We start from the raw sequence: 115343 nt of genomic DNA on the forward strand, positions 1-115343 counted from the left end.
GCTCAGCACTCGCGAACCGCGGCGAGTTCGACCTCGAAGCCGTCCTCGTTCTCAAGATAACCCGCGTAATGGCCGGTTCCGCCCGCGTAGGGGTGTCGATCAGGGAACATCAGTGTCCACCCGTGCCCGGCTGATGCGCTGACCAGCTCATCCACCCGTGCCTGTCCGGTTACGCCGAAGGCCAAATGGTTCAGACCGGGTCGGCATCGATCGTGCGTGGACGCGGTGAGGGCGGGCGACCGCTCGACGACGACGTAGGTGCCGTCCAGTATCCAGCTCCGGCCCGCCTCCCACTCCTGGAAGGGCCGGTATCCCAGCTCCCCGAGCAGCCATCCCCACGACCGCACAGCGCGGTCGAGGTCGGGCACCCAGAGCTCGACGTGATGCAGCATGCGCCCATGCTGCCGGACCGGGACGGGCGCCGCGCGCCCGGGCCCGGTGCGGGTCTCTCCCCGGAGGCGATCCCGGAGAGGGCCGGCCAGGCCTCCTCGGACACGGCTCTCAGGGAGGAATCCGGTCCGTCCTTGGATACGGCCCCAGGGAGGGATCTGGTCAGGCGCCCTCGGACATGGACACGGCTCCGGGGAGGGACTCGGTCAGGTGTTCTTCACCAGATCGGCGTACTCGGGGTGCTTCCGGATCCAGGCGCCGACGAACGAGCAGAGCGGGACGACCTTCGCGCCCTCGGCTCGGGCGTCGTCCAGCGCCACCCGGACGAGCGCGCCGCCCACGCCTCTGCCCTCGAAACGGGGATCGACCTCGGTGTGGGTGTAGGCGATGGCGCCGTCGCGCCGGCTGAGGTCCAGCCGCCCCACCCGCTCGCCGCCGACCTCCGCCGCGTAGGAACCTCCACCGGGCAGGAGCCTGACGTCGACCTGCATGGGTTCTCCCTTCTCCGGCCGCCGGACGGCGGCGCTGGGTCAGCCGATTCTCCGTGGTGTTCATTCCCGAAGCGGTGTTCATTCCTGAAGCGGTGTTCATTCCCGAAGCGGTGTTCATTCCCGAAGCGGGCAAGGTATGCGTCCCGGAGGGTCCGGGACGCTCCGGCCGGCGCCGTCCGGTGGCCGGAGCCCGCGGAGGCGTTCAGGCCCCGCCCAGGGCGTGGGCCGGTCGCCCGACAAAGGGGTGTCAAGCATGAAATTTGGGGATTCAATAGGCTAGAGCGATCACGGTCGGCCCGTCTCCGCGGCGGGACGCCGCGATGTGGTCGGCGGCCTCGCGAGAGGAATCGAGATTGCGGGTGAACGATGTCGGCGTCCAGCAGACCATCCCGGTTCCGGCGCACCGCGCCCCGGAGCCCGGCGGACGCCCGCCGGTCCGCGTTCGCGCCGTCCCGGTCCTGGCGCACCGCGCCCCGGAGCCCGGCGGGCGCCCGCCGGTTCGCGTTCGCGCCGTCCGGGTGACGGCCCCGCCACCGTCCCCTTCCCCTTCGGCCGGCTGTGGAGGTCGCCCGTGAGCACTGCCGTCCACATCAGCATCGTGCCCGAGGACGCCGTGACGACGTCCGGCGGCCCGGCGGAGGGGGTGTCCCTCCTGGCCGTGTCGGGCGAGCTCGACTACACCAACGCCGAGCGGTTCCGCCACGACCTTCTGGGGGCCATCGGCTCCGATCGGCGGCACCTCGTCATGGACCTCGCCGGGCTGTCGTTCTGCGACTCCACCGGCATCCGGGTCTTCCTGGCCGTCCGCAAGCTCGTTCAGGACCGCGGGGGCAACCTCGCCATGGCCAGTCCGCATCCCCGGATACAGCGGATCTTCCATCTGACCGGGCTCACCGATGCCTTCGCCGTACATCCCACGGTCGAGGAGGCCGTCGGGTTCCTGCGGCGAAACGGGAATCCGGAGTGAACGGGCAGGTTCCCCGCGAACGGTACGGCGAACGGCGACCCGAGGGATATTCCGTCCGCCCGCACGGTCGTAAGCCCGCTCCGAGCGGGCAGATGTCCGGCATCGACAAGTCATCGGCGACGTCCGGTTCCGGAGGAGCGGGTCCGCTCCCCCCGGTGGTCGCCGTACAGGGCGGAGCCAAGGGGGGTGTCGTGACCGGCGAGCGCGGTCAGCACTGGCCGATCGATGACGACCTCACCGCCCTGCGCGAACGCCTCCTCCGGCACGCGACCCTGGCGGGCATGCGCGGCGACCGGCTGGACGACCTGCTGCTCGCCGCCAACGAGGCCGTCATCAACGTCCTGGAACACGGCGGGGGTGAGGGCACGCTGAGCATCTGGCACAACGCCGCCTGCGTCACCGTGGAGATCACCGACCACTCGGGGGATCTGGCGGCCAAGCATGTGCCGCCCGAGCGTCCCACGGACACGGTGCGCGGGTTCGGGCTGTGGCTGATGAGCCAGCTCTGCGACGAGCTCACCATCGACCAGGCCGACGAGGGGTCCCGGGTCCGCCTCCGGATGCGCCTGGACTCCGCGCCCGCCTGCTGAGCACCTGCCCGCCGCTCATCCTCCGGGCGCACATCGAGCGCACATCGAGTGCCCGTCGAGCGTCGGCCGTGCCCGGCTCACCCGCCGCGTCCGTCCGCTGAGCGCCGCCGCATCCCCGCGCCGCCCCGCCCGGCTGTTCCGGTCGTCCGGAAATCCGATCGACGGCCGGAACAGCCGGTGGATATCTTCTACGGGCCCGGCGTGATCGGCCGATGCCGGCGCCCTGCCGCGAGGAGTTACCATGATCCGCTACACCGACGACGTCGACGCGATCGAGGCCGACCGGCTCACCGGTTTCTTCGTGGGGTGGCCGACGCCGGCTTCGCCCGAGCAGCATCTGGCCGTCCTGCGGGGAAGCCACCGCGCGGTCGTCGCGATCGACGAGGAGACCCGCCGCGTCGTCGGGTTCGTCAACATGATCAGTGACGGTGTCCTGACGGCCTACATCCCGTGGCTGGAGGTCCTGCCGGAGTACCAGGGGCGGGGGATCGGGACCGAGCTGATGCGCAGGATCCTGGCCGGCGCCGAGGGCTTCTACTCCGTCGATCTCCTCTGTGAGGAGCGGCTCCAGCCCTACTACGCGCGGCTGGGCATGCGGGCCGTACCGGGGATGTCGCTCATCGACCGCTCCGCCCTCAAGGGCGCCACCGGCTGACGCCCCGGGCGCCTCCCATGGACGCCACCGGCGCCCGGGAGCCTCCCGAAGGAGCCGCCGTCCGCACTCTCCCGGCCGGGACGCGCCGCCGTACCATCTGTCCCTTTCGCAGACTCCTGCCCGGAAGTACGGCTGGCGCCCCCCTGGCTTCGTAGGTCATCCTCGCCCCGGCGCTCTCAATCCTTGACCATCGTCACTGCCTGCGATTTCTGTCCCGCGGGTATGAATCCTTTGCTCCACGTGGAGATCCATCCGCAGGTCAGCGGGGGATAACAGGCACTTGATCAGTGCGCTGGGGGGATTCAATGAACCGTCTTAAAGTGGTCAGGACCGGTATGGTCGCCGCGGCGGCGGGCTCGTTGCTGGCCGGATGCATGTCCGGGCAGAACGACGCACACGACACGAACGCCGGAGCCGCGAAGCCGGCCGCGGCCAAATCCGCCGCCGCCGCCCAGCAGGCGACCCTCAAGGCCAAGCTGGCGAAGGCCGCGGAGGCCCACGCCAACGAGCTGGGTCAGATACCGGTCCTGATGTACCACCGCGTGGTGGACAAGCCCGCGACCCAGGACGACCGCACTCCTCAGCAGTTCCGCACCGAACTGGAGCGGCTCGCCCGGGAGGGCTACGTCCCGGTCACCGCGGCGGAGTACGTCACCGGGCACATGGACATCCCGGCCGGCAAACACCCGGTCGTGCTCACCTTCGACGACTCCTCCCCCTCACAGGTCACCCTGGACGGCGCGGGGAACCCCATGCCGGACACGGCCGTCGGCATCCTGGAGGACGTCGCGAAGAAGAACCCCGGGTTCCGCCCGGTGGCGACGTTCTACGTGATCCGTGACCTGTTCGGGAAGGAGAACCTCCCGGAGGAGGCCGCCCAGATCCTGCTCTGGCTGCGCGACAGGGGCTACGACATCGGCAACCACACGCGGGACCACAAGAACCTGCACGGCAAGTCGAAGGAACAGGTGACGGCCGAGATCGGCGCCGGTCAGGAGCTGATCGACAAGCTGATCGGCTTCAAGCCGGTCACGCTGGCCCTGCCGTACGGCAACCAGCCGAGCACCAAGGATTGGGGCCTGAAGGGCGGGTCGGGGAAGGCCGGCTACGACTTCGGCGGGGTGTTCCTCGCCGGCTACACCCCGGCGGAGTCGCCGTTCAGCAAGAAGTTCGACCCGGTCGGCATCCCGCGGATCAGGTCGATGGACAAGAAGGGCGACTGCGTGAAGTTCTGCTCCACCGCCTGGCTCGACTGGCTGAAGGCGCACCCCGACGAGCGCTACACCTCCGACGGCGATCCGAAGACGGTCGCCTACCCGAAGTTCAAGTCGCCCTTCCTGGCCAAGCGCTTCACCGACCGCGCCCTCGGCTACTGACGGACCGCAGAGCCGGTCACCGACGGGCCGTACGGCGGGGCTGCCGAGGCCGTACGGCGGGCTACTGACGGGCCGGTGAGCCGGGCTCCGCGTCCGCCACCGGCCCCCAGGCCACCATGTCCACCGCGTCCGCCGTGTCCACCGCGTCCGCCGCGTCCGCCGCCGGTTTCGGGTCCGCCGCCTCCGGCCCCGCCGCGTCCCCGACCGGCTCCCGGTCCCCGGCGGCGGTGCCGGGCTCCCGGTCTCCGGCGGTGCCCGGGGCCCGGTCCGCCGCGGCGGTGTCCGGGGCCCGCAGGTTCCGGACACCGGGTGAGAGCAGCGCGGCCAGGGACACCACGAGGATGATCCCGGCGCATCCCACCAGGGCGGGCCGGGGACCGGCCGTGATCGCGATCGGGCCGGCCAGCAGCAGTCCGAGCGGGCCGAACATCAGCGAGCCCAGGGCGTCGTAGGAGCTGACCCGCGACAGGGAGGCGGGCGGGATCTCCCGCTGCATCGTGGTGTTCCACAGCACGCCGAAGAGGTCGAAGCAGACGCCCATCACCACGGCTCCAGCGACGACCGTCCACAGCGGGGCTCCGACGCCGAGCAGGAGGTAGGGGAGTCCCGTCGGCACGGTGAGGACGGTGCCGACCAGGATGGGGCGGCGGGGGCGCAGCCGCAGCGCCAGGAAGACGCCGAAGATCATGCCGGCCGCCTCGCCCGTCAGCACCGCGGACCAGGCCGCGGCTCCGCCGAGGCTCTCCTTGGCCACCAGCGGGCCGAGCACCCCGTGCGCGGCCTGCGCCGCCATGACCAGCACCGAGAACTGCGCCACCACGACCCACAGCCACTGCCGGGAGACGAACTCGCGCCAGCCGCCGCGCAGGTCGGCGAGGACGGAGTGCCGTTCCCCCGCGGCGCGTCCGGCCGGGGTGAGGCGCAGCGCGGCGACGAGCAGCGCCGCCACGGTGAACATGACGCCGCTGACGGCCAGCGCCCAGCCGCCGCCGATGAGGACCACCGTGGCACCGCTCAGCACGAGCCCGGCGACGCGCGAGCTGTTGACGCCCAGTCCCAGCAGGGCGTTGGCGGTCTGCAGCCGGTCGGCGGGGACGACATCGGGGACGATTCCGGCCAGGGCGGGGAAGAGGACGGCCATCGCCACCCCGCTGAGCGCCGCGGCCGCCGCCAGGACGGGGACCGGGGTCCACCCCGTGAGCATCATCGCGGCGATGGAGAAGAACGCCACCGCGTTGAGCACGTCACCGGTCATCATCACCCGGTGCCGGGGGAACCGGTCGGCGATCACCCCGCCCGCGAGCATGAAGACCACGGTGGGCAGCGCCTCGGCGGTCAGGACCACCGAGAGCGTCCCCGGCGTGGCCCCGGGAAGCCCGAGGACGCCGAAGGCCAGGGCCACCGGGGCGAACGAGCCGCCGAGCACCGAGATGGTGCGGGCCGCGAACAACAGGGCGAAGCGCCTGTCCCGGAGCAACGCGAGGTCGCTCCTGAAGCTGTGCACCGGGGGTCTCCTTCTCACGGCCGCGTGACGCACCGGGCCACGCGCCGGTTCACGGATGTCGGGGGAGACCATCCTCCCGCTCCCCGGCCGCGCTGTCGCGCCCATTTCCGCGGGCCACCGCCGGGCCCAGAGGCCCCGGGGGCCGTCCGCGCCGGGCCCGGAGGCCCTCCGCGCCGGGCCCGGGAGGCCTTCCGCACCGAGCGCAGGGACCGTCCGCATCGGGCCCCGGGGCCGTCCGCAGCGGGTGCCGGAGTTGAGGAATAGAACGGGGGAGGGGTATGTTGTCGATATACGGATACCCCCCCAGGGTAAAAATAGCGAGGAAAGAGGCCGGACATGACCACCGCCACCTACACCGTCAACGGCATGACCTGCGGCCACTGCGTCAGCTCGGTCACCGAGGAGGTCGGCCAGGTTCCCGGTGTCACCGGCGTCGACGTCGATCTCGCCACCGGTGCGATGACCGTCAGCAGCGACGCCCCCGTCGACGCGGCCGCGATCACCGCCGCCGTCCAGGAGGCCGGCTACGAAGTGGCGGCCACGTCGTGAACACCCCGGTCCGGATCGGGGCCTACGCCCTCGGGCTCGCCGTGGTCTTCGGCGGCGCGCTGGGCGCGGGCCGGGCCGTGGGCCCGGCCGCCGCGCCGCCCGCGGGGACCGCCCACCCGGCGCACGCCGCGCCCACCGGGAGCCCGGACGCCGGGCACGGCGGCCACGGCGACACCGGCGCCGAACAGGGCGACGGTGCGGCGTCCGTCCCGGCGGGCCTGCAGATCTCCCAGGACGGCTACACCCTCGTCCCCGAGACCACCGTGTTCACCCCGGGCGAGGAGACCGGGCTCCGGTTCACCGTGACCGGCCCGGACGGCCGCCCGGTCACCGCCTACCAGACGCAGCACGAGAAGAAGCTGCACTTCATCGTGGTCTCACGCGACCTCGGCGAGTTCCGGCACCTGCACCCCGAGGAGGCCGGGAACGGCGTCTGGTCGGTACGGCTGACACTGCCGGAGGCGGGCGCCTACCGCGCGTTCGCCGACTTCGCCCCCGAGGGCGGCCACCCGCTGACGCTCGGCGCCGACCTGCGAGCCGGCGGCGACTACAAGCCCTCCGGGGCACTGGAGCCGCGCCGTACGGCGAAGGTGGACGGGTACACCGTCGACCTCGCGGGCGACCTGGTTCCCGGGCGTTCCAGCAGGGTTACGCTGAAGGTGAGCAAGGACGGGAAGCCGGTCACCGACCTGCAGCCCTACCTCGGCGCCTACGGCCACCTCGTGGCGCTGCGCGACGGCGACCTCGCCTACCTGCACGTCCACCCCGACGGGGAGCCCGGCGACGGCAGGACGCCTTCCGGCCCGGAGGTCACCTTCTACGCCGAGGCGCCCAGCCGGGGCACCTACCGGCTGTTCCTGGACTTCAAGCACGGGGGCGAGGTGCGCACGGCGGACTTCACCGTCCGCGCCGGGGACGTCCCGGCGCCGTCCGAGGCCCCGACCGGCCCGTCCGGCACACCCGAGCCGTCGGGGAACGGCACGCCCGAGCCGTCGGAAAGCGGCGCGGAACACGCCGACGACCACACACACTGACCAGGGCATGACGCGGAGAAAGGAGAGGTGATGTCCTCCATCACGGACGAACGGCCGCCGGACACCGGCGCGGTCGAGCTCTCGATCGGCGGCATGACCTGCGCGTCGTGCGCCAACCGCATCGAGCGCAAGCTGAACAAGCTCGACGGCGTCACCGCGACCGTCAACTACGCCACCGAGAAGGCCAAGGTCGTCTTCCCCGCCGATCTCGACCCCCGCGAACTGGTCGCCGAGGTCGAGAAGGCCGGCTACACCGCCGAGCTGCCCCCGCCTCCCCGCGCCGAGGGCGCCGGGGAGTCCCGGGAGCCCGGAGAGGGGGCCGACGGGCTCGCCCCGCTGCGGGCCAGGCTGATCACCGCCGTCGTCCTGGCCGTCCCGGTGATCGCGATGGCGATGATCCCGGCGTTGCAGTTCAGGAACTGGCAGTGGCTGTCGCTGACCCTGGCCGCGCCGGTCGTGGTCTACAGCGGCTGGCCGTTCCACAAGGCCGCCTGGACCAACCTGCGCCACGGCGCCGCCACCATGGACACCCTGGTCTCGCTCGGCACGATCGCCGCGCTCGGCTGGTCGCTGTGGGCACTGTTCTTCGGTACGGCCGGCACCCCCGGCATGACCCACCCGTTCGCGCTCACCATCGAGCGCACCGACGGCGCGGGCAACATCTACCTCGAGGCCGCGGCCGGGGTGACGGCGTTCATCCTCGCGGGCCGCTACTTCGAGGCCCGTTCCAAGCGCCGCGCGGGCGCGGCGCTGCGCGCCCTGCTGGAGCTCGGCGCGAAGGACGTCTCCGTGCTGCGCGACGGCGCCGAGGTCCGCGTCCCCGCCGACAGCCTGGCGGTGGGGACGCGGTTCGTGGTGCGGCCCGGCGAGAAGATCGCCACCGACGGCGTGGTCGAGGAGGGCTCCTCGGCGGTGGACGCCTCGATGCTGACCGGCGAGTCGGTCCCGGTCGAGGTACGGCCCGGCGACGCGGTGACCGGCGCGACCGTCAACGCCGGAGGCCGCCTGGTCGTCCGCGCCACGCGGGTCGGCTCCGACACCCGGCTCGCCCAGATGGCCAGGCTGGTGGAGGAGGCCCAGACCGGCAAGGCGCAGGTGCAGCGCCTGGCCGACCGGATCTCCGGGATCTTCGTGCCGATCGTGATCGCCCTGGCCGTCGGGACGCTCGGCTTCTGGCTCGGCACGGGCGGCGGCGCGGGCGCCGCGTTCACCGCGGCGGTGGCCGTGCTGATCATCGCCTGCCCCTGCGCCCTGGGCCTGGCCACCCCGACCGCGCTGCTGGTCGGCACCGGCCGGGGCGCCCAGCTCGGCATCCTGATCAAGGGGCCGGAGGTCCTGGAGTCCACCCGCGGCGTCGACACCGTCGTGCTGGACAAGACCGGCACGGTCACCGAGGGCAGGATGACCCTGGTGGACGTCGTCACCGCCGACGGCGAGGACGACGCCGAGGTCCTGCGGCTGGCCGGGGCGCTGGAGCACGCCTCCGAGCACCCCATCGCCCAGGCCGTGGCCCGGGGCGCCGCCGAGCGGGTCGGCGAACTGCCCGCCCCCGAGGACTTCGCCAACGTCGAAGGGCTGGGCGTCCAGGGCGTCGTCGACGGGCACGCCGTCCTCGTCGGCCGTCCCCGCCTGCTGGCCGAGTGGTCGCAGCACCTGCCCGCCGAGCTGGAGCGGGCCCTGGCGGAGGCGCAGGCCGCGGGCCGTACGGCGGTCGCGGTCGGCTGGGACGGCAGGGCACGGGCGATCCTCGTGGTCGCCGACGTGGTCAAGCCCACCTCCGCCGAGGCGGTCCGGAGGCTGCGCGCGCTGGGCCTGACCCCGGTGCTGCTCACCGGCGACAACGAGGCCGTCGCCCGGTCCGTGGCCGCCGAGGTGGGCATCGACGAGGTCATCGCCGAGGTGCTGCCCGCCGACAAGGTGGACGTGGTCAAGCGGCTCCAGTCGCAGGGGCGGTCGGTGGCGATGGTCGGCGACGGGGTCAACGACGCCGCCGCGCTCGCCCAGGCCGACCTCGGGCTGGCGATGGGCACCGGCACCGACGCGGCCATCGAGGCGTCCGACCTCACGCTGGTCCGCGGCGACCTGCGGGTGGCCGCCGACGCGATCCGCCTGGCCCGCCGGACGCTCGCCACGATCAAGGGCAACCTGTTCTGGGCCTTCGCCTACAACGTGGCGGCCCTGCCGCTGGCGGCGATGGGGCTGCTCAACCCGATGATCGCCGGAGCCGCCATGGCGTTCTCGTCGGTGTTCGTGGTCACCAACAGCCTGCGGCTGCGCGGCTTCAAGTAAGCGGTCCCCGCCGCGAGACGGTCCCAGCCGTCACCGCCGTCACCGCCGGCGCTCGCCGTGAAGCGGTCCTCGTTGAAAAGCCGTCACCGCCGACGCCCGCCGTGAGAGCCGTGAGAGGGGCCTCGTCACAAGGCGGTCCACGCCGTCACCGCCGGTGCCCGCGCCACGCCGGGCCCCCGGCGGTGACGGCGTGACGGCGCCGGTCCGCCGCACACTGGAAGCGTCGACCAGGGTGCCGCCGCGGCCCCGCCCGGAGTGATCCGCCCGGCCCGCCGGTTCCGTTTCGGGCCGGAGTGATTCCGCCCGGCCCGCCGATTCCGCTCCGGGACGGCCGGACGGCGCGCGCCGCGGTCGCCCGCTGATGCGGTACGGGGGATTTCGATGACTGTGTCCAGACGCAAGATGATCACCGGGTTGGGCGCGCTGACCGCCTCCCTCGCCGCGGCGGCCCCGCCGGGCCTGGAGCCGCCCGCCGCCCGGGGACCGGCGGCGGCTCCGATCCCCGGGACCCCCGCCACCGGCCGTGCTCCGGGCCGATCGGCCGGGGACGAGGCGTTCTGGGGGGACGTCGCGCGGCGGTACCGCGTCAGCCCGGACTTCGTGAACCTGGAGAACGGCTACTACGGGATCATGCCCGAGCCGGTGCGCCTGGCCTACCACCGCAACGTGGACCTGCTCAACGAGCAGAACTCCCGTCTACTGCGCACGGACTACAAGGAGCGGGCCGACCGGATCAGGCGGCGGGTCGCCGCCCTCCTCGGGGTCTCCGCCGAGGAGATCGCCCTCACCCGAGGCGGCACGGAGGCCCTGCAGAACCTGATCGGCGGCTACAACCGGCTGCGGCCGGGCGACGCGGTGATGTACGCCGACCTCGACTACCACAGCGCCCGGTACGCGATGAACTGGCTGCGCGACCGGCGCGGCGTCACGGTCGAGCGGCTGGCGATCCCCGAGCCGGCGACCCGGCAGGCCGTGCTGGACGCCTACGCCGCGGCGCTGCGCGACCACCCGCGGGTACGGCTTCTCCTGCTCAGCCACATGAACAACCGCACCGGGCTGGTGACGCCGGTCCGGGAGATCGTCGAGATGGCGCGGGCCCGCGGCGCCGACGTGATCGTCGACGCCGCGCACTCGTGGGGCCAGCTCGACTTCACCCTCGGCGACCTCGGATCGGACTTCACCGTGTTCTCCCTGCACAAGTGGATGGGGGCGCCGCTGGGCACGGGCTTCCTGCACATCCGGAAGGAGCGCCTGCCCGACATCGACCTCGCGTTCGCCGACGAGACCTACCCGGCCACCGACATCCGCTCGCGCGTCCACTCCGGCACGCTGGACGCCGCCGCCGTGCTCTCGGTGGACGCGGCCCTGGACTTCCACGACGCGCTGGGCGCCGCGGCCAAGCAGGCGCGGCTGCGCTTCCTGCGCGACCGCTGGGTCCACCGGGTGCGCGACATCCCGGGCCTTGCGATCCTGACCCCGGAGGACCCGGCGATGTACGGGGCGATCACCGCCTTCCGGTTCGCCGGCCGTACGTCGGAGGCCGAGAACGTCGCGATCACCGATGACCTGTACGCCAGGTACCGGATCTTCACCGTGCGCCGGGGCGGGCCCGTCCGGGGTGACTGCGTCCGGGTGACGCCGGCGCTCTTCACCTCGCGTGACGACGTCGACCTCCTGGCCACCGCCCTGCACGACCTCGCCCGGCGGCTGCGTCCCTGAGATGGGCTCCGGACGAGCGCGCCCGCGCGAGCGGACCGGACGGCGGCCGTACCGCCGCGGCCGGGGCGGCGGCCGGTGAGGTCGTACCGGGAGACGACGGGTCCGGGGAGGTCGCGTCCGAAGAGGCCTTGTCCGGGGAAGCCGCGTCCGGGGAGAGCGGATCTCGGGGGTCCTGCTCGGAGGAGGCTTCTTCCGAAGACGCCCCGTCCGGGGTGGCCACGGGGTGCTCCGGCAGCCGTCCGGCCCGGTTCAGGGCGTGTACGGCCGCCGCGCACCCGGCGCCGACCGCCGTCAGGCCGAGCCACGGCAGACTGGGCAGGCCGACCACCCTGCCCAGGTCCAGCGCCCACCCCGACAGCAGGTTGCCCGCGGCCACGCCGAGACCCGCCAGGGTGCTGTAGAGCCCGTAGCGGGTGCCCACCGCGTGCTCGGGGCCGAGCGCGACGACGGTCGTCATCTCGAAGGGGTAGATGATCATCGTGGCCAGGCTCAGCAGCACCGCCGTGCCCAGCACGGGCAGCAGGAGGAGGAACCGGACGGCGGCGGACGGCGGATCCGCGGCGTCGGCGGTGGCCGTCAGCGGCGCGGCCACCGCGAGCGGGACGAATGCCAGGCCCATCAGGACGAGTCCCCGGGCGATGGCCCGGGACGGTCCCCAGCGCCGGCCCGCCCACGCCGTCACCCGGGCCTGCCCGGCGACGGTCATGACGCCGGAGACCACGAAGACGAGCGTGACCCCGAGTTCGCCGGCCGTCACCCGCCTGACCTCCAGCGGCAGGCCGAGGTAGATCTGGAAGTTCAGCGCGTAGGAACCCGCCATGGCCAGCGAGAACCGCAGCAGGGACCGGTTGGCGGCCGCCTCCCGCCAAAGGGACGGCTCCGGACGCCGGACACGCCTCCGGGGTCGGACACGCTCCCGGGACCGGACACGCCTCCGGAGCCGGGCCGCCCGCCGGCCGGCGACCCGCTCGTCCCTGGCCTTCCGCTCGTCTTCGGCGATCCGCTCGTCACCGGCCTTCTCCTCGTCACCGGCCCTCCCCTCGCCGGTCGCCGCTCCGGGGACGCCGGCCGTTCCCGGACCGGCCGGACCGCCCGAGCCGGCCCCCGCGCCCGGCGGCAGCGCCCGCATCTGGGCGACCGTGAGGACCGCGAACATCGTCCCGGCGGTCAGACAGACCAGGGTGAACGTCACCCCGTTGAGCAGCAGCCCGACCAGGGGCCCGACCAGGATGCCGAGCTGGCCGAAGGCGTTGAAGGCGGCGAACGCCTCGACCCTGCGCTCACCGGCCTCCCTGGCGAGATAGGCCCGCACGGCCGGGTTGAACAGCGCCCCGGCGAACCCGGTCAGCGCCGAGGCCGCCACCAGCGCGGGGATCGAGCCGGCCACCCCCAGCATCAGGAACGCCACGGCCCGCACCCCGCATCCGGCCACGATCACGGGCTTGCAGCCGAGCCGGTCGGCGAGCGTCCCGCCGACCAGGAACAGCCCCTGCTGGCTCAGGTTGCGGACGCCGAGGATGAGCCCGACCAGCGCCGCGGGCAGCGCCAGCGTCCCGGACAGGTGACCCGCGAGGTACGGCATGAGCATGTAGAAGCCGGTGTTGATGGTGAGCTGGTTGACCAGCAGCAGCCGTACCGGCCGGTCGAAGGACCGGATGAGCGCGGGGGTCCCGGTCATCGGTTTCCCCTCTTCGGCGCCGGTCACCGATCCTCCCAGACGGCGCCCGCCGTACCGGGGGCCTCTCCGGCGAGGTCCCCTACGGTGGGGTCCTCTCCGGCGGGGCCCGCCACGGCCTGACCCGCCACGGCCTGGTCCGCGCCGGCCGTGCCTGCGGGATGCGGACCCGCCGTACCGGACGGGGCGCCCGGCGGCGGGCCCGCGAGGGGGTCGACCACGGTCCTGCACCGCGTCCAGCGGACCGGCTCGCGCTCCGCGGGGTGACCGATCTCCTCCGGGCCGGCGGCCGGCGGCGCCCCGAGGAGGCCGTTGGCCGCGCAGTAGTCGTCGCTGAACACGGTGTCGAAGTAGCGGTGCGGCCCGTCGGGGAAGACCGCCGCCGTCCGCGTGTGGCCGGGAAGCGTGCGGGCGAGCCACGACGCCACCAGGGCCACCGCCCCGACGCTCCAGCCGCCGGTGGCGTACCGCAGGGCCGCCAGGCGGCGGCACGCCCACACCGCCTCGGCGGGCGCGACCCAGTGCACCTCGTCGAACAGCTCGTAGGCCACGTTGCGCGGGTGGATGCTGCTGCCCAGGCCGCGCATGAGCCGGGGACGGGCCGGCTGGCCGAAGATCGTCGATCCCGTCGAGTCGACGCCGACGAGCCGCAGGTCCGGATAGAAGCGGCGGAGCATCCGGGTGACGCCCGCACTGTGGCCGCCGGTTCCGACGCTGCACACCAGGACGTCGATCCGGCCGAGCTGACCGGCGAGCTCGGCGGCCAGTCCCGCGTAGGCGGTGACGTTGTCGGGGTTGCCGTACTGGTCCGGACAGTAGGCGTCCGGGTGCCCCGCCAGCAGCTCGCGCACCCGGTCCTGGCGTGCCCGCTGCCAGCCGCCCACCGGGTGCGGCTCGGTGACGACGACGACCCGGGCCCCGTAGGCCGCGAGCAGGTGACGCATCAGCGGCTCCATCCCCGGGTCGGTCACCAGCGTCACCGGGTGTCCGTGGACGATGCCGGCGAGCGCCAGCCCGAGGCCGAAGGTCCCGCTGGTGGATTCCACGATGGGCGCCCCCGGGCGCAGCAGGCCCGACCGGCGTGCCCGGTCGACGATGTGCAGGGCGGGCCGGTCCTTGATGCCCCCGGGGTTGCCGCCCTCCAGCTTCGCCCAGAAGCCGCGGCCCCGGCCGGTGACGAGCTCCGGGATCCACAGGACCGGGGTGTTGCCGACGACGTGCTCCGGGGTGTGGCAGGTGTTCCCGGTGACCAGCCGGCCGGCCGGGAGCAGTGAGATGTCCGGTGAGTTGAGTGTGTAGGTCATGGTCCGTTTCCCTCGAACGTGATCGGATGATCCGCCTCAGGGCACGCCGGAGATACGGCCCGCGCCGATGGCACGGGCGACGGGGCGCGCCGCCGGACCGGCTACACCCGGGAAACGGACTTGAGCAGGAGCAGGGCCGCGCCCGGAAGCGGGCGGACCTGACGGGAGGCGCGCCGCGCCGCCGGAACGGCCGGGGCTTCGGCGGTCACCTCGGCGGTCGCGGCGTCGCAGGCGGCGCGGCCGGCGGGGAGCAGGACACGGAGGATGGTGATCGACGGCCCGGCCGCCGCCCCGCACAGCGTGTGGTCCTCGCCCGCGGGCAGCAGGGGACGCAGGGGACACGGGGTGCCGCCGCAGTACGCCACCGCGCCGGACACGGTGCGGTGGCGGGCGATCGCACGGTAGCCGGACACGGTCCGGGGGCCGGTGGCGGCTGCGGTGGCTGCTGCTGCGGGGAGGGAACCGGCGGCGAGCCGGGGACCGATGACGGCTGCGACGAGGGAACCGGCGGTGCTCCGGGGGCCGGTGGTCACGCCCCGGGCCTCTCCGTGGCACGTCTCCCCGGAGGATACGGTCCGGAGCTCGTGACGATGGTGGTGGAACGAGTGGGCGGGGACCGAGTGGGTGGGGGCCGAGTGAGCGTGGGCCGAATGGACGTGCGCCGAGTGGGCGTGGGAGCACAGCACGAGGTGGAGCAGGACGGCGGCACCGAGCACGGTCGAGTACAGCGCCCGGAGGATGCCTCCGGGCCGCACGCACCGCCGTATCGATACGACCATGCCTCTCAGCGTACGCTACACTCTGTAATGAATCGCTGCTTAGAGTGACATTTCGGGGAATATTTGGCCGTTCAGAGCTGCGCGCTCCGCCGTACGGCGGGCACGGGGAGCCCGCCGTACGGCAGACACGGCGAACCGGCGGGAAGACCACGTCGGCCGGCGGGAAAGGCCCCGGTGAAGAGCACCGGCGGGAAAGGCCCGGGTGAAGGGCGTGAGAAGACCCGGGAGGCGACCCGGGCGGCGAAGGGCCCCGCACCCGGAGACGCGGGATCCGGGCGGCGAGCGTCCGGCACCCGGAGACACGGAGACACGGATCCGGGCCGGTGAAGAGCCCGGCGCCCCGGAGACGCAGGATCCGGGGCGCCGGCAGTGGGTCGGCCAGGGTCGGCCGGGGTCAGTCGGAGGTGACCGCGTCCATGAGGTCACCCACCGGCGCGTCGGGCAGCGCCCGCGCCACGTCGGCCAGGGCGACCATCCCGACCAGCTTGTGTCCGTCGATCACCGGAAGCCGGCGGACCCTGTGCTTGGCCATCGTGGTGAGGATCTCCCCGGCATCGTCGTCGGCGCCGATGGTGACCGCCTCGCCCTGGGCGAACTCACCGGCCTGGCAGGACTTCGGATCCTTGCCCTGGGCCAGCACCTTCACCACGATGTCGCGGTCGGTCAGCATGCCCTTGAGCCGGTCGTCCGTGCCGCAGATCGGCAGGGAGCCCACATCGAGGCGAGCCATCTTGGTGGCCGCATCGAGCACGGTCTCGTCGGCCCTCACGCACTCGGCGTTCGGCGTCATGATCTCGCGTGCGGTCGTCATCCTCGCTCCTTTCTGTGCTCCGGAGCCTCTGCGGCTACCCGGGGGTCCACCGATGAAACCGGGGCCGAATGAACGGGGCCGAAAGGGAGAGAAGCGATGCATGGGAAAGATTGCGCTGGTCGTGGTGGACATGCTGAACCCCTACGACCACAAGGACGCGGAACCGCTCGCCGAGAACGTCGCCGGGATCGTCGGTCCCCTGGCCGATCTGATGCGCCGGGCGCACGAGCGCGACGACGTCGGGCTGGTGTACGTCAACGACAACTACGGGGACTTCTCCGTGACCCGGGAGGATCTGGCGGAGCGGGCGCTCGCGGGCCGGCGGCCCGAACTGGTCGAGCCGGTGCTGCCCCCGAAGGAGGCGCCCTTCCTGCAGAAGGTTCGCCACAGCGCGTTCTACGGCACCTCCCTGGAGTATCTGCTGCGACGGGAGGAGGTCGAGACCGTGGTGCTGGCCGGCCAGGTCACCGAGCAGTGCGTCCTCTACAGCGCGCTCGACGCCTACGTGCGGCACTTCTCGATCAGGGTCCCGCGCGACTGCGTGGCCGGCATCCACGCCGACCTGGCGGACGCCTCGCTGCGGATGATGGAGCGCAACATGGGGGCGAAGATCGTGGCGGGGGAAAGGTGCCTGGAGGTCTGACGGCCTCTCCGGCGCCGATTCGGCTCATGAGGATCCGGTCGCGTGATGATCCGGTCCGGGAGGACCCGCCGTACGGGGGTCCGGTGCCGCCCCGGGGGCGCGCGGCCCCCGGGCGGCGTCACCCCTCGACGCCGGTCGCGTCGTGGGCGGCCCCGACGGGTTTGGACTGCGTCGAGCCGCGCTGGCGCAGGTACACGGAGAGCACGACCATCGACAGCACGGCGAGGAACTCCGACTGCCAGTTCTGCAGCGTGCGGTTCCAGAAGTCGGCCGAGACGACGTAGCCGCCCCAGCCCACCGGGTCCTCCAGTTGCGCGAGCTGCCGGGCGTTGTAGGAGGCCTGGCCCGACACCGACTGCGCGAGCCACGACAGCAGGAAGACGGCTCCCATCACCAGGCCGAGGGAGTTGCCGTACAGCGACCGGCGCCACCCGGCCGCGGCGGCCCAGGCGGGGCTGCCGGGCTCGGCGTACCGGCCCGTCTTCTGCTCGGCGTCGCTCTCGCCGCCCTCCTCGCCCGGCTTCTTCGACTCGGTGGAGCCGCGCTGCACCAGCCAGACCGTCGCGAGGATGAACAGCAGGAACTGGAGGTACTCCGACTGCCAGTTCTCCGCGACGTCGGTGGTGAAGTCGGATGAGGTCACGTAGGCCATCCACGACAGCGGCGCGCCGCCCTCGGCGAGCCGCTCCTGGTTGGCGGCGGCGTTCCCGGCGAACGACTGTCCCACCAGGGACAGCAGGAACGCGACGAGGAAGAACAGGCTCAGGGCGTTGTTCTTGACGAACTTCTTCACGGAGTCCTTCACGGAGCCCCCCTAACGCTGCAGAAGGCCGATGGCGAGGAAATAGGCCAGGCCGACGCCGATCAGGACCAGAGTGACGGTGAACATGACGCGCATGTCAGGTCGTCACCTCGCACCGGTAGGGGAGCTCGTCGCGGGCCGTGCAACCCGCGCCGCGCACCAGCCAGCCCTGGGGGAACCTGTGCAGGAAGACGGTGTCCCGCGACAGCCGTACCTGCGCCTCGTCGCCCCAGACCTCGGTGTCCACCGGCCGGCCGCCGGGCAGTTCGAGGTCGAGGACGGCGCCGGCGCACCTTTGGCCGCCGGTGCTGAGCCCCTCGGCCGCCGAGGGCGCCAGCAGCGAGCACGCCTGCTCTCCCTGACGGTCGTGCACCGCGCCGTAGAAACGGATGGCCGCCTTTTCCGCGGTCTCCCGCTCGGCAGAGGAACAACCAGTCAAAATCACAACCAATGACATCAATGCCAATGAAATTGCTCGACTGTTCATCGGCTCCCTCTACCCTGGCGTTCCCGTAAGTCACACCGGTACGGATACGTCCCGCACACGCGCCGGGACCGTACGGATGCGAGGCGTGGCACGTCCGGCCCGCGGACGGTCGACGGGCGGGTCAGCCGGGAGCCCGCTCGTACAGTTCGTCCAGCGGCGCGAGCTCCTCCGCCGGTACGGCCAGCCGTACCGGTTCGCCGTCGCCGTCCCCGCGCCCCGGATCGCCCAGCGAGGCGATCTGCTCCCAGGTGGCGAACCGGCCGCCCCGGTTCAGCCACCTGATCAGCTTGTTGACCAGCCACGGAGCCTTCCCGCCCGGGCCCCGCTCGTAGCCGAACAGCCGTCCGGCGCGTCGGGGGACGACGATCAGCCCCTCGATCCGGAAGGCCCGCTGGACCTCGCCCAGCATCGGCCCGTCCTGGCTGAGCCGTACGTCGGCCACCCGTCCGGCGGGCTCGTCCGCGGCGTCCACGACCCTCCGGCCGAGGAGGGCGCTCAGCCGTCTCGCGTCCGCGGCGGACTCCCCGGGCGGCGGCCACGCGGCCCGCTCCGGGGCTCCGGTCTCACCGCTGCCCGGGATGGGGGCGATGACGTGGTCCCGGACCCAGCGCTCCAGAGCGAGGTCCCCGGTCTCCCCGCCGATCCTGATCGCGCTGCCGACCTCGGAGACGAGCGCCATGGGGATCCGCCGCGGCCCGGGACGTTCCTCAGACCGGAACAGCTCCGTCACCGCGACCGTCAGCCGGCCCGGCACCCCGCCGAGCCGGGGTCCCAGGGCGAGCGGCCCGGCCAGGATCGACGCCACGTACGGCCGGCCGTCCGGTCCCGGCAGGAGCTCCAGATCGTCGACCTTGCACAGCAGGCGGCCGTCCCCGGCCCGGACCACCTGGCGGTCCAGCAGGTGCAGCTGGGCGTGGACGCACCGGGCCGCCGTCATCGGTCCTCCCTCCCCGCCGGGGAAGCCCCCGCGGGAGCGTGACGGGCCGCCGTCACTGGCCCGCCTTGGTGGCGATGAGCAACGGCACCGCCGCCACGGCCACCACGCAGAGCAGCACCATGTACAGCGTTCCCAGGGTGTTGGCGAACCTGCCGTTGACCCGGTCTCCCATGTAGTCGGGATCGTTGGCGATCATCAGAACCGGCAGGTAGGTCAGGGGCAGCGCGGCGGCGGAGAAGACCAGGGAGTACTCCGTGACCGCGATCGGGTCGATGGTGGTGAGGATGAGCGCGGTCGCGGCGACCATGACGACCAGCACCACCGCGTGGAACCTGGCCGCGTCCCCGGGCCGCACCCGCTTGCCCCACTGCCAGCCGAAGTACTGGCTGAGGGTGTATCCCGACGACAGGGCGGTCTCCAGCGTCGCGCCGAACGTGGCGGCGAAGATCCCGAAGATCACCAGGGCCAGGCCGATCCCGCCCAGCCCGATCCCGGCCGGCAGCACCATCTGGCCCAGGGTGGAGACCTGGGCCTGGAGCGGCAGGAAGACCGTCGCCGCGCACCCGGCGATCGTCAGGGAGAGGAAGCCGCCCAGCGGGAAGCCGATGAACACGTTGGCCCGCTCGACCGCCAGATCCCGCGCGCTCCAGCGCTCCTCCACGCCCCCCGAGGAGAAGAAGAACACCTCGTACGGGGTCATCGCGCCGCCCAGCAGCGCGATCGCGTAGTACCAGTACGTCGGCGCGCCCTCGTCCTGCGGCGGACGGGTCAGCTGCCCGGCCAGCTCACCCCAGTCGGGCCCGAGCGTCCACAGCGTCACGGCGAAGACCACCAGGGCGAGCCCGGCCAGCCCGAAGACCCGCTCCATGGTCTCGAACCTGACCCGCCACATCACCAGCCAGGCCACCAGCGCGACCCCGGGCACCCACAGCAGGTAGTTCACCCCGGTCGCCAGCTCCAGCGCCAGGGAGGCGCCGCCGATCTCGGCGGCCAGGGTGAGGACGTTGACGAAGAACGACGCCGCCAGGTTGACCAGGCCGGCCCGGGGGCCGAGGCGCTCGCGGACCAGGTCGAAGACGGGCCGGCCGGAGACCGCGGCGACCCTGCCGGACATCTCGGCGAACAGGCAGATCCCCACGACCCCGACGACCACCACCCAGGCCAGCGACATCCCGAAGCGGGAGCCGACCAGGGCGTTGCCCACGAGGTCGCCGATGTCGACGAACCCGCCGAACGCGGTCAGGATGCCGAGCGTCACGGCGAACAGCTTCTTCACCGCGACCACCCTTGTCCCACGCCGCGTGCCCACGCCGGGCTCGCCGGGATCGCCGGACTCGCCGGGAACGCGGTCCGTCCCGTGCCGTGCGTCCACGGGGTCGCCGCGCCCGGCTCCCTCCCGCTCTCCGCCGTGCCGCGCGGCCTCACGAGCGGTGCTCCTCGCCGAACCGCCGCAGCCGCGCCGCCAGGTCCCGCAGCTCCGCCGCCGCCCGCGCCGGGTCCTTCACGCCGCCGCGCCGGACCTGCACGAGCAGCGCGTCCACCTCGTCCTCGGCCCGGGTCGTCAGGCCCATCAGCTCCTCGCGGACCCGGTCGGAGGCGTCGGAGGGCGGCTGAACACCGCCGAACTGGTCGTTGACGCTGCCCAGCTCCCGGGCGCTCTCGGTCAGCACCGTCTTCAGGTAGGGGGTGAACAGCTCGTCCTGCCGCTGCACGGCCAGCCGTACCAGCTCGGTGCCGGAGGCGGCGGTCTCGGCCGACGCGGCGGCCTTCAGCGCGTAGTCGTGGTCGTCCCAGGCCGGGCTGACGCATCCCGCCGTCGCGAGGACCGCCGCGAGGACCACTGTGAGGACCGCGGCGCGGGCCGCCGCGAGGACGGCCGCGCGGGCCACGGCAGGGCGGGCCGCCGTACGGGCCATGGCGACCCACGCCGCCGTGCGGGTCACGGCGGCCCGCTCCGCCCGCCCGGAGGCGCGCCTCACGTGCGCCTTCTCAGCAGGAAATAGGCCAGTACGCCGAGGAGTACGGCGAGCTGCCCCCAGGCGATCAGGAGAACGAGACCCTCATCCGTCACCCTTCTCTGTTTTCCCGGGAGCGCGGATCCCACTCCGGTTCCGCCGCCTCGGCACACGCGGAGCGGCGTCACCGGCCGGCGGATCGTGGACGGAACGCCGCCTCCGGTGCGCGGAGGCGGCGTGAGCACCGGCCTCAGCGCACGCGGGGCAGCACCTCGCGTGCGTAGAAGTCGAAGAAGGCGTCCTGGTCGGGGCCGATCTGGCTGATGTAGACCTCGTCGAAGCCCGCGTCCACGTGCTCCTTGATCGACTGGACGTGCTTCTCGACATCGGGTCCGCAGGGCGTGGAGGCGGTGGCCTGCTCCTCGGTGACCATCTCCGCGAGCTGTTCGAAGTGCCGCGGCAGCGGCAGGAGCTGGGACGCCTCCCCCGGGATGCCCTGGTTCGGCCAGAGCCGGTGCACGGTCCTGCGGGCCTCGGCCTCGTCGGTGGCGTAGCAGACCTTCAGGCCGGTCTGGGTGGGCTTTCCCTCACCGCCGGCCTTGTGGAACCGCTCCACCAGCTCGCCCGCGGGGCCGGTGCAGATGTACCCGTCGCCGATCCGCCCTGCCAGTTCCACGGACTTCTCGCCGAAGCCGGAGACATAGACGGGCGGCGGGCTGTCGGGCAGCGTGTACAGGCGGGCGTTGTCGACGTCGTAGTGGACGCCGCGATGGGTGACCAGCTTGCCCGACCACAGCTCCCGCATGAGCTCGACCGCCTCCTCCAGCATCTCCAGCCGCTCGGAGACCGGGGGCCAGCGGGACTCGATGATGTGCTCGTTCAGCGCCTCTCCGGTGCCGACGCCGAGCCGGAACCGGCCGCCGGTGAGCACGGCGCTGGTGGCGGCGGCCTGGGCGATGACCGCCGGGTGGATGCGGACCAGCGGGCAGGTGACGGCCGTGGTGATCGGCAGCGAGGTCGCCTCGGCGATGGCGCCGATGACGGACCACACGAACGGGCTCTGCCCCTGCTCGTCGATCCAGGGGTGGTAGTGGTCGGAGATCCACAGCCCCTCGAACCCGGCCCGCTCGGCCAGCTTCGCCTGCCGTACCAGCTCCTTGGGGTCGTGCTCCTCGCTGGAGAGGAAGTATCCGAACCTGGTCATCGTTGCCTCCTCGACGCCTTCGTTCCAGTTCAGTGGCCATACCCGGGGTGACGAGGACAAACGGAACGGCCGGAGGAACGCGGGCCGGGCCGCGGCCGCCCGGCCCCGCCCCGTTCCACCGCCGGGGTCCGAAGCCCGTCCGGGCTCCGGGTCCCGGGCTCCCGCCCCTACTCCCGCGCGCCGACCGCCTCCGCCGGGCGCCGGCCCAGGACGACGCGGGCCGGCAGCGCGGTGGCCGCGAAGGCGAGCACGGCGACGGTGCCGATCACCGCGAGATAGCCGAGCGGCGGGACGTACGGCGCCGCCGACCCCGTCATGCCCGCGCTGAACGCCGTGAGCGTCATCAGCGCGATGCCGGTTCCCAGCGTCACCGCGGCCACGAGCGCGACCAGGGTCTCCAGCCCGAGCATCCGGCGCGCCTGCCGCCGTGTCGTGCCGACCAGGCGCAGCAGCGCCAGCTCCCGTGACCTCGCCGAGGTGGACATGGCCAGGGTGTTGACCACGGCGATCGCGGTGAACGCGATGATCAGGCCCATCGCGACGTAGTTCACCTCGGCGTTCGCCGGGACGGCCCAGGCGGCCCCGGCCGTCTCCGCCACGCCGGTGCCGGGCACGGCACGCGCGAGGTCCGCCCGGGTCAGGGAGGGCGCCGAGACCAGCGCGGTGCCGAGCGGGTCGTCCACGTGCCGGGCCACCAGCGCGTGGGAGAGCGTGAGGTCGCCGAATCCCAGCCCGCGGCGGTAGATCGCGGTGACGCGCAGGTCGGCCGGGGTTCCGTCACCGAGCGTCAGGCGGAGCCTCCCTCCCACCCGGACGCCGAGCCGTTCGGCCGCCTTACGGCTGACCGCGACCGCGTCCTCGCCGAGGCCGTCCAGCCGTCCGGCGACCACGCCCAGGTCGAGGGTCCTGCCGAGGTCCTCACCGGTGACGCCCTGCGCGCCGTACTTCTCCAGGCCCACCCGCACCGAGGTGTGCAGCGTCTCGGTGACCGCCTCGACGCCGGGGAGGCCGCGCAGGGCCGCCGCCGCCCCCGAGGGCAGGTGCGGACCGAGGACGTGCCCGGCCACGGTGCCGGCCGCCGCCTCCCGCCGGGCGGCGTCCTCCACGGTGGTCTGCGTGAACAGGATCGTGCAGGTCATCGCCACCATCAGGCTGAGCGGTGTGATGATCGAGGCCAGGCGCGGCGCGCCGGTCCGCAGGTTGGCCGCGGCCAGGTGCCCGCTCGCCCGGAAGGCCCGCAGCGGCGTTCCGAGCAGGCCGGCCGCCCCCCGGGCGACCAGTGGGCCGAGCAGCGCCACGGCGACCGTCCACACCAGCGTGGTGAGCATGGTGACCGGGGTCGCCGCCGCCTCGGCCGACAGGGACGACAGCACCAATGTCAGCGCGAGACCGCCCCCGGCGCACAGCAGGCCGGCGACCAGCCTGCCCACCGGCAGCAGCGCGGCCGGCGCCGCCGCCTCGCCCAGCGCCTCCACCGGGCGGATCCGTACGGCGCGGCGGGCCGAGAGCCGGGACGCCGCCCACGCCGCCACCATGGTCGCCGCGAGCGCCACGAACGCCGGGAACGGGCTGACGACCAGCCGCAGGTTCGGCGGCATGGCGCCCAGCGCGACGAACCGGGAACGCAACCAGAATCCCAGGCCGACACCGGCCGCCGCGCCGACCAGCCCGGCCACCGCGCCGACCAGCAGCGCCTCGCCGCCCAGCATCTTCCGCACCTGGCGGGGAGTGGCCGCGACGGCCCGCAGCAGGGCGATCTCCCGCTGGCGCTGCTGGACGGACAGCGCGGACGTGCCGACGACGACGAGGATCGCCACCAGCAGCGAGGTGCCACCGAGCGCGCCGCCGAGGCTGATCAGCCGTACCCTCGCCTGTTCGGCGTCCGGGAACTCCACGACACCGCGCTCGTCCCCGGTGGCGGCGAGCGCCCGGACGCCGCCGGGGGCCGCGGCGGCCTCGCGCAGCGCCGCGGACACGTCCACCGCCGGGAAGACGCCGACCGCGCTGACCATGCCCGGCCGTCCGGCCAGGCGGCGGGCCTCGGCGGGAGAGAGGAACAGCGTCTCCCCGCCGGGCAGGTCCCGGTCGGTGACGCCGGTGACCAGGTAGGTCCGGTCACCGTCCGGCGTCCGCACCGGCACACGCGCGCCGGGCGCCAGGCCCGCCCCGGCCTCCACGGCCACCTCTCCGTCCGTGCGCGGCGCACGGCCCGCGCTCAGGGTGAACGGGGTCAGCGCCGCCGACTCCCAGCCGTGCCCCTCGAAGGGGCGGCCGGCGACGTAGAGGGGGAACGTCACCTCGGTGACCACCCGCGAGACGCCGGGGAGGCGGCGCAGCCGTTCGGCCAGGGACACCGGAACCCACGCCCGCTCGGCCAGCGGCTTGGCCTTGGTCTTGGTCTTCTCCGCCGACTTGCTGATCGTCTCGCGGACGAACCGGTCGCCGGTGACGACCACCGGGGTGCCCGCGTAGCGCTCCGGGGCGACGCTTCCGCGCAGCCCCGTCTCCAGCAGCATGCCGCAGGCGCAGACCAGCGCGGCGGCGCAGAGCAGGGCGACGAACGCGCCCGCGAAGGCGGCGCCGCGGTGCCGGATCGTCCTCATCGCCAGGGAGATCATCACACCCACGCTCCCAGCCGGGTCATCCGCTCGGCCACCTTCTCGGAGGTGGGGGCCGTCATGGAGGTCACGATCCGGCCGTCCGCCAGGAACAGGACCGCGTCGGCGTAGGAGGCGGCCATCGGGTCGTGGGTGACCATCACCACCGTCTGCCCGGTGGCGTCCACGATCTCCCGCAGCAGCGTCAGCACGTCCCGGGCGGTCATCGTGTCCAGCGCCCCGGTCGGCTCGTCGCCGAACACCACCTCGGGCCGGGTGACCAGCGCGCGGGCGATGGCGACCCGCTGCTGCTGGCCGCCGGACAGCTGGGCGGGCCGGTGGCCGGTCCGCCCCCGCAGGCCCACCCGGGAGACGACCTCGTCCAGCCACGCCCGGTCCACCCGCGTCCCGGCCAGCCGCAGCGGCAGCGTGATGTTCTCCTCCACGGTGAGCGCCGAGACCAGGTTGAACGCCTGGAACACGAAGCCGACCCGCCGCCTGCGCAGCTCGGTCAGGGCGGTCTCGTCCATCCCGGACAGCTCGGTGCCGCCGAGCCGCACCGACCCCGAGGACGGCACGTCCAGTCCCGCCGCGCAGTGCAGGAACGTGCTCTTGCCCGACCCCGAAGGTCCCATCACCGCGGTGAAGCTCCCGCGCGGGATCCCCACCGACACCTCGCGCAGGGCCGCGACCGCGCCCTGTCCCTTCCCGTACACCTTGCTCACCGCGTCCAACCGCACCACGTCCGTCATGTCTCCAACCCTCGCGGCGGGGCTCGGCGCGGACCACGGAGGTGATCACCGATCGGGCATGACCTCATCATGATCCGGACACTGGTAGACATATCCCTGTGATCCGTGTGCTTCTCGCCGAGGACCAGCACATCATCAGGGGCGCCCTGGCCGCACTGCTCGGCCTCGAACCGGACCTGGAGATCGTGGCCGCCGTCGACTCGGGCGACGCGGCCCTCTCCGCGGCCCTGGTCCACCGTCCGGACGTCGCGGTGCTCGACATCGACATGCCCGGCGCGCTCGACGGCCTGGCCGCCGCCGCCGAGCTGCGTGAGAGGCTGCCGGGCTGCCGCACCCTCATGCTGACCGGGCACGGCAAACCGGGTCACCTGCGCCGCGCGCTCGGCGCCCAGGTGGACGGGTTCCTGCTGAAGACCGCGCCGCCGGAGGACCTGGTCGCGGGGATCCGCGCGGTCATGGCGGGGCGGAGGGTGCTGGACCCCTCGCTCGCGGTCACCGCCTGGAACCTGGCCGACAACCCGCTGACCCCCCGGGAGGCCGACGTGCTGCGGCTGGCGGCGAGCGGCGCCGACGCGGCCGAGATCGCGACCCGGCTCTTCCTCGGGGCCGGAACGGTGCGCAACTACCTGACCGCCATCGTGGCCAAGCTCAACGCCCGCAACCGCACCGACGCCGTCCGCATCGCCACCGAGGCCGGCTGGATCTGACCCGCCCGCCGGTCGGTACGGCGCCCAGGCCGCCGGCTCGAACCGGTCACCGTACCGACCCGCCCACCGGTCGGTACGGCGCCCAGGCCGTCAGCTCGAACCGGTCACCGTCCCGGGCCGTGCCGAGCCGTCCGTCCAGGGCCGCCACGCGGGTGGTGAGGTTGCCGAGCCCCGCCGAGCCCCGCCGGACCCCGGCCCCGCCGTCCGCGCCGTCGTTGCGCACGTCGAGCCGTACGCCGCCCTCCTCCGCCGCCGTCGTGATCACGCAGTGCCGGGCCGCGCTGTGCCGCAGCACGTTGGTCACCGCCTCCCGCAGCACCGTGCCCAGCACGGCGTCCACCTCGCCGGGAAGCGCGCCGTGCGCGAGGGAGACCTCGGCGCGGACCCCCGCGGCGGCCAGCACCGACCGCGCCGTCTCCACCTCGTCCGCCAGCGACACCGCCGCGCGCTCACCGGAGACGACCCGCAGGTCCGTCTCGGCCTTCCGGGTCATCGCCAGGACCTCCACCAGCTCGGCGCGGGCCCGCTCCGGGTCCAGCCGCCTGGCCAGCTCGCACCTGAGCAGGATCGCGGCCAGGCTGGAGCCGAGGAGGTCGTGCAGGTCACGGGCGGCGCGCAGGCGCTCCTCGACCACGGCTGAGCGGGCCAGCCCCTGCCTGGCCTCCCGCAGCTCCCTGACCAGCTGGGCGAGCCTGACCAGCCCGTACATCACCAGTCCGGTCACCAGCGTGCTCACCATGAAGTTGACCGTCACCGGGACCGGCAGGCCGAGCAGCACCGCGGCGACCGCCGTGCCCGCGACCACGCACCCGGTCAGCGGCCAGGCCACCGCCGCCGGGAACGCGAGCAGGACCGGGCCGGCGAGGAACCCGGACACGCCCAGCCACGCCCTGCCGAACACCGGGATCGGCGCGAAGGCCAGCAGCGCCATCACCGCGAGCGCGGCCATGTGCCGCCCGGTGACCGAACGGACCTGCATGAAGGCGATCACCGCGAGGCAGGCGGCGGCCGGCGCGAACAGATGCGCGGGGACGGTCAGCAGCGCCTTGGCCGAGAACCCGAGCAGCACGGCGACCAGCAGCACGACGGACAGCCGGTAGGCGCGCGGGTCCTCGGCGGGCGCTGACGGCCCCTGGTCCGCGGCCGGCGCGGGCAGCACGGTCTCGACGGTCAGCCATCCCTCGGCCGTCAGGTCCGTCGACAGGCCGCCGCCCGCCAGCGCGGCCTGCCGGGCCGACTCGGCGAGGCCCTCGCCGTCGGCCGTGCGGGCGCCGTCGTGGACGACGCGCAGCCGTACCGTCCCGTGTGCCGCGACGGTCTCGATCAGGCACTTCCTGACCGTGTTCTGCCGCACCGCCCCGACCACGACCTCGCGCAGCACGGTCGCGAGCAGCGCGCCGGCCGGGCCGAGCGGCTCGGTGTGCCCGGCGCGGACCTCCACCTCGGCGTCCGCCGCCGCCAGCATCGCCCGCGCCGTCGTCACCTCGGGCGTCAGGGACGTGGCGCGGTAGCCGGCGGCGGCGGCCCTGGCGTCGGCCAGCGAGCGGCGGGCGGCGCCGACGACCTCGCCGAGCACCTCACCGGCGTTCTCCGGCCGGTCGAGGGCGAGCCGGACGCCCCCGGCGATCCCGGCGAGCCCCCGGCCGATGCCGTCGTTCAGTTCGGCGGCGATGCGCAGCCGCTCCTCGGCCGCCGCCGCCATCGCCAAGGCCAGACGGGCGGCGTGCACCTCCTCCACCCGCTCGGCGAGCCGGGTGAGGCCGCAGATCACCAGCGAGACGAGCACCATGCTGATCACCGAGTCCGCCGGGCCGATGACGGCGGCGCTGACCGCCACCGGCACGGCCAGCGGCCAGGCGCGGGTCAGCAGCAGGGACCCGCCGGCGAACCCCAGGATCCCGACGGAGGTGCCGAAGCCGAGGACGGCCGTGTAGCAGACCAGCACCTGTACGGCCGGCAGCCACGGCCGCCTGAACCGCCGCAGGCCGGGCGACACGTGGACGAGCTGGAGCCCGAAGGCCACGGCGGCGAGCGGTGAGCCCGCGAGGACGTAGACGGCCGCGAAACCGGCGAACACCACGCCGGCGATCATCCGTGCCAGGCGGGGCACCGGAACCCGCGACATTCAGAACCCCCGCCCCTCCGAACCGGGGCAAGCCTACGGCGAGGCCGTCGTCCGCCCGTCACGCGGCCTCTCACGGCCGTCGCCGGGATCCGGCCGGACCGCTCGCTCGCCGGTTCCGCTCCCGTCTCCCCCACCGGGGCGGCCCGCTCCGCGGGGGCACGTGTACGGATCCCGTCAATTCTCGGCCGGATGCCGTATGGAACCCGTCAAGAACCGCAAAGTGCGACAAATCCAGCGATTTGCTTGCTTCATGGCCCTCCGTCCATGGACGGCCGTCAGCAGTCGATCCGGATTCGAGGAGTGGAGATGGCCGACGTCGTCTTCGTCGCCCTGACGATCGCGTTGTTCGTGATCCTGGGGCTCGTCGTCAGGGCGGTGGAGCGCCTGTGAGCGTGATCAACGCCACCGGCCTGGCAGTCGCCGTCGTGCTGGTGATCTTCATGGTCGCCGCCCTCCTCTTCCCGGAGCGTTTCTGACATGGCGGCCCTTTTCATCGCGTCCCTCGTCCTGGCGCTGGCCCTGGTGCACAAGCCGCTCGGCGACCACATGTACCGGGTGTACACCGGCGACCGGCACGCCGCGCCCGAACGCCTGATCTACCGGCTGCTCGGCGTCCGCCCCGACGCCGAGCAGCACTGGGGCGCCTACGCGCGCAGCCTGCTCGCCTTCTCCGCCGTCTCGCTCCTCGCCCTGTACGGCATGCAGCGCCTCCAGGACAGACTCTGGCTCTCCCTCGGCCTGCCCCCGGTGACCGACCACATCGCGTGGAACACCGCGGTCAGCTTCGTCACCAACACCAACTGGCAGGCGTACTCGGGCGAGTCCACCATGGGCCACCTGGTCCAGATGGCGGGCCTGGCCGTGCAGAACTTCGTCTCGGCCGCGGTCGGCATGGCCGTGGCGATCGCCCTGGTCCGCGGGTTCGCCCGCCGGAACGCCGACACCGTCGGCAACTTCTGGGCGGACCTGGTGCGCGGCACCGTCCGGATCCTGCTGCCGATCGCGTTCGCCGGCGCGCTGGTACTGGTGGCCGGCGGCGTGGTGCAGAACCTCGCCGCCCCGCACGAGCTGACCACCCTGACCGGCGGCACGCAGAGCATCACCGGCGGCCCGGTGGCGAGCCAGGAGGCCATCAAGGAGCTGGGCACCAACGGCGGCGGCTTCTACAACGCCAACTCCGCCCACCCCTTCGAGAACGGCACGGGCTGGACCAACTGGTTCGAGATCTTCCTGATCCTGGTCATCCCGTTCTCGCTCCCCCGCACCTTCGGGAAGATGGTCGGCCAGGTCCGCCAGGGCTACGCGATCCTCGCCGTCATGGCGACGATCGCCCTGGTCAGCGTCACCCTGACCAACGTCTTCGAGCTGCAGGGCGGCGCGACCGTCCCGCAGGCCGCCGGCGCGGCGCTGGAGGGCAAGGAGATCCGGTTCGGCGTCGCGAACTCGGCCACCTTCGCCGCGGCCACCACCCTGACCAGCACCGGCGCCGTGGACTCCTTCCACGACTCCTACACCCCGTTCGGCGGCATGATGACGATGTTCAACATGATGCTGGGCGAGGTCGCGCCGGGTGGCGTGGGCTCCGGCCTGTACGGCATGCTCGTGCTGGCCGTGATCACGGTCTTCGTGGCCGGCCTGATGGTGGGCCGCACGCCCGAGTACCTCGGCAAGAGGATCGGCTCCCGTGAGATCAAGCTGGCCTCGATGTACTTCCTGGTCACACCGATCCTCGTCCTGGTCGGCACCGCGCTGGCCATGGGCAACGAGGCGGGCCTGGCCGGCCTGCTGAACGGCGGCCCGCACGGCCTCTCCGAGGTCCTCTACGCCTTCACCAGCGCCTCGAACAACAACGGCTCGGCGTTCGCCGGCCTCACCGTCAACACCCCCTGGTATGACGTGGCGCTCGGCCTGTGCATGCTGCTCGGCCGGTTCCTGCCCATCGTCTTCGTACTCGGCCTGGCCGGATCACTGGCCCGGCAGACCCCGGTCCCCGAGTCGGCGGGCACCCTGCCCACGCACCGGCCGCAGTTCGTCGGCATGGTCGTCGGCGTGACGATCATCCTCGTCGCCCTGACCTTCCTCCCCGCCCTGGCGCTCGGGCCGATCGCAGAAGGACTCTTCTCATGACCACCCAGGTCCCCGCCCGGGGCCGCCCCACGGCCCCCGAACGGAACGGCAAGGTCGGCGGCGGGCTGCTCGACCCCAGGCAGCTCCTCACCTCTCTGCCCGGCGCGCTGGTCAAGCTGAACCCCGCCACCCTCTGGCGCAACCCCGTCATGCTGATCGTGGAGATCGGCGCGGCGCTCACCACCGTCCTGGCGGTCCTCGGCCCGTCGTTCTTCGCCTGGGCCATCGCGGTATGGCTCTGGCTGACCGTGCTCTTCGCCAACCTCGCCGAGGCGGTCGCCGAGGGCCGGGGCAAGGCCCAGGCGGCGACGCTGCGCGCGGCCAAACGCGACATGACCGCCCGCCGGCTCAAGGGCCGCGACTCCGCCGAGTGGGACGTCGTCGGCGCCCCGGAGCTGACGCAGGGCGACTTCGTCGTCGTCGAGGCCGGAGAGATCATCCCCGGCGACGGCGACGTCGTCGAGGGCATCGCCTCGGTGGACGAGTCGGCCATCACCGGTGAGTCCGCACCCGTCATCCGGGAGTCCGGCGGCGACCGCTCCGCGGTGACCGGCGGCACCAAGGTGCTCTCCGACCGGATCGTCGTGCGGATCACCCAGAAGCCCGGTGAGAGCTTCATCGACCGGATGATCGCCCTGGTCGAGGGCGCCGATCGGCAGAAGACGCCGAACGAGATCGCACTCAACATCCTGCTGGCCGCGTTGACGATCATCTTCCTGGTCGCCACCGTCACCATGCAGCCGTTCGCGATCCACTCCAAGAACGTCAACCCGGGCGTGCCCGACTCCCTCGCGCTGACCGGCGACGGCGTCACCGGCGTCGTGCTCGTCTCGCTGCTGGTCTGTCTCATCCCGACGACGATCGGCGCGCTGCTGTCGGCCATCGGCATCGCCGGCATGGACCGGCTGGTCCAGCGCAACGTCCTGGCCATGAGCGGCCGCGCGGTCGAGGCCGCGGGCGACGTCGGCACGCTGCTGCTGGACAAGACCGGAACGATCACGCTGGGCAACCGCCAGGCGGCGGAGTTCGTCCCGGTGGCGGGGGTGACCGAGGAGGCGCTGGCCGAGGCGGCGCAGCTGTCCAGTCTCGCCGACGAGACCCCCGAGGGCCGCTCGATCGTCGTGTTCGCCAAGGAGCGCTACGGCCTGCGCGAGCGCGCGCCGGGTGAGCTGGTCCACGCCAAGTGGGTGCCGTTCACCGCGCAAACCCGCATGTCGGGCGTCGACCTCGACGGCCGCGAGATCCGCAAGGGCGCCGCGACCGCGGTGATGAAGTGGGTCCGTGAGAAAGGCGGTCACCCGACGGACGACGTCGGCCACCTCGTGGACGCCATCTCCGGCTCGGGCGGCACCCCGCTGGTGGTGGCCGACAGGGATCACGTGCTCGGCGTCGTCCACCTCAAGGACGTCGTCAAGCAGGGCATGCGGGAGCGGTTCGACGAGATGCGCCGGATGGGCATCCGGACCGTCATGATCACCGGAGACAACCCGCTGACCGCCAGGGCGATCGCGGATGAGGCCGGGGTCGATGACTTCCTGGCCGAGGCCACGCCCGAGGACAAGCTCGCCCTGATCAGGAAGGAGCAGGAGGGCGGCCGGCTGGTCGCCATGACCGGCGACGGCACCAACGACGCCCCCGCGCTCGCCCAGGCGGACGTCGGCGTGGCCATGAACACCGGCACGTCGGCCGCCAAGGAGGCCGGCAACATGGTCGACCTCGACTCCAACCCGACCAAGCTCATCGAGATCGTCGAGATCGGCAAGCAGCTCCTCATCACCCGGGGCGCGTTGACCACCTTCTCCATCGCCAACGACGTCGCCAAGTACTTCGCGATCATCCCGGCGATGTTCGCGGCGGTGTACCCGGGCCTCGACGCGCTCAACGTCATGCGCCTGTCCAGCCCGCAGTCGGCGATCCTGTCCGCGGTCGTCTTCAACGCGATCGTGATCGTGGCGCTGATCCCGCTGGCCCTGCGGGGCGTGCGGTACCGGCCGTCCAGCGCGTCGAAGCTGCTCTCCCGCAACCTCTGCGTCTACGGCCTCGGCGGCATCGTCGCCCCGTTCGCCGGAATCAAGATCATCGATCTCCTCATCCAGTTCCTTCCGGGGATGTCTTAAATGGAACGCATGCCAGGCTGGATCCGCCGGCACCTCGCCGCCGTCCGCGCGATCGTCGTCCTGACCGTCCTGCTGGGCCTCGCCTACCCGCTCACGGTGACCGGGATCGCCCAGGTCCTGCTCGGCGACAGGGCGGACGGATCACTGATCGAACGGAACGGCCGGGCCGTCGGCAGCGCCGCCATCGGCCAGAGTTTCACCGACGCCGACGGCGCCCCGGTCAGGAAGTACTTCCAGAGCCGCCCGTCGGCCGCCGGCAACGGCTACGACCCGCTGGCCTCCGGGGCGAGCAACCTCGGACCCGAGGACGTCGTGGACACCCTGCCGGTGCCCGGCGCCAGGGACGCCGGCGGCGACCCCGACGAGGGGCGGCTGTCGCTGCTCACCCAGGTGTGCGCGCGGTCGAAGGCCGTCGGCGAGTTGGAGGGCGTCAGCGGCGCCCGGCCGTACTGCACGGCCGACGGCGTCGGCGCGGTGCTCAAGGTCTTCCCCGCCGTCGGCACGCCCACCCGGGCGGTCAGCGTCAACCAGGCGTGTCCGGCCACGCCGTTCGTCGCCGTCTACCGCGGCGTCGAGGTCGAGTGCGGCAGGCCCGGCGAGGACTACTCGGCCGGCCGTACCGTCCCGGTGCGAGGCGGGGCCGGGACGCCCGCCGTGCCGGCGGACGCCGTCACCGCGAGCGGCTCGGGCCTCGACCCGCACATCTCGGTGGCCTACGCCGAGCTGCAGGCGCCCCGGGTCGCCAAGGAACGCGGCGTCCCCGTGGATAAGGTGAAGGCGCTCATCGACGAGCACACCACGGGGCGCGCGCTGGGTTTCATGGGCGAACCGGCGGTGAACGTGCTCCTGCTCAACCTGGCCCTCGACGAGAAGTGGTGATCGACGTGCCACGCGGGCGGCTGCGTGTCTACCTGGGCGCCGCTCCCGGCGTCGGGAAGACGTACGCGATGCTCGCCGAGGGCCGGCGCAGGCGGGACCGCGGGCAGGACGTGGTCGTGGGCCTGGTGGAGACCCACGGCCGTCCCCGCACCGCCGAGCTGCTCGACGATCTGGAGGTGGTCCCCCGCAAGGTCCTGTCCCACCGGGGAACGACCTTCGCCGAGCTCGACGCCGAGGCGGTCATCGCCCGCCGCCCAGGGATCGCGCTGGTCGACGAGCTGGCCCACACCAACGTGCCGGGGTCGCGGAACGCCAAACGCTGGCAGGACATCGAGGAGATCCTCGACGCCGGCATCGACGTGATCACCACCGTCAACGTCCAGCACCTGGAGTCGGTCAACGACGTCGTCCAGGAGATCACCGGCGTCCCGCAGCGCGAGACCGTTCCGGACGAGGTCGTACGGCGGGCCGATCAGGTGGAGCTGGTCGACATGGCGCCCGAGGCGCTGCGCCGCCGGATGGCGCACGGCAACGTCTACGCCCCGGAGAAGGTGGACGCCGCCCTGGCGAACTACTTCCGGGTCGGAAACCTCACCGCGCTGCGCGAGCTGGCGCTGCTGTGGGTGGCGGGCAAGGTGGACGACCAGCTCGACCGCTACCGCGCCGAGCACGGCATCGAGAGCACCTGGGAGACCCGCGAGCGCGTCGTCGTCGCGCTGACCGGCGGCCCGGAGGGCGAGACGCTCATCCGGCGGGCCGCCCGGATCGCCGCGCGGACCAAGGGCTCCGACCTGCTGGCCGTCCACGTGGTCCGCGGTGACGGCCTGACCGGCGCGGACCCGGCCGGCCTGGTCCGTCAGCGCACCCTCGTCGAGGACCTGGGCGGCACCTACCACCAGGTCGTCGGCGACGACGTACCCGGCGCGCTGCTCGACTTCGCCCGCGGCGTCAACGCCACCCAGCTCGTGCTCGGCGCCTCCCGCCGCGGCCGGTTCGCGCAGATCCTCTCCCGCGGGGTGGGGGTGGAGACCACCGCGCGGTCCGGCTCCATCGACGTCCACATGATCACCCATGCCGAGGCGAAGAGGGGCCGCCGCGGCCGGGCGCGGTCGGCCGCCGCGCTGACCCGGACGCGCCGGCTGGCCGGCTGGGCGATCACGGTCGCCGGCATGCCGGCGCTCACCGCGGCGCTCGTCCCGTTCCGGGACCGGCTGGCGCTGCCCAGCGAGATCCTGCTGTTCCTGACGGCGGTCGTGGGCGTCGCGCTCGTCGGAGGCATGTGGCCGGCCGTCACGGCGGCGGTGCTGGGCTCGCTGCTGCTGAACTACTTCTTCACCCCGCCGGTCCACACCCTGACGATCTACGCGCTGGAGAACCTCTTCGCACTGGTGGTCTTCGTCCTGGTCGCGGTGGTGGTGAGCGCCGTCGTGGACCTCGCGGCCCGCCGTACCAGGGAGGCCGCGCGGGCCGGCGCGGAGGCCGAGACCCTGGCGACGATGGCCGGGCACGTCCTGCGCGGCGACGCCGCCGTGCCGTCGCTGCTGGCGCGCATCCGGGAGACCTTCGGCCTGGAGTCGGTGACGCTGCTCGAACGGCGGCCCGAGGCGCGCCGGACGCCCGACGACCAGGGTGACCCGGAGGCGTGGCGGATCGTCGCCACCGCGGGCGGCCCGCCCTGCACGTGCCCGGCCGCCGCAGGCACCGAGGTGGTCATCGACGACGAGCTCTCCCTCGCCGCCTCCGGCGGGCTGCTCCAGGCCGCCGACCGCCGCGTGCTGGAGGCGTTCGCCGCCGAGACGGCCGTGGCGCTGCGCCAGGAACGGCTCCGCGCGGAGGCCGAGCGGGTCAGGCCGCTGGCCGAGGCCGACCGGATGCGCACCGCGCTGCTCGCCGCGGTCAGCCACGACCTGCGCAGCCCCCTCGCCTCGGCCAGGGCCGCGGTCGAGAGCCTGCGCAACACCGAGATCGACTGGTCGCCCGAGGACCGGGAGGAACTGCTGGCCACCGCCGACGAGTCCCTGGTCAAGCTGGACCGGCTGGTGGCGAACCTCCTGGACATGAGCCGCCTTCAGGCCGGGGTCCTCGGCCTGGCGTTGCAGCCCGTCGGGCTGGAGGAGATCGTGCCCCGGGCGGTCGACGACCTCGGCCCGCTCCGCGACGGCGTCGAGGGCGACATCCCGGTGGAGCTCCCCGAGGTCGTCGCCGACCCGGCCCTGCTGGAGCGGGTGCTGGTCAACCTGATGGCCAACGCCGTCCGCTACAGTCCGCCCGGGGAGAAGACGCTGATCACCGCCGGCCTGTACGGCGACCACGTCGAGATCCGCGTCGTCGACCGCGGCCCCGGCATCCCGCCGGAGGCGTACGAGCGGGTCTTCATGCCGTTCCAGCGTCTCGGCGACCGCGACAACCACACCGGCGTCGGGCTGGGGCTCGCGCTCTCCCGCGGCCTGACCGAGGCCATGGGGGGCACCCTCACGCCGGAGGAGACACCCGGAGGAGGTCTGACCATGATCCTGAGAATGCCCGTCTCCTCGCGGGCACAGGCCGTGCGGGCGCCGTCGTGACCCGGATCCTCGTCGTCGACGACGAGCCCCAGCTCCTGCGCGCGCTGCGGATCAACCTCGTCGCCCGCCACTACGAGGTCGCGGTCGCCGCCGACGGCGGCTCGGCGCTGCGGCAGGCCGCCGACTGGCATCCCGACCTGGTCATCCTCGACCTCGGCCTGCCCGACCTCGACGGGGTGGAGGTCATCTGCGGCCTGCGCGGCTGGACCAGTGTCCCGATCATCGTGCTGTCCGGCCGCGCCGGTGGCCAGGACAAGATCGAGGCGCTGGACGCGGGGGCCGACGACTACGTCACCAAGCCCTTCGGCATCGACGAGCTGCTCGCCCGCGTCCGCGCGGTCTCGCGCCGCTCCGCCGTACGGGAGGCCGAGCCGGCCAGCGTCCGGATCGGCGACCACGTGGTCGACCTGAGCGGCAAGACCGTCTCCGGCGGGACGCGGCTGACGCCCACCGAGTGGCGCCTGCTGGAGATCCTGGTGCGCAACCCCGGCAAACTGGTCGGCCGGCGGCAGCTGCTGACCGAGGTCTGGGGCGAGCGGTACGTCAGGGAGACGCACTACCTGCGCCAGTACCTGGCCCAGCTCCGCCGCAAGCTGGAGAGGGACCCGGCGCGTCCCGTCCACCTGATCACCGAGCCCGGCATGGGCTACCGCTTCCAGCCCTGACCCCGGTCCGCCGCGCGCCCGGGACACCGGGCCGGTGGGCGGGGCCGGGCCGGCGGGCCGGTCGGGGCGCGGTCAGCCGAAGTCGATCGACCGGAGCCGGCTCGCGACGCTCCGGTCGATCACCGTCACCCCCGAGGCGGGAACCGGTCTCCCGGCCCGCGCCCGGCCGGCCAGCGCCTCCCAGCGGCGGCGGTGCCGGTCGAACGTGACCTCGTCCACCACCCGGCCGCGGGCCCGCTGACCGGCCAGCGCCGTCTCCGGCTCGACGTCGAGCATCAGCAGGTGCAGCTGCGCTTTACTTCTGCGGGCCAGCAGGGCGAACCCGTACAGCACGAGCGGGCCGCACCCCCGGTTGTGGGCGATCACCGGGTGCCCGCGGGCGACCGAGCGGCCGATCCGCCAGAAATGGGTGGCGAACACGACGGCGCGGCGCACCGGCGCGGGGGCCGACGGCAGCCGCCCCGCCCACCGGTTACGCGACTGGTAGGAGTCGATGACCACCGTGTTCCCGACGACGACGGGCTCGCTCGCCGCCGCGTCGAGGCCGTACAGCCGCGACAGCAGGGTGGACTTCCCCGCACCCGGCAGCCCCGTCAGGATCACCAGGGAGCGGGCGGGGTAGCGCAACGTCTGGTCTTTCAGGGGGACCGGCATGATCTGTTCCAACGAATCCGCGGGGGAGAAGTTCCGCGTCCGTCAGGTGCGGCGGCGCAGGAGATACGTGTCCATGATCCAGCCCTTCCGGGCCCGCGCTTCGGCCCGCAGCTCACGGATCCGGTCGCCGACCTCTCCCACCGGCCCCTCCACCAGGATCTCGTCCTCGGTCCCGAGATAGGCGCCCCAGTAGATGTGGAAGTCGTCCAGGCCCGAGAAGGCACAGCGGGCGTCGAGCATGACGACCATGTCGTCCGCGGTCGGCCCCTCCTCGGCGAGGCGGCGGCCGGTGGTGATGTGCACGGGTCTGGCGACGCTGGTGAGGGTGGTGCGGTGGCGGGCGGTCAGCGCGGAGACGGCGCTGATGCCGGGGACGACCTCGAAGGGGAAGGGCAGCCGCTCCAGAATGGCCAGGGTGCTGTCGTAGACGCCGGGGTCGCCCCAGACGAGGAAGGCGCCGGTCTCGCCGTCCGCCAGGGAGTCGTCGATCATCCGCTCGTAGAGCGCGGCCCGCCGGGCGCGCCAGTCCTCGACGGCCTCGGCGTAGGCGTCCGCGGTCCGGTCCCGCTCGGGGTCGCGGCCCTCGACGATCCGGTACGGCGGGCGGCCGTGCTCCTCGATGAGGTCTCTGCGCAGCCTTACCAGGTCGTCCTTCTCCTCGCCCTTGCCGATGACGAAGAAGACGTCGGTGGCGGCGATGGCCTTGGAAGCCTGGATGGTGAGATGGTCGGGGTCGCCCGCGCCGATGCCGATGATCAGTAGCCGCTTCACGGTCCACAGTCTGTCACGCGGCGACTTGTACGATATTTCCTGCTATCAGCCTCAAGGAGTCAGGTGAACCTGGTCGGCCGAGGCCCGGACGACGCCGGGAATTCGGGTCACGCGCGCGCCGGGCGGCGTGTGGCCGACACCGGACGGCATGTGGCCGGTTCCGGGCGACGTGTGATCACCGTCGTGGGCATCGGCGCCGACGGCTGGGAGGGGCTCGTCCCCGCTTCTCGCCGCGCGGTGGAGACCGCCGACGTCGTGGTCGGCAGCGCCCGCCAGCTCGCCCTGGTGCCCGAGACGGGCGCGGAGCGCGTCCCGCTGCCCTCGCCGCTTCTGCCGAACCTCCCCGGCCTGCTGGACTCGCTGCTGGACCCACCACCGGGCTCACCACCGGGCTCACCGCCGGACCCGTCATCGGGCCCACCACCGGAACGGGTCGTATGCGTGCTGGCCAGCGGCGACCCGATGTTCCACGGGATCGGCTCCACGCTGGTCCGGCTGCTCGGGGCCGAGCGGGTCCGGGTGCTGCCGCACGTGTCGTCGGTGTCGCTGGCCTGCGCCCGGCTGGGCTGGCCGATGGAGAACGTCGAGGTCGTCAACCTCGTCGGCCGCCCGCCCGCCGCCCTCCGCGCCGCCCTGCAGCCCGGCCGCCGCGTCCTGGTGCTGGGCGGCTCCACCGCCGTCGTCGGCGACACGCTGGACGAGGCCGGGTACGGCCCGAGCCGGGTCGTCGTCCTGTCCGACCTGGGCGCGCCGACGGAGACGGTGGTCGCCGAGAGCGACCCGCGGACGGCCGGAAGCGGCCCGCAGGCGATCGGGGACGACCCCCGGACGGCCGGGGACGACCCGCGGGTAACCGGGGACGGTCCGCGGACGACCGGGAACGGTCCGCGGACGACCGGAAGCGATCTGAGGGTGATCGCGATCGACTGCGTGGCCGCGCCCGGGTCGCGGCCGCTCGCCCGGGTGCCGGGCCTGCCCGACGACGCCTTCGAGCACGACGGCCAGCTGACCAAGCGCGAGGTCCGCGCGGTGAGCCTGTCGCGGCTCGCGCCCTTCCCCGGCGAGCTGCTGTGGGACGTCGGCGCGGGCGCGGGCAGCGTCGCGATCGAGTGGATGCGCGCCCACCCGTCCTGCCGGGCGGTCGCCGTGGAGAGCCGTCCCGAACGGGCCGCCCGCGTCCGGCGCAACGCCGACGCCCTCGGCGTGCCCGCCCTGCGGGTGGTCGAGGGCGCCGCGCCCGCCGCGCTGGACGGGCTGCCCCGCCCCGACGCGGTCTTCGTCGGCGGCGGCGTCACCGTGCCCGGCCTCGTCGAGGCGTGCTGGGCCGCGCTGCCTCCGGGCGGCCGGCTGGTGGCCAACGCCGTCACGCTGGAGTCCGAGGCGGTGGTCGCGGGCTGGTATGGCAGGCTCGGCGGCGACCTCGTGCGCCTGGCCGTACAGCGCGCCTCGCCCGTCGGGGGCTTCACCGGCTGGCGCGCGGCGATGCCCGTCACCGTCTGGTCCGTCAGGAAGGACACCCCATGACCGTGTACTTCATCGGCGCCGGTCCCGGCGCGGCCGACCTGATCACCGTACGGGGGCTGCGTGTCCTCCAGAAGGCCCCGGTCTGCGTGTACGCGGGCTCCCTGGTGCCGCGCGAGCTACTCGACGCCTGCCCGCCCGGGGCCCGGCTCGTCGACAGCGCCGGTCTCACCCTCGACGAGATCGTCGAGGAGCTCGCCTGCGGCCGGGACGTGGCCCGGCTGCACTCGGGCGACCCGTCGATCTTCAGCGCGGTGGCCGAGCAGATGCGCAGGCTCGACGAGCTCGGCGTGCCGTACGAGGTGGTGCCCGGCGTGCCCGCCTTCGCCGCGGCGGCCGCCTCCCTGCGGCGGGAGCTGACGGTCCCGGGGGTCGCCCAGACGGTCGTCCTCACCAGGACCTCGGCCAGGGCCACCCCGATGCCGCCCGGCGAGGACCTGGCGACGCTGGGCGCCAGCCGCGCCACGATGGTGCTGCACCTGGCCGTCCAGCGCATCGACGCCGTCGTGGCGGAGCTGCTGCCGAACTACGGCGGGGACTGCCCGGTCGCCGTGGTCGCCTACGCGGGCCGCGAGAACGAGGTCATCCTGCGCGGCACGCTGTCCGGCATCGCCGGGCAGGTGAAGGAGGCGGGGATCAGGCGCACCGCGGTGATCGTCGTGGGCCGGGCGCTCACAGCGAGCCGGTTCCCGGACAGCCACCTCTACAGCGCCGAACGGGACCGCGCGTGCGGCGCGTCCTGATCCTCGGCGGCACCGCGGAGGCCCGCGCCCTGGCCGGAGAACTGACCGCGTGTGGCGTGCGCGTCGTCTCCTCGCTGGCGGGCCGGGTCTCCGACCCGCGCCTGCCCGTCGGGGAGGTCCGCGAGGGCGGCTTCGGCGGCCCCGACGGGCTGGCGGCCTGGCTGCGCGCCGAGCGGATCGACGCGGTGGTGGACGCGACCCACCCCTTCGCGGCCAGGATGACCGCGTCGGCGGCGGAGGCCGCCGACCGCACGGGCGTCCCCCTGCTGATCCTGCGGCGGCCCGGCTGGCACGAGGAGCCGGGGGACGCCTGGCTGCGGGTGCCCACGCTGGAGGGGGCCGCCGGGCTGATCGGCGCGGGTGACCGGGTGTTCCTCACCACCGGCCGCCGCAGCCTGCCGGTCTTCACGCGTCTGTCCGGCGCGTGGTTCCTGGCGAGGTCCGTGGACCCGCCGGAGCCGCCGGTCCCGGACAACGTCCACGTGATCCTCAGCCGCGGGCCGTACACGGTGGAGGGCGAGCTGGCCCTCATCCGCGACCACCGGCTCGGCGTCCTCGTCACCAAGGACAGCGGCGGCTCCATGACCACCGCGAAGCTCGTCGCCGCACGGCGGGCCGGCCTCCGGGTGGTCATGGTGGACCGGCCGCCGCCACCACCGGGCCTGCGCCGCGTCGCCACCGTGGCCGAGGCCGCGGACTGGGCTCAGGGGTAGCGGCGCGGGCCGTGCCCGCGAGCCGGTCCCGAGGGCGACGCGGCGGGGTGTCCGCCGGCCGGGCTCAGGGATAGCGGCGCGGCGTGTAGACCGCGCCCGTCCCGGTGACGCGGGTGGTGGAGGAGCCGACGATGAGCAGGCAGCGCATGTCCACCGCGGCCGGGTCCAGCTCGCCGAGTGAGGTGACGGTGACGCTCTCGTCGGGGCCGCCGACGGCGCGGCCGATCACCACCGGGGTACCCGGATCACGGTGCTCCAGCAGCAGGTCACGGGCGGCGGACAACTGCCACGTACGGCTGCGCGAGGCCGGGTTGTAGATCGCCAGCACCAGGTCGGCCCGCGCGGCGGCGGACAGGCGCTCGGCGACCACCTCCCACGGCTTGAGGATGTCGGACAGCGAGATCACGCAGTGGTCGTGCCCGAGCGGCGCGCCCGCCCTGGCCGCGACCGCCTGGGCGGCCGTCAGCCCCGGCACCACCCGCACCGGCACGTCCGGGAAGCCGGCCGCGGCCTCCAGGACCGCGCTGGCCATGGCGAACACCCCCGGGTCGCCCGAGGAGACCACCGCGACGCGGCGTCCCTCACCGGCCAGTTCCAGGGCGTGCCGGGCCCGTTCCGCCTCCACCCGGTTGTCGGTTCGGTGCCGCCGCTGGCGCGGGTTCGGCTCGACCCGGTCCACGTAGGGCCCGTATCCGACCAGGTCGGTGGCGGTCGCCAGCGCGTCCTGGGCCTCCGGCGTGAGCCAGGGCCGCCCGGCCGGGCCGAGCCCGACCACGACGACCTCCCCGGCCGCGGTGCCCGGGACCGGGTCCGGCACGGGTCGCGGCACGAAGGCGCGCTCCGCCGGGCTGCTCAGCAGCGCCAGGGAGAAGTACGGCACCCCCTCGGGGTCCACGTCTTCGAGCGGCGCGACCCGCTCGCCGCCCATCGTGGCCCGCTCGACGTACCAGGCGTCGTCGAGCCGTCCGGCCTCGGCGAAGGCGTCGCGCACCTTGGCGAAGGAGCGTCCCAGCTTCATGACGGCCGCCGAGTCCGTGCCGCGCAGCCGTTCGGCCAGCTCCTCGCCCGGCAGCGTGCCGGGCAGCACGGTCAGCACCTCGTCGCGCTCCACGAGCGGGCGGCCGAGCACCGCCGACGCGGCGCTGACCGAGGTGACGCCCGGCACCACCTCGGTCGGGTAGCGGTGCGCCAGCCGTTTGTGCATGTGCATGTAGGAGCCGTAGAAGAGCGGGTCACCCTCGCTCAGCACCACCACGGTCCGCCCCGCGTCGAGGTGCGCGGCGAGCCGGGCCGCGCACTCGGCGTAGAAGTCGTCGAGCGCTCCCTGGTAGCCGCCCGGATGGCCGGTGGTCTCCGTGGTCAGCGGGTACTGCAGCGCCTCCTCGATCTGCCCCTCCCGCAGGTACGGCCGGGCGATGGACCGGGCGATGCTGCGCCCGTGCCGCGCGGCGTGGTAGGCGACCACGTCCGCCTCGCCGATCAGCCGGGCTGTCTTGACGGTGACCAGTTCGGGGTCGCCGGGCCCGAGGCCGACGCCGTACAGGCGTCCCGACATGTGACTCACTCCGTTTCGCTCGCGATGGCGTTGACCGCCGCCGCCGTCATCGCACTGCCGCCGCGGCGGCCGTGCACCACCAGGTGTTCGAGGTCGCTGTCGGCCAGCGCCCGCTTGGACTCGGCCGCGCCGACGAAGCCGACCGGGATCCCCAGGACCGCCGCCGGGCGCCCCGCCCCCTCGGCGACCAGCTCCAGCAGGCGGAACAGCGCCGTGGGCGCGTTGCCGATCGCGACCACGGAGCCCTCCAGCCGGTCCCGCCACAGCTCCAGGGCGGCGGCGCTGCGCGTGGTGCCCAGGCGTTCGGCCAGCTCCGGGACGCGCGGGTCGCCGAGCGTGCAGACGACCTCGTTGCCCGCGGGGAGACGACGGCGCGTCACGCCGGAGGCGACCATCATGGCGTCGCAGAGCACGGGCGCGCCCGCGCGCAGCGCCCGCTCGGCCCGGACGACCGCCCCGGGCGACCAGTCCAGGTCGCGCACCAGGTCGGTCATGCCGCAGGCGTGGATCATCCGTACCGCCACCCGGGCGACCTCGGGTGGCAGGCCGTCCAGGTCGCTCTCGGCGCGGATCGTGGCGAACGACAGCCGGTAGATCTCGGCGCCGTCGCGTATGTAGTCGGTCACTGATGCCTTTCCTCGTATCCGTCGGCGGTGGCGACCATCCGCACGACCCGGCCGGGCGGCAGCCCGCACTGCCGCTCGCAACCCGCCCAGTGCACGGGCAGCTCCGTGTGACGCCGGGGCACCCAGCGCGCGGCGTCGGCCCGCACGTCGGCCAGGGCCTTGGCGCATCCGGGCCGTCCCGCGCAGGCGGTCACGCCCGTCCAGGGGGAGTCCGGGTCGGTGATGAGCCCGGCCGCCTCCAGCGCGCCGCCGACGCCGGGGCGGTCCGCGACGAAGACGGTACGGCGGGGCGACAGCCGTACCTCGGAGTCGGGGGGTACGGTGACCCGCCCGGCGGGGCCGGGGTGCGCGACGGGCCGCCCCGGCGTCGGCGGCTCCGGAGGCCGCTCGGCGGGACCGGCGGGTTCCGGGGCCCGACCGGCGGGACCGGCGGGACCGGCGGGCGTCGAGGCCCGCTCGGCGAGGCCGGCGAGCGCCAGGGCCTGTTCCGGAGTGAGGCGGCCCAGCGGCACCAGTGCCTCCACCAGTCCGGCGGGCCGCTCCGGATGGAGGGGCGGCCGGTACGCGCCCGCCGTCCCGTTCAGCTCGGCGGCGATCCTCGCCGGGCCGTCCACCAGCTCGGAGACGCGCCACTCGTCGGTACGCAGCCGCAGGAAGGCCGCCGCCGCCTCCAGCAGGCCGTGGACCGTGCCCGGCACGCCGTCCACCTCGTACCCGGCCAGCAGCAGCCGGCCGTCGACGGAGGCCGCGTCGGCGGGCAGCCCGGTGCCGCCCAGCGCGAAAAGGAACCGGCCGGGCAGTCCGGCCAGTTCCGGCCGGGCGCACAGGGACCGGTCCAGCTCGGCCACGAGCGCGCCGTCCACCGACGGCGCGGCGACGATGTTGCGCACCCGCTCGTGCGTGTCCGACGGCCGCAGCCCGGCCTCCGCGATCCGCGCGGCGAAGGCGGCGGGGTCGCGCAGGCCCCGCACCTGCACGTTGGCGCGCGAGGTCAGCTCGATCACCCCGGAGCCGAGGTCGCGGGCGCAGCGGGCCAGCTCCCGCAGCTGTGACGCGGTGAGGATGCCGCCCGGCGTGCGCACCCGGGCCAGCGGGCCGTCGGCGGCCTGGTGCACCTGGACCGTCCCCGGGCAGGCGTCGGGACGTGCTCGCCCACCGGGACTCGCCCGTCCGTCAGGGCGTGGCGGTCCGTCAGGGCGGGTCCGTCCGGGGCGGCCGTCCGGGGGGAAGTCGTGGATGGTCATGGCGGATCTCCCGTCATAGGCTTGCCGGAGGCGAAGGTCAGGAGGAAGCCGGTGTGAGTCCGGCGCGGTCCCGCCACTGTCACCGGGGAGCGAACCCCACCGCAGGCCACCGTCACAGGGAAGGCCGGGGTGAGCGTCGATCCGGGAGCCAGGAGACTCCGGCCGTCGCGACACCCGCGACCGGGGCGAGGACCCCGAGGGAGGACATCCCCGTGCCCACAGTCCTTTTGCTGTCGACGTCCGACACCGACCTGCTGAGCGCGAGGGCCAGCGGTGCCGGCTACCGGCTCGGCAACCCCGCCAGGCTCCTGACCGACGACGTCCCCGGCCTCGTGGAGGGCGCCGACCTGGTCGTGGTGCGCCTGCTGGGCGGGCGCCGCGCCTGGGAGGAGGGCCTCGACGCGCTGCTGGCCGGGCCCCGGCCGGTCGTCGTCCTGGGCGGCGAGCAGGCCCCCGACGCCGAACTGATGGAGCTGTCCACCGTCAGCGGCGGCGTCTGCGCGCAGGCGCACTCCTACCTGGCCCACGGAGGCCCCGCCAACCTGGCCGAGCTGCACGCCTTCCTGACCGACACCGTGCTGCTGACCGGCCGGGGCTTCGAACCGCCCCTGCCGGCCCCGGCCTGGGGTCCGCTGGAGCGCGAGGCGGCGGACACGACCGGTCCGGTGATCGGGGTGCTCTACTACCGGGCCCACCACATGGCGGGCAACACCGCCTTCGTCGAGTCCCTGTGCCGGGCCGTCGAGGCCGCGGGCGGCCGGGCGCTCCCGGTCTTCTGCTCCTCGCTCCGCACGGCGGAGCCCGGCCTGCTCGAAACGCTGCGCCGGGCCGACGCGCTGGTCGTCACCGTGCTGGCGGCGGGCGGCTCCAACCCGGCGGCGGCCGGCGCGGGCGGCGACGACGGGGCCTGGGACGTCGGCGCGCTCGCCCGGCTCGACGTCCCGATCCTGCAGGGTCTCTGCCTGACGAGCAGCCGGAAGGCGTGGGAGGAGAACGACGACGGCCTCTCCCCGCTGGACGCGGCCTCGCAGGTGGCGATCCCGGAGTTCGACGGTCGGATCATCACCGTGCCGTTCTCCTTCAAGGAGATCGACCCCGACGGCCTGACCGTCTACGTCGCCGACCCCGAGCGGGCCGCCCGGGTGGCCGGCATCGCCGTACGGCACGGCCTGCTGCGCCGTACCCCGCCCGCCGAGCGTCGCCTGGTGGTGATGCTGTCGGCCTACCCGACCAAGCACTCGCGCGTCGGCAACGCCGTCGGCCTCGACACCCCCGCCAGCACCGTGCGCCTGCTCGCCCGCCTCGCCGAGGCGGGCTACGACCTGGGCGAGGGGTTCCCGGGGGTGGCCGAACAGGACGGCGACGCGCTGATCCACGCCCTGATCGCCGCCGGGGGCCAGGACCCCGACTGGCTGAGCGAGGAGCAGCTCGCGGGCAACCCGATCCGCATCGCCGCCGCCGACTACGCGGAGTGGTACGCCACCCTTCCCGGGGACCTGCGTGAGGGGATGGAGCGCCACTGGGGGCCGCCCCCCGGTGAGCTGTTCGTGCACGAGGGCGACATCGTGCTGGCCGCGCTGCGCTCCGGGAACGTGGTCGTGATGGTGCAGCCGCCGCGCGGCTTCGGTGAGAACCCGATCGCGATCTACCACGACCCCGACCTGCCGCCGAGCCACCACTACCTGGCGGCCTACCGCTGGCTGTCGTCGTCCTTCGGCGCGCACGCCATGGTGCACGTGGGCAAGCACGGCAACCTGGAATGGCTGCCGGGCAAGTCCGCGGGCATGTCCGCCTCCTGCGGCACCGACGCCGCGCTCGGCGACCTGCCGCTCGTCTACCCGTTCCTGGTCAACGACCCGGGCGAGGGCACCCAGGCCAAGCGGCGGGCGCACGCCGTCCTGGTCGACCACCTGGTGCCGCCCATGGCCAGGGCCGAGACCTACGGCGACATCGCCCGGCTGGAGCAGCTGCTCGACGAGCACGCCTCCATCGCCGCCATGGACCCGGCCAAGCTCCCCGCCGTCAGGGCGCAGATCTGGACGCTGATCCAGGCGGCCAGGCTCGACCACGACCTGGGCCTGACCGACCGGCCGCACGACGCCGAGTTCGACGACTTCCTGCTGCACGTCGACGGCTGGCTCTGCGAGGTCAAGGACGCGCAGATCCGCGACGGCCTCCACGTGCTCGGCCAGGCCCCGGAGGGCCCGGCGCGGGTGGACCTGGTACTGGCGATGCTGCGCGCCCGGCAGATGTGGGCGGGCGCGCGGACGCTGCCCGGCCTGCGTGAGGCGCTCGGGCTGGCCGAGGACGGCAGCGCCGCGCTGGGTGAGGTGGACCGCGTCGAGGCGGTGGCCAGGACGCTCGTCGAGACGATGGAGGAGCGCGGCTGGGACCCGGCCGCCGCCGCCGAGGTGGCCGGCACCGTACTCGCGCCCACCGGCTCCACCGAAGCCAGAGCCGAAACCGAAGCCGGAACCGCGGACGTCGAAAGCGCGGACGTCGGAACCTCGGGAGTCGGCACCGCGAACGTCGGAACCTCGGGAGTCGGCACCGCGAACGTCGGAACCTCGGACGTCGGAGCCGGGGACCGCGTCCCGCTCGTCACCCGCGTCCTGGAGTTCGCGGCCACCGAGGTCGTGCCCCGGCTGAGCCGTACGACGGACGAGATCGGCCATGTGCTGCACGCCCTCGACGGCGGTTACGTGCCCGCCGGACCCAGCGGTTCGCCGCTGCGCGGCCTGGTCAACGTGCTGCCGACCGGGCGCAACTTCTACTCCGTCGATCCGCGCGCGGTGCCCAGCAGGCTCGCCTGGGAGACCGGGCAGGCCATGGCCGACTCTCTGCTCGAGCGCTACCGCGCCGACCACGGCGAGTGGCCGCGCTCGGTGGGCCTGTCGGTGTGGGGCACCAGCGCCATGCGCACGGCGGGCGACGACGTGGCCGAGGTCCTCGCCCTGCTCGGCGTACGGCCCCGGTGGGACGAGGCGTCCAGGCGCGTCACCGGTCTGGAACCGGTTCCGCTGGAGGAGCTGGGCCGTCCCCGGATCGACGTGACGGTGCGCATCAGCGGCTTCTTCCGCGACGCCTTCCCGCACGTGGTCGTCCTGATCGACGACGCCGTGCGGCTCGTCGCCGGGCTGGAGGAGGACGACGAGGACAACCACGTGCGCGCCCACGTACGCGCCGAGGGCCACGGCGACGAGCGCCGCGCCACGCTGCGCGTCTTCGGCTCGGCGCCGGGGGCGTACGGCGCCGGGCTGCTGCCGCTGATCGACAGCCGCAACTGGCGCGACGACGCCGACCTGGCCGAGGTCTACGCCGTGTGGGGCGGCTACGCCTACGGCCGCGACCTGGACGGCGTGCCCGCGCGTCCCGCCATGGAGAGCGCCTACCGCCGCATCGCGGTCGCCGCCAAGAACATCGACACCCGCGAGCACGACATCGCCGACTCCGACGACTACTTCCAGTACCACGGCGGCATGATCGCCACTGTGCGGGCGCTGACCGGCAGGGCTCCGGCAGCCTACGTGGGCGACAGCACCAGGCCCGAGGCCGTCCGCACCCGGACCCTCTCGGAGGAGACGTCGCGGATCTTCCGCGCCCGCGTGGTCAACCCCCGGTGGCTGGCCGCGATGCGGCGCCACGGCTACAAGGGGGCCTTCGAGCTGGCCGCGACCGTGGACTACCTGTTCGGCTACGACGCCACCACCGGGGTCATGGCCGACTGGATGTACGACAAACTCGCCGAGACCTACGTGCTCGACCCGGAGAACCAGGCGTTCATGGCGCGGTCCAACCCCTGGGCGCTGCACGGCGTCGCCGAGCGCCTGCTGGAGGCCGCCGAGCGGGGCATGTGGGAGCATCCGGACCCGGACATCCTGCGTGGTCTCCAAGAGGTCTACCTCAAAACCGAGGGCGACCTGGAGGACGACACCAGCCGCTGAGCCGCCTCCGGCGCGCCCGCCCAGTGCAGGTGCAGGTAGGAGGCGGTCAGGAGGGCGTCGCCGTAGCCGTCGGCGCCGCCCTCCCAGCGGAACAGCGGCTCGCCGGGCGGGTCCACGGCGGTCCGGTGGAACTCGTGGCCGCGGTAGCGCTCGCCCGGACGCGTCAGCAGGGACGGCCCGGCCACGGCCTCCCGGTAGCCGAGGGTCAGCCTGGGCGTCATCCGCGCACCGGCCGGGACGCGCCCGCACATGCGCCTGCCGTCGAGCTCCTCGCACAGGTAGAGCAGCCCGGCGCACTCGGCGGCGATCGGCCCGCCGAAGGCCGCGACCTCGCGGCGCAGCGCCTCGTTGGCCGCGAGCTCGGACGCGTAGACCTCGGGGAAGCCGCCGCCGATGACGAGGGCTCCGGCCCCCTCGGGCAGGCGCTCGTCGCGCAGCGGGTCGAACACGGCCACCTCCGCCCCGGCCGCGCGCAGCAACTCCACGTGCTCGGTGTAACCGAAGGTGAAGGCGGCCCCACCGGCGACGGCGACGACCGGCCCGGACCGCGGGCCCCGCGCGGCGGCCGGTCCCGCGCCCCATCCGGCCGCCCGGGTCGTGGCCGCCGGGGCCGTGGTCACGGAGCCCGCCGCTTCCGGGGCGCCGGCCGGTTCCGGCGGCGTCCAGACGGGGCCGGGCAGCGGGGGCGCGCTCGCGGCCAGCCGTACCAGCGCGTCCAGGTCGCAGGAACCGGCGACGAGCCCGCCCAGCCGGGCGACCGCGGCGGCCGCCTCCCCCGCGCGTTCGGCCGCGGGGACGAGCCCGAGGTGGCGGGACGGCGTCTCGACGGCGTCGTCGCGCCGGAGCGCGCCCAGTACGGGCGCCACGCCGGCCAGTGCCGCCCGGCACATCTCCTCGTGCCGGGCGGAGCCGACCCGGTTGAGGATCACACCGCCCACCCGCACCCGCGGGTCGAAGCCGGCGAAGCCGTGCACGAGCGCCGCGACGGACCGGCTCTGCCCCGCCGCGTCCACGACCAGGACCACCGGCGCGTCCAGGAGCCGGGCGACGTGCGCCGTCGAGGCGAAGTCCGTGCCGCCCCGGCCGTCGAACAGCCCCATGACCCCCTCGACGACGGCCAGGTCGGCGCCGCGGGCGCCGTGCCGGAACAGCGGCGCGATCCGCTCCTCGCCCACCAGCCACGGATCGAGGTTGCGTCCCGGGCGCCCGCTGGCCAGGGCGTGGTAGCCGGGATCGATGTAGTCGGGGCCCACCTTGTGGGGCGAGACCCGCAGGCCCCGGCTCCGCAGCGCGGCCATCAGGCCGGTGGCCACCGTCGTCTTGCCGCCGCCCGAGGCGGGCGCGGCGACGACCAGCCGGGGCACTACCACTCGATGCCCTTCTGCCCCTTCTGCCCGGCGTCCATGGGATGGCGGACCTTGCCCATCTCGGTCACCAGGTCGGCGGCCTCGACCAGCCGTTGCGGGGCGTCCCTACCGGTGATCACGACGTGCTGCGCGCCCGGCCTGCCGGTGAGCGTCTCCACCACGTCGTCGAGGTCCAGCCAGCCCCATTTGAGCGGGTAGGTGAACTCGTCCAGCACGTAGAAGCGGTAGGTCTCGGCCGCCAGGTCGCGTTTGATCTGCGCCCAGCCCTCGCGGGCGTCATCGGAGTGGTCGGCGCCCGGCCGCTGGATCCACGACCAGCCCTCGCCCATCTTGTGCCAGGCCACCGTGCCGCCCTCGCCGCTGTCACCCAGGACCCGCAGCGCGCGTTCCTCGCCCACCCGCCACCTGGCGGACTTCACGAACTGGAACACCCCGACCGGCCAGCCCTGGTTCCAGGCGCGCAGCGCCATCCCGAAGGCCGCGGTGGACTTGCCCTTGCCCGGCCCGGTGTGGACCATCAGCAGCGGCCGGTTGCGCCGCTGCCTCGTGGTCAGGCCGTCGTCCGGCACGACGTCCGGTTTTCCCTGGGGCATCTCACACCGCCTTCCGGTGGTCGCGGACCACCGATCCGAGGTCCTCCAGCGGTACGGCGGGCGCGCCCAGCAGGGCCGCCAGCCGCCGCGCCAGTCCGAGCCTGACCGGACCGCTCTCGCAGTCGACGACCACGCTCGCCACGCCCCGCAGCGACCCGGCGGCGCGCTCCACGTCCCCTCCCGCGGTCGCCCGCCCGTCGGTGACCAGGACCAGCAGCGGACGGCGCGCGGGATCGCGCACGCCCTCCAGGCGCAGCACCTCCGCGGCCTTCGCCAGCCCCGCGGCCAGCGGGGTGCGGCCCCCGGTCGGAAGCGTCCGCAGCCGGGCCGCGCCCGTCTCCACGGACGACGTCGGCGGCAGGTCCAGCCGGGCCGAGCCGCCCCGGAAGGTGACCAGGCCGACCTTGTCCCGGCGCTGGTAGGCGTCCAGCAGCAGGCTCAGCACGGCGGTCTTCACCGCGGTCATGCGTTTCCTCGCGGCCATCGAGCCGCTGGCGTCGACCACGAACAGGACGAGGTTGCCCTCCTTGCCCTCGCGGACCTTCTCCCGCAGGTCGCCCGCGCGCAGCACCAGCCCGGCCGACCGCCGTCCCCGCCGTGCCTGGTGCGGGGCCGCGGCCAGGAGGGTCGCGGGCACGTGCAGGTCACGGGCCCTGCCCTCCGGCAGGCGGGAGCCGGTGCTCCGGCCCCGCCCGGTGCGGGCCCGCGAGCGGCGTCCGGCGGCGCCTTCGCCCACACCGGGTACGGCCAGCAGGCGCACCCGGTACGGCGCGGCGGCGCCGGCCGTTTCCAGGGAAGGGCGTCCGGGACCCGGGACGACCGGTTCCGAGCCGGGTCCGGCCTGTGCCGGACCCTGAGAGGCCCGTCCCGGATCCGTCGCGGACGGGTCCGGTCCCGGTGCGGCCGGTTCAGGACCCCGATCAGCCGGTTCCGGCCCCCGGCCGGCGGACTCCCCCCGGCCTTCCGGGTCACCCGGGCCGGGTTCGGGGCGCCTTCCCGGTTCCTCCGGGCCGCCGCGCGGACCGGTTTCCGGAGGCGTTCCCCCCGGCGGTCCGGGGGGCGGCTCGTCGTCGTCCCCGGAGGTCCGTTCCAGCACCTCCTCCAGCCTGTCCTCATCCAGTCCCGGCGCGTCGAACGGGTCGCGCCGCCGCCGGTGCGGCAGGGCCAGCCGCGCCGCGGCCCGGACGTCCTCCACCTCCACGGCAGTCCGGCCGTGCCAGGCCGCGTGCGCGATCGCGGCGTGGGCGGCGACCAGATCGGCGCGCAGGCCGTCCACCTCGAACTCCGCGCAGACGGCCGTGATCTGCCGCAGCCGGGCGTCGGGCAGGCGGACCGAGGCGAGCAGTTCGCGCGCCGCGGCGATCCGCCCCGCCAGCTCCGCCTCCCGCCCGGCCCACCGCTCGGCGAATCCGGTGGGCGAGGACTCGAAGGCCAGCCTCCGGCGGACCACCTCGGCCCGCTCGTCCGGATCGCGCGACGCCCTCACCTCGACGGTCAGCCCGAACCGGTCGAGCAGCTGCGGCCGCAGCTCGCCCTCCTCCGGGTTCATGGTGCCGACCAGCAGGAAGCGGGCCGCGTGCCGTACCGACACCGACTCACGCTCGACGTAGCAGGTCCCCAGGGCGGCCGCGTCGAGCAGCAGGTCGACCAGGTGGTCGTGGAGCAGGTTGACCTCGTCGACGTAGAGCACCCCGCGGTGCGCGGCCGCCAGCAGACCCGGCTCGAACGCCTTCACCCCTTCGGTGAGCGCCCGTTCGAGGTCCAGCGAGCCGACCAGCCGGTCCTCCGAGGCGCCGACCGGCAGTTCCACGAGCGACGCCGCCCGCCGTACCCGCTCCGTGTCCGGAGCGTCCGGAGCGTGCGGGCCGTCGGGGCAGCCGGGGTCGGGCGCGGCCGGGTCGCAGGCGAAGCGGCAGCCGCGGACGACGTCGACGGCCGGAAGCTGGGCCGCCAGGGCCCGCACGATCGTCGACTTGGCGGTGCCCTTCTCTCCGCGCACCAGCACCCCGCCCACCCGTGGGGAGACGGCGTTGAGGATCAGCGCCAGCTTGAGGTCGTCGAGGCCGACCACGGCGCTGAAGGGATAGGTGACGGTCAAGTGACGACCTTCCGGTTGACGTGGGCGACGCGCCAGCCGCCGCGTACGGGGACGAGTTCGGTGGTCGAGAGCGGCGCCACGTCGAACCGCGCGGTCGCCGCCGGGCCGAGGCCGAGCGCGTGGCCCAGCGCCGCCCTGATGACCCCGACGTCGCAGATGACGACGGCGTCGGCCGCGGCGGCGTCGAGCCACCGGGCCACCCGGGCGGCGAGACGGGCCAGGCTCTCCCCGCCGTGCGGGGCCGCCTCCGGGTCGCCGAGCCACGCGGCGAGACCGCCCGGCTCCGCCTCGGCGACCCGCGCGTACGGCAGGCCGCGCCAACGACCGGCGTCCGCCTCGGCGAGCTCCGGCGCGTCGAGCGCCTCGCACCCGAGGGCGGCGGCGGTCTGCCGCGCGGCCGTGACCGGCGCGACCCAGGTCACGGCCGCGGTCCACGCGGGGGCCGGGCTCCCCGCCTTCCGCGGTCCCACGGCCTTCCGCAGGCTCGCGGCCTTCCGCAGGCTCGCCGCGTCGGCGGGCTCGTCCGTCGGGAAGCACGCCGAACGCGTGCCGGGCGTGCCGGCCTGCCGGAGGAACAGCATCCCGTTCAGCCGCTCGACGCGGCCGGCGAGAGCGCGGACCGCCCCGCCACCCGGTCACTGACCCAGCCGAACAGCACACCGAAGGCCGTCCAGAAGACGAGTTGCGTGCCCAGCGAGACCAGCCGGAAGTCCCACAGCAGCGAGGCGGGGAACCCGCCGGGAACCTCGTCGACCGCCGGCAGCAGCAGCCACGCCGCGACGACGGGCACCAGGAACGCGACGCCGGCCGCAACCCGGCGCTGCCATGGTCCGGCGGTGACCCTTCTGGCGGTGGCCACCGCCACGGCCACGGCCGCCAGCCCGACGATGATCATCACCACGTACAGGGCCGTCCGGCTGTTGATCGTCTCGGGGTCGCCCACCGCCGGTGGGTTGGCCGGATATTTCAGGAAAGGCACGAGAATGACCGCGACGAACGCCGTCGCCGCCGCGGCGAGCGCCAGCGCGCCGTCACCGCGGGGCCCGAACCGGCCGCGCAGGCCGGCGAACACGAGGGCGAACACCCCGCCCGCGGCCAGGCCGTACAGCCCGGTCGCGAGGAAGAGCCCGGCCTTCTGCACGGGCCGGCTGACGACGGCCCCCTCACCGTGGTCGTGTCCCGCCGCCCCGGCGTGGTCGTGACCGGCCTCCCCGGCGGACGCGGGCCCGGTTCCGGGTCCGGCCGCCGCCGCGGCCTCCTCCAGGGCGATGGCGGCGTCCACACGCGGTTCTCCGAGGACGAAGGCGAACGCGCCCGCGACGAATCCGGCCAGGAGCCCTACGAGCAGGCCCCTGACCAACAGGGTGCGGATCATTTCCGCCCCTAGTGACAGGGCACGCCGAGCAGATGCCGCCCGTCGTGCATGAGTTCGTGAAGGAACGTGCCGGTCTGCGAGATCGCGCCGTTGTCCATCAGAACCAGGTAGGCGATCAGCAGCAGCACCGGTACGGCCAGCAACAGCCAGGGGCGCAGGCGCGGCAGGGGTATCGCGGAAGGAGCGGAGATATCGCTCATCAGTGCCTCCTCAGGGATGACGCGTCCCGGTCAGTGAGGTCACGATCGCCCGAGCGACCTGGCTCCCGGGATCTCAGTCCCGGATACAGTGGCGCGTCCGCACCGGCATCTCACCGGATTTCCCTCGGACAACCGTGAAATCTACCGGAACGTATATCTTTCCCCCGATAACGTCAACAGCCGCGATCAGGAGGCGTCGAACAGGGCGCTGACCGACTCGCCGTCGTGGATGCGGCGCATGGCCTCGGCGAACGCCGGGGCGACCGACAGGACACGCAGCTTGGACCCGGGCGCGGCCTCGGGGACCGGCACGGTGTCGGTGCAGACGATCTCCTCGACCTCGGGCCGGCCGCCGATGCGGTCCACGGCCCCGGCGGTGAAGAGACCGTGCGTGCAGGCCACCCGCACCGAGCCGGCCCCGAGGTCGCGGAGCCGGTCGAGCAGTTCGAGCACGGTCGTCCCCCGCGCGATCTCGTCGTCCACGACGATGACGTCCCGGCCCGCGACGTCGCCGATCACCGAGCCGATGACGACGCGGTCGTCGCTGAGCCGCTGCTTGGCGCCCATCGCGACGCCGACGCCCAGGAGCCGGGCGAAGGCCGCGGCCTGCTTGGCGTAGCCGAGGTCGGGGGAGACGGCGACGGTGTTCGACAGGTCGTACCGGCGGAAGTACGCCGCCAGCTCGCGCAGGGCGTGCAGGTGGTCCACCGGGACGCTGAAGAAACCGTGCACCTGCGGGGAGTGCAGCGCCATCGTGAGCACCCGGTCCGCCCCCGCGGTCACCAGCAGGTCGGCGACCAGGCGTCCCCCGATGGAGATGCGCGGGGCGTCCTTCTTGTCCGACCGGGCGTAGGCGTAGTGCGGCATCACCACGGTCGTCCGGGCCGCCGAGGCACCCCGGGCGGCGTCCAGCATCAGGAGCAGCTCGACGAGGTTCTCCTGGACCGGCGGGACGAGGGGCTGGATGATGAAGACGTCCCGCTCCCTGCAGTTGGCCTGCAGCTGCGCCTCCAGGCAGTCGTTGGCGAAGCGGGTGACCCGGACCGGGTGCAGCGGCGTCCCGAGGTGGGAGCAGATGCCGGCGGCCAGCCGGGGGTGGGCGCCGCCGCCGAACACGGTGATGTCTCGCACTGACCCGCTCCTCATCCGCTTCCAGACCCGGCGGCGCCGGGTCAGGGGCCGCTGATGCGGCGCTCGCCCTTCGTGGTGATGACGAACACCTGCCAGTTGTAGTACGCGTAGTAGTTGCGCGGGTCCCGCTTCATCTGACGGGCGTGCAGCAGGATGGCGTCGACGTACGCCGTGGAGTGGTTGTAGGCGTACAGCGCCCGCCGGTAGTCGCGGGGCGCGCCCGAGGCGTGGAGGTAGTTGGCGGCGGCCATGACGGCGTCCCCGGGGTCGTGGATGTCGCCGCCCATGCCGTACGCCTTCCACGTGCCCGGCATGAACTGCATCGGGCCCTTCGCCCCCACGTAGCTCGGCGAGCGCACCCGGCCGAACTTCGTCTCGGCGAACATCACCGACGCCAGGACCTCCCACTCGACGCCGAACCGCCGCTCGGCCTTCTTGAAGTGGCCGAGGAGGGCGGAGGCGGCCGGCGGCTCCTCGATGCGGAACTTCGAGGCGTCCTTGACCGGGTGGGCCAGCGCCAGCAGCCCGCGGATGGCGGTCGTGTTGTCGCGGGCCTCGGCGGCGAGCCGGGCCGGCAGCCGGGCGAAGGCGCGGGAGGCCACACCGGGGTTGCGGGCGGTGAAGCGGTAGATCCGCTGCTGGTACAGCGCCTCCAGCACGACCGCCCGCGGCGGGCGGCCCTTCGCGGTCCCGCCACCGGTCCCGCCGGTCCCTCCGCCGGTCCAGTCGTCGACGGCGTCGTGGAGCCGCCGCGTGGTGGTCTCCAGCGCCCTGGCGAGCTTCGCCGGGTCCCGGGGGATCGGCTCGCCGGGGGCGGGCAGGTCCGCCTCGTCCGGCGACGCGGCCCGTCCACCTGCTTCCCCGCCCTCCCCTCCGGACGGCGAGGACCGCGGGGCCGGCGAGGTGCGCTCCGCGGCGGACGCCGGGGCGGACGGGGCCACCGCGGCCGTGCCCGCGGGGTCCGTGCCGCAGGCGGCGAGCGCGGCGACGGCGAGCAGCGCGGCCCAGGGTGCGAGGCGCGCCCGGCGCCGGCCGATCTCCGTACCGCTGTCCATGACGGACAAACTACCGTCACCGGGTCGATGGATCACGGAAACCCGGCGGACGGCCCGGCGCGCCGCAGGCCGGGCGTCCGGGACCGCGTACGGCGGGCGTCCGGGACCGCGTACGGCGGGCGTCCCGGGTGCCCGCGGGCGCGCCGGACCGCCCCGGCCGGACGCCGTGGCCGTACGGCCGGGCTTCCCGGTGCTCCGCCGTACAGATGTCCGCGCGGGTCAGCGGACCTTCTCGGCCTCGCCCACCGACTTGGCCAGGTTCTCCAGCAGGGGAGCGGCGCCCGCGTACGAGAAGCGGGGCACGGTGTCCCAGGAGGCCACCTGACCCGCCTTCACCGCGGGCAGCCGGGTCCACGCGGGCTTGGAGGCGAGGTCCGGAGGCTGCAGGGCGGTGGAGCGGTTGTCGAGGAGGATCAGGTCCGCGTCGTACTTGTCGGCGTTCTCCCAGCTCAGACTCTCGTAGTAGCCGCCGGTGTCGGTCTTCTCCGGGCGGACGACGTCCACCCCGAGTTCGGCGAAGTACATCAGGTCGGTGTTGACCTCGGGGTTGGAGACGTACATCAGGTCGGGGCTTCCGGAGACGGCCATGACCTTGATCCCGGAGTTCCCCGCCGCCGCGCGGCGCAGCGACTCGGCGGCGGCCTCGAAGCGGGCCTTGGCGGCGATGACCTCCGGTGCGCCGAGGTCGGCGCCGAGCGACGCGGCGAGTTCGGCGTATCGCTCGATCGGCTCGGGGAGGGGGACCCGCGCGACCGTTATGGCGACGCTGGGCGCGAGCTTCAGGATCTTGTCCTTGCTCTCGTCCGGGACGTACCAGAGGGCGCCGGGGTCGTACATGTGCGTGACCAGCAGGCCGGGCCGCAGCGCGGCGTACTTCTCGATGTCGAACTCGCCCCAGGCGTTGCCGAGGATCTCCAGCCCGCCCACGTCCAGGGAGCCGGCCTGCGGGTCGGGCGTGCCGTCCTTGCGGACGGTCTCGCCGAAGACACCGACGATCTTCTGGGAGAGGCCGAAGTCGGCGAGGGCCGCCGCCGTACCGGTGAAGGCGACGACGCGTGAGGGGGCCGCGGCGGCGGTGACCGCCTGCTTCCGGTCGTCGGTGAAGGACCACGATCCGCCCGCGGCACCGTCTCCGGTTCCGGAGGGCGCGGCGGACGAGGGCTTCCCGTCGTTCCCGCCGCAGGCGCCGAGCAGGACGCCCAGGGCGGCTGCGCCGCCCGCGGTGAGGAGCCCGCGGCGGGACATTCGGGGGATGACCCCGGGATTGGGCATGATCCGGCCTTCTCTCGTGAGTTCGGTTAGGCTAACCTAAAGGAGATTTTGGTTAGGTTAACCTAACCTGACCGGAGGGGACACCGCACCGGCCCCCGAGGAACGCCGCACCCGCCCTGCCCACCGTCCCCGCCGCCACTGCCGCCCTCGTCGCACCGGAGCCCGCCCTGCCTGTCACCGAACCCGCCGAGGTCCCGCCGGCCGCGTCCACCGGGCCGGCCGGGTCCGCCGCGACGGACCGGCGGGTGGCCCGGAGGCGCGCGCCCGGAACCGGGAAGGGAGCCCGGAACGGGACCGGGAACGCGGCGCGGGCCGCCGGTCTGGCAGGCGCCGCCCTCGTGCTGCTCGCCGTACTGGTGCTCAGCGTCGGGTTCGGCGCGAGGCAGCTCTCCCCGTCCGAGGTGTGGCAGGGGCTCGTGGCGGGAGACTCGGCGGCGTCCACCGTGGTGCACGGGATGCGCCTGCCGCGCACCCTGCTCGGCCTGCTCGCCGGAGCCGCCCTGGGTACGGCCGGCGGCCTGATGCAGGCGCTGACCCGCAACCCGCTCGCCGACCCCGGACTGCTGGGGGTGAACGCCGGCGCCTCGGCCGCGGTGGCCACGGCAGCCGGTTTCCTCGGGGTCGCCACGTTCGACGGTTACGTGTGGTTCGCGCTGGCCGGAGCCGCGGCCGTCGCGCTGCTCATCCACACGGTCGGCGGCGGGCGCGGGGCGACCCCGGCCCGGCTGGCGCTGGCCGGCGCCGCCCTCAACGCCACGCTCTACTCCTACGTGAGCGCGGTGATGCTGCTGGACAGCGGCTCGCTGGAGCGGATGCGCATGTGGACGGTCGGCTCGCTGGCCGGCGCGCAACCCGTGACCGTCGCCAAGGTGCTGCCGTTCATCGGCGCGGGCCTGCTGCTCGCCCTGGCCCTGGCCCGTCCGCTCGGCACCCTCTCGCTCGGCGACGACACCGCCCGCGCGCTGGGCGTCCGCCCCGCGCGGATCCGCACGGTCTCGATCGTGGCGGTCACGCTGCTGTGCGGGGCCGCCACCGCGGCCTGCGGGCCGATCGTCTTCGTGGGACTCATGGTCCCCCACCTGGTACGGGCGGTGACCGGCCCGGATCTGCGCTGGCTGCTGCCGTACTGCGCGGTGCTCGCGCCGGTGCTGCTGCTCGGCGCGGACGTCCTCGGCCGGGTGGTGGCCCGGCCCGGCGAGCTGCAGGCCGGCATCGTGACCGCGGTGCTGGGCGGCCCGTTCTTCCTGTACCTCATCCGCCGGACCAGGACGGCGCAGCTGTGATCTCCGCCCGTTCCGCGCGCGGCGGCTCCGCGAACGACCCGCGACCGGCCGGGGACGCCTCCGCAACGGCCCCGGACGTCCCCGCGGCGGCCCCGCGAACGACTCGTGGCGGCTCCGCCATCGGCTCGCTCCCGGTCCGGAGCGGTTCGGCGGCCGTCCTGCGGTTCCCGGGGGACCGCTCGGTGGCCTTCCGGCCGCGGGCCCTGGTCGCGGGCGTCTGCTGGGCGCTGCTGGCGCTCGCCGCCGCCGCGCTCACCCTCGGCGGCGGTGACGACCCGATGACCCCGTCCGACGTCCTGCGGATCCTCACCGGAGGCGGCACGCCCGCCGAGGACTTCATCGTCAACGAGCTCCGGCTGCCCCGCCTGGTGACCGCCCTGCTCGTCGGCGCCTCCCTGGCCCTGGCCGGAGCCCTCCTCCAGTCGCTCGTGCGCAACCCGCTCGGCAGCCCCGACCTGCTCGGCCTCACCCAGGGCGCCAGTGCGGGGGCGCTGCTCGCGGTCGTCGCGGGCGGCGGCAGCGTGGCGCTCGCGGCCGGGGCGGCCGCCGGGGGCGTCGCCACCGGGGCCGTGCTGCTCGCCCTGACCTGGCGCAACGGCGTGCACGGGTACCGCCTCGTACTGGCCGGCATCGGCGCCGCCGCCATCCTCACCGGCGTCAACGGCTACCTGATGACCCGGGCCCAGCTCATGGAGGCGGCGCGCGCCCTGCTGTGGATCACCGGCAGCCTGGACGGCCGGGGCTGGAGGGACGCCCTGCCGCTGCTCGTCGCCATGGCCGTGCTGGTCCCGGTGGCGCTCGGCTGCGCGCGGGCTCTGGCGGTCGCCGAGATGGGCGACGACGTGGCGCTCGGCCTCGGCGTACGGCTCGGCGCGCTGCGCCTGACCCTGTCGGCGGCGGCCGTGCTGCTCGCCTCCTTCGCGGCGGCCGCCGCCGGACCGGTGGCCTTCGTGGCGCTCACCGCGCCCCAGCTCGCCAGGCGGACCACCCGTACGGCGGGCCCAGGCCCGCTCGCCTCGATGTTCGCGGGCGCGGCCCTGCTGCTCTGCGCGGACTGGGCCGCGCAACGGCTGTTCGCCGATCGTCAGCTCCCGGTCGGCGTGCTGACCGGCCTGCTCGGCGGCGGATACCTCGTCTGGCTGCTCACCGCCAGGCGGAGAGCAGGCCGTATATGACCATTTTTCAGCTTTTAAGACGGAATGATGGATACCCACGGGGGAGGACCGATGCCGCTGACCGCTCCGCCGGAGCCCCGGACGTCGCACGAGGGGAGTACGGTTCCGCCTGCCGCCCTGCCGCCTCGTGAGGGAGAGATGTCACCGCTTGAGGGAGGCATGATCCCGCTGCCCGCCCTGTCGGAGCACCTCCGCGAACTGGCCGGCGAGCGGGGAGGCGTCCTGGGGGTGCCGCCCGGTCTGGTGGCCGACGGCTCCCCGGGATGGATCCCCGTCCCCGAGCTGACGCGGGAGCCGTACGGGCCGCTGCTCGCCCTGGTGGACGAGACGGCGGAGCGGTGGAGCGCGCCGCGGCACGTCGCCGCGGCCCTGCTGTGGAAGACCTACACCTACTGGCACACCCTGCCGATGGTGCTGGGCTGGGCGCTGGAACGCCGCGTGCCGCTGATGCGCCTCGCCGACACGCTGGTCAGGCCGTCGGACGCCGGGGTGACGATCGCGGCGGCCACGGGGAGCGCGGTGACCGTCGCGGTGCTCCCCGGCGACCCGCTGGCCGGCGCCCCCGGGACGGTCGTCGTCCCCGGCCTCGCCTCCGCCCTACGGGACGCGCTCCTCGACGGCCAGCACCCCCTGATCCGCGCCCTCTGCACGCAGACCAGGCTCGGTGAGCGCACCCTGTGGGGCTCGACGGCCGAAGCCATCGCCCACCCGCTGCTGCCGCTCGTCCCCCGGGACGACGTGACCCGGCTGCTCGCCGAGATGGGCCCGCCCGTGGACGGCCTGCTCGTCCCGGACGGCGACGGCTACCGCCGCCGCACCTGCTGCCTGTGGGTCACCCTCCCGGACGCCGACCCCTGCTCCACCTGCTGCGTCAGATAGCCCCCGGATGCCGCGCCCGGCCGGACGTCCGATGTGGCCCGCCCCGAGGGGACGCGGGGCGGGCCGGCCCGGTCACGCCTGGGGGTACCGGCGTGCCGGGAGCCTGTGATGGGCCCTTATCCCGCTCACAGCGCCGGGGGTCTGGAGCAGTGGTGACAGGCTGAGGTCAGAGGGTGTCGACGACCGGCGACTCTTGATGAGGCGTCGGCTCGTGCTTGCCGGTGGTCTCCGGCTCGACACAGGGCACACGGTCGGTGTCGAGGTCCCAGCGGCCGACCCGCCGCAGGTGGACAGGACCGTTCGGCCCGACCCTGCGCTCCGGCTCGCAACCGCGGTGGCGGCACTCCAAGGGGAGCTGAGCCTTCATGGCTTCTCCGCCTGTTCGTGCAGGGCGATGGCGAGCTTCCCGGGATCGTCGCCATCCAGGATGCGGTCGTCGATCAGGATGACGGCCGACTCGGGCGCGTCGACGAGGTGCCGCTGTCCGTCCTGCCACCCATGGGACGAGCAGGCACGACGGACCGGAGCATGAGGGACGGGCATTTGAAATCCAAACTCAGTCTTGTATACCTGAACGACATGTTCGTATACGGAGTTTCCTGATCGTGTACGCTCCCGTCAAGCCAGATACGAAGATTGGGAGGGGGAGCGTGACCGGTCGGACACACGCCTACCTCCGCGTAGCCGATGACCTGCGAGATCGCATCCGCTCAGGACAGTTCAAACCGGGCGAGAAGCTACCATCGCAGCGGCTTCTCGCCGAGGAGCAGGGTGTCTCAGAGATCCTCATCCGCCGCGCGCTCGACATCCTCCGCAACGAAGGTCTCATCGAATCCCGGCAGGGATCGGGCAGCCGTGTCCGCATCCGCCCACCGGTCCGCCGGCTCTCCATGGATCGCTATCTCGCCGACGCCACGGGATCGATGGCCAACCCGCAGACGTCGTTCACGCACGACGCGGGCATCACCTGGTCGCAGTACCGCCTCGACAAGGCGTTCGCGTGGATCGAAGCGGATGAGCGACTCGCCGGTCTGTTCGGCGTCGCGACCGGAACCCGCGTGCTGGAGCGCAGATTCGTGTTCTACGCCGGTGACGAGCCGTCGCAGCTGTCACGCTCCTGCCTGCTGGCGTCCGACGTCGAGGGGACGCCGCTGGCGGACCCGCGCAACGAGCCCTGGCCCGGAGGCAACACCGGGCAACTGCGCAGCCTCGGCATCGAGGTGACCCGGATCAAGGAGACGACCGCGGTTCGCATGCCGGCGCCGGAGGAGGCGGAGCGACTGCGGATCGGTTCCGGCGTACCCGTGTTCTCCATCACCCGGCATACCTACTCGGGCGAGCGCGTCGTCGAGGTCGCCGACCCCATCGTCGTCCCCGGTGACCGCGCTGTACGGGTGGACGTCATGGACCTGTAGCCCCGGATACGCGAGGAGGCCCGCCCCGGGACGGGGCGGGCCTCCTCGCGTATCATCCGCCGACGGTGATCTCCTTCGGATCAGGAGACGTCGTGCGGCTGCTCCGCCGGGCCGGGTCCGCCGGGGGCCGGCACGGCGTGTTCGGCGGCGCGGCTGACCCGTTCCCAGGCGGCCCAGGTCTCCATCCGCCGGCGGGAGATGTCGAAGGCCAGGTCGTAGACCATGCTGCCGAGTAGCAGCCGCAGCGGCGGGTCTTCGCTGCCGACCAGTTCGAGCAGCGCCTCGGCCGCCAGACGCGGCTCGCTGTCGATCGAGCCCTCGGCCCACTGCTTCTCCAGTTCGGCGCGGAGCGGGCCGTACTCCTCCAGCGGTGACGTCGTCGTCATGCTGGTGTAGAGGTCGGTCCAGTAGCCGCCGGGCTGGACGATGCTGAGCTTGACGCCGAAGGACGCGGCCTCCATGGCCAGCGCCTCGCTCATGCCCTCCAATGCGAACTTGCTGGCGCTGTACATGCCGGTGCTCGGGAAGCCGCCCAGGGCGGCGATGCTGGAGACCTGCACGATGTGGCCGGATCCCTGCTCGCGCAGGTGCGGCAGGACGGCCTGGCAGACCCACATCGCCCCGAAGAAGTTGACCTCGAGCTGGGCGCGCGCCTCGGCCTCGGTGAACTCCTCGACCATGCCCGAGGACATGGTTCCCGCGTTGTTCACCACGATGTCGAGCCGGCCGAAGTGCTCGACGGCGGTGTTCACGGCGGCGAAGACCGCGGCGCGGTCGGTCACGTCCAGGGGAAGGGCGAGCAGCCGGTCTCCGTACCGGTCGCCGAAGTCCTGCCGGGTGACGGTGCGGGCGGCGGCGACCACTCGATCGCCGCTCTCCAGCGCGGCGAGAGCGAACGCGCGGCCCAGGCCGCGGCTGGCTCCCGTGATGAACCAGGTGCGGGGGGAGGCGGTGGCCGGGGTACGCATACGGGGGCTCCCATCGATTGTGTTCACATTATCCAAGACGAGACGGTCCGTCTCGGACAATGTGAACAGTAATGGTCTTCGGCGACTGCGTCAAGACGGACCGTCTCGTCTAGCTCTTTGTTAGATTTGACGCCATGACGCCAGCGCATAAGCCCCTCTCCAGCACGGCCCGCCGGAGCGAGGGATCCCGGCGGGCCATCCTCACTGCGGCGTTCGATCTGGTGCAGGAGGTGGGATACACCAAGCTGAGCATCGAGGGCATCGCGGCCCGTGCCGGTGTCGGCAAGCAGACGATCTACCGCTGGTGGCCCTCCAAGGGGGCGGTCCTCTTCGACGCCTTTCTCATGCTCAGCGAGCGGCCGGACGACGGAGAGGCGGCCCTGCCGGACACCGGTGATCTGGAGGTGGACCTGAAGGCGGTACTGCGCGCCACGGTCGGAGAACTCAACGACCCGCGGTACGACGAGCCGATGCGCGCCCTGAACACGGAGATCACGCATGACCCGGCGCTCGCCGCCCTCTACGCGGAGCGGCTGGACGGCCCGATGCGAGAGCTGAAGAAACAACGGCTGCGCAGCGCTCAGCGAGCCGGCCAGCTGGCCGGCGACCTCGACCTCGACGTGGCCGTGGACATGCTGTGGGGACCGCTGCTCAACCGATGGCTCCAGCGCGGTGGAGCACTCACCACCGAATACGCCGACAGCGTCGTCGAGACCGCTCTCAACGGTCTGCGACCGCGCCAGGGCACGGCCTCTCCCTGACCCGCTCCCCCGACGTCCGGGAAACGCGGACGGGCGCCTCCCCGCGCGAGCCCGGCCGGTCCCGTCGAAGGTCCGGGATCAACCGTGCACCGCGGGCAAGGCGCCCGTTCCATCATCGCCGTCAGTCGTCGAGGGCCTGGTAGAGCGTGGTCCAGAAGTCGTTCATCAGGTGTGCCGGGTTCGGGACGGTGTAGCCGAGCTGGCAGAGCAGGACGCCGACGAGGTCGTTGGCCGGGTCGGCGTAGGCCGAGGTGCCGCTGCCGCCGTCCCAGCCGAACTGGCCGACGGGCGCGTAGTCGCCGCGGTAGGTGCGCACCGCCATCCCGAGGCCCCAGCCGCCCTGCTGCCCCTGGCCGAAGGAGATGTGCACGTTGCCGGTGGCCAGGGCAGTGCGGGCGGCGTTCTGCTCGGGCGTGAGACGGTTGGTCGTCATCAGCTCCACGGCGGGGCGGGACAGGATCCGCCGGCCTTCGTGGACCCCGCCGTTGAGCAGCATCCGGAAGTAGGCGTGGTAGTCGTCGGCGGTGGAGACCAGGCCGCCACCGCCGCCCTGGAATGCCGGGGGCCTGCTCCAGCGGCCGTCCCGGGGCTCGTCCCAGACGAGGAACTCACCGGTGGCCGGGTCGGGGGCGTAGAGCGGCGGCAGCCGGTCGATCCGGTCGGCGGGCACGTGGAAGCCGGTGTCGTTCATGCCCAGGGGCTCGAAGACGCGCTCGTGCAGGAACTCCTCGAACGACCGGCCGCTGACCCGGGAGACGAGCACGCCGGCCAGGTCGCTGGCGATCTGGTACTGCCACTGCTCGCCGGGATGGTACGCCAGCGGCAGCGCGCCCAGGCGGCGCATCCACTCGTCCTGCTCCGGCACCTCGACCGGCAGGTTGGGGGTGAGCCCCTGCTCGAAGACCGCGTTCATGATCGGCTTGCCCAGCGCGGTGAAGTCCAGGCCGAGACCGAAGGTGGAGGTCAGAACGTCCCGGACGGTGATCGGGCGGCGGGCCGGCACGGTGTCGTCCAGCTCGGCGTCCGGCCGGGTCAGCACCCGGCGGTCGGCCAGCTCGGGCAGCCACGGGTCCACCACGTCGTCCAGCCGCAGCCGGCACTCGTCCAGCAGCACCATCGCCGCGGCGATCGAGACCGGTTTGGAGGTGGAGGCCATCCGGAAGACCGTGTCCCGGCCCATCGGCGCGCCGCCGTCGTGGCGCATCGTCCCGATCGCCTCGACGTGCGTCTCCTCACCCCGGCTGAACAGGGCGACGAGCCCGGGGATCCTCCCCGACTCGACGTGCCGCTCCAGCACCTCGCGCAGCCTGCGCAGCCCCGTCGCCGAGAATCCGCCGTCGACCTGACTCATCGTGAATCTCCTCAAGTGTGGTCTTCGATCTCGCGTGCCCCGTCCCTGTGCGCCGGGACGGGGTGAGCAGAGTGTGCCGCGGGCCGGCCGTGGGTCAGAGGCTGCGGGCGGTGATGTCACCGCTGGTGGTGGTGGCGTGGACGTCGAGGCCGGCGGTGCCGTCGTTCTTGAAACCGTTGACGATGCGGCCGTGGGAGGTGCCGGCGTCCAGGGTGGCGGAGACGCCGGCGGCGGCACCGATCGAGATGTCGCCGGACTGGGTGCGGAGCACGACCTTGCCGCTGACGGCCTCGGCGACGGTGATGTCGCCCCTCTCGGTGGCGATCTCCGCGGGGCCGCCCAGCCGGCCGATCTCGACGTCGCCGTCGGTCGCGGTGAGACGGAGGCTCGCGGTCTCGTCCAGCTTGATCCGGTGGTACGCGCCGTCGAAGACGACGTCGCCGAGGCGGCCGACGGTCCGGAGTTCGGCGGCGGCCGTCTTGGCCTCGACGCGGGAGCCGGCGGGCAGCTTGACCGTCACCTCGACGGCTCCGGTCGGGCCGAAGTGCCGGTTCTTCGCGGGAGTCTCGATCCGCAGGACGCCGTCGGCGTATCCGACGGTGGTCTGCTCGGCCGCGGTGACGTCACGGTCCTTGGCGGGGTTGGCGGGCAGGACCTCGACCGTGGTGCCGGTCCGGTCGGCGGCGATGAGCCGGACGCGTCCGGCGGGGATGTCGAGGACGGCGGTGATCGGGGCGGGGGTGTCGAACGTGTACATCGTGGCTCTCCGTCGTGCTTGCGGCTCGGTGTTTCGAACAATGGAAAAGCTACGTTGCTTTCTATATTCATGCAACAAAATCTTTGCTTTGAAACAGTGTTTCAGCAGGTAAACGCAGATTAATCGTTGCAGTCGCCTCTCGCTTAACGCAACTGCGGAGTCGTTGTCCGTTGCAACGAATTGAAAGTGAACGCTATGGTGGAGGCGTCAGGGAGCACCGGGCGCCCACGGGGCACGAAGGAGATCACGATGCCGGGAGGCAGGCTCACCCAGCAGGACCGCCAGCAGATCGCACTGGGACTGGCCGACGGCCTGGCCTACGCCGAGATCGCCCGCCGTCTCGACCGCCCCACCTCCACGATCACCCGTGAGGTGATGCGCAACGGCGGCCCCACCGGCTATCGCGCCGACCTGGCCCACCGCACCGCCCAGCAGCGCACCCGCCGGCGCGGGCAGTCCTCGCCCGGAGGGGCGCAGGCGTCCCCGCAGCCCCACGGGCGCGACGCCGAGGCCGTGCGCGACTACCAGGAGACCCTCACCACCGTCCTCATGGCCTCGGGTCTGCCTAAGATGATGGCCCGGGTGATGGGCTGCCTCTACACCACCGACGCCGGCAGTCTCACCGCCTCCGAACTCGCCCGGCGTCTCCAGGTCAGCCCCGCCTCCGTCTCCAAGGCGATCGCCTTCCTGGAGGGCCAGGACCTCGTCCGCCGGGAGCGCGACGAACGCCGCCGTGAGCGCTACGTCGTCGACGACGAACTCTGGTACCAGTCCATGATCGCCAGCGCCCGGGCCAACGACCGGTTCATCGAGACCGCCCGGCAGGGCGTCGCCGTCCTCGGCCCCGGCACCCCGGCCGCCGTCCGCCTGGAGAACTCGGCCCGCTTCCTCGACTTCGTCAGCGAAGGGCTCATCCGCGCCGCCGAGCAGGGCCGCGAGGTCCTCCACTCCAGAGCCGCGACCCCGGACGGCACCGCCGGACCGGGGCCGGACCACGGGCGGCCGCCCGTCCCGACGGCCACGGCGTGACACGGGCCGGGAGGGTCAGGCGAAGACGTCCTGCTGGTAGCGGCCCTCGGCCTCCAGGGCGCGCAGCCACTCCTCGCCGTCGCCACCGGTCCGCTCCCGGTGGATCTCCGCCAGGGCCCGCCGTACGGCGGGCGCCATCCGCAGGCCGTCACCGCACACGTAGACGTGCGCGCCCCGCTCCAGCAGTTCCCACACCCGGTCGGCGCGGGCCGCGATCGCGTCCTGGACGAACCGGGAGGGGTGGCCGGGCACGGCGGAGAACGCCAGGTGCACCCCGGTGGTCCCAGCGTCCTCCCACGCCCGCAGGTCGTCGCGGTACAGCCAGTCGTGCCCGGGGTGGCGGCAGCCGTAGAACACCTCGGCCGGGCCGGTCGCGCCGGTCAGCGCCCGCTCCTCCAGGAAGCCCCGCAGCGGCGCGAACCCGGTGCCCGGCCCCACCAGGATCACCGGCGTGGCCGGGTCGTCGGGCAGCCGGAACGGCGGGGCGGGGACCCGCACGTAGCCGTAGAACACCTCGCCGGGTTCCAGCCCCGCCAGGTAGGCCGAGCACATCCCCCGGTAGGAGCCGCCGCCCGACCAGGCCGGGCCCTCGACCAGCCCGACGGTGATCCGCACCCGGCGGGGGCCGGCCAGCGGCGAGGACGAGATCGAGTAGTAGCGCGGCCGGATCGGGCCGGCCAGCTCCAGGAACACCGGCAGGGGCAGTGTGATCGCCGGGAAGCGTTCCAGCAGCGTGAGCACCGAGACCCGCTTGGCCAGGACCTCGTCGGCGTAGTCGTCGGCGAGGGCGGCGAGCCGTTCCGTGGTCCAGGGGCACCCGGTGTGCGCGGCCAGCGCCGCGAGGTCGGAACGCGTGGCGACCTCCTGCAGCTCGGCGAACTCCGACAGAAGCAGCCCGGCCGTCACCGGGGTGTCCACCGGCAGGTGGGTCGTGCCCTGCGCGCGGAGCCGTACCACCTGGTCGCGCGGGACGCGCAGGCAGCGCAGCGCCCACTCGACCAGCTCGGGGTCGTTCTTGCCGAAGACGGCCAGGTGGTCGCCCGCGGTGTAGGTCACGCCCTCCGGCAGTTCGGCCACGATGGAGCGCACCCCCGGCCGCGGGGCCTCCAGCGAGAAGTCCCACAGCCCGGCCGGGTCGCCGGTCAGCTCCTCGTTGGACAGCACGGTCAGCGGGACCGCCTCCGGGGACACGACGGAAGGACGCACGTCGGCCTCGGTGAGGACCTCCATCTCGTAGCGGGGCGCGCTGTCGGCGGCGGCGGTGCCGTACTCGGCCGCCAGCGCCGCCCACAGCCCGGCGGTCCACGCCGACACGTCGCCGTCGAAGTCGCCGTCGGCGTCGGCCTCGCCCCGCTCGACCAGGGGCACGGCTCCGGCGCCGACGAGCTTGTCGAAGGCGCGGCGGGGGAAACCCTGGTAGGTCGGCCACTGGGTGTTGCCGCAGCCGAGCAGCGCGAGCCGTACGCCGTCCATGGGCGGCAGGCCGTCGAGCGCGTCGAAGCGCTGGGCGTTGTCGGGAGCCTTGCCGTTGTAGGTGGAGGTGACGACGACGAGGGCCCCCTCGGACGGCGGGACGAGGTCGTCGAGCGTGGTCAGCGTGGTCGCGAACCCGGACCGCGCGGCCCGGTCGGCCAGCCGCTCGGCGATGTCGGCCGAGCTGCCGAGGTTGGAACCGTAGGCGACGGTGAGTGCGGTGCCGGAGCCGACGGCGAGCGCCGTCTCGGCGGCCTCGGCGGCGTCCGGCCCGGTGTCCGCCGCGGCCCCCGCCGTCCCCCTCTCGTACGGCCTGCGCTCCCGCACGCCGATCGTGAAGTCGTCGGGCTTGAGGGTGAGCGTCTGCTTGATCCGCATCCGGTAGGCGCCGGGGTCGGAGACCGCGAGCCTCTGCAGCACCATCGCCAGGGCGAGCCGGGCCTCGGTCAGCGCGAACTGCCGCCCGATGCAGGCCCGCTCGCCGTTGCCGAACGGCTTGTAGGCGGCCGGGTGGTGGGCCGCCTTGTTCTCCGGCAGCCAGCGGTCGATGTCGAACTCCTCCGGCCGGTCCCACGCCTTCGGGTGCCGGTGCAGCGACGGCAGCAGGACGACGCAGGTCTGCCCCTTGCGGACCGGGTAACCGCCGATCGCGGTGTCGTCGAACGCCTTGACGCCGAACGCCGGAATCGGGGACCAGATCCGCAGCGTCTCCTCCAGGATGCGCGGGATCACGTCCAGCTTCATGATCGTCTCGTATGTCGGCGCCGTGTCGCCGGGCAGCAGCCGATCCGCCTCGGCGTAGGCGAGGGCGAGCACGTGCGGGTTGCGCAGCAGGTTGTACAGCGCGAACGACAGCAGGCCGCTCGTGGTCTCGTGCCCGGCGATCAGGAAGGTGAGGACCTGGTTGCGGATGTTCTCGTCCGACAGCCGCTCGCCGGTGCGCGGGTCGGCGGCCTCCAGCATCAGTCCGAGCAGGTCGCCCGTGCCCCCGCCGCCCTCCTCGCGGCGCCGCCTGATCACGTCGTCCACCAGGTCCTGCATCACGCGGATGTCTGCGCGGTAGTCCTCCTCGCGCCTCTTCTTCATCCTGGTGACGACGGGCAACTGCCGGTTGCGGAGCATCGCCTCGGTCAGCGCGTTGCCCATGGACCGCAGGAAGGGGTGGAGCTCGTCGGAGGAGAAGGAGTCGAACCGGTAGCCGAACCCGGTCAGCGAGATCGTGTCGAGGGTGAGCCGGGTCATGTCCTCGGGTACGTTGACCCGGTCGGACCGCGACCACTTGTCCACCAGCGCCTCGGCGACCTCCAGCATCTGCGGGAAGTACGTCTTCATGGACCGCTGGCCGAACGCCGGCATCAGGATGCGGTGCGCCTGCCCCCAGACGGGCTCGTCGTGGCGGGCGGTGAACAGCCCGTCGCCGCTGAAGTCGCGCACGATCGACAGCGGCGGGTCGATGCCCTTGTAGAAGCGCGTCTCGTCGCAGACCTCGGCGACCAGGTCGGGGTCGTAGACGAACAGGACCCGGCGGCCCAGCAGGTCGAGCTGGAAGATCCCCTCCTCGTGCTCCGCCGCGGTCTCGTCGAAGAACGCGGCGGGCGAGTGCGCCGGGACCTGCAGGGTGTTACCGAGCACGGGCAGCCCACGGGGGGTGGGAATCGACCGAGTCGCGGCCATGGAAATCCCTCCTTCGGCGGCGGCTTCCACACCGCCAGCCATACACCGTATGGAAGCTATCATACGGTGTATGGCAGTGAGCGCGCGCAGGGGACGACCCCTGACTCCGGAGGAAATCCACATGACGGCTCTGCGGCTGATCGATGCCGCGGGCGTGGAGAAGCTGTCCATGCGCAAGCTGGCGGCCGAGCTCGACGTCAACCCGATGTCCCTCTACCACCACGTCCATGACCGGACCGACCTGCTGCGCGGCGTCTGCGCCCTCGTCGCCGCCGAGGTGCGACTGCCCCCCGACGACGGCGCCCCCTGGCAGGACCAGCTCCGGGCCCTGGCGCACGTCTACCGCTCGATCGCCCGCTCCCACCCCTCGCTGTGGTCCCACATGAACACCCACCCCGACGTCGTGGACCAGTCGGGCGCGCTCTGGGTGGTCTACAACCGCATCCTGGTCGCCGCCGGGGTCCCCGCGGACCGGCTCGCCCACACCCGCACGGCGCTCTTCACGTTCGTCTCCGGCTTCATCACCGCCGAGAGCGAGGGCCTCCTCGCGGAGCTCGCGGAGCTCGCGGAGCTCGACGGCGTGGACGACGCCGACGCGACGTTCGCGGTGGCCGTGGACCTCATCATCGCCGGCCTGGAGAACGGCCCGTCCCGTTTCGCGCGGCCGTGAACCCCGGCGGCGTGAACATATGGGCGACGGGCCCCCGGCGGGCTACCGTGGAACGGTGCCCGAAGACAACGGATCCCGCGCGGGCGCCGCGCGGAGCGCCCGGATCGGTGTGATCCTGGCCGTGGCCTCCCTGGCGAACTACCTCGCCTGGCTGGGCTGGGACCGGCAGAAGGACGTCGCGCCGGACGGCGGCGTCAGCGGCCCCTACCAGCCGTGGCAGGTGGCGGGCTTCGTCGTCGTCCTGGGGGTGCTCGCCTTCCTCGCCGGCCGGTACGGCGTCCCGAAGTCCGGCACCCTCGCCGTCGCGGGCGTGACCTGGCTGGCCTGGACGGTCGGCGCCACCACGTCCGACGACAGCGGGCTGTGGGCCGTGGGCTCCGTCCTGCTGCTTCCCGCCGTCTTCCTCGGCGTCGGCCTCGTCGCGTTCCTGGCGGCCCGCACCGGCGCCCGCCGTACGGCCCGCAGCGGCGGGCACTGAAGCGCCCCGGGGCGTACGGCGCGGCGGCGGGGCCGGAGGTCCTCGTGCGCGCCTACGGCTCGCGGCCGGCGCGACGGGCCTCGACGACGCCCATCACGACCGCGGCGACCAGGGCGATCAGACCGATGATGAGCAGCCACTTCAGGGCCTTGAGCAACAGGCCGAGCAGGATGAACACCACCGCGACGACTCCCAGGGTGATCAGCAAGGCGCGCATGGGACTTTCCTCTTCCGCGTGGAGGTCACGGCCATCCGAGGGCCATATCGGTCACCGGATCGCATACCCATACGAATAACCAGGTAACAGCGGGCTCAGCGGGAACACGGCGGGAGCGGCCCGCCGCGGGCGTCCCGCACCGGCCGGAAGGGCCCCTCCGGCACCGGCCGGAAGGGCGCCTCCGGGCCGGTCACGCTCGCGACCGGGCCGGAGACCGCGCGAAGACCGCGGAGAAGGGGGAAGCCGTCCGCGCGGGACGACGCCATACGCATGGGGTGCGCGGCGGGCGGGACCGTTACCTCAGGCCGAGCGCGCGGGACATGGTGTGGAACAGGTCGGTCTGGTTGGTGATGCCGAGCACGTTCGCCGCCTGCGGCCCCTGGGCGGCGACGCGGACCTGGCTGCCGGTGTGGCCCTGGATGGCCTTCGGGGCGCCCGCGTTCGTCGCGTAGCTGATGACCATCGGGGCGCCCTCGGTGGTGAGCAGCGTCCGGATGCCGCCGGCCGAGTGGTTCCCGGCGGTCTGCGGGTACTCGACGATCTGACTGGCGTGCGCGTGGTCCGCGGTGACGATCACCAGGGTGTCGGGGTGTTTGGCCGCGTAGGCCCTGCCCAGTGCGATCGCGTCGTCGAAGCCGACCGTCTCACCGATCTGGCTGCACGGGTTGGAGACATGGCCCAGCAGGTCGATCCCGGCACCCTCGACCTGCAGGAAGAAGCCGCGGCCGTCCTTGTTCCGTTCGGCCTTGGCGTCGAGCAGCCTCAGGGCCTCGGCGGTCATCCGCTCCAGGGTGGGCTGCCCGGCCGGAGCGCTCGAGGTGTCGGGGCAGGGCTGCGGAACCGTGTTGTCCGCGCCCTCCGCGGTGAACGGCGTCGCGGCGGGGCCGTTCCAGCGGGGCGGCATGATGCCCGGGCTGAACAGGCCGAGGACCTTCTGGTCCTTCCGCACGCCGGTCAGGCCCGCGCTGTCGAACACGGTGGTGTACCCCTGCGCCTGAGCCTGGGCGAGCACCGTCTGACCGGTGTACTTCCCGCCGGTCACCGTCTGGTCGAACCGCCGCTTCCCACCGCCCATGAGGACGTCGACGCCGTGGTCGACGAGCTGCTCGGCGATCGAACCCGGGCCGCCCTTCTCCTTGGCGTCCTGCGGGCACTCCTTCATGTCGGCCGGGCCCTGGCAGCTGCGGTCGGGGACGTGGGCGGCGATGGCGGCGGGGGTCGAGTCGGTGAGCTCGGCGGTGGTGACATCGCCGGTGACGTAGCCGGCCTTCTGCGCCAGCTCCAGGACCGTCGGCAGGTCCCTGCCGAACCGGTCCACGGAGATGGCTCCGTTGTAGGTCTTCGTGCCCGTCGCCCAGCCGGTGGCGCCGGCCGAGGAGTCGGTCACGTAGTCGGGCTTGCCCGTGTCCTTGTGCAGGGAGTACGTCGTGTACGCACCGGTGAGCGGGAGCATGTCCATGTTCAGCCGGCCGTCGGCGCCCTTGGCGTAGTTGCGCGCCATGGTGATCTCGCTGTCACCCATGCCGTCACCCACGAAAAGGATGACGTTGCGGGCCCTGCCGCCCTGGATCGCCTCCTTCGCGGCGTCCGTCCGGTCGCCTGCCAGGGGAGCCGCCCCGGCGGCGCCGACGCCGGTGGCGACGAGCACCGAAGCGGCCAGTCCGGCCCCCAGCAATGTGCGCCGGCGGCGCGAGCGAGCATCAAGCACAGGTCCTCCTCATGACGACGTCAGCCGTGCACATTACCGTTTTTTAATCTTTATCGGGGGCATAAAAATATAAATAAGGAGTTTTATCCCCAAGATAACAATAAGCACGTCAGAACGCATGAGTTGTGAATATTTACGCTCTCCTAAAACGGGAGCACGGCTCATGGTCTCGTTGAACAAGCAGGACGATGAAGAAAAGGCATGAAACCTGATCGTCGAATCCGCCGGCGGCCCGCCGCGCGATGACGTCCAGCTCCTCGGCGATGCGGGCCCGCTCGTCGAGCACCATGGCCCTGGCCCGGTCCTGCTGGGCCAGGCGGTACCGGCGCCGGTCCGTCGAGCCCGCCTTCAGGATGCGTTTACGAATCTCCCAGGATGACCGCCTAGCCTGACCGGATGTTCGCCGGAGCTGTGGAGACGAGTCGGAGCGTTGCCCGGGAGGAGGCCCCGCCCCCGCGGTCGCGGCCGTCGTCCGCACCACGGCAGGGGTGGCTGGACGCGTTGCGCGGCATGGCCGCGCTGGTCGTGGTGTTCGAGCACTCCCTGGACGCGCTCCTCCCGGAGGTGCGCGCGACCGCCGGCCCGTGGTTCGACTTCGGCCAGTACGGCGTGCTCGTGTTCTTCCTCGTCAGCGGCTACGTGGTGCCGGTCTCGCTCGAACGGCGCGGCAGCGTCGGCGGGTTCTGGATCAACCGGGTCTTCCGGCTGTACCCCCTGTGGCTCGTCGCCGCGGCGGCCGGGACGGCGTTCGGTGTCGCGGGCGTGTACACCCCGCTGCCGGACCAGCTGGCGGACGCCCCGGGCGTCGCGGCCCTGGCGCACCTGACGATGCTCCAGGACCTGCTTCAGGTGAACGGCGTCGTCAACGTGTTCTGGACCCTCTCCTATGAGATGGTCTTCTACCTCCTCGTGACCGCCATGTTCACGGCCGGCGTGCACCGCTTCAGCGTCACCGGCATGCTCGCCTTCGCCGTGGCGGCCGTCACCGTGGGAGGGCTGCTCCCGGCGGGCGCGCTGTCACACGGCCTGGGCACCACGCCGGTCGTGGTGACGACCGCGGTCGTGCTGCTCGCGGCCGCCGCGTCTCTGGCCTGCGGCGGGAGCCTCCGCCGGTACGGCACCGCGGCGGCGGCCGTGCTCGCCCTGGTGCTGCTCGGCGTCAACAGCCGGGTCGGGGCGTGGCAGAGTCTCGCCATCCTCGCGACGATGTTCGCCGGCACCGTCTTCTACCGCCTCGACCAGGGACAGGCCGGCTGGAGGAGGACCGGGTGGCTGCTCGGCCTCGTGCCGGTCGCGTCCGCCGGAGCCGCGTGGGCGTTCGGCCCGGGCTGGGGCATGCCCGACGACCAGGCGCGGGCCTTCACCTGGGGCTGGACCGCCGCCGTCGCGGCGGCCTGGGCGACCTTCCTGGCCGCCCGTCTTCTGCGGCACCGGGCGATGCCCCGTCTCCTCGTCCGGCTCGGCATGATCAGCTACTCCGTCTACCTGCTGCATCCCCTCGCGATCCAGGTCCTCCGGCGGCTGACGGCGGACCCCGCCCGCTTCCCCCTCGCCGAACGGCTCGTCATGGCCGTCCTGCTGCTGGCGGTGGTGCTCGGCTGCGCGGAGCTGACCTACCGGGTCGTCGAGCGCCCGGCCCAGTCCCTGGGCCGCCGCCTGTCCCGAGCGGCTCAGGCGGCGAACAGGAGAAGCAGGCCCGCCACGGTGTAGACCACCATCAGCACGAGCAGGGGGATCTGCCCGAGGACGGCGGTACGCCGGGGGAACAGGGCCAGCGCGCGGTCATGGGCCAGTACGGTGCCCAGCACGTGACCGACGACGATGACCGTGACCTGGAGGGTGGCGACCCCCGCGGGGGTGGTGCCGAGCGCCTGGACGGTCCACCCGGTGGTGCCCAGCCAGTCGGCGCCGGTGTCCAGCGGATCGGACAGCAGGGCGATGGTCCGCTGCCCCTCCAGGAGGAACAGGGTGTAGTAGTGGGCCACCACGTACCCGACGGCGATCGGCACCATCGAGTGGGCGATCTCTCCCGCCGTCGTACCCGGCTCCGCCGCACCCCACCGGCCGGCCAGCGCCGTCGCGGCCCGGTACGCCGCGAGCACCAGGGCGATGACGGCGACCAGGCCGGCGGTGCCCGTGACCGGGGCTGGCACCGCGCTCTCCTGTGTGAAGCGCACCCAGACCGGGGCGTTGGACAGGCTGTCGTACATGGTCGAGCCCAGGAGCACGACCACCAGTGTCGTCAGCCCCGGCGCCGGTCGCAGCCCCGCCATGCCGTCCAGGGAGTTGCGCCAGACCAGCACGCCGTCGCGGTGTCCGGTCACCGGGGCGAGCCTGCCCACGAGGTCGCTGTAGACCTCGAACGGATCCGCGTGGTCGAACCACCGGGAGCCGAAGACCACCGCCCCGGCGAGTGTGAGCACGGCGTAGGCCGCGAGCCAGGCCCCGATGACCGGCAGGGTGGCCCGCTCCGGGGCGACGAGTTCCAGCCAGACGAAGGCGAACAGTCCCACGCAGGCGGGCCGGTATCCGACGTCCGCGGGCAGCGGCCGCAGGCCGAGTTCCGGGTCGCGCCCGAGCCCCTCGCAGGCCAGCAGGTGCAGCGTCCGCAGCGGGTTCAGGCCGCGCCACACCGGGCCGAAGAGCAGTGACAGCGGCACCAGGCCGACCCAGAACAGAACGTAGAACGCCCCGGCCGTGGGGTTGTCGGCCCGATCGGGACCGAAGATCAGCCCGATGCAGAAGTACGCCGCGGCGACGAGCCCGGCGGCTCGCCAGACCCACCGCCAGGCCGGCGCGGTCATCGCCGTCCGGACGGCGGCGGGCAACGAGCGGGCACCGGCGAGGGCGGCGCCCAGCCGTGGTTCCCTCCACAGCGCGCCGAGCGCCACGAACGACACCAGCAACGCGAGGGCCGCGCCGGTCAGCGCGGCCGAGAACGGAATCGGCAGGTCCTGACGACCGCCGACGCCGTGAGCCGGCCACATCCCGGCCGGCCTAACGGACGACGAGCTGGAACAGCTGCAGCCCCGACTCGTGGGTCTCCATCTCGAACAGCCCGGTCTCGTCGGCGACGAACTCGATGCTCGCGGGGGTGCCGGGCTTCAGGTGGGCCTCCTTGTCGTACCCGTGCAGGTGCGCCTCGTCGGCGGTGTCGCCGGTGACCGTGATCCGCACCGTCTGGCCCCTGGCCACCTCGATCCGTCTCGTCGGCGGCGTGACCTTCCGGCCGGCGATGGTGACGGTGATCTCCTTCACCGCCGGGTCCGCGGGGGCGGCGGACGCCGGCTCTCCGGAGGTCGCGGGATCCGGCTCCGCGGGAGCGGGGGCGGCCGTCTCGGCGGATCCCGGGGCGGCGGACCGGGTGGGGGCGGCGGCATCCGGCCCTCCACAGGCCGACGTGGCCGTCAGCAGGGCCACGCCGAGCGGGAGCGCGGCGAGCAGCGGGCGCAGGCGCGCGGGCACGATCGTCATGGGGGGGTTCTCCTGGGGGCAGGGCGGCGAATCAGCGTCGCTTGGCGGATCTGGGGCGGTGGGGGGTGCGTGACGCCGGCGCGCGTGAGGGCGCCCTGGCCTGCGGGCGGCTGGAAGGCCGCCGGGCCGCCGCGGCGGCGGGTGCGGGCCGCCGCGCGGCCCGTACCACCAGGACGCCCGCTCCGACGACGAGGAGCGCGGGGACCAGCCATACCGACGACCCGGTGCCGGAGCCGGCCGGCTGCGCGTCGCCGGTGGGAGCACCGGCCGTGCCGGTCTCGGGAACCGCGGCCTGGGTGCCGCCGGTCTGCGGCGCCGCCGGGCCGATCGCCGCCGGGCTGCCGCCGGTCTCGGGCACCGGGGCCTGGGTGCCGTTCCCGGGCCCGGCCGAGGCGAGCAGGGCGGGGTCGGGCTCGTTGTCCGGAGCCCGCCAGCCCTTCGGCGGCCCCGAGGTCCCGCCCTTGTAGGTGAACCGCAGCTCTCCCCGCACCGGCTCCCCGTCGGAGGCGATCGACAGGTACCGGACGACGTACTCGCCCCGCTCGGGCCAGTAGGCGACCGGGATCTCCGCCGGGAATCCGGTGTTGTACACGCTCGGTTCCCACACCCCGTTGACGAGGTTGTACTCCTGGACCGGCTTGTCGAGGCGTTTGGGCCGGCCGTGCGTCCAGGGCCGGTCGACCCGGGCGCCGCCGGGAGCCGTGACCGCGAAGTACGCGTTCGAGGCGGGCACCTCGGTGAAGTAGAGCGCGAGGGACTTCATCGGCTCGCGCACCGTGCCGCCCTTGACCGGCGTCGACATCGCGAGCTGGCCGTGGGCGGAAGCGGGCGCCGCCAGGGCGGCGGTCGCCAGCGCGCCGACGACGACCACCAGAAGCAACCGGCCCAGGCAGCGCGCCATCATCACTTCTCGCTCCATGAGGTACGACCCCTGGATGGGGAGATGCGGCTCGGACCCGCGGGGCCGATTACGACGAGATTAACGACTTTCGCCACGAATGAACAGAACTCGGTGCTACTCCAACAGAAGCCAGGGGGACCCGACGACGGAACCGAGGTGTGCGGTGCGGAAAGCACGACCGGGACGCCGCCCGTGGTCCGCGAAGCTCGCGCACGAACCTGCTCCGCCCGGTCTCTCGCCTGAGCCGTTCACCGTCCGGCAGGAAGGCTCGGACCCCTCGCCTCAACGAGGGCGCCCAACGGCGGCCGCGCCCGGTGAAGTACATACGGGCCGGCAGGATGACACCCAGGACGCCGGGAGGACCTCTTGAACACGTCAGCGCCCACTCGTGGCGGACGGCGCGACGGCCAGATGACGGTCGGACAACCGAAAGGCCGACTCCCGAATCTCGGGAACCGGCCTCTGAACCGCTTTTTCGTGGTGGGGCTACCAGGACTTGAACCTGGGACCTCTTCCTTATCAGGGAAGCGCTCTAACCGACTGAGCTATAGCCCCTCGTCGCGAAGAAACGGTATCGCATCCGCTCTGCGGAGGCGAATCCGTTCGTTCGAACAGGGAAAAGCTTACCCTCTTCCGGCACCCGTTCGCGCCATGTCCCCGGCCCGCGAACCGGGGACGGCCGGGCTGCCGGGGACACGGCGCGGGACGGCTATTCAGCCTCGCTGAAGGTGACCTCGACACCGCCGACCAGGTCGGAGGCGATGTTGTAGATCACGGCGCCGAGGGTGGCCAGGGCGGTGATCAGCACGACGTTCACCGCGCCGATCAGGGCGGTGTAGCCCAGGATCCGCACCGGCTCGAACCAGGAGGCGGCGTCGATGCCGCCGGTGGACTTGCCGTCCGCCGTGGTCACCTGGTTCACCATCTGGATGATGTTGTCGAACACCCCCAGGCTGGACAGCGCCATGTAGAGCACGGCGACCGCGACGAACAGCACCACGAAGCAGACCAGCGACACCACGAAGCTGAACTTCATCGCCGACCACGGCTCGACCCGGCGCAGCACGAGATGGGCCTTGCGCGGCGCCTTCGCGGGGGCCTCGGCGACCTTCTTGTCGGTGGCCGGGATGCCCGGCGACCCGGAGGACGACAGGTCCCCGGGAGTCCAGGAGGAGTTGCCCGCGTCCGGGGACGCCGGGCGGATACGCACCGCGGACTCGCTTGGTTTGCCGTCCTCGATCGCCGTCACGTTCTGCCTGCCCTTGAGATCGTCGGTCACCGATTCACCGGTCCCCGGCGTTCTACCGTCGACCGGTGACTCGACCGCTCCGGCGGCCTCGGCCCCCGCGGTCTTGTCCATCTTCTCCGTTACCTGATCGCGTGTCGACGAGGAAGCCGAACGTGGACCCTTTTTTCCCTGGGCACCCACGTGTCACTCCCCTTCGCCGTTCTCCGGGACCGCGAGGGCCTCGGCATTGTCACGGGCCCCGGCGGCCTCGGCGTTGCGCGCGAGCGCCACGACGCTGTCACCTTCCGCGAGATTCATCAGACGTACCCCCATGGTCTGGCGACCGGACTGCTTGATCTCTCCTGCGCTGGTCCGGATGACACCGCCGTTGGACGTGATCGCGAAGACCTCGTCCTCCGGCCTGACCATGGCAGCACCCACAAGCTTGCCACGGGAGCTGACGATCTTAGCCGTCAGGACACCCTTGCCGCCCCTTCCCTGGACCGGGTACTGGTCGGCCGGGGTGCGCTTGGCGTAGCCGCCCTCGGTGGCGATCAGCACGTCGTCGCCGTCGGCGATGCGGTTCATCGCCAGCAGCTCGTCGCCCTCCAGGAACCGCATGCCGATCACGCCGCTGGTCGCCCGGCCCATCGGGCGCAGCGCCTCGTCGGTGGAGGTGAAGCGGATCGACTGGGCGCCTCGGGAGATGAGAAGGAGGTCGTCGTCCTCGGACACCAGCCGGGCGGCGATCACCTCGTCGTCCTCCCGGAGGTTGATGGCGATGAGACCGCCCGAGCGCGGCGAGTCGTACTCCGTGAGGCGCGTCTTCTTCACCAGGCCGTGCCGGGTGGCCAGCACGAGGTACGGGGCCACGTCGTAGTCACGCAGGTCCAGGACCTCCATGATGACCTCGTCGGGCTGCATGGCCAGGAGGTTCGCCAGGTGCTGGCCGCGCGCGTCGCGGGCGGCGTCCGGCAGCTCGTACGCCTTGATCCGGTAGACGCGGCCCTTGTTGGTGAAGAACAGCAGCCAGTGGTGCGTCGTGGTGACGAAGAAGTGGTCGACGATGTCGTCCTGGCGGAGCTGGGCGCCGCGCACCCCCTTGCCGCCGCGCCGCTGCGCCCGGTACAGGTCGATGTTGGTGCGCTTGGCGTAGCCGCCGCGGGTGATCGTGACGACCATGTCCTCCTCGGCGAGGAGGTCCTCGATCGACATGTCGCCCTCGTAGGCGATGATCTCCGACTTGCGCTCGTCGCCGTACCTGTTCACGATCTCGGTGAGCTCGTCGAGGATGATCGTCCGCTGCCGCTGCGGCGAGGCCAGGATCTCCTGGTAGTCGGTGATCTGCGTCATCAGCGCGTCGTGCTCGTCGGTGATCTGCTGCCGCTCCAGGGCGGCGAGCTTGCGCAGCTGCATGTCGAGGATGGCCTGCGCCTGGACCTCGTCGATCTCCAGCATCGTCATCAGGCCGCCCTGGGCCGCCGAGGCCGACGGCGAACGCCGGATCAGGGCGATGACCTCGTCCAGCCGCTCCAGCGCCTTGAGCAGCGCGCGCAGGATGTGGGCGCGCTCCTCGGCCTTGCGCAGGAGGTAGCGGGTACGGCGGACCACGACCTCGACCTGGTGCGCCACGTAGTGGCGCACGAACTGGTCCAGCCGCAGGGTGCGCGGCACCCCGTCGACCAGGGCCAGCATGTTGGCGCCGAAGGTGGTCTGCAGCTGGGTGTGCTTGTAGAGGTTGTTCAGCACGACCTTGGCGACCGCGTCGCGCTTGAGCACGATCACCAGGCGCTGGCCGACCCGGGAGGAGCTCTCGTCGCGGACGTCGGCGATGCCGTTGATCCGGCCGTCCTTCACCAGCTCGGCGATGGACAGCGCGAGGTTGTCCGGGTTGACCATGTAGGGCAGCTCGGTGACGACCAGGCACTGGCGGCCCTTGGCGTCCTCCTCGACCTCCACGATCGCCCGCATGGTGATCGACCCGCGGCCGGTGCGGTAGGCGTCGTCGATGCCGCGGCGGCCCACGATGAGCGCGCCGGTGGGGAAGTCGGGGCCCTTGACCCGGGCGATCAGCGCTTCCAGCAGCTCGTCGTCGTCCGCCTCGGGGTTCTCCAGGCACCATTTGATGCCGTCGGCGACCTCGCGCAGGTTGTGCGGCGGAATGTTCGTGGCCATGCCGACCGCGATGCCGGCCGAGCCGTTGACCAGGAGGTTCGGGAACCGCGACGGCAGGACCAGCGGCTCCTGCGAACGCCCGTCGTAGTTGGGCTGGAAGTCGACGGTGTCCTTGTCGATGTCACGGATCATCTCCATGGCGATCGGCGCGAGCTTGCACTCGGTGTACCGCATGGCGGCCGGCATGTCGTTGCCGGGCGATCCGAAGTTGCCCTGGCCGTCGACCAGGGTGTAGCGCAGCGCCCAGGGCTGTGCCAGCCGTACGACGGTGCCGTAGATCGACGAGTCGCCGTGCGGGTGGTAGGAGCCCATGACGTCGCCGACGACGCGGGAGCACTTGAAGTAACCCCGGTCGGGGCGGTAGCCGCCGTCGTACATGGCGTACAGCACGCGGCGGTGCACCGGCTTGAGCCCGTCGCGGACGTCGGGCAGCGCACGGGACACGATGACCGACATCGCGTAGTCCATGTAGCTGCGCTGCATCTCCGACTGGATGTCGACCGGCTCGATGCGCTCTGTCGGCTCTGCCGGCTCTGCGGGCGGAGTGTTCACGTCCGTCACGGGTGATGGGTCCTTTTCGAAGAGAGATCTGTACGGCTGCCGCTACACATCGGGAACCGCCGCTACACGTCGAGGAAGCGGACGTCCCGCGCGTTCCGGATGATGAAGGAGCGGCGCGCCTCCACGTCCTCACCCATCAGGACGCTGAACAGCTCGTCGGCCTGTGCGGCGTCGTCGAGGGTGACCAGGCGCAGGACGCGGGTCTCGGGGTTCATCGTGGTGTCCCACAGCTGGCCGGCGTTCATCTCGCCCAGACCCTTGAAGCGCTGGACGCCGTCGTGCAGGCGCGGGTCGCGCCTGCCCCTTCCGATGCCCTCATTGATGATCGCGTCGCGCTCGGGGTCGGAGTAGGCGTAGGAGGCGTCCTCGCCCCGGCGGTCCCACTTGATCTTGTAGAGCGGCGGCTGGGACAGGTAGACGTGCCCGGCCTCGATCAGCGGCCTCATGAAGCGGAACAGCAGCGTCAGCAGCAGCGTGTTGATGTGCTGGCCGTCGACGTCGGCGTCGGCCATCAGGATCAGCTTGTGGTAGCGCAGCTTGGAGATGTCGAACTCGTCGTGCACGCCGGTGCCCATGGCGGTGATCAGCGCCTGGACCTCGGCGTTCTTCAGGACCTTGTCGATCCGCGCCTTCTCCACGTTCAGGATCTTGCCGCGGATGGGCAGGATCGCCTGGAACTTGGAGTCGCGGCCGCCCTTGGCGGAACCACCGGCCGAGTCGCCCTCGACGATGAACAGCTCGCACTTCTCCGGGTCGCTCCACTGGCAGTCGGCCAGCTTGCCGGGCAGCCCGGAACCGGCCTCCAGCAGCGACTTGCGCCGGGTCAGGTCGCGGGCCTGACGGGCCGCGAGGCGGGCGCGGGAAGCCTGCAGGGACTTGTTGATGATGTCCTTGGCCTCGCCGGGGTTGCGCTCGAACCAGTCGCGCAGATGGTCGTTGCAGGCCTTCTGGACGAACGACTTGGCCTCGGTGTTGCCCAGCTTGGTCTTGGTCTGGCCCTCGAACTGCGGGTCGGCCAGCTTCACCGAGATGATCGCGGTGAGACCCTCGCGGATGTCCTCACCGGTGAGGTTGTCGTCCTTGCCCTCCTTGAGGAACTTCTGCTCGCGCGCGTAGCGGTTGACGATCGACGTCAGCGCCGCGCGGAAGCCCTCCTCGTGGGTGCCGCCCTCGGCCGTGTTGATGGTGTTGGCGAAGGTGTAGACCGACTCGCTGTAGGAGTTGTTCCACTGCATGGCGATCTCGACCGAGATCCCCTCGCCGCTCTCCTCGAAGTCGATCACGGAGACGTGCGCCGCGTCCTTCTTGGAGTTGAGGTGCTTGACGAAGTCGGACAGGCCGCCCTCGTAGTGGTAGGTCACCTCCACCGGCCCGTCCTCGCCGTCCTCGCCGGCGGAGTGGCCGGGGCGCTCGTCGCGCAGGCAGATCGTCAGGCCCTTGTTGAGGAAGGCCATCTCCTGGAAGCGCCGCGAGAGCGTCTCGAAGTTCCACGTCGTGGTCTCGAAGATGGTGGGGTCGGCCCAGAAGGTGATCGAGGTGCCGGTCTCGTCGGTCGGCTCGCCCTTGGCCAGCGGGTGCGTCGGCCTGGTGTCGGCGTAGCTCTGCCGCCAGTAGTGGCCGTCGGTGCGGATCTCCACCTCCAGCCGGTTGGACAGGGCGTTGACCACCGAGACGCCGACACCGTGCAGGCCGCCCGAGACGGCGTAGGACTTGCTGTCGAACTTGCCTCCCGCGTGCAGCACGGTCAGGACGACCTCGACCGCGGGACGCTTCTCGACGGGGTGCATGCCGACCGGGATGCCACGGCCGTTGTCCACGACCCGCACGCCGTTGTCGGCGAGCAGGGTGACCTCGATCCTGTCGGCGTGACCGGCGAGGGCCTCGTCGACGGAGTTGTCCACCACCTCGTAGACGAGGTGGTGGAGACCCCGCTCGCCGGTCGAGCCGATGTACATTCCCGGGCGCTTGCGGACTGCCTCGAGCCCTTCGAGAACGGTGATTGAGCTAGCGTCGTAGGACAAGTGCGGAATCCTCCTGCCGCGGACACGCAGCGGGGACGCGATTCAGCCCCGCCCTGCCCGTCACCGTCGTGAATGCCCCGATGCGCCCACCCGGGGGAGTCGGCCTCACAGGCCGGGGTGTCACGCAAACGGACGTGTCCGGAATTCAGTTCCATTCTAGCGGCTCGAAGCGCGTGATGCGGCATTGACGGGCTCCAGAAGCCTCTCTAGCGCGTCCACCCTCCATTTGGGCATCCCCCCTCGGGGGTGGGGGGTCATCGCGCGAGAGGGGCCGCTGATCCGTTTTCGGCGTCAGCCGGACCTCCGTGATCAACCGTACGTGTCACCTGGGCCTCGGCTGCCGGTGACCCGGAGGCCGCCGGGCCGGGGTCCGTGCTGCGGGCCGCGCACCCGCACCCGCTGCACCGTGCCGTCCCCGAGCTCCTCGTTCAGCCGCCTGACCAGGGTCCTGGCCAGCAGGCGCACCTGGGTGGCCCACGCCGTGGAGTCGGCGGACACCACGACCTCCCCGTCGGCGAAGGTCTCCGGCCGGGTGTGGGAGGCCAGGTCCGGGCCCACGATCTCCGGCCAGCGGCCGAACACCCCGCCCACCGCGGCGGGCCGCTCCCAGCCCCGGTCGGCCAGCAGGTCGGCGATGGCCCGGCCGAGGAGCTGGGGGTCGCCGCCGTCCCTGCGGGCGCCGGACGCCGCGCGCCTGGGCTCGCGCCGCGGCAGCCTGCCGCGCTTGGCCGCGTCGGCCTTGGCCTGGGCCAGCTTCTCCCTGGCCAGTGCGGCGCCCCGGGCCGCGGTGTCCGCGGACGCCTCGGCCGCCGCCGCGGCGCCGGTCCCCGTACCGGAACCCGTACCGCTCCCGCTGCCGTTTCCGGCGCCGGAACCCGTACCGGAACCGGTGCCGGCGTCCGCACCGGATACGGCGCCCTCGCCGGCCGCCCTCGAAGTCCTGGAGTCCCCGGAGTTCCCGGAGCCGCGCGCGGGCCGGCCCGGCCGGTCCCGCGCGGCGTCGTCAGCGGACACGCCCGACACTCCCCTCGGTCACGTCGAACCTGGCCCCGGCCAGCTCCGGCGGCACGTCGGCGGGCACCGCGGCGGTGATGAGCACCTGCTCGGCCGGGGCGACGATCTCGGCCAGGCGGCGGCGCCGGCGGCTGTCCAGCTCGGCGAAGACGTCGTCGAGGATGAGGACCGGGTCGCCGCCGTCGGCCCGCAGCAGGTCGTAGGCGGCCAGCCGGAGGGCCAGCGCGAACGACCACGACTCCCCGTGGCTGGCGTAGCCGCGCGCGGGAAGGTCCCCCAGGCCCAGGAACAGGTCGTCGCGATGCGGGCCGACCAGGGTGACGCCGCGTTCCAGCTCGGCGCTCCTGACCTCGGCCAGCGCCTCGCGCAGCCGCTTCTCCAGGACCGAGCGGTCGGCCGGGGCCTCCCCGGCGCCTCCGGCGTTCCCGTCGTCCCCGGCGTCCGGCGCGTCCCCGGGCAGCGTGCCGCGGTAGACCAGGTCGGCCGGGGCCGAGTCGGGGGCCAGGGCGGCGTAGGAGGCGGCGACAAGCGGCCGCAGCGCCTCGACCAGCTCCAGCCGGGCCGCGAGCAGCTCGGCGCCGTGCCTGGCGAGGTGGGCGTCCCACACCTCCAGCGTGCTCAGCGGGTCACCCGCCCCGGCGGCGGCGAAGCCCGCGTCGTTCTCGGCCCGGCGTCCGCCCCGGCCGCCGCGCCGCGCCTGCGCCGCCGTGCGCAGCAGCGCCCCCCGCTGCTTGAGCACCCGGTCGTAGTCGGCGCGGACCCCGGCGAAGCGGGGCGTCCTGGCCACCAGCAGGTCGTCGAGGTAGCGGCGCCGCTCCGAGGGGTCGCCCTTGACCATCGCGAGGTCCTCCGGCGCGAACAGGACCGTGCGCAGCAGCCCGACGACGTCGCGGGCGCGGGAGACGGGCGAGCGGTTCAGCCGGGCGCGGTTGGCCTTCCCCGGGTTGATCTCCAGCTCGACCAGGGCGCGGCGGTCCTCCCGCACGACGACGCACCGGACGACCGCCCGTGCCGCTCCGTGCCGCACCAGCGGCGCGTCGGTGGCCACCCGGTGGCTCGACTGCGTCGCGATGTAGCCCAGCGCCTCGACCAGGTTGGTCTTCCCCCGCCCGTTGGGCCCGACGAAGGCCGTGACGCCCGGCTCCAGGCCGAGGTCGGCGGTGTCGTAGGACCGGAAGTCGGTCAGCGAGAGATGGGCGACGTACACCCCTCGAAGACTAGCCGCACCCCGGGAGCCGCGGTCGGCCCCACCGGTCACCGGTTTCCACCGCGGCACGCCGCTCCTGTCGTCCACAGCGGGTCACAGGGGTCCACGGCCGTTCACGACCGTTCACGGCGGGCCCCGCCGGTCGCCGGCGCCCGTCACGGGTCACCGGTGACGGCCGACGGCGGGCGGCGGGCGGCGGGCGGATCCCCGCAGGGCGTGCGCGGGGGCGTTCGTGAGGGTGCCCGTACGGCCGCGCGCCCCGCACCTCTCGCGGCGGGGTGCGCGGCCGTACGGGCACCGCGTCACCTGTCGGCCTCCGGCGGCGGGGCCACGTCGGCGCCCGGGGCGTCGGCGCCCTTGGCGACCTGGCCCTCCCTGGCGGTGACCGCGTGACCGCCGAACTGGTTGCGCAGGGCCGCGACGACCTTCATGGCCGGCGAGTCGTCCTGGCGGGAGGCGAACCTGGCGTACAGGGCGGAGGTGATGACCGGCAGCGGCACCGCGTGGTCCACGGCGGCCTGGACGGTCCACCGGCCCTCGCCGGAGTCCTGGGCGTAGCCCCTCAGGTCCGCCAGGCCCGGGTCCTCGTCGAGGGCGCGGACCAGCAGGTCGAGCAGCCAGGAGCGGATGACCGTGCCGTTGCGCCAGCTCTTGAAGGAGCCGGCCACGTCGGTCACGACGTCGGACGCCTCCAGCAGCTCCCAGCCCTCGGCGAAGGCCTGCATCATGCCGTACTCGATGCCGTTGTGGACCATCTTCGCGAAGTGGCCGGCGCCGATGCCGCCCGCGTGGACGAAGCCGCCCTCCTCGGGCTTGAGGGTCTCGAAGATCGGCATCAGCCTCCGGACGTCCTCGTCGGAGCCGCCGGTCATCAGCGCGTAGCCGTTCTGCAGGCCCCAGACGCCGCCGCTCACGCCGCAGTCGACGAAGCCGACGCCCCGGGCGCCGAGCTCCTCGCCGTGCTTGCGGTCGTCGAGATAGTGCGAGTTGCCGCCGTCGACGACGACGTCACCGGGCGACAGCAGCTCGCCGAGCTGCTCGATCGTCGCCTGGGTCGGCGCGCCGGCCGGCACCATGACCCATACCGCGCGCGGCTCCTGGAGCCGGTCCACCAGCTCCTTCAGGCTCGCGACGTCGCTGATCGACGGGTCGCGGTCGTAGCCGACCACGTCGTGGCCGCCGCGGCGCAGGCGCTCGGCCATGTTGCCGCCCATTTTGCCCAGCCCGATCATGCCGATTTGCATACGAGCACCCCCTCTATTCGGGTTTCTTCATCCATCTACGTCAGGCGCGCCATCGCAAGCCGTACCAGATCGGCGTTTCCGGCAACGGGGTCGCCCACAGGGCTGTGGAGGACGTCCTCCAGGCCGACGCGCGTAGCCAGACCCATCTGCCCCGCTTCATCCACAAGTATCCAGGTCGGCTCCTCCTCGCCGTGAAGGAGCCGCCGCCCGGGTACGCCCAGCTCGTCCAGGCGGGCGAGGACGGCGTGCGCGCGGGACACGGCGGTGGCGGCCGGACCGCCGATGATCTCCACCAGCACCCGCAGGCACTCCAGGCCGCTCGCGGCGAGCGCCTCGGCGTCGGCGGTGGACCAGACCCCCGCCTCGACGTCCACCCCGAACTCGCGCAGGTCGTGCCAGAGCTCAGCGAAGCCGGGCTCGGAGAGGTTGACCGAGGCGAAGTCGGGCCGGTCCCCGGCGGGCAGCTCCGCCCAGCCCAGTACGGCCCGCCGCCGCTCCCCGGCGTCCCCGCCGGATATCCACAGGCCCGTGCTGACGCCGACGGGCACGCCGGGGCACGCCCGCCGCACCTCACGGACGGCCGCGCCGATGTGCGCGGCGCTGAGAGACTCTCTGCCGGTCTCGTCGCGCGGGTGCATGTGAACTGCCGCCGCACCCGCCTCACAGGCCTCACGGGCCTCCTGAGCGAGCTGCAGGGGGGTCAGGGGCAGCGCCGGGTGCTCGCCGGGACTCCTCGAACCGTTGAGGCACGCCTTCAGCATGATCTCGGTCACCGGTGAACCGTACCCGGGCCCGCCGCGGACTCACCCGGCGGGCGGCGCGTCCCGTCCTTCGGCACGTCCCGCCCTTGGCGCGCCCCCGCCCTCCGGGGGCAGGAGCGGCCGGGGACCCGGGCCGCGTCAGCTCGACAGGCGGATCGGCATGATCAGGTAGCGGTAGTCGGGGGTCCCGCCGTCCTCCACGGGCTTGCCGCCGGTGAGGATCGCCGGCTTGGTGGAGGTGGTCATCTGCAGGCGGGCCACGTCGGAGTCGATCGCGCCGAGCCCCTCCAGCAGGAACTGGTGGTTGAAGGCGATGTTGATGTCGTCGCCGTCGAAGTCGACGGGCAGCACCTCGACCGCCTGGGCCTCGTCGCCGGTGCCCGCCTCCAGGACGACCTCGCCTCCGCGGAAGGCCAGCCGGACCGGGGTGTTGCGCTCGGCGACCAGGGCCACGCGCTTGACGGCCTCGACGAAGGCGCTGGTGGACAGGTCGGCGCGGGCGGAGAACTCCGTCGGCAGCAGCGAGCGGTACTTGGGGAACTCCGGGTCGAGCAGCCGGGTGGTGGAGCGGCGACCGGCGCTGGAGAAGCCGATCATGCCCTCACCGGTGCCGCCCGCCGAGCTCAGCGCGATCTCGACCTCGGCGCCGGTGCTGCCCAGGGCCTTGGCGGCGTCGGCGAGGGTGCGGCCCGGGATCATGGCGATCGCCGAGAAGTCGGGCTGCCCCGGCTGCCACTTCAGCTCGCGTACGGCCAGCCGGTAGCGGTCGGTGGCGGCGAGGGTCACGGTGTCGCCCTCGATCTCCATGCGCACGCCGGTCAGCATCGGCAGGGTGTCGTCCTTGCCCGCTGCCACGGCGACCTGGCCCACGGCCGAGGCGAACACATCGCTGCCCACCCGTCCGGCGGCCGGCGGCATGGCGGGCAGGGAGGGGTAGTCCTCCACAGGCATGGTGAGAAGTGTGAACCGGGCGCTTCCACAGGTGACGACGGCCTTGGCGCCGTCCACCACGAAGTCCACAGGCTGTGCGGGCAGCGCCCGGGTGATCTCGGCGAGGAGCCGGCCCGAGACCAGCACCACGCCCGCCTCGCCGCTCTGGGGTTCGAGGGTCACCTCGGCGGAGACCTCGTAGTCGAAGCCGGAGAGCTTGAGCCGGCCGCCGTCGGTGACCTCGAGACGCATGCCGGCCAGCACCGGCACGGAGGGACGCGCCGGAAGGCTGCGCGCCGTCCATGCGACCGCCTCAGCGAGGACGTCTCGCTCGATCCGGAACATCACGGGGATCTGCCTCCTGTGTGGCGAGCGCTCGTCGCTCGCCGCCTTGGGTTCGGGTGTTCACTGTCCCGCACCTGTGTGCTCCGGGACCCCTCTATGGGTCTTGATGTTCTTAGAGAGATACATGGAGTCATCACAGTAGGGGGTGTGGAAACTGTGGAAGACCATTGTTTCCGCAGGTCAACTATAGTTTTTTCATCCACCGGGGGTGTGGGTTAAGGGTGTGGAGAACCCGGCGGCCTGTGGACGGCCGAGGTTTGCCCACAGGCCGTCCCCAGATCAAGGGGTGTTCATCCACCGGTTATCCACGAGGTTTCCCCAGGTTATCCACTGGGTAAGAGACCGTTTTGTCCTTGGGGAAAACTCTCCCCACAGGGCGTCCACAGGTTGTCCACGAGTTCTCCCCAGCTTTTCCCCAGGTTCTCCCCAGCTTTGTCCCCAGCCGATGAGGCCGAGTCATGTTCGTTCGCAGGTGATGACCACTGCCGAATGCCCCGATAATCCGTCTTCGGGCGACTCGCACCTTCAGTCCACAAGGTTTTCCACAGCCTGTGCATCACGGAGTGGCGAGTCTCATCAGCCGCGAGACTGCTGCTTGATCCTCGTGGTCAGCTCGTTGACCTGGTTGTAGATCGAACGACGCTCCGCCATGAGGGAACGGATCTTCCGGTCGGCGTGCATGACCGTCGTGTGGTCACGGCCGCCGAACTGCTGCCCGATCTTCGGCAGCGACATGTCGGTGAGCTCCCGGCACAGGTACATGGCGATCTGCCGGGCGGTGACCAGGACCCGCGAGCGCGAGCCGCCGCACAGGTCGTCGACCGACAGGCCGAAGTAGGACGCGGTGGACGCCATGATCGTGGCGACCGTTATCTCCGAGCCGGCGTCCTCGGTGATCAGGTCCTTGAGCACGACCTCGGTGAGCTGCAGGTCGACCGACTGCCGGTTGAGGCTGGCGAACGCCGTCACCCGGATCAGCGCCCCCTCCAGTTCGCGGATGTTGGTGGAGATCCGGCTGGCGATGTACTCCAGCACCTCCGGCGGCGCGGCCAGCCCCTCCTGGATCGCCTTCTTGCGCAGGATCGCGATGCGGGTCTCCAGCTCCGGCGGCTGGACGTCGGTGATCAGACCCCACTCGAAGCGGTTGCGCAGCCGGTCCTCCAGCGTGACCAGCTGCTTGGGCGCGCGGTCGCTGGAGATGACGATCTGCTTGTTGGCGTTGTGGAGGGTGTTGAACGTGTGGAAGAACTCCTCCTGCGTCTGCTCCTTGCCCTCCAGGAACTGGATGTCGTCCACGAGCAGGATGTCCACGGCCCGGTAACGGGCGCGGAAGCCGTCGGCCTTGTGGTCGCGGATGGAGTTGATGAAGTCGTTGGTGAACTCCTCGGAGCTCACGTATCTCACCCGCGCGCCGTCGTAGAGGCTCTGGGCGTAGTGGCCGATCGCGTGCAGCAGGTGGGTCTTGCCCAGGCCGGAGTCACCGTAGATGAACAGCGGGTTGTACGCCTTGGCCGGCGCCTCGGCCACCGCGACCGCCGCGGCGTGGGCGAACCGGTTGCTGGAGCCGATGACGAACGTCTCGAAGGTGTACTTCGGGTTCAGCCTGGCCGGCTCCCCCTGTGGACGGCCGCCGCGGCCGTCCCACCTGTTCTGCGTCTGGGCCGGCGGCGGGCCCGGCACGGGTGACGGCCGGTCGAAGGCGTCGTTCTCGGGGCGGGGCGGCGCGGGCCGCGGGTCGTACCCGCCGGGACCCGCCGGACCTCCCGCACCCGGGGGCCGGTAACCGTCGGAGCCGCCGGGACCGCCAGGGCCTCCGTGCCCGCCGGGGCCTCCCGCGCCCGCGGGCCGGTAACCGTCGGGACCCGCGGAGCCGTAGCCGTCGGGACCTCCCTGGCCGTAGCCGCCGGAGCCCGCGGGGCCGGCGTGCCCGCCGGGGCCGCGCTCGCCCGGACGCTCCGCCTCCGCGTCGTCCGGAGGAAGGTACGGCTGAGCCGGCTCGTCCATCCGCCCGTACGGGTAGGGAAACCGTCCACCCTGTGGTTGATGCTGTGGATAACCGGTGGACGGCGTCGCCCCGGACCCCGGGTCCCGGTAGCCGTCCTGAGCGGAGGAACCGTCTCCGAGCTGGGAGGACATGGGCTGTGCATAACCCTGTGGCTGTCCCTGGCCCTGTGCGTAACCCAGGGCCGGAGCCTGTGGAAAAGTGTCGCGCCGGGGAGAGACAGCGGTCTCGGGGCCGGCGGCCCCGGGATCGACCATGACCGCGACCTTCATGGGACGGCCGAACTCCGCCGACAGCGCGTGGCTTATCAGGGGACGGAGCTTGTTCTCCAGGACGTCACGGGCGAAGTCCGTGGGCGCGGCGAGCACCACGGTGTCGTTCATCAGGCCGAACGGCCGGGTCATGCCGAGCCAGACACGCTGCTGGGACGGGACGCTCTCGTTGAGGGAGTTCTCCAGCGCGCGTGCCCACATCGCACCGAGATCCACGTCATCCACGGCCCGGCTCACCTCCTCAGACGCGGCCCCCGACCGAGCTTCACCGCGATTCCCGTTATCCACAACCGGCGGCCGCCGGTTCCACCGGATCCTCCCGCCGTCCACCCGCCGGGCGCCCCGGAGGCCCGGAGGGCCACCATCCGGAATCCACAGGCAATCCACACGGTGTACACAGCCCCGCGCCCGCCGCCCGGCGCATCGTCGCAGCGGAGAGTGGGTCTGGAAGGGCCGACAGTAGTCTTGTCCACATCTCTGTTCAAGACGTTGTCCACAGCCTAGTGGCAGTACGGGGGAGGCTGGGTGCACGTCCTGTGGACGGCGGGGCGGCGGTGGACGAAGGGGCTGTGGATTCGTGGAAAACCCGTCCGGCGCCCGCTCGCCGGTTTGACCTGGGACACGCGGGCACCGTAACGTACGACGGTCGGCTTACCATGCGGCGGCTATTTCGCATGCCCCGCTTTCGGTAAGCCAGCCACTCTGTCAAGCGTCCCCATGTGCTGGGGGCCGCGCCCTGAGCCTGGAGCCCACTCGTGAGCAAGCGTACTTTCCAGCCGAACAACCGTCGTCGCGCCAAGACCCACGGCTTCCGGCTCCGTATGCGCACCCGCGCCGGCCGCGCCATCCTGGCCGCCCGCCGTCGCAAGGGCCGCGCCGAGCTCTCCGCCTGACGTATCCATCGGCCCGGTTCGCCGGGCCGGGGCAGCAGCGTCTCTTCGCCCGCCGGCCGTGACAGCCGGCGGGCGATAGCCGTACCTGCCCGGATCCCGCGAAGACCCACTCATGTTGCCGTCCGAATCCCGCATGCGCCGGGGCGAGGAGTTCGCCGGCGCGGTCAGAAAGGGAGGCCGAGCAGGCCGTCCCACCCTGGTCGCGCATCTGGGCATGCGCCCGGAGAACGGCGATCCGCCGCTGGTGGGGTTCGTGGTGAGCCGGGCCGTGGGAGGCGCGGTCGTCCGCAACCGCGTCAAGCGCAGGTTGAGACACCTCATGCGAGAACGCCTGGATCGTCTCCCGCGAGGTAGCCTGCTGGTTGTACGCGCCAATCCACCGGCCGCGTCCGCGCGAAGCGAGCGCCTTGCCGCCGAACTCGACGTCGCGCTGGATCGTTTACTCAGGCGGCGAGAGCCTCCCAAGGCTCGCATGGATGGGCGATGATGACGGCGCAGCAGACCGACGGCGGCACTCCCGCCGCCAGGACCCTGATGGCTCCTATCCGGCTCTACCGGGCCTACGTGAGCCCCCTGCTGGGTCCCCGTTGCCGTTTCCACCCCTCGTGCAGCGCCTACGGTCTGGAGGCCCTGGCCGTTCACGGCGCGTTGCGCGGCACATGGCTGACGATCCGGAGAATCGGGCGTTGCCACCCATTCCATCCCGGAGGTTTTGACCCGGTGCCCCCACGCCCGGTCCGGTCCGACGAAACGCAAGGGAGCTAGCTCCGTGGAGCTGTCCTGGCTGAACTGGCTGTACACGGCCGTCGCCCATGTCATCACCTGGATCCACCAGGGTTATAGCAGCTTCCTCGCCCCTGACAGCGGGCTGACCTGGGCGCTGACCATCATCACGCTGACCGTGCTGATGCGGCTGCTCATCTTCCCGCTCTTCCTCAAGCAGATGCGCTCGTCGAAGAAGATGCAGGAGCTGGCCCCCAAGGTCCAGGAGCTGCGCAAGCGCTACAAGAACGACAAGCAGCGCATGAACCAGGAGGTCATGGCGCTGTACCAGGGGGCCGGGGCCAACCCGCTCGGCGGCTGCCTGCCGATCGTGGCACAGTTCCCGATCTTCATCTCGATGTTCACCGTGCTGAACGCGATGGCGCACGGCGCGACGGTGAACGGCCAGCCCAAGTTCGGCATGTCGTGGGAGCTGGTCAAGAGCGCCCAGGCGGCGCACATCTTCGGCGCCCCGCTGCCGGCCACCTTCTGGACCAGCTCCGAGCAGATCCAGGCCCTGGGCGGCGCCAACCCGATCCAGACGAAGATCGTGCTCGCGGTCTTCGTGGCGATCAGCTCGCTGACCACCTTCCTCACCGTCCGGCAGAGCGTCACCCGCTCGGCGGCGCAGATGCCGGACAACCCGATGGCGCAGCAGCAGAAGATCCTGATGTACGTCTCGCCGCTGTTCGCCATCTTCTCGCTGAACTTCCCCCTCGGCCTGATCCTCTACTGGGTCACCACCAACCTGTGGACGCTGGGCCAGCAGCACTGGTTCTACAGCCGCAACCCCTCGCCCACGATCGACGCCAAGGGGAACGTGGTGACCCCCGAGCCCAAGCCGGGCCTGCTGAGCAAGGTCAGGAAGACCGAGGAGCCCCCCGCTCCTCCCGTCGAGCAGGGCCCCAAGGTGGTCCGCCAGCAGCCGACCCGTCAGCCCCGCAGCAAGCGGACCGGTAGCAAGAAGTCATGACGACCCAGCCCCGACAGCACGAAGGAGTGGCGGAGTGACCGAGGCCGAGAAGGAGACCGTCAAGACGGCTCCGGACCTCGCCGCGCTGGAGCAGGAAGGCGAGGTCGCGGCGGACTACATCGAGGGTCTGCTCGACATCGCCGACATCGACGGTGACATCGACATGGACGTCGAGGGCGACCGCGCCGTCGTGTCGGTGGTGGACGTCAAGGGCGGTGACCTCGTCGGCGCCAACGGCGAGATACTGGAGGCGATCCAGGAGCTGACCCGGCTCGCGGTCCACCGCCAGACCGGCCAGCGGTCCCGGCTGATGCTCGACATCGCCGGTTACCGCGACCACCGCCGGGCGGAACTGCGTGACCTCGGCACGAAGGTCGCCGCGGACGTCAGGGACAGCGGCGAGCCCAAGGCGCTCCAGCCGATGACCCCGTTCGAGCGCAAGATCGTCCACGACGCGGTCGCGGCGGCGGGCCTGCGAAGTGAGTCCGAGGGCGAGGAACCCCGGCGCTTCGTGGTGGTCCTGCCCGCCTGACTCCCCGCGGCGGACGCGAGCACCGGCCGCCGCCCCTGGTCCGTCCAGGGGCGGCGGCCTTTTTCGTCACCGGACCGTCCCCCTCCCACGCCGTCCGGGCACGGTTCTCCCCGACGAACCTCCAGGGCTTCCTCCAGGGCCTCCTCCAGGGCTTTCGCCGGCTGGCTTCCGGGTACGGCCTGCCCGCCGGCGAACCGTGCCCTCTCCGGGCATGGCCTTTCGCCGGTGAACCGCCTCCTCTGACTGTCACGATCTGCCCCGATGAACGGCCCTCTCCAGGTACGGCTTTTCGCCAGGGAACCGCTCCCCCGGACACGACGGCCTTTTCCCCGGCCCTCTTCGGTGCCTGTCGACGAGAGCGGCCCGTTAGCCTTGGAACGCCCTGACCATGACAGTTTCTGAGAAAGAGTGAGCGTCGAGTGAGCGAGCAGATCCCCGAGGCGCCCGAGGTCGCGCGCGAGGTGTTCAGCGGCGACGCCTGGTCGAGAGCGGAGGAGTTCGCCGGGCTCCTGGCCGGTCCAGGGGTGGTTCGCGGGCTGCTCGGCCCGCGTGAGGTGCCCCGGATCTGGGACCGTCATCTGCTCAACTGCGCGGTGGTCGCCGAGGCCGTCCCCGCCGGTGTGCGTCTGGTGGACATCGGCTCGGGCGCCGGCCTTCCCGGCCTGGTCCTGGCGATCGTGCGGCCCGACATCCAGGTCACGCTCCTGGAGCCGCTCCTGCGCCGGACGACGTTCCTCCAGGAGTGCGTGGACACGCTGGGGCTCGGCAACGTCGAGGTACTGCGCGGCCGGGCGGAGGAGGTCGCGGGCCGGCGGGAGTTCGACGTGGCCTGCGCGCGGGCGGTGGCGCCGCTCGACCGGTTGCTGAAATGGGCGCTCCCCCTGCTGCGCGAGGGCGGTGAGCTCCTGGCGCTCAAGGGAGAGCGGGCGGCCGGGGAACTGGCGGACGCAGAAGCCCAGTTGCGGGCCAGTGGGGTACAAACCGCCGAACTTGTGTCCGTCGGGCAGGGTAAGGTCGAGCCGCCGGCAACTCTCATCCGGGTGGTCGCCGGTCGGCCCCCCGGGAAAGCGCGCCAGGCGGTCCGCGGGAAGGACCGCACTCCGCGGGTGAAACGGACCCGGCAGCAGTAGACAGCCGGGCAGCGCCACCGGTAAGACCGAGCAAAGCGAGTACGAAGCCAGTGAATGACCGTGGAAATGCGATCTCGGGCGCGACACGCGGTCTCGGCTGGCCCGAGAATTCCGTCGCCCTGCCAGCGGGACACCCCGGTGGTCTGGGCTGGCCGGTCCCGGCTTCCGAAGCCGTGGCCCGGCCGATCGAAAGGGCGGCGACCGTGACCCAGGTGACCCAGCCACCCCTTAGCCCCGGCGACTCGCCGCTGGTACGAGAGGCACTCAGTTCAGTGGTTTCACGTGAAACATCGGCCCAGACGACCATGACCGCTCCAGGAAACTCCAGCGTGCCCCGGGACGCCGTATGGCCGCGTCCGCCGAAGACCCGCGTCTTCACGGTCGCCAACCAGAAGGGCGGGGTGGGTAAGACCACCACGTCGGTGAACCTCGCGGCGGCGCTGTCCATGCACGGTCAGCGGGTCCTGGTGGTCGACCTCGACCCGCAGGGCAACGCCTCCACGGCACTGTCCGTCGACCACCGCGGTGACGTGCCGGACATGTACAAGGTCCTGGTCGAGGACGTACCGCTGGAGGAGGTCGTCAAGGAGGTCCCGGACATGCCGGGCCTCCACTGCGCCCCCGCCACGATAGACCTGGCCGGCGCCGAGATCGAGCTCGTCTCCATGGTCGCCCGCGAGGCACGTCTCCAGCGGGCGCTGAACGCCTACAAGGCCCAGGAGTTCGACTACGTCCTCATCGACTGCCCTCCTTCGCTCGGCCTGCTGACGGTCAACGCCCTGATGGCCGCGAACGAGCTGCTGATCCCGATCCAGTGCGAGTACTACGCGCTGGAGGGCCTCGGCCAGCTGCTGCGAAACGTGGACCTGGTCCGCGCCCACCTCAATCCCACGCTCGACCTGTCCACCATCCTGCTGACGATGTACGACGGGCGGACCCGCCTGGCCTCCCAGGTGGCGGAGGAGGTGCGGTCGCATTTCAGCGGCACCGTGCTGAACACGGTCATCCCGCGGAGCGTCCGCGTGTCCGAGGCACCCAGCTATGGCCAGTCCGTCATGACCTACGATCCGGGCTCCAGCGGCGCGATGGCCTACATGGACGCCGCACGCGAAATCGCCTACCGCGGCGCTGCGGTGTGAGCGTCCAGGGGACTGTGGCTGTCATCATTACGAGGATCATCAGGGACGCCGACGTGAGCCGGGAGAGGCAGTGAGCAAGCCGCCGAGGGGACTGGGCAAGGGACTGGGAGCGCTCATCCCGACCGGCCCGGCCATGACGGAGGTACGGACGCCGGTCCAGGAGCCGGTCGTGACCACCGGTGCGACCGCAGCGACGGTCATCATGGAGCCCGAGTCGCCGGAGGGGCGGCAGCCCGGCCTTCAGCCGGTCGCGGGCGCCTATTTCCTGGAGATCCCGATCGGGAGGATCAGGCCGAACCCGCGCCAGCCCCGCGAGATCTTCGATGATTACGCGCTGGACGAGCTGGCCATCTCGATCCGCGAGGTCGGGCTGCTCCAGCCGATCGTGGTCCGGCCGGTGGACGACGACGCCTACGAGCTCATCATGGGGGAACGCCGCTGGCGCGCCTCCGAGCGCGCCGGGCTCTCGGAGGTCCCCGCGATCGTCCGCGACACCCAGGAGGACAAGCTCCTCCTGGACGCCCTCATCGAGAACCTCCAGCGGGAGCAGCTCAACCCTCTGGAGGAGGCCGCCGCCTACCGGCAGCTCCTCGATGACTTCGGCGCGACCCACGAGCAGCTCGCCACCCGCATCGGTCGTTCCCGTACCCACGTGACGAACACGCTGCGCCTGCTCAAGCTGCCACCCAACGTCCAGCGGAAGGTCGCGGCGGGCACGATCACCGCCGGGCACGCCCGTGCCCTGCTGACACTGGACGACCCGGCCGCCCAGGAGCACCTCGCCAGCCGGATCGTGGCGGAGCTGCTGTCGGTCCGGGAGGTCGAGGAGATCGTGGCCGTCGGCGACGCCAAGGCCGCTCCGGCCCCGGCTCCCCGGGCGCCTCGGGCGAAACCCGTCGAGGAGCCGGCTCTCCGCCAGCTCGCCGACCGGCTCTCCGACCGGTTCGAGACCCGGGTGAAGGTCGACTTCGGTCGCCGCAAAGGGCGCATCGTGGTGGAGTTCGCCACCATCGACGATCTGGAGCGCATCATCGCGACGATGGCCCCGGACTCCATGGGGGACAGCGAGAGCTGACGGTCCAGCTGTGACGGCGGCCCGGTGTTTCACGTGAAACATCGGGCCGCCGTGGTCTTCGCTCCAGGTCGAACCGCACCTCCCCGCGAGGACCGTTCGCTGCTCGGCCGCGGCCGGGCCGTCGTCCAGCCGTAGCCTGGCCGTCATCACCGTGCCGAATCGAATCGCCGCCGTTTCGGCGCTGAACCCTGCCTCGGCCCCGGCCGGGCCACGGCCACCCGGCCACGGTCGGGTCGGCCGCGTCCACCCGGCTACGGCCCGGCCGGCCACGGCCCGGCCGGTCTTGGCGGCCCACCCGGCCTGTCTTGGTGGTTCCATCCGGTCGGATCCAGAGAGGGCTGTCACCTCCACGACCGCGGATGTGATCTCGGTGACCACTCGTCCGATCTCGGTGAGGGCGACCTCCGGGGTCGTACAGGGGTGGCTGACGTTTCACGTGAAACATCAGCCACCCCTGCGGGCTCCGCCCGGGCTCGCTTGCCGACAGGGTTCACAGGTAGCTGACGCCGGTCAGTTCCTCGGCCGCCGCCCAGAGCCGCTTGCCGACGGCCGGATCGGCCGCCTCCCGGCTGAGCCGAGCCTCGGTGACCGGCCCCCGTGTCTCCCAGAGTCTGGACGGCCCGAAGAACTGACCGCCCCGCACACCGGGCTCGGTCGCGGCGCGCAACTGCGGCAGCGCGCCCTGCTCCACCGATTGGGTGACCAGCAGGCCGAGCCGCGCGATCATCTGCCCGAACCGGCCACGGTGCTCCCAGGCACGTGGAGTCAGGTTGGTACGGGTGAGACCGGGGTGAGCCAGCGTGCTGACGATCGGCAATCCGGCGGCGCGCAGGCGGCGGTCCAGCTCCACGCCGAAGATCGTGGTGGCGAGCTTGGATCGGCCGTAGGCGGGAGCGGCCCGGTAGTCACGTTCGAACATCAGGTCGTCGAAGTCGAGGTGCGCGTTCTTGTGGGTGATCGAGCTGAGACTGACCACCCGGGATCGCCTCGCCGCCGCCAGCCTGTCGAGCAGCAGGCCGGTCAGCGCGAAGTGGCCCAGCATGTTGGTGCCGAGCTGTAGCTCGAAACCGTCGGCGGAGGTGCGGAGCGGGCCGAGCAACACCACGCCGGCGTTGTTGACCAGCAGGTCGATCACCGAGTGGTCGGCGGCCAGCTTCGCGGCGAACGCGCGTACCGAATCGAGGGAGGCCAGGTCCAGCTCGCGCACCTCGACGTCGCCGCCGATCCGGCGGGCGGTCTCCTCTCCGGCGGCGGTGTTGCGGACGGCGAGCACGACATGGGCGCCGTGGCGGGCCAGCTCGGTCGCGGTGATCAGACCGAGGCCCGAGTTCGCGCCGGTCACGACCGCGATCCGGCCGTGCTGGTCGGGGACGTGGTCGGCGGTCCATCCGGTCATCTGCTGCTCCTGCGGGCATCGGTACGGTAGACCGACGACACTAGGAGCAACGCGGGCCGGTTCGATCGTTCCCGGCTGCCTAGGTCTGCGGGACCTACCATGGACGGCCCAGTGAGGCAGCACACTTACGGCATGACCAATCCGTACGCTCGTGAACTCGGAGATTTCCTGCGAGCCCGGCGCGGCAGGCTGCATCCACACGACGTCGGCCTGGAGCCGGGCGGCCGGCGAAAGGTCACCGGGCTGCGGCGCGAGGAGCTGGCCCTGCTGGCCGGGCTGAGCACCGACTACTACCAGCGGATGGAGCAGGGCCGGGAAGTGCGCCCGTCCGACGATGTCCTGGACGCGCTCGCCGGGGCGCTCGGCCTCGACGGCGAGGAACGCCGACATCTGTTCGCCCTGGCCCGTGCCGCCCGCCGGCCGGTATCCACCCGGGTGGACCGGGGCCCGGAAAGAGTGCCGGACAGCACACGGCGGCTGCTGCGGGTGATGGACACCCCGGCGGTCGTGCTCGGCCGGCACCTCGACCTGCTCGCCTGGAACCCGATGGCGGAGGCGCTGCTCGGTGCCCCGGACGCTTACCCGCCCCACCGGCTCAACATGCTCCTGCTGATGTTCGACGACACGCTGACCGGCGAGCGGAGGTGCCCGGACTGGGAGCGGCAGGCCCTGGACTACATCGGCATGATGCGCGCCGCCGTCGCCACAGACCCCACCCATCCGCGCGCCACCGCGATCGTCGGTGAGCTGAGCATCCGCAGCGTCGAGTTCCAGCGGCTGTGGGCCCGGCACGACGTACGCGCGTCGGTCAGCGGCACCAAGACCTTCCGGGCTCCCGAGGTCGGTGACATCGTCCTGGACTGGGACACCTATCCGCTGCCCGGCAACCCCGGCCCGGTCATGCTGGTCTTCACCGCCGAGCCGGGCAGCGCTGACGCGGACCGGCTGCAACTCCTGGCGTCATTGCACGCGACCCGCTCGGCGCTCACCGGCAACTCCTCCCAGTAATGCTTTGCTGCGACTCCCAACAGAATGATCAGCCGCCCTGGACCAGTCGAGCCTGTCGGCGGAGTGCAACGCGGCCAGCAGGAACCGGCGCAGTCATTCCCACATGTCGGCGTGATGCCAGCCGCGCAGCCGCCGCCGGCAGGTCATTCCCGAGCCCAAGCCGGGTTCCCGGGGCAGGAACTCCCACGGGATCGCGGTGTGGAGCACGAACAGGATGCCACGGGGCTTTGCGTCATCCAGCCGCGTGCGACCGGGGTGGCGCTGCCGTCGCTCCGCCTTCGGCACAGCGGCTCGATCCGTTCCCCCAAGCCGTCTGAGACGATCCACGGAGGCTGCTCACCCTTCCTCACGTGCAGATCAACCACCGTCCAGGGGGACGGATACGGCCGTAGTCGTTTTTCCGGGAGCCGTTGGTGGCGATGTTTCACGTGAAACAGTGGCCGTCCATAGGCGCTCCACCCCGGTGACCGGCTCTCCGGAGAAAGCCGTGGATTGCTCCGTGAGGTCAGCTCGTGGGCGGTGTTTCACGTGAAACATCACCGCCCACGCGGCCTGACGTTCATTCGGCTGTATCGGTGATCGTACGGCCGGACGGCGGTGGCCGGCCGTACGATCGAGAGAGCCGGCCGACCCGTACCGTCGGGGCCAGCCGGTCGGCCTTGCGGCCCGGAAAAGTCGGTGCGGGCGGCGACCACCGCGGGCAGCGACCGTCGCGGGGCCACGGGCGTCGCGGGCAGCGGCCGCCCCGGGTCGCGAGCGTCGCGGGTCGCGACTGCCACGGGCCGCGACCGTCGCGGGTTGCGGGCGACGCGAACCGCGACCGTCACGGGCCGCGGTTGGCGCGCACCGCGACTGTTCACGGATCGCGGTCGACGTGGCCCGGGACCCGTGGCCCGGGACCCGTAGCCGGTCAGGCGTCGGCAGCCGCCCGTACGGTGAGCCGGATGTCGGCGAGGAAGGCGTCGATGTGCTCAGCCGTGGTGTCGAACGAGGTGACCCACCGGACCACGTGCTCCTCGGCGTTCCAGACGTGGAAGGGATGCCGCTGCTGGAGTTCGGTGATCGCCTTCTCCGGAAGTGCCGGGAAGACGGAGTTGGACTGGACGGGGTAGCGGAGCGAGACCCCGGGAAGCCCGGTGACGCCCTCCGCCAGCCGGCGGGCCATCGCGTTGGCCTGGGCGGCGTTCTCGCGCCAGAGCTCACCGGCGAGGAGCGTGGCCAGCTGGACGGAGACGAAACGCATCTTGGAAGCGAGCTGCATCGCCTGCTTGCGGAGGAACAACGCGGAGGCGTCGAGCTCGGGGTTGAGGATGACGATCGCCTCGGCTCCCATGGCGCCGTTCTTGGTGCCGCCGAAGCTGAGGACGTCCACCCCCGCGTCCGTTGTGAGGGCGCGCAGCGAGCAGCCGAGCCCGGCCGCGGCGTTGGCCAGCCGCGCCCCGTCCATGTGCAGGAGGAGACCGCGGGAGTGGGCGAACTCCGCGAGCTCGGCGACCTCGTCGGCGGTGTAGCAGGTGCCGCACTCGGTCGCCTGGGAGATGGATACGACGCGGGGCTGTGAATGCTGGATTCTGCCCAGCGCCGAGAGCTGTCCCCGGACGTCCTCCGCCGAGATCTTGCCGTCCTCTGTGGCAAGGGGGACCAGCTTCGTGCCGAGAAGGCGTTCGGGAGCGCCGCACTCGCTGGTGTTGATGTGCGCGCTGACGGGACAGAGCACCGCGTCGTAGGGCCGCAGGAGGAGACTCAGGCCGACGACGTTGGCTCCGGTGCCGTTGAACACGGGGTAGACGGTCGCCCGGTCGCCGAACTCGGCGCGGAAGGCGTCCTCCATCTCCCGGGTCCAGCGGTCCCCGCCGTACGCGGGGGCGTCTCCGGTGTTCGCCTCGGTGACGGCGGCCATGACCGCCGGGTGGACGCCCGCGTGGTTGTCGCTGGCGAAGCTCTTCGGGAAGGGGGTGGAAGTCAGCACGGGGACCACCCTAGAACCTGCTTCGTGGGTCTTCCCCGAGGCGGGAGTCCACGGAACGGAACTCGGCGCGGGTGGCCCGGGGCGACGGCGCCGCACCGCTCGTAAGGTGGCGCGGCGTCAGTGCGGGCGCGAGGCCGGATGAGTCCGGCCTCGCGCCCGCACGCCGGCCCGGCGGGTCGGGTGAGGCCAGGTGCGTCGCGGGAGGGTCAGGCCGTGCCGCGGGCGGCGGCCTGCTCCAGCAGCACCCGGCATACGGTGCCGAGGTCGTCTCCGGCCGCCTCGACGGCCATCGGTAGGAGGGACGTCTCGGTCATGCCTGGGGCGACGTTGACCTCCAGGAAGTGCGGCAGACCGGAAGGGTCGACGATGAGGTCCGTACGGGAGATGTCCCGCAGTCCCAGGGCGGTGTGCGCGGTCACCGCCATCTCGGCGCAGGCCGCGGCGACCTCGGGGGACAGCCGGGCGGGCGCGAAGAACTCGGTGTGGCCCGCGGTGTAACGGGCCGCGTAGTCGTACACCCCTCCGTCCGGGACGATCTCCACGGGCGGCAGGGCCATCGGACCCTCCCCGAGGTCGAGCACGGAGACCGCCACCTCGACGCCCTCGACGAACTGCTCGATCAGCGCGGTGTCGCCGTAGGCGAAGCAGCCGACCATCGCGGAGGGCAGCTCCTCCGCCGTGCGGACGACCGACGCGCCGAGCGCCGAACCGCCCTGGGACGGCTTGACGAACAGCGGCAGGCCCAGCCGCTCGACGATCCGGGACAGCACCTTGGACGCGCCGAGGTCGTGGAAGGTCTCCTTCGGCAGGGTCACCGACTCGGGGGTGCGGAGGCCGACGGAACGCACGACCGCCTTGGCGGTGGGCTTGTCGTAGGCCACCCGGCAGGCATCGGGTCCGGCGCCCACGTACGGGACGGAGAGGAGCTCCAGAACCGAGCGGATGGCGCCGTCCTCACCGGACCCGCCGTGCAGCGTGACGAAGGCCGCGTCGGGCGGGTCGGCGAGGACGGTGGGCACGAGGGAGGCGTCGGTGTCGCGGATCTCCACCGGGACCCCCGCCGCGCGCAGCACCTCGCTCACCCGGCGGCCGGAGCGCAGGGACACCTCACGCTCGTAGGACAGCCCGCCCGACAGCACGAGGACGTGGCCCAGATCACTCACCCGAAACACCTCTCTTTTTCCCACCCCTGCCGCGTCCCGGGTCCGCTCCCGTCACGGCCGGGCCGTCCGCCGTGCGACGGCGGCGGAAGTCACCGTACGGCACCGCGCCGGTCCGTGCTCGCCCGGCCCGCGGGGGGACGGGCTGGGCGAGGACTCCGCGGGACGGTGAGAAGCGGTTCGGGTCCTGCTACGCGGATCACCCCGCCGGCCGTGTCCGCCCGAGCGAAGATCCACAAAGCAGAATCTAGGCGATGTCGGGGCCGGGGGTGTCCACCCCGACGTGGTCCGGCGCGGCGCCCGGACCGAACGTGTCACGCAACTGGAGCTCCTGCTCGATCACCCCGGCCAGGCGGCGGACGCCCTCGCGGATGCGGTCCGGCTCGGGGTAACAGAAGGACAGGCGCATGTTCCTGGCGCCGCCGCCGTCGGTGTAGAAGCCGGTGCCGGGGACGAAGGCCACCCGCTCGGCGACCGCGCGCGGCAGCAGGGCCTTGGAATCGAGGCCTTCGGGAAGCGTGGCCCAGACGAAGAACCCTCCCTGGGGACGGGTCCATGTCATGCCGGCCGGCATCAGGGCGTCCAGCGAGGCGAGCATGGCGTCGCGGCGCTCGCGGTACAGCTCCCGGAAGGTCTTGATCTGCTCGCGCCACGGCTGCACGGAGAGGTACTCGCCGACCGCGAGCTGGGTGAAGGTGGAGTGCGAGAGCACCGCCGACTCCATCGCCAGCACCAGCTTGTCGCGGATGGCGTGCGGGGCGAGCGCCCAGCCGACCCGGAAACCCGGGGCCAGCGTCTTGGAGAAGGAGCCGAGGTAGACCACGCCGTCGGCGTTGTCGGCGCGCAGCGTCCGCATGGGCTCGCCGTCGAAGCCGAGCAGGCCGTACGGGTTGTCCTCGACGATCAGGATGCCGGCGCGCTGGCAGATCTCCAGGACCTGCTGCCGGCGGACCGCGTTGAGGGTCACCCCGGCCGGGTTCTGGAAGGTGGGGATCGTGTAGAGGAACTTGATCGGCGCGCCCGCCGTCCGCAGCGCGTAGATGGTCTGGGCGAGCGACTCGGGGACGATCCCCTCGTCGTCCATGGCGACGTGGACGACCTTGGCCTGGTACGCGGAGAAGGTGCCGAGCGCGCCGACGTAGGACGGCCCCTCGGCCAGCACGACGTCGCCCGGGTCGATGAAGATGCGGGTGATCAGGTCGAGGGCCTGCTGGGAGCCGACGGTCACCACGACGTCGTCGGCGCCCGCCTCGATGCCCTCAAGGCGCATGACGTCGCAGATCTGCTCACGCAGGTGCGGGTCGCCCTGGCCGGAGCCGTACTGCAGCGCGACCGGGCCGCGGCGGGAGACGAGGTCGGCGACGAGCTCCCCCACCACGTCGAGGGGCAGCGCGGTGACGTACGGCATGCCGCCGGCCAGCGAGACCACCTCGGGCCGCGACGCGACGGCGAAGAGTGCCCGGATCTCGGAGGCGACCATCCCGGTTGCCCGTGCGGCGTACCGGTCGACGTAGGCGTCGATCCGCGAACCCTGGGGCGCGACGGTCCGACCGTGATCAGAATCGTGGGGCACGGTCCACCTCCTAGCTCATGTGGAGCACGCGAGTGCTCATGCCAGAGAAACCAGCGTACGTCAGTGAATGATGTCGTCTGCGTGGGGGGATACGACAGTCTGAAACGCGGACCCCCACTGGGCTACGATGCCAGCTGGGGACGCCGTTTTCGCGGGGTTTTCGTCATGGCTCGCACTCGTCTCGCCAGGATTGGGGCCAACAGGTGTCGCGTCGGCTGGCCAACGTCACTCTCGACAATCTCGACGACCTGCCGCACCGGTGCCGCCGGTGCGTGTTCTGGGAGCTGGATCCCATGAGCGGCAACCGCGCCGTCGAGGCGGGGGACCCGGCGCTGGAGAAGGAGGCGTGGATCTCCTCCACCCTCCTGGAGTGGGGGAGCTGCGGGAAGATCGTCTACGTGGACGGCGTGCCCGCCGGGTTCGTGCTCTATGCGCCCCCGCACCACGTGCCCCGTTCGGTCGCCTTCCCGACCTCGCCGGTCAGCGCCGACGCCGTGCTGCTGATGACCGCGCACATCATCCCGGAGTTCTCCGGGGGCGGTCTGGGCCGGATGCTGGTCCAGGGCGTCGCCAAGGACCTGACCCGGCGCGGGGTGCGGGCGATCGAGGCGTTCGGCGACCTGAAGTGGGAGCAGCCGGGGGCGTGCGTGATGCCCGCCGACTACCTGCTCTCGGTGGGTTTCAAGACCGTCCGGCCGCACCTGCGCTTCCCCCGGCTCCGCCTGGAGCTGAAGACCGCCGTGTCGTGGCGTGAGGACGTCGAGGTGGCCCTGGAGCGGCTGCTGGGTTCCATGAGCCCGGAGAGGGCGCTGCGGCCGGTCTGAGGCGGCCTCAGTCGCCTTCCGTCCCGCGCGGCCGTACGCGGCGGGACGCCCGGCGCTCGACAGCCCAGCCCGGCGCTCGACGGCCCAGCCTGGTGGGCGCGACCGGCGCGACTCCACGGCACGCCGTCGCGGCCGTCCGCCACGCATGCGGAAGCCCCCCGCCGTGGGTGGCAGGGGGCTTTCGCGGGTGGGTGTGCCGCTCGGAAGCGGTGGTACGGCCCGCACGCCGTGGGGTGCGCCGTGCCGCAGGGGGCCTTCTCCGGCCCGTCCGTCCGGCCCCGCCGGAGCGGGACCGTGCGGGCGGTCCTAGATGATGCCCTCGAGCTCGCGGAGCAGCATGGCCTTCGGCTTGGCGCCGATGATCTGCTTCACGACCTCTCCACCCTTGTAGACGTTCAGGGTCGGAATCTGGAGTACACCGTACTTGCCGGCGGTCGCCGGGTTCTCGTCGACGTTCAGCTTGACGACGGTCAGCTTGTCGGCCTGCTCGCCGGCGATCTCCTCCAGGATCGGGGCGACCTGGCGGCACGGGCCGCACCACTCGGCCCAGAAGTCGACGATGACGGGCTTGTCGTTCTTCAGGACGTCGGCGTCGAAGCTGGCGTCGGTCACGCTCTTGATGGCGCCCAAGGTCTTGCTCCCTCTTCGTGTATCGGTGTGTCCGGGTGTGTCGGTCGGGTCAGCTCTCGTGGTCGGCCAGCCAGCGCTCGGCGTCGAGCGCGGCGGCGCAGCCGGTGCCGGCGGCGGTGATCGCCTGCCGGTAGGTGTGGTCGACGACGTCACCGGCGGCGAACACCCCGTCGACGTTCGTGCGGGTCGAGGGGGCGTCGACCTTGATGTACCCCTCCTCGTCGAGCTCGACCTGGCCCTTGAGGAGCTCGGTGCGCGGGTCGTGCCCGATCGCGATGAACAGGCCGGTGGCCGCCAGCTCGCTCTCCTCACCCGTCTTGACGTTGCGCAGCCGGAGCCCGGAGACCTTGGTGTCGCCGAGGACGTCGACCACCTCGCTGTCCCAGACGAAGCGGATCTTGTCGTTGGCGAACGCCCGGTCCTGCATGATCTTGCTGGCGCGCAGCTCGGCGCGGCGGTGCACGACGGTCACCGACCTGGCGAACCGGGTCAGGAAGGTCGCCTCCTCCATGGCGGTGTCGCCGCCGCCGACGACCACGATGTCCTGGTCGCGGAAGAAGAAGCCGTCACAGGTGGCGCACCAGGAGACGCCGTGGCCGGACAGGCGCTTCTCGTTGGGCACGCCCAGCTCACGGTAGCCGGAGCCGGTGGCCAGGATGACGGTCCTGGCGTGGTACGTGTCGGTGGCGGTCCTGACGACCTTGGGGTCGGCCTGCAGGTCGACCTCGACCACGTCGTCGGCGATCAGCTCGGCGCCGAACCTCTCCGCCTGCTTGCGGAGGTTGTCCATCAGGTCCGGCCCCATGATGCCGTCGGGGAAGCCGGGGAAGTTCTCCACCTCGGTGGTGTTCATCAGCGCGCCACCGGCCGTGACCGAGCCCTCGAAGACGAGGGGCTTCAGATCGGCGCGTGCCGAGTACACGGCCGACGTGTAACCGGCGGGACCCGAGCCGATGATGATCACATTCCGGACGTCCATCACTGCGGTGACCTTTCCCGTCGTCGTTGCCAGTGGCGTCAACAGATACTAGGCGCCGGTGATTCCCTCACCCGAAACGGCGCGTCCACCTGCGCGAAGACGGGCGGGGCCCGGCACGGATGACTCCGTGCCGGGCCCCGATGTCCTCGCGGATCGTCGTCCCCGCGGACCTACTTCCACCGGGCGAAGGCCGGCTTGCGCACGTTCTCGCACTGCGGGCCCACGACGTGGACGCGCACGGTGTTCTTCGCCTTGTTCTGCCAGAAGACCATGATGTTGGCCTCCTGCCCGTTGTAGAAGCCCTGGTCCACCGCGAACGGAAATCTCCCGATCTTCTTGGAGACCTGCTGCACACACTGGTCGATCTTGGACGCGTCGGTCGCCTGGGCGGCGTCCACGATCTGCGCCGGACCGATGTACTCCAGCAGCGAGCCGCTGAGCTCCTGCTCGGTGTAGTTCCAGTTGCTGTCGGTCAGCTGGTAGGCGGGCTCGCTGGCCGACGGAGAAAGGGCGATCGGGTCGTTCTGACCCGGTCCGGAGGCGGCGAACATGTTGCTCGACACCACGGTCGCGCCGATCACCGCCGCGGCCGCCATGCCCGCCACCGCGGGAAGGGCCCACCGGCGCCGCGCGGCTCCGGAACCACGGCGCCGCCTGACCGGCGCCGGGACCACGGTGCCGTCGTCGCCGACGACTCCGAGGCGGGCGGCCGGCACGGCGGGCTCGCCGTCGAAACCGTCGAAACCACGGTCGCGGTCGTCGCCGGCGACCTCCGGCCGCACGGCGGGGGCGTCGCCTTCCCCACCTGTTCCCGGCCGCGTGACAGGGACCACGGTGCCGTCGTCGCCGACGATCCCGAGGCGCGTCACCGGCTCGGGGGAGGACGTCGTCTCCCACGGCGCGTCGCGCATTATGTCGTCCCAGGCCGGTGCCTCCACCAGGCCTACTCCACCTCCACGGAAGCTCTCGGCCTCAGCGGCCAGCGCACGGTCGATCCTGAGGGCGACACCCATCGGCATGGCCGGGGTGGGCGTCGCGGCAAGCACCTCACGGACCGCTGCGAGGTCGGCGAGGCTTTCGCCACAGGGATCGCAGATCGCGAGATGCTCGCGTACCTGCAGAGCCGTGGCGGCGTCGAGAAGACCCTCGGCCAATTCGGCCAGGGTCTCCAGGTCGTAGTGCGTGTCACCCGTCACGAAGTTCTGCTCCCTTCGCGGATGAGACGCGAGTGAGGTCTGATCGGTTCCGTAGGTGAGAAAGAATCGGGGCCAGTTTCGCCCGGCCGCGGGCGCATCTGCTCTTCACGGTGCCGCTCGGCACCCCGAGGACCTGGGCCGCGTCCTCGACGGAGTAGCCCATCATGTCCACGAGCACCAACGCGGCGCGCTGGTCGGCGGGCAGCAGCCGGAGCGCGGACGAGACCTCCATGGAGACCTCGCGCTCGGCCGTCTGGTCCTGCACGGGGGTGTCGCGCTCCGCGGCCTCGACGAGCTCGTCGTCGGCGACCGGGCGGACGGACTTCCTGCGCATGCGGTCCAGGCACGCGTTCACCACGATGCGGTGCAGCCACGTGGTGACGGCCGCCTCGCCGCGGAAGCTGTCGGCCTTGCGGTAGGCGGAGACGAACGCGTCCTGTACGGCGTCGGCCGCCTCGTCGGGGTCACCCAGCGTGCGCAGGGCGACCGCCCACATGCGGTCTCGGTGACGCTTGACTATTTCACTGAAAGCGTGCGGATCCCCGGCGATGTGCCGGGTCAGCAGATCGGCGTCGGACACGGCTGGCCGCGCCATCTGCTCCGCCGCTGGCGGGGTCTCTGGTGGGAGGTTCACAAGGAAAGTCCTGCTGCCGGTCCGGGGAGAATCACCACTACGGGATAGATGGTGCCACGAAATCTCTGATGATCGGCAAGAAGCAGGGTAAAAGCGTCTGAATCCGTACAGCTCTCACTTGGTGGCGAGGATCTTCACATCTATGATCGTTCCTCGGTACTTCCCCTGGAAGGTCGGCATCCTGGTGAACCAGACGCACACGTAGCGGCCCTTCTGCGGGGAGTCGGCGCTGAAGGTCTTCTTGCCCCCGAGGTCGGTGAACTTGTGGACCGGCTTCAGGGAGTCGAGGTCGGCGGACGGGCCGACCCGCAGCTCGGCCGTGCCGCCGGAGCCCGCCCCGAAGTCGACCGTGACCTGCTTGACCGGCACGCTCTCACCGAGGTCGAGCAGCAGCCCGGTTCCCTTCTTCAGGTTGCCGAAGTCGGCCGAGTCGTAGGACGCCGAGTGCCAGTCGGTGGAGGGCTTGCCGTCGATCGCGCCCGGCGCCAGCTCGTCACGCTCGTAGCCGTTGTCGTCGCCCTGCGGGTCGAAGCCGTCGGCGTTCTGGACCTTGACCTCGCGGGTGGCCGTGGCCGGCGTGGGCGTGGGCGTGGCGGTCGGGGCGGCCGTGGGCGGCCCGGAGGCGCCGATGCTGCGGCCCAGCGTCCAGGCGACCAGCCCGACGGCCACCATCACCAGCAGCACGACGAGGGTCATGGCGACCTTGTTGACCGTCCCGCCGCCCGCCGGACGCGGCTGCTGGTAGGGCTGCTGGTACGACTGCTGGTACGGCGGCCGGGTGACGGGAGCGCCGGGCCCGGCCGACGCCTGCGTCGTGGCGGGAGGCGCCTCGGAGCGCGAGGCCGTCACCGGCGGCAGGGCCGTCGAGGGCAGCGGCATGGGCATGGGCGTGGGCCTCGGCACCGAGCTGAGCGCCTCGGCGAACTCCGCCGGCGTGGTCAGCGGGGTGAGCCCCTTGCGGCTCGCCGGCAGCAGCGCCCGGCAGGTGATGGTGTCGAGATAGCCCGGGACCCCGGCGGTGACCTGCCGCGGCGTGCAGTAGTGGCCGTCATCCACGGGGGCGGCCGGCAGCCCGCCCTCCTGCTCCTCGCCCGGCCAGTGACCGGTCAGTCCGGCGTACAGCAGGCGGCCGAGGCCCTCGGCGTCGGCGCGGGCCGGGTCGTCGCTGGCGACCTCCGCCAGGGCGGCGTCGATCCCCACGCCGAGCAGCTTGACCGTGTTGCCGGAGGTCCACACCAGGTGGTCGGGGGTCAGGCACAGGTGCGCGATGTCCGCCTCGTGCGAGTGGGCCAGCGCCTCGGCGGCCTCGGCGACCAGCGCGGCGGCCCGCTCGGCCTCCAGCGACCCGGAGGCGACCATGTCGCCGAAGGTCTCGCCGCTCACCCACTCGCTGACGACGTAGGAGCGCCCGTCGTCCTCGGTGGCGTCGAACACCTGGGTCAGGCGCGGGTCGGTCAGCCGGCTCGCCGCGCGGGCGGCGGTGACGACCTCGTTGAGACGTGGGAAGTCGGGGTCGAAGGTGTGGACCGCGACGGGGCGGGCGAGCACCTCGTCGATCGCCTTCCACAGGGTGGCCCCGCCTGACTCGTGGACCCGGTCCTCGAGCCGGAAACGGTCGGCCAGCTTCGTGCCCGGCTCGACGGCGGCGGAGCTCATGAGGTCTCCGCTACTGGAGACGCGACACCGTCAACCTCGACGGCCGACACGTCAAGACACATCACAATATGCCGGGTGGATCCGCCCACGCCCTCCTGCTTCCATTAGCCGCATGTCGTCACACGCGTCGCACCATGGTAGTCCCGCGCCGGTTCCGCCCGTCTTCCGCTTGTCAGACGCTTGGGACAAGTCTTGGGGTTACCGGCCTACCCGTCCTGCCACCATTCCAACGATCGAGCCGACCTCCGGGATGCGCATCCGGTGCGCGAAGGCCAGATAGAGCACCATACCGAGACCTCCGCCCGCGGCGAGCATGATGGCCGCGTTGAAGGGGGTCAGGTCGGCGAGTCCCCGGGTGATCCACAGCACGCCGAGCGCGAGCGCCGCGGCCGGCAGGGCCGCGAGGTACATCCGGGACAGCCCGGCGGCCACCACGCGCCCGTTCAGCCCGCCCGCGCGGCGGGCGGCCATCCGCCAGGCCACCGCGGTGCCCACGACGTAGGAGACGGTGAGTGCGAACGCCAGGCCCATGACGACGTACTCGGGGGGCAGGACGGCGGCGGCGAGGAAGCTGAGCGCGATGCTCACCGCCGTGTTGCCCGCCCCGATGAGGACCGGGGTCCTCGTGTCGCCGAAGGCGTAGAACACGCGCAGCAGGAGCTGGAAGAGCGAGAACGGCACCAGCGCCAGCCCGAAGACCTGCAGCACGCTGCCGATGTACAGGGCGTTGGCGGGGTCGTTGTTGCCCCAGGAGTAGATCAGCACGGTCACGGCCGGGCCCAGCACCATCAGCAGCACCCCGGCGGGCACGAGCAGCGACGCCACCAGCCGAACGCCCGAGGCGAACTCGTCGCGGACCGAGGTCAGGTCGCCCTCGGCGACCGACCGGCTCATCCGGGGCAGCATCGCGGTGATCACCGAGACCGCGATGATCCCGTAGGGGAGCTGGAAGAGCTGGAACGCCTGGGAGTAGGCGGTGTTGCCCGCGCCCGGCGCCCGGTCACCGGCCGCCGAGGCGATGTTGGTCGTGACCAGGAAGCCGAGCTGGGTGATGGTCACGTACAGGAAGGTCCAGGAGCCGGCCTTGGCCATCTCGCCCAGCCCGGCCTGACGCAGGTCGAACCGGGGCGTGAGGCGGAAGCCCGCCCGGTGCAGCGAGACCATCAGCACCAGGCACTGGGCCACGATCCCGAGGGTGGTGCCGAGGCCCAGGACGGTGAGGTCGGAGCCGCTCACCGCGGTGACGTCCGCGCCCGCCCGCCCCGCCTTCACGTAGTACAGGGCCAGGACGGCGATCATCACGATGTTGTTCAGCACCGGGGCCCACATCGGGGCGGCGAACCGGTCCCGGGTGTTGAGGATCGCCCCGGCGAGCGCCCCGACGCCGACGAAGGCGACCTGCGGCAGGAGGTAGCGGGCCAGCGTGACCGTCACCTCGACCCGCTCGGGACCCCAGTCGTGGGTGTAGAGGCCGATCAGCGGCCGGGCGAGCAGCACCGCGATGACGGTCAGCACCAGCAGTCCGAGCACGCCCGCGGTCATCAGCCGCTGCTCGTAGGCCCGGCCGCCGTCCGGGTCGGTCTTCTGGCGCCGCACGATCGACGGCACCACGACGCTGCTCAGCACCCCGCCGAGGAGGTAGTCGAACAGGATGAACGGGATCATGTTGGCGACGGTGTAGGCGTCGCCCATCTGCGCGCTGCCCAGCGCGGCCACCAGCACCGCCGAGCGGACGAACCCGGTGACGCGGGAGACCATCGTGCCCGCCGCCATGATCGCGCTCGCGCGCAGGACCCTGCTCATGGGCTTCCTTCCACTGGGGGACCCGGCCTTTCAGGACTCGGTGCCCGCGGGGGCGCCGGCCGGCCGTGGCGGAGCCGTCGGGGCCGCCTGGGACGCCCGGGACGCCGCGCCGCGGCGGGCTCCGCGGCGCCGCAGCACGCGCATGACCACGGCCGCCAGCATCACCGCCAGGGCCGCGCCGACGATGAACAGCGCGATGCCGGTGTAGCCGGTGGTCCGCACGGTCAGCTTCGCGGGCTTGCCGTACTTGTGGCCGTCCCTGGTGACGAGCTGGACCGTCACGGTCGTCTGGCCGCCGATGGCGGTCGCCCGCATCGGGACCCGGATCGTGCGGTTCTGGCCCCCCGCGATGACGATGGGGGAGTCCTCGCTCTCGTACGGGTCGATCTCCAGCAGCTTCGGCTTGTCGGACGTCACCCGCAGCTGCACCGCGATCTCGCTGCCCAGCCCCGTCAGGTCGTTGCGGACGCTGATCGGCACGTTGCCGTCGGAGCCCGCCAGGGTGCGGAACTGCGGCTGGTCGCTGCCGCTGATGGAGACCTTGGCGATCCGCCCGTCGACGGCGGCGGCGACCTGCCTGACGTAGGGGGTGGCGTCCTCGGTCCGGCCGCGCCAGGCGGAGGAGGCCAGCCGCAGCAGCGCCGGCTCGAAGATGTCGAGGTCCTGCGCGGTGGTGACGCCGGTCGTCAGGTCGGCGCGGGAGTTCACCCGCTTGACGCTCGACATGTACGGCTTGCCGAGCTCGGCCCGCCGGTCCTGCTCGGTGTAGGTGAGGCCGGCCCGCGGCGTGGCCGGCGACTTGGGCCGCTTGAGCGCGTCGAGCGTGACCGGGGAGAGCCAGGGCAGCGTGGCGGTCGCCTTGACGAGCCCGGTGACGTAGCCGGGGTCCGGGTGCCAGCGGCGCGGCGGGACCGCGATGACGGTCTTCGCGGCGGTCTTCGGGGCCCCGGCCGTCCCGGTGGCGGTGGTGTCGGGGGCGGCCTGCTCGGCGCCGATCATCGCGGTCTCGGCGACGAACCGCTGCCGGCTCAGCGCCGCGGCCCCGGGGGCCGAGGTGTCGGCGCCGAGGACGTCGCTCAGCGCCGGGTCGGCGACCAGCGCGGTGACCGGGCCGTCCACGCTCTCCAGACGGGCGAAGGCGTCGGGGGTCGTGCCGCCGGTGGTGGCCGGGACCTCGGGCGGCACGGTGGAGGGCTGGTCGGCCGCGGGCGGCAGGTTGCGCTGGTCGAGCAGCACGGTGTCGACGCCGGCGTCGGCCAGCGCGTCCAGCCCGTCGTAGTCGACCACGCCGTTGACCGGCCAGTTGACGTAGTCGATGACGTCGCGGCCGAGGGTCTCCCGGCCGATGCGGGCCGCCGCCTCGATGCCGCTGCGCGTCGCGTCGTCCACGCCGTTGTGGGTCAGGGCCGTCACGTCGGGGTCGGCGTAGGGGGTGGCGATCACGGGCGGCCTGGCGAGGGCGGCGCGGAGGTCGCGCAGCCACCGGCCGGCCTCGGCGCTGGCCGGCCGCTTCACGACCGTGTCCTTGGTCTTGACCGTGTGCGTCCTCGCCATCGCCTGGGCGTCGTCGAGCAGGGCGGGGTCGACCACCCAGGTGAGCCCCTTGGCGGAGGTGTTGTCCTGGGCGATCTTCAGCAGGTCGCCCAGCCGCTGCCCGGACGCCATGTACTTGGCCAGGGTGTCGTCGACGAAGGTGGCGTCGTCGGCCCGGCGCGGCTGGTCGATGACCGGCAGGACCATGGCGATCTTCGTGCGGGGGACCGTGACGTCCTTGGGGAGGTAGGTCAGCACGGTGCGCTGGACGGCGACCTGCTGGCCGAAGCCGTCCAGCACCTCCAGCAGGATCGGGTAGACCCCGAACCGGTTGATGCCGAGCTGCTGCGGGGTGACCGTGAACTCCCAGGGCGCCTTGGCCGAGGGGGCGACCGTGGGCTCCAGGTACCGGTCGTGGTAGGAGTAGGGCTGCGCGCCCTCGCCCCCGAGGTAGGTCGCGAGGTCGGCACGGCGGGTGAACGGCTGCGACGAGTGACGCAGCCGGATCCGCAGGCCGTTGCGGGCCTCGCCGGTGTTGGCGAAGAAACCGGAGATCCTGATCTCCGCCGTCGGGTCGCGCGGCACGTCGGGGGTGATCGACTCCACCACGAGCTGCGGCTCCTGGCGTCCCTGGCGGGCGGCCGCCGGACGGGCGCCCACCCCTGCCTCGCGGGCCTCCGCCATGGCCGTCCGGGCGTTCGCCGTTCCGGGGCGGGCCTCCGCGGTCGTCCGGGCGTCCGCCGTACCAGGAAGGACCACGACGGCGGAGGAGAGCATCGTGGTGGTCATCATGGCGAGCAACGCGGCCTTGCGGATCACGTGCGGGCCTGGGTCGGAGTACGGCGCACGCCCGTAATGCTATGGCCTATCCGGCGAGCGGGAAGGTCGCGGGCTCTCTCCGTGACCGGGACTGGACCAGGCCGATGGTCTTCCCTGGGACAAGGGCGAG

103 protein-coding genes, 1 tRNA gene, 1 pseudogene and 2 riboswitches (1 of these 107 only partly in view) are annotated in these 115343 nt (G+C 72.6%); of the genes and pseudogenes, 40 read left to right on the top strand and 65 right to left on the bottom strand.

Going from position 1 to position 115343, the window contains the following annotated elements:
- Positions 1-2: 2 nt before the first annotated feature.
- Together ACZ6W9_RS03200 and ACZ6W9_RS03205 are read right to left on the bottom strand one after the other, a co-directional pair.
- On the bottom strand, positions 3-392 hold the full coding sequence (locus ACZ6W9_RS03200) for a VOC family protein (RefSeq protein ID WP_389961690.1): 390 nt from the start codon (positions 390-392) through the stop codon (positions 3-5).
- A 204-nt stretch (positions 393-596) separates the two neighbouring features.
- A complete protein-coding gene (locus tag ACZ6W9_RS03205) occupies positions 597-881 on the bottom strand; it encodes a GNAT family N-acetyltransferase (RefSeq protein ID WP_389961689.1) in 285 nt (94 codons plus the stop codon).
- 571 nt (positions 882-1452) lie between these two features.
- Between ACZ6W9_RS03205 and ACZ6W9_RS03210 the strand changes: the two genes are divergently transcribed.
- The 4 genes from ACZ6W9_RS03210 to ACZ6W9_RS03225 all read left to right on the top strand — a co-directional run bounded on the left by ACZ6W9_RS03210 (position 1453) and on the right by ACZ6W9_RS03225 (position 4469).
- Complete coding sequence (locus ACZ6W9_RS03210) at positions 1453-1848, top strand: STAS domain-containing protein (RefSeq protein WP_470116641.1); 396 nt, start codon at positions 1453-1455, stop codon at positions 1846-1848.
- 191 nt (positions 1849-2039) lie between these two features.
- Positions 2040-2438, top strand: a complete 399-nt coding sequence (locus tag ACZ6W9_RS03215) for an ATP-binding protein (protein ID WP_389961685.1) — start codon at positions 2040-2042, stop codon at positions 2436-2438.
- Positions 2439-2679: 241 nt separating this feature from the next.
- Positions 2680-3093: a GNAT family N-acetyltransferase gene (locus ACZ6W9_RS03220; RefSeq protein ID WP_389961683.1), complete on the top strand. Its 414-nt coding sequence runs from the start codon at positions 2680-2682 to the stop codon at positions 3091-3093.
- A 320-nt stretch (positions 3094-3413) separates the two neighbouring features.
- Entirely contained in the window at positions 3414-4469 is a 1056-nt protein-coding gene (locus tag ACZ6W9_RS03225; RefSeq protein ID WP_389961681.1) for a polysaccharide deacetylase family protein, read from the top strand.
- A 61-nt stretch (positions 4470-4530) separates the two neighbouring features.
- Here ACZ6W9_RS03225 and ACZ6W9_RS03230 read toward each other — a convergent pair whose 3' ends face one another.
- Positions 4531-5973 carry an MFS transporter gene (locus tag ACZ6W9_RS03230; protein ID WP_470116642.1) on the bottom strand — a complete coding sequence of 481 codons (1443 nt, stop codon included), beginning with the start codon at positions 5971-5973 and terminating at the stop codon, positions 4531-4533.
- 336 nt (positions 5974-6309) lie between these two features.
- Between ACZ6W9_RS03230 and ACZ6W9_RS03235 the strand changes: the two genes are divergently transcribed.
- The 4 genes from ACZ6W9_RS03235 (at position 6310) to ACZ6W9_RS03250 (ending at position 11564) form a co-directional block, all read left to right on the top strand.
- Entirely contained in the window at positions 6310-6522 is a 213-nt protein-coding gene (locus tag ACZ6W9_RS03235; protein ID WP_362940280.1) for a heavy-metal-associated domain-containing protein, read from the top strand.
- A complete protein-coding gene (locus ACZ6W9_RS03240) occupies positions 6519-7556 on the top strand; it encodes a hypothetical protein (protein WP_470116643.1) in 1038 nt (345 codons plus the stop codon). The genes ACZ6W9_RS03235 and ACZ6W9_RS03240 overlap by 4 nt, the downstream gene beginning before the upstream one ends.
- A 30-nt stretch (positions 7557-7586) precedes the next feature.
- Complete coding sequence (locus ACZ6W9_RS03245) at positions 7587-9845, top strand: heavy metal translocating P-type ATPase (protein WP_389961675.1); 2259 nt, start codon at positions 7587-7589, stop codon at positions 9843-9845.
- A 381-nt stretch (positions 9846-10226) separates the two neighbouring features.
- Positions 10227-11564, top strand: coding sequence for an aminotransferase class V-fold PLP-dependent enzyme (locus ACZ6W9_RS03250; protein ID WP_389961673.1), 1338 nt, complete (start codon positions 10227-10229; stop codon positions 11562-11564).
- Here the strand turns inward: ACZ6W9_RS03250 and ACZ6W9_RS03255 are convergent.
- The 4 genes from ACZ6W9_RS03255 to ACZ6W9_RS03270 form a co-directional block, all read right to left on the bottom strand.
- Positions 11494-13242, bottom strand: coding sequence for an MFS transporter (locus tag ACZ6W9_RS03255; RefSeq protein ID WP_470116644.1), 1749 nt, complete (start codon positions 13240-13242; stop codon positions 11494-11496). The genes ACZ6W9_RS03250 and ACZ6W9_RS03255 overlap by 71 nt on opposite strands.
- Positions 13243-13265: 23 nt before the next feature.
- Positions 13266-14543 (bottom strand): PLP-dependent cysteine synthase family protein, encoded by a 1278-nt coding sequence (locus ACZ6W9_RS03260; RefSeq protein WP_470116645.1) that lies wholly within the window; start codon positions 14541-14543, stop codon positions 13266-13268.
- 101 nt (positions 14544-14644) lie between these two features.
- Positions 14645-15322, bottom strand: a complete 678-nt coding sequence (locus ACZ6W9_RS03265; protein WP_470116646.1) for a hypothetical protein — start codon at positions 15320-15322, stop codon at positions 14645-14647.
- 394 nt (positions 15323-15716) lie between these two features.
- Positions 15717-16133 carry a CBS domain-containing protein gene (locus ACZ6W9_RS03270; RefSeq protein ID WP_389961665.1) on the bottom strand — a complete coding sequence of 139 codons (417 nt, stop codon included), beginning with the start codon at positions 16131-16133 and terminating at the stop codon, positions 15717-15719.
- A 100-nt stretch (positions 16134-16233) separates the two neighbouring features.
- On the opposite strand from ACZ6W9_RS03270, the gene ACZ6W9_RS03275 reads away from it, so the two are divergent.
- Positions 16234-16776, top strand: a complete 543-nt coding sequence (locus ACZ6W9_RS03275; protein WP_362940256.1) for a cysteine hydrolase family protein — start codon at positions 16234-16236, stop codon at positions 16774-16776.
- A 118-nt stretch (positions 16777-16894) separates the two neighbouring features.
- Here the strand turns inward: ACZ6W9_RS03275 and ACZ6W9_RS03280 are convergent, their stop codons facing one another.
- The 8 genes from ACZ6W9_RS03280 to ACZ6W9_RS03315 form a co-directional block, all read right to left on the bottom strand.
- A complete protein-coding gene (locus ACZ6W9_RS03280; RefSeq protein ID WP_389961663.1) occupies positions 16895-17581 on the bottom strand; it encodes a DUF6766 family protein in 687 nt (228 codons plus the stop codon).
- A gap of 94 nt (positions 17582-17675) precedes the next feature.
- Positions 17676-17951 (bottom strand): hypothetical protein, encoded by a 276-nt coding sequence (locus tag ACZ6W9_RS03285; RefSeq protein WP_362940250.1) that lies wholly within the window; start codon positions 17949-17951, stop codon positions 17676-17678.
- A gap of 235 nt (positions 17952-18186) precedes the next feature.
- Complete coding sequence (locus ACZ6W9_RS03290) at positions 18187-19002, bottom strand: hypothetical protein (protein WP_362940247.1); 816 nt, start codon at positions 19000-19002, stop codon at positions 18187-18189.
- A 52-nt stretch (positions 19003-19054) separates the two neighbouring features.
- Positions 19055-20278, bottom strand: a complete 1224-nt coding sequence (locus ACZ6W9_RS03295) for an NRAMP family divalent metal transporter (RefSeq protein ID WP_470116647.1) — start codon at positions 20276-20278, stop codon at positions 19055-19057.
- A 145-nt stretch (positions 20279-20423) separates the two neighbouring features.
- A complete protein-coding gene (locus ACZ6W9_RS03300; protein WP_470116648.1) occupies positions 20424-20981 on the bottom strand; it encodes a hypothetical protein in 558 nt (185 codons plus the stop codon).
- 226 nt (positions 20982-21207) lie between these two features.
- Positions 21208-22161 carry an LLM class F420-dependent oxidoreductase gene (locus ACZ6W9_RS03305; protein ID WP_389961653.1) on the bottom strand — a complete coding sequence of 318 codons (954 nt, stop codon included), beginning with the start codon at positions 22159-22161 and terminating at the stop codon, positions 21208-21210.
- Positions 22162-22328: 167 nt separating this feature from the next.
- Complete coding sequence (locus ACZ6W9_RS03310) at positions 22329-24779, bottom strand: ABC transporter permease (RefSeq protein ID WP_389961855.1); 2451 nt, start codon at positions 24777-24779, stop codon at positions 22329-22331.
- On the bottom strand, positions 24779-25510 hold the full coding sequence (locus ACZ6W9_RS03315) for an ABC transporter ATP-binding protein (RefSeq protein ID WP_389961652.1): 732 nt from the start codon (positions 25508-25510) through the stop codon (positions 24779-24781). The genes ACZ6W9_RS03310 and ACZ6W9_RS03315 overlap by 1 nt, the downstream gene beginning before the upstream one ends.
- Positions 25511-25608: 98 nt before the next feature.
- Here ACZ6W9_RS03315 and ACZ6W9_RS03320 point away from each other — a divergent pair, with 98 nt between their 5' ends.
- Positions 25609-26217 carry a response regulator transcription factor gene (locus ACZ6W9_RS03320; RefSeq protein ID WP_470116649.1) on the top strand — a complete coding sequence of 203 codons (609 nt, stop codon included), beginning with the start codon at positions 25609-25611 and terminating at the stop codon, positions 26215-26217.
- Positions 26218-26263: 46 nt separating this feature from the next.
- Here ACZ6W9_RS03320 and ACZ6W9_RS03325 read toward each other — a convergent pair whose 3' ends face one another.
- Positions 26264-28342, bottom strand: coding sequence for a sensor histidine kinase (locus ACZ6W9_RS03325; protein ID WP_470116650.1), 2079 nt, complete (start codon positions 28340-28342; stop codon positions 26264-26266).
- A 264-nt stretch (positions 28343-28606) separates the two neighbouring features.
- Between ACZ6W9_RS03325 and ACZ6W9_RS03330 the strand changes: the two genes are divergently transcribed.
- The 7 genes from ACZ6W9_RS03330 to ACZ6W9_RS03360 are packed head-to-tail and all read left to right on the top strand — an operon-like array spanning position 28607 to position 36694.
- Positions 28607-28732, top strand: coding sequence for a hypothetical protein (locus tag ACZ6W9_RS03330; RefSeq protein WP_362940234.1), 126 nt, complete (start codon positions 28607-28609; stop codon positions 28730-28732).
- A complete protein-coding gene (gene kdpF, locus ACZ6W9_RS03335) occupies positions 28729-28818 on the top strand; it encodes a K(+)-transporting ATPase subunit F (protein ID WP_389961645.1) in 90 nt (29 codons plus the stop codon). Before ACZ6W9_RS03330 ends, kdpF begins: the two co-directional genes overlap by 4 nt.
- 1 nt (position 28819) lies before the next feature.
- On the top strand, positions 28820-30469 hold the full coding sequence (gene kdpA, locus ACZ6W9_RS03340) for a potassium-transporting ATPase subunit KdpA (protein ID WP_470116651.1): 1650 nt from the start codon (positions 28820-28822) through the stop codon (positions 30467-30469).
- Entirely contained in the window at positions 30466-32586 is a 2121-nt protein-coding gene (kdpB, locus tag ACZ6W9_RS03345) for a potassium-transporting ATPase subunit KdpB (RefSeq protein ID WP_389961641.1), read from the top strand. Before kdpA ends, kdpB begins: the two co-directional genes overlap by 4 nt.
- Entirely contained in the window at positions 32587-33465 is an 879-nt protein-coding gene (locus ACZ6W9_RS03350; RefSeq protein ID WP_389961639.1) for a potassium-transporting ATPase subunit C, read from the top strand.
- 5 nt (positions 33466-33470) lie between these two features.
- Positions 33471-36029, top strand: a complete 2559-nt coding sequence (locus ACZ6W9_RS03355; RefSeq protein WP_389961852.1) for a DUF4118 domain-containing protein — start codon at positions 33471-33473, stop codon at positions 36027-36029.
- The gene (locus tag ACZ6W9_RS03360; protein ID WP_389961637.1) at positions 36026-36694 is read left to right on the top strand and encodes a response regulator; all 669 of its coding nucleotides are present in this window, start codon (positions 36026-36028) and stop codon (positions 36692-36694) included. The genes ACZ6W9_RS03355 and ACZ6W9_RS03360 overlap by 4 nt, the downstream gene beginning before the upstream one ends.
- A 72-nt stretch (positions 36695-36766) precedes the next feature.
- On the opposite strand, the gene ACZ6W9_RS03365 is transcribed toward ACZ6W9_RS03360, so the two are convergent.
- Together ACZ6W9_RS03365 and cobF are read right to left on the bottom strand one after the other, a co-directional pair.
- On the bottom strand, positions 36767-37348 hold the full coding sequence (locus tag ACZ6W9_RS03365) for an AAA family ATPase (protein ID WP_362940216.1): 582 nt from the start codon (positions 37346-37348) through the stop codon (positions 36767-36769).
- Positions 37349-37390: 42 nt separating this feature from the next.
- Positions 37391-38119 carry a precorrin-6A synthase (deacetylating) gene (cobF, locus tag ACZ6W9_RS03370; RefSeq protein WP_389961635.1) on the bottom strand — a complete coding sequence of 243 codons (729 nt, stop codon included), beginning with the start codon at positions 38117-38119 and terminating at the stop codon, positions 37391-37393.
- Positions 38120-38290: 171 nt separating this feature from the next.
- Here cobF and cbiE point away from each other — a divergent pair, with 171 nt between their 5' ends.
- From cbiE to ACZ6W9_RS03385, 3 genes are read left to right on the top strand one after another with little or no spacing between them, the layout of a single operon-like run.
- Positions 38291-39643: a precorrin-6y C5,15-methyltransferase (decarboxylating) subunit CbiE gene (cbiE, locus tag ACZ6W9_RS03375; RefSeq protein ID WP_389961633.1), complete on the top strand. Its 1353-nt coding sequence runs from the start codon at positions 38291-38293 to the stop codon at positions 39641-39643.
- Positions 39640-40383, top strand: coding sequence for a precorrin-4 C(11)-methyltransferase (cobM, locus tag ACZ6W9_RS03380; protein WP_362940207.1), 744 nt, complete (start codon positions 39640-39642; stop codon positions 40381-40383). Before cbiE ends, cobM begins: the two co-directional genes overlap by 4 nt.
- Positions 40368-41096 carry a cobalt-precorrin-6A reductase gene (locus tag ACZ6W9_RS03385; protein ID WP_389961631.1) on the top strand — a complete coding sequence of 243 codons (729 nt, stop codon included), beginning with the start codon at positions 40368-40370 and terminating at the stop codon, positions 41094-41096. Before cobM ends, ACZ6W9_RS03385 begins: the two co-directional genes overlap by 16 nt.
- Before the next feature lie 64 nt (positions 41097-41160).
- Here the strand turns inward: ACZ6W9_RS03385 and ACZ6W9_RS03390 are convergent, their stop codons facing one another.
- The 3 genes from ACZ6W9_RS03390 to ACZ6W9_RS03400 are packed head-to-tail and all read right to left on the bottom strand — an operon-like array spanning position 41161 to position 44392.
- A complete protein-coding gene (locus ACZ6W9_RS03390; protein ID WP_389961629.1) occupies positions 41161-42651 on the bottom strand; it encodes a precorrin-2 C(20)-methyltransferase in 1491 nt (496 codons plus the stop codon).
- Positions 42652-42656: 5 nt separating this feature from the next.
- On the bottom strand, positions 42657-43277 hold the full coding sequence (locus tag ACZ6W9_RS03395; RefSeq protein ID WP_389961627.1) for a precorrin-8X methylmutase: 621 nt from the start codon (positions 43275-43277) through the stop codon (positions 42657-42659).
- Complete coding sequence (locus tag ACZ6W9_RS03400; RefSeq protein ID WP_470116652.1) at positions 43274-44392, bottom strand: hypothetical protein; 1119 nt, start codon at positions 44390-44392, stop codon at positions 43274-43276. The genes ACZ6W9_RS03395 and ACZ6W9_RS03400 overlap by 4 nt, the downstream gene beginning before the upstream one ends.
- 170 nt (positions 44393-44562) lie before the next feature.
- Positions 44563-44680: riboswitch (cobalamin riboswitch) on the top strand.
- A 53-nt stretch (positions 44681-44733) separates the two neighbouring features.
- On the opposite strand from ACZ6W9_RS03400, the gene cobN reads away from it, so the two are divergent.
- Entirely contained in the window at positions 44734-48465 is a 3732-nt protein-coding gene (gene cobN / locus ACZ6W9_RS03405) for a cobaltochelatase subunit CobN (protein ID WP_470116653.1), read from the top strand.
- Here cobN and ACZ6W9_RS03410 read toward each other — a convergent pair.
- From ACZ6W9_RS03410 to ACZ6W9_RS03450, 9 genes are all read right to left on the bottom strand, one after another.
- A complete protein-coding gene (locus ACZ6W9_RS03410) occupies positions 48420-49835 on the bottom strand; it encodes a cobyrinate a,c-diamide synthase (RefSeq protein WP_470116654.1) in 1416 nt (471 codons plus the stop codon). The genes cobN and ACZ6W9_RS03410 overlap by 46 nt on opposite strands.
- Positions 49829-50425, bottom strand: coding sequence for a cob(I)yrinic acid a,c-diamide adenosyltransferase (gene cobO / locus ACZ6W9_RS03415; protein ID WP_389961619.1), 597 nt, complete (start codon positions 50423-50425; stop codon positions 49829-49831). Before cobO ends, ACZ6W9_RS03410 begins: the two co-directional genes overlap by 7 nt.
- Before the next feature lies 1 nt (position 50426).
- Positions 50427-52523 carry a magnesium chelatase subunit D family protein gene (locus ACZ6W9_RS03420; protein ID WP_389961618.1) on the bottom strand — a complete coding sequence of 699 codons (2097 nt, stop codon included), beginning with the start codon at positions 52521-52523 and terminating at the stop codon, positions 50427-50429.
- Entirely contained in the window at positions 52520-53104 is a 585-nt protein-coding gene (locus tag ACZ6W9_RS03425) for a histidine phosphatase family protein (RefSeq protein WP_470116655.1), read from the bottom strand. The genes ACZ6W9_RS03420 and ACZ6W9_RS03425 overlap by 4 nt, the downstream gene beginning before the upstream one ends.
- 5 nt (positions 53105-53109) lie before the next feature.
- Positions 53110-53898: a CbtA family protein gene (locus ACZ6W9_RS03430; RefSeq protein WP_470116656.1), complete on the bottom strand. Its 789-nt coding sequence runs from the start codon at positions 53896-53898 to the stop codon at positions 53110-53112.
- Between the two features lie 8 nt (positions 53899-53906).
- Positions 53907-54098 (bottom strand): CbtB domain-containing protein, encoded by a 192-nt coding sequence (locus ACZ6W9_RS03435; protein ID WP_362940179.1) that lies wholly within the window; start codon positions 54096-54098, stop codon positions 53907-53909.
- A gap of 2 nt (positions 54099-54100) precedes the next feature.
- A riboswitch (adenosylcobalamin (AdoCbl) riboswitch) is annotated at positions 54101-54248 on the bottom strand.
- Between the two features lie 36 nt (positions 54249-54284).
- Positions 54285-55229 carry a ribose-phosphate diphosphokinase gene (locus tag ACZ6W9_RS03440; protein ID WP_389961611.1) on the bottom strand — a complete coding sequence of 315 codons (945 nt, stop codon included), beginning with the start codon at positions 55227-55229 and terminating at the stop codon, positions 54285-54287.
- A gap of 41 nt (positions 55230-55270) precedes the next feature.
- Positions 55271-56284: a lytic transglycosylase domain-containing protein gene (locus ACZ6W9_RS03445; RefSeq protein WP_470116657.1), complete on the bottom strand. Its 1014-nt coding sequence runs from the start codon at positions 56282-56284 to the stop codon at positions 55271-55273.
- 219 nt (positions 56285-56503) lie between these two features.
- Positions 56504-57556: an ABC transporter substrate-binding protein gene (locus tag ACZ6W9_RS03450; protein ID WP_470116658.1), complete on the bottom strand. Its 1053-nt coding sequence runs from the start codon at positions 57554-57556 to the stop codon at positions 56504-56506.
- A gap of 245 nt (positions 57557-57801) precedes the next feature.
- Between ACZ6W9_RS03450 and ACZ6W9_RS03455 the strand changes: the two genes are divergently transcribed.
- The 3 genes from ACZ6W9_RS03455 (at position 57802) to ACZ6W9_RS03465 (ending at position 60893) form a co-directional block, all read left to right on the top strand.
- Positions 57802-58839, top strand: a complete 1038-nt coding sequence (locus ACZ6W9_RS03455; RefSeq protein ID WP_389961605.1) for a FecCD family ABC transporter permease — start codon at positions 57802-57804, stop codon at positions 58837-58839.
- A 182-nt stretch (positions 58840-59021) separates the two neighbouring features.
- Positions 59022-60014, top strand: coding sequence for a FecCD family ABC transporter permease (locus tag ACZ6W9_RS03460; protein WP_470116659.1), 993 nt, complete (start codon positions 59022-59024; stop codon positions 60012-60014).
- Between the two features lie 138 nt (positions 60015-60152).
- Positions 60153-60893 carry a hypothetical protein gene (locus ACZ6W9_RS03465; protein ID WP_470116660.1) on the top strand — a complete coding sequence of 247 codons (741 nt, stop codon included), beginning with the start codon at positions 60153-60155 and terminating at the stop codon, positions 60891-60893.
- Positions 60894-61059: 166 nt separating this feature from the next.
- On the opposite strand, the gene ACZ6W9_RS03470 is transcribed toward ACZ6W9_RS03465, so the two are convergent.
- Positions 61060-61260: a hypothetical protein gene (locus ACZ6W9_RS03470; protein WP_470116661.1), complete on the bottom strand. Its 201-nt coding sequence runs from the start codon at positions 61258-61260 to the stop codon at positions 61060-61062.
- Positions 61257-61436, bottom strand: coding sequence for a hypothetical protein (locus ACZ6W9_RS03475; RefSeq protein ID WP_470116662.1), 180 nt, complete (start codon positions 61434-61436; stop codon positions 61257-61259). The genes ACZ6W9_RS03470 and ACZ6W9_RS03475 overlap by 4 nt, the downstream gene beginning before the upstream one ends.
- Before the next feature lie 107 nt (positions 61437-61543).
- On the opposite strand from ACZ6W9_RS03475, the gene ACZ6W9_RS03480 reads away from it, so the two are divergent.
- A complete protein-coding gene (locus ACZ6W9_RS03480; protein WP_389961595.1) occupies positions 61544-62308 on the top strand; it encodes a GntR family transcriptional regulator in 765 nt (254 codons plus the stop codon).
- Positions 62309-62388: 80 nt separating this feature from the next.
- Here ACZ6W9_RS03480 and ACZ6W9_RS03485 read toward each other — a convergent pair whose 3' ends face one another.
- On the bottom strand, positions 62389-63276 hold the full coding sequence (locus tag ACZ6W9_RS03485) for an SDR family oxidoreductase (protein WP_389961594.1): 888 nt from the start codon (positions 63274-63276) through the stop codon (positions 62389-62391).
- A 134-nt stretch (positions 63277-63410) separates the two neighbouring features.
- On the opposite strand from ACZ6W9_RS03485, the gene ACZ6W9_RS03490 reads away from it, so the two are divergent.
- The gene (locus tag ACZ6W9_RS03490; RefSeq protein ID WP_470116663.1) at positions 63411-64037 is read left to right on the top strand and encodes a TetR/AcrR family transcriptional regulator; all 627 of its coding nucleotides are present in this window, start codon (positions 63411-63413) and stop codon (positions 64035-64037) included.
- A gap of 121 nt (positions 64038-64158) precedes the next feature.
- Here ACZ6W9_RS03490 and ACZ6W9_RS03495 read toward each other — a convergent pair whose 3' ends face one another.
- Together ACZ6W9_RS03495 and ACZ6W9_RS03500 are read right to left on the bottom strand one after the other, a co-directional pair.
- Complete coding sequence (locus tag ACZ6W9_RS03495; protein ID WP_389961590.1) at positions 64159-65388, bottom strand: serine hydrolase domain-containing protein; 1230 nt, start codon at positions 65386-65388, stop codon at positions 64159-64161.
- Between the two features lie 94 nt (positions 65389-65482).
- Entirely contained in the window at positions 65483-66145 is a 663-nt protein-coding gene (locus ACZ6W9_RS03500) for a DUF4097 family beta strand repeat-containing protein (protein WP_470116664.1), read from the bottom strand.
- A 249-nt stretch (positions 66146-66394) separates the two neighbouring features.
- Here ACZ6W9_RS03500 and ACZ6W9_RS03505 point away from each other — a divergent pair, with 249 nt between their 5' ends.
- Positions 66395-67174 (top strand): GbsR/MarR family transcriptional regulator, encoded by a 780-nt coding sequence (locus tag ACZ6W9_RS03505; RefSeq protein ID WP_389961586.1) that lies wholly within the window; start codon positions 66395-66397, stop codon positions 67172-67174.
- A gap of 15 nt (positions 67175-67189) precedes the next feature.
- Here the strand turns inward: ACZ6W9_RS03505 and ACZ6W9_RS03510 are convergent, their stop codons facing one another.
- Entirely contained in the window at positions 67190-70321 is a 3132-nt protein-coding gene (locus ACZ6W9_RS03510; protein WP_470116665.1) for a bifunctional cytochrome P450/NADPH--P450 reductase, read from the bottom strand.
- A gap of 121 nt (positions 70322-70442) precedes the next feature.
- On the opposite strand from ACZ6W9_RS03510, the gene ACZ6W9_RS03515 reads away from it, so the two are divergent.
- On the top strand, positions 70443-70991 hold the full coding sequence (locus ACZ6W9_RS03515; protein ID WP_389961582.1) for a TetR/AcrR family transcriptional regulator: 549 nt from the start codon (positions 70443-70445) through the stop codon (positions 70989-70991).
- 55 nt (positions 70992-71046) lie between these two features.
- Entirely contained in the window at positions 71047-71469 is a 423-nt protein-coding gene (locus tag ACZ6W9_RS03520; protein WP_470116666.1) for a hypothetical protein, read from the top strand.
- Between the two features lie 52 nt (positions 71470-71521).
- On the opposite strand, the gene ACZ6W9_RS03525 is transcribed toward ACZ6W9_RS03520, so the two are convergent.
- The 3 genes from ACZ6W9_RS03525 to ACZ6W9_RS03535 all read right to left on the bottom strand — a co-directional run bounded on the left by ACZ6W9_RS03525 (position 71522) and on the right by ACZ6W9_RS03535 (position 73683).
- On the bottom strand, positions 71522-71686 hold the full coding sequence (locus ACZ6W9_RS03525) for a hypothetical protein (protein WP_362944804.1): 165 nt from the start codon (positions 71684-71686) through the stop codon (positions 71522-71524).
- A 295-nt stretch (positions 71687-71981) separates the two neighbouring features.
- A complete protein-coding gene (locus ACZ6W9_RS03530; protein ID WP_470116667.1) occupies positions 71982-73394 on the bottom strand; it encodes an alkaline phosphatase in 1413 nt (470 codons plus the stop codon).
- A 133-nt stretch (positions 73395-73527) separates the two neighbouring features.
- Positions 73528-73683 (bottom strand): hypothetical protein, encoded by a 156-nt coding sequence (locus tag ACZ6W9_RS03535; protein ID WP_389961576.1) that lies wholly within the window; start codon positions 73681-73683, stop codon positions 73528-73530.
- A 107-nt stretch (positions 73684-73790) separates the two neighbouring features.
- Between ACZ6W9_RS03535 and ACZ6W9_RS03540 the strand changes: the two genes are divergently transcribed.
- Positions 73791-75104 carry an acyltransferase family protein gene (locus tag ACZ6W9_RS03540; protein WP_389961574.1) on the top strand — a complete coding sequence of 438 codons (1314 nt, stop codon included), beginning with the start codon at positions 73791-73793 and terminating at the stop codon, positions 75102-75104.
- On the opposite strand, the gene ACZ6W9_RS03545 is transcribed toward ACZ6W9_RS03540, so the two are convergent.
- From ACZ6W9_RS03545 to dnaA, 13 genes are all read right to left on the bottom strand, one after another.
- Positions 75065-76381 (bottom strand): hypothetical protein, encoded by a 1317-nt coding sequence (locus ACZ6W9_RS03545; RefSeq protein WP_389961572.1) that lies wholly within the window; start codon positions 76379-76381, stop codon positions 75065-75067. The genes ACZ6W9_RS03540 and ACZ6W9_RS03545 overlap by 40 nt on opposite strands.
- A gap of 10 nt (positions 76382-76391) precedes the next feature.
- Positions 76392-76868: a cupredoxin domain-containing protein gene (locus ACZ6W9_RS03550; protein ID WP_389961570.1), complete on the bottom strand. Its 477-nt coding sequence runs from the start codon at positions 76866-76868 to the stop codon at positions 76392-76394.
- Positions 76869-76899: 31 nt separating this feature from the next.
- Positions 76900-77787, bottom strand: a complete 888-nt coding sequence (locus ACZ6W9_RS03555) for a copper resistance protein CopC (RefSeq protein WP_389961568.1) — start codon at positions 77785-77787, stop codon at positions 76900-76902.
- A gap of 460 nt (positions 77788-78247) precedes the next feature.
- Positions 78248-78324, bottom strand: a tRNA-Ile gene (locus ACZ6W9_RS03560).
- Between the two features lie 154 nt (positions 78325-78478).
- Entirely contained in the window at positions 78479-79129 is a 651-nt protein-coding gene (locus ACZ6W9_RS03565) for a DUF3566 domain-containing protein (protein WP_470116668.1), read from the bottom strand.
- A 72-nt stretch (positions 79130-79201) separates the two neighbouring features.
- Entirely contained in the window at positions 79202-81733 is a 2532-nt protein-coding gene (gyrA, locus tag ACZ6W9_RS03570; protein WP_389961564.1) for a DNA gyrase subunit A, read from the bottom strand.
- 62 nt (positions 81734-81795) lie between these two features.
- Positions 81796-83754, bottom strand: coding sequence for a DNA topoisomerase (ATP-hydrolyzing) subunit B (gene gyrB / locus ACZ6W9_RS03575; RefSeq protein ID WP_389961562.1), 1959 nt, complete (start codon positions 83752-83754; stop codon positions 81796-81798).
- A 309-nt stretch (positions 83755-84063) separates the two neighbouring features.
- Entirely contained in the window at positions 84064-84768 is a 705-nt protein-coding gene (locus ACZ6W9_RS03580) for a DciA family protein (RefSeq protein WP_389961560.1), read from the bottom strand.
- Positions 84758-85975, bottom strand: a complete 1218-nt coding sequence (gene recF / locus ACZ6W9_RS03585) for a DNA replication/repair protein RecF (RefSeq protein ID WP_389961558.1) — start codon at positions 85973-85975, stop codon at positions 84758-84760. The genes ACZ6W9_RS03580 and recF overlap by 11 nt, the downstream gene beginning before the upstream one ends.
- Positions 85976-86277: 302 nt before the next feature.
- Positions 86278-87219 (bottom strand): phosphogluconate dehydrogenase (NAD(+)-dependent, decarboxylating), encoded by a 942-nt coding sequence (gene gnd / locus ACZ6W9_RS03590; RefSeq protein ID WP_389961556.1) that lies wholly within the window; start codon positions 87217-87219, stop codon positions 86278-86280.
- Between the two features lie 35 nt (positions 87220-87254).
- A complete protein-coding gene (locus ACZ6W9_RS03595) occupies positions 87255-87992 on the bottom strand; it encodes a 3-keto-5-aminohexanoate cleavage protein (protein ID WP_389961554.1) in 738 nt (245 codons plus the stop codon).
- 126 nt (positions 87993-88118) lie between these two features.
- Complete coding sequence (gene dnaN / locus ACZ6W9_RS03600) at positions 88119-89258, bottom strand: DNA polymerase III subunit beta (protein ID WP_470116669.1); 1140 nt, start codon at positions 89256-89258, stop codon at positions 88119-88121.
- Between the two features lie 573 nt (positions 89259-89831).
- Positions 89832-91754 carry a chromosomal replication initiator protein DnaA gene (gene dnaA, locus ACZ6W9_RS03605; RefSeq protein WP_389961550.1) on the bottom strand — a complete coding sequence of 641 codons (1923 nt, stop codon included), beginning with the start codon at positions 91752-91754 and terminating at the stop codon, positions 89832-89834.
- Positions 91755-92284: 530 nt separating this feature from the next.
- Here dnaA and rpmH point away from each other — a divergent pair.
- From rpmH to ACZ6W9_RS03645, 8 genes are all read left to right on the top strand, one after another.
- Positions 92285-92422: a 50S ribosomal protein L34 gene (gene rpmH / locus ACZ6W9_RS03610; RefSeq protein WP_010849920.1), complete on the top strand. Its 138-nt coding sequence runs from the start codon at positions 92285-92287 to the stop codon at positions 92420-92422.
- 112 nt (positions 92423-92534) lie between these two features.
- Positions 92535-92909, top strand: coding sequence for a ribonuclease P protein component (rnpA, locus tag ACZ6W9_RS03615; protein WP_470116670.1), 375 nt, complete (start codon positions 92535-92537; stop codon positions 92907-92909).
- The gene (gene yidD, locus ACZ6W9_RS03620) at positions 92909-93187 is read left to right on the top strand and encodes a membrane protein insertion efficiency factor YidD (protein ID WP_362944847.1); all 279 of its coding nucleotides are present in this window, start codon (positions 92909-92911) and stop codon (positions 93185-93187) included. The genes rnpA and yidD overlap by 1 nt, the downstream gene beginning before the upstream one ends.
- A 4-nt stretch (positions 93188-93191) precedes the next feature.
- Complete coding sequence (gene yidC, locus ACZ6W9_RS03625) at positions 93192-94157, top strand: membrane protein insertase YidC (RefSeq protein WP_389961546.1); 966 nt, start codon at positions 93192-93194, stop codon at positions 94155-94157.
- A gap of 34 nt (positions 94158-94191) precedes the next feature.
- On the top strand, positions 94192-94689 hold the full coding sequence (locus ACZ6W9_RS03630) for a Jag family protein (protein ID WP_389961544.1): 498 nt from the start codon (positions 94192-94194) through the stop codon (positions 94687-94689).
- A 419-nt stretch (positions 94690-95108) separates the two neighbouring features.
- On the top strand, positions 95109-95819 hold the full coding sequence (gene rsmG / locus ACZ6W9_RS03635; RefSeq protein ID WP_362944772.1) for a 16S rRNA (guanine(527)-N(7))-methyltransferase RsmG: 711 nt from the start codon (positions 95109-95111) through the stop codon (positions 95817-95819).
- A 305-nt stretch (positions 95820-96124) separates the two neighbouring features.
- The gene (locus ACZ6W9_RS03640; protein ID WP_389961542.1) at positions 96125-96958 is read left to right on the top strand and encodes a ParA family protein; all 834 of its coding nucleotides are present in this window, start codon (positions 96125-96127) and stop codon (positions 96956-96958) included.
- Between the two features lie 70 nt (positions 96959-97028).
- On the top strand, positions 97029-98033 hold the full coding sequence (locus ACZ6W9_RS03645; RefSeq protein ID WP_362944768.1) for a ParB/RepB/Spo0J family partition protein: 1005 nt from the start codon (positions 97029-97031) through the stop codon (positions 98031-98033).
- Positions 98034-98523: 490 nt separating this feature from the next.
- Here the strand turns inward: ACZ6W9_RS03645 and ACZ6W9_RS03650 are convergent, their stop codons facing one another.
- Entirely contained in the window at positions 98524-99429 is a 906-nt protein-coding gene (locus ACZ6W9_RS03650) for an oxidoreductase (RefSeq protein ID WP_470116671.1), read from the bottom strand.
- A gap of 132 nt (positions 99430-99561) precedes the next feature.
- Here ACZ6W9_RS03650 and ACZ6W9_RS03655 point away from each other — a divergent pair, with 132 nt between their 5' ends.
- Entirely contained in the window at positions 99562-100437 is an 876-nt protein-coding gene (locus ACZ6W9_RS03655; protein WP_470116672.1) for a helix-turn-helix transcriptional regulator, read from the top strand.
- A gap of 30 nt (positions 100438-100467) precedes the next feature.
- Here the strand turns inward: ACZ6W9_RS03655 and ACZ6W9_RS03660 are convergent.
- The 4 genes and pseudogenes from ACZ6W9_RS03660 to ACZ6W9_RS03675 form a co-directional block, all read right to left on the bottom strand.
- A pseudogene (locus tag ACZ6W9_RS03660) lies at positions 100468-100722 on the bottom strand (transposase); the annotation flags it as partial.
- A 625-nt stretch (positions 100723-101347) separates the two neighbouring features.
- A complete protein-coding gene (locus ACZ6W9_RS03665; RefSeq protein ID WP_470116673.1) occupies positions 101348-102406 on the bottom strand; it encodes a threonine aldolase family protein in 1059 nt (352 codons plus the stop codon).
- A gap of 206 nt (positions 102407-102612) precedes the next feature.
- Positions 102613-103569 (bottom strand): D-alanine--D-alanine ligase family protein, encoded by a 957-nt coding sequence (locus ACZ6W9_RS03670; RefSeq protein WP_389961531.1) that lies wholly within the window; start codon positions 103567-103569, stop codon positions 102613-102615.
- Between the two features lie 244 nt (positions 103570-103813).
- Positions 103814-105046: an aminotransferase-like domain-containing protein gene (locus ACZ6W9_RS03675; protein ID WP_389961850.1), complete on the bottom strand. Its 1233-nt coding sequence runs from the start codon at positions 105044-105046 to the stop codon at positions 103814-103816.
- A 296-nt stretch (positions 105047-105342) separates the two neighbouring features.
- Here ACZ6W9_RS03675 and ACZ6W9_RS03680 point away from each other — a divergent pair, with 296 nt between their 5' ends.
- Complete coding sequence (locus ACZ6W9_RS03680) at positions 105343-105963, top strand: GNAT family N-acetyltransferase (RefSeq protein ID WP_389961529.1); 621 nt, start codon at positions 105343-105345, stop codon at positions 105961-105963.
- A gap of 306 nt (positions 105964-106269) precedes the next feature.
- Here the strand turns inward: ACZ6W9_RS03680 and trxA are convergent, their stop codons facing one another.
- From trxA to ACZ6W9_RS03720, 8 genes are all read right to left on the bottom strand, one after another.
- Positions 106270-106593, bottom strand: a complete 324-nt coding sequence (gene trxA / locus ACZ6W9_RS03685; protein ID WP_362932476.1) for a thioredoxin — start codon at positions 106591-106593, stop codon at positions 106270-106272.
- Between the two features lie 49 nt (positions 106594-106642).
- Positions 106643-107575 (bottom strand): thioredoxin-disulfide reductase, encoded by a 933-nt coding sequence (trxB, locus tag ACZ6W9_RS03690; protein WP_389961526.1) that lies wholly within the window; start codon positions 107573-107575, stop codon positions 106643-106645.
- Between the two features lie 167 nt (positions 107576-107742).
- On the bottom strand, positions 107743-108768 hold the full coding sequence (locus ACZ6W9_RS03695; RefSeq protein ID WP_470116674.1) for an anti-sigma factor family protein: 1026 nt from the start codon (positions 108766-108768) through the stop codon (positions 107743-107745).
- Complete coding sequence (gene sigM / locus ACZ6W9_RS03700; RefSeq protein WP_179821653.1) at positions 108758-109363, bottom strand: RNA polymerase sigma factor SigM; 606 nt, start codon at positions 109361-109363, stop codon at positions 108758-108760. The genes ACZ6W9_RS03695 and sigM overlap by 11 nt, the downstream gene beginning before the upstream one ends.
- Positions 109364-109516: 153 nt before the next feature.
- The gene (locus tag ACZ6W9_RS03705) at positions 109517-111058 is read right to left on the bottom strand and encodes a protein kinase family protein (protein WP_389961521.1); all 1542 of its coding nucleotides are present in this window, start codon (positions 111056-111058) and stop codon (positions 109517-109519) included.
- Positions 111059-111256: 198 nt separating this feature from the next.
- Positions 111257-112861 carry a murein biosynthesis integral membrane protein MurJ gene (gene murJ, locus ACZ6W9_RS03710; RefSeq protein ID WP_389961519.1) on the bottom strand — a complete coding sequence of 535 codons (1605 nt, stop codon included), beginning with the start codon at positions 112859-112861 and terminating at the stop codon, positions 111257-111259.
- A gap of 30 nt (positions 112862-112891) precedes the next feature.
- The gene (locus ACZ6W9_RS03715) at positions 112892-115213 is read right to left on the bottom strand and encodes a hypothetical protein (protein WP_389961517.1); all 2322 of its coding nucleotides are present in this window, start codon (positions 115211-115213) and stop codon (positions 112892-112894) included.
- Between the two features lie 46 nt (positions 115214-115259).
- Positions 115260-115343 carry the final stretch of an aminoacyl-tRNA deacylase gene (locus ACZ6W9_RS03720; protein ID WP_362932490.1) on the bottom strand. Its footprint extends 438 nt past the window's final position, so 84 of the gene's 522 nt are visible here — the last part of the coding sequence; its start codon lies off the right edge, out of view — the gene reads right to left on this strand; its stop codon occupies positions 115260-115262.

The sequence above is a fragment of the Streptosporangium sp. NPDC053982 genome (assembly GCF_055585205.1).

Bases quoted from the DNA above. Each gene is read 5' to 3' on its own strand.
- ACZ6W9_RS03200 (WP_389961690.1), bottom strand. From the start codon at position 392: ATGCTGCATCACGTCGAGCTCTGGGTGCCCGACCTCGACCGCGCTGTG.
- ACZ6W9_RS03205 (WP_389961689.1), bottom strand. From the start codon at position 881: ATGCAGGTCGACGTCAGGCTCCTGCCCGGTGGAGGTTCCTACGCGGCG.
- ACZ6W9_RS03220 (WP_389961683.1), top strand. From the start codon at position 2,680: ATGATCCGCTACACCGACGACGTCGACGCGATCGAGGCCGACCGGCTC.
- ACZ6W9_RS03235 (WP_362940280.1), top strand. From the start codon at position 6,310: ATGACCACCGCCACCTACACCGTCAACGGCATGACCTGCGGCCACTGC.
- ACZ6W9_RS03245 (WP_389961675.1), top strand. From the start codon at position 7,587: ATGTCCTCCATCACGGACGAACGGCCGCCGGACACCGGCGCGGTCGAG.
- ACZ6W9_RS03250 (WP_389961673.1), top strand. From the start codon at position 10,227: ATGACTGTGTCCAGACGCAAGATGATCACCGGGTTGGGCGCGCTGACC.
- ACZ6W9_RS03255 (WP_470116644.1), bottom strand. From the start codon at position 13,242: ATGACCGGGACCCCCGCGCTCATCCGGTCCTTCGACCGGCCGGTACGG.
- ACZ6W9_RS03260 (WP_470116645.1), bottom strand. From the start codon at position 14,543: ATGACCTACACACTCAACTCACCGGACATCTCACTGCTCCCGGCCGGC.
- ACZ6W9_RS03265 (WP_470116646.1), bottom strand. From the start codon at position 15,322: ATGGTCGTATCGATACGGCGGTGCGTGCGGCCCGGAGGCATCCTCCGG.
- ACZ6W9_RS03270 (WP_389961665.1), bottom strand. From the start codon at position 16,133: ATGACGACCGCACGCGAGATCATGACGCCGAACGCCGAGTGCGTGAGG.
- ACZ6W9_RS03275 (WP_362940256.1), top strand. From the start codon at position 16,234: ATGGGAAAGATTGCGCTGGTCGTGGTGGACATGCTGAACCCCTACGAC.
- ACZ6W9_RS03290 (WP_362940247.1), bottom strand. From the start codon at position 19,002: ATGACGGCGGCCCGGTGCGTCCACGCCCAGCTGCACCTGCTGGACCGC.
- ACZ6W9_RS03305 (WP_389961653.1), bottom strand. From the start codon at position 22,161: ATGACCAGGTTCGGATACTTCCTCTCCAGCGAGGAGCACGACCCCAAG.
- ACZ6W9_RS03310 (WP_389961855.1), bottom strand. From the start codon at position 24,779: ATGATCTCCCTGGCGATGAGGACGATCCGGCACCGCGGCGCCGCCTTC.
- ACZ6W9_RS03315 (WP_389961652.1), bottom strand. From the start codon at position 25,510: ATGACGGACGTGGTGCGGTTGGACGCGGTGAGCAAGGTGTACGGGAAG.
- ACZ6W9_RS03325 (WP_470116650.1), bottom strand. From the start codon at position 28,342: ATGTCGCGGGTTCCGGTGCCCCGCCTGGCACGGATGATCGCCGGCGTG.
- ACZ6W9_RS03330 (WP_362940234.1), top strand. From the start codon at position 28,607: ATGGACGGCCGTCAGCAGTCGATCCGGATTCGAGGAGTGGAGATGGCC.
- kdpA (WP_470116651.1), top strand. From the start codon at position 28,820: ATGGCGGCCCTTTTCATCGCGTCCCTCGTCCTGGCGCTGGCCCTGGTG.
- kdpB (WP_389961641.1), top strand. From the start codon at position 30,466: ATGACCACCCAGGTCCCCGCCCGGGGCCGCCCCACGGCCCCCGAACGG.
- ACZ6W9_RS03350 (WP_389961639.1), top strand. From the start codon at position 32,587: ATGGAACGCATGCCAGGCTGGATCCGCCGGCACCTCGCCGCCGTCCGC.
- ACZ6W9_RS03365 (WP_362940216.1), bottom strand. From the start codon at position 37,348: ATGCCGGTCCCCCTGAAAGACCAGACGTTGCGCTACCCCGCCCGCTCC.
- cobM (WP_362940207.1), top strand. From the start codon at position 39,640: ATGACCGTGTACTTCATCGGCGCCGGTCCCGGCGCGGCCGACCTGATC.
- ACZ6W9_RS03390 (WP_389961629.1), bottom strand. From the start codon at position 42,651: ATGTCGGGACGCCTGTACGGCGTCGGCCTCGGGCCCGGCGACCCCGAA.
- cobO (WP_389961619.1), bottom strand. From the start codon at position 50,425: ATGCCCCAGGGAAAACCGGACGTCGTGCCGGACGACGGCCTGACCACG.
- ACZ6W9_RS03425 (WP_470116655.1), bottom strand. From the start codon at position 53,104: ATGCTGTTCCTCCGGCAGGCCGGCACGCCCGGCACGCGTTCGGCGTGC.
- ACZ6W9_RS03430 (WP_470116656.1), bottom strand. From the start codon at position 53,898: ATGATCCGCACCCTGTTGGTCAGGGGCCTGCTCGTAGGGCTCCTGGCC.
- ACZ6W9_RS03435 (WP_362940179.1), bottom strand. From the start codon at position 54,098: ATGAGCGATATCTCCGCTCCTTCCGCGATACCCCTGCCGCGCCTGCGC.
- ACZ6W9_RS03445 (WP_470116657.1), bottom strand. From the start codon at position 56,284: ATGGACAGCGGTACGGAGATCGGCCGGCGCCGGGCGCGCCTCGCACCC.
- ACZ6W9_RS03450 (WP_470116658.1), bottom strand. From the start codon at position 57,556: ATGCCCAATCCCGGGGTCATCCCCCGAATGTCCCGCCGCGGGCTCCTC.
- ACZ6W9_RS03465 (WP_470116660.1), top strand. From the start codon at position 60,153: ATGTCACCGCTTGAGGGAGGCATGATCCCGCTGCCCGCCCTGTCGGAG.
- ACZ6W9_RS03470 (WP_470116661.1), bottom strand. From the start codon at position 61,260: ATGAAGGCTCAGCTCCCCTTGGAGTGCCGCCACCGCGGTTGCGAGCCG.
- ACZ6W9_RS03475 (WP_470116662.1), bottom strand. From the start codon at position 61,436: ATGCCCGTCCCTCATGCTCCGGTCCGTCGTGCCTGCTCGTCCCATGGG.
- ACZ6W9_RS03485 (WP_389961594.1), bottom strand. From the start codon at position 63,276: ATGCGTACCCCGGCCACCGCCTCCCCCCGCACCTGGTTCATCACGGGA.
- ACZ6W9_RS03490 (WP_470116663.1), top strand. From the start codon at position 63,411: ATGACGCCAGCGCATAAGCCCCTCTCCAGCACGGCCCGCCGGAGCGAG.
- ACZ6W9_RS03495 (WP_389961590.1), bottom strand. From the start codon at position 65,388: ATGAGTCAGGTCGACGGCGGATTCTCGGCGACGGGGCTGCGCAGGCTG.
- ACZ6W9_RS03500 (WP_470116664.1), bottom strand. From the start codon at position 66,145: ATGTACACGTTCGACACCCCCGCCCCGATCACCGCCGTCCTCGACATC.
- ACZ6W9_RS03505 (WP_389961586.1), top strand. From the start codon at position 66,395: ATGCCGGGAGGCAGGCTCACCCAGCAGGACCGCCAGCAGATCGCACTG.
- ACZ6W9_RS03510 (WP_470116665.1), bottom strand. From the start codon at position 70,321: ATGGCCGCGACTCGGTCGATTCCCACCCCCCGTGGGCTGCCCGTGCTC.
- ACZ6W9_RS03515 (WP_389961582.1), top strand. From the start codon at position 70,443: ATGACGGCTCTGCGGCTGATCGATGCCGCGGGCGTGGAGAAGCTGTCC.
- ACZ6W9_RS03525 (WP_362944804.1), bottom strand. From the start codon at position 71,686: ATGCGCGCCTTGCTGATCACCCTGGGAGTCGTCGCGGTGGTGTTCATC.
- ACZ6W9_RS03535 (WP_389961576.1), bottom strand. From the start codon at position 73,683: ATGGTGCTCGACGAGCGGGCCCGCATCGCCGAGGAGCTGGACGTCATC.
- ACZ6W9_RS03540 (WP_389961574.1), top strand. From the start codon at position 73,791: ATGTTCGCCGGAGCTGTGGAGACGAGTCGGAGCGTTGCCCGGGAGGAG.
- ACZ6W9_RS03545 (WP_389961572.1), bottom strand. From the start codon at position 76,381: ATGTGGCCGGCTCACGGCGTCGGCGGTCGTCAGGACCTGCCGATTCCG.
- ACZ6W9_RS03550 (WP_389961570.1), bottom strand. From the start codon at position 76,868: ATGACGATCGTGCCCGCGCGCCTGCGCCCGCTGCTCGCCGCGCTCCCG.
- ACZ6W9_RS03555 (WP_389961568.1), bottom strand. From the start codon at position 77,787: ATGGAGCGAGAAGTGATGATGGCGCGCTGCCTGGGCCGGTTGCTTCTG.
- ACZ6W9_RS03565 (WP_470116668.1), bottom strand. From the start codon at position 79,129: ATGGACAAGACCGCGGGGGCCGAGGCCGCCGGAGCGGTCGAGTCACCG.
- gnd (WP_389961556.1), bottom strand. From the start codon at position 87,219: ATGCAAATCGGCATGATCGGGCTGGGCAAAATGGGCGGCAACATGGCC.
- rnpA (WP_470116670.1), top strand. From the start codon at position 92,535: ATGTTGCCGTCCGAATCCCGCATGCGCCGGGGCGAGGAGTTCGCCGGC.
- yidD (WP_362944847.1), top strand. From the start codon at position 92,909: ATGACGGCGCAGCAGACCGACGGCGGCACTCCCGCCGCCAGGACCCTG.
- ACZ6W9_RS03640 (WP_389961542.1), top strand. From the start codon at position 96,125: ATGACCGCTCCAGGAAACTCCAGCGTGCCCCGGGACGCCGTATGGCCG.
- ACZ6W9_RS03650 (WP_470116671.1), bottom strand. From the start codon at position 99,429: ATGACCGGATGGACCGCCGACCACGTCCCCGACCAGCACGGCCGGATC.
- ACZ6W9_RS03655 (WP_470116672.1), top strand. From the start codon at position 99,562: ATGACCAATCCGTACGCTCGTGAACTCGGAGATTTCCTGCGAGCCCGG.
- ACZ6W9_RS03675 (WP_389961850.1), bottom strand. From the start codon at position 105,046: ATGGTCGCCTCCGAGATCCGGGCACTCTTCGCCGTCGCGTCGCGGCCC.
- sigM (WP_179821653.1), bottom strand. From the start codon at position 109,363: ATGGCGCGGCCAGCCGTGTCCGACGCCGATCTGCTGACCCGGCACATC.
- ACZ6W9_RS03705 (WP_389961521.1), bottom strand. From the start codon at position 111,058: ATGAGCTCCGCCGCCGTCGAGCCGGGCACGAAGCTGGCCGACCGTTTC.
- murJ (WP_389961519.1), bottom strand. From the start codon at position 112,861: ATGAGCAGGGTCCTGCGCGCGAGCGCGATCATGGCGGCGGGCACGATG.